The sequence below is a fragment of the Saccharibacillus brassicae genome, assembly GCF_006542275.1.
Taxonomy (GTDB): Bacteria; Bacillota; Bacilli; order Paenibacillales; family Paenibacillaceae; genus Saccharibacillus; species Saccharibacillus brassicae.
Genome location: NZ_CP041217.1, coordinates 574,002 through 689,344, shown reverse-complemented (window position 1 = coordinate 689,344; position 115,343 = coordinate 574,002). Strand labels below are relative to the sequence as shown.

Genomic DNA, 115,343 nt, shown 5'->3' with positions numbered 1-115,343 from the left:
ACCCGATGTACGGCCGCACCGGCGGACTTAAGCTGCAGGGCCAGGCGCTGCACGCCGCCTCGCTCGGCTTCACGCATCCGACGACGGGCGAACGGCTGGAGTTCTCCGCGCCGATTCCCGCCGATCTGGAAGAGCTGCTGACCCATCTTCGCAGCCGCTAAGCGCTGCTCTTGGCGAGCCGCGAAGCGGAGCCCATTTTGTACCGTTCGCCTCCCGGTGAGGCGAACCCAAGGGCAAGGACCGCCCATGCTTGCCCTGCTTGAAGAGGGCAAGCCTTTTTTCGCCTTCCCGTCCCGCCGCGCGCCGGTTGGGACGGCAGCCGCGATCCGCCGGCCCTTCCACCCCGAAGCGTCTCCAACCGTCGCAAAAACACCAATTTTCCGCCACATAATCCATGTTCTCCGCCGCGAATCTGCGGCATGATGGAACATAGAACAATCTGTCCAAGGAGCTGAACTTAACCATGAGTATCGAGAGCTATCAGAACACGTTCGTCCAGCAGGTATTTGCCGACCGGATCGGCGGAGCCAACTACGGCAAGGACACCAATATTTATAAATTCGAGAAGATCAAGCGTGCCAAAGCGGCCGCGCGCCAGGCGTTCCCCGATGTCGAACTGATCGACATGGGCGTCGGCGAGCCGGACGAGATGGCCGATGCGGGCATCGTGGCCAAGCTGGCCGAAGAAGCGGCCAAGCCGGAAAACCGCGGCTACGCCGATAACGGCATTCCGGAATTCAAAGCGGCCGCCGCGCAGTATCTGGCCGACGTGTTCAAGGTCGAAGGCATCGATCCGAACACCGAAATCGTCCACTCGATCGGCTCCAAGCCGGCGCTTGCGATGCTGCCGTCCGTATTTATCAATCCGGGCGACGTGGCGATCCTGACCGTACCGGGCTATCCGGTGCTCGGTACGCACACGAAGTACGTGGGCGGCGAAGTGTACAATGTGCAGCTGACCCAGGAGAATAACTTCCTGCCGAATCTCGACGAGATTCCGGCCGATATCGCGAAGCGCGCCAAGCTGCTGTACCTGAACTACCCGAACAACCCGACCGGCGCAAGCGCCACGGTCGAGTTCTTCACGAAGGTAGTCGAGTGGGCCAAAGCGAACGAAGTCATCGTCGTGCATGACGCCCCTTACGCGGCGTTGACTTACGACGGCCTCAAGCCGCTCAGCTTCCTGAGCGTACCGGGCGCCAAAGACGTGGGCATCGAACTGCATTCCCTGTCCAAGTCGTACAACATGACCGGCTGGAGAATCGGCTTCGTCGCCGGCAATCCGCTGATCGTCAAAGCGTTCAGCGACGTGAAGGACAACAACGATTCCGGCCAATTCATCGCGATCCAGAAAGCGGCCGCGTACGGCCTGGCCAATCCGTCGATCACCGAAGGCATCGCGGAGAAATATTCGCGCCGCCACGACATGCTGGTCGGAGCGTTGAATGAACTGGGCTTTACCGCCACGAAGCCAAAAGGCTCGTTCTTCCTGTACGTACAGGCACCCAAAGGAATCAAAGGCGGCGAAACGTTCGGCAGCGGCGAAGCGTTCTCGCAGTTCCTGATTCGTGAAAAATTGATCTCCACCGTACCGTGGGACGACGCGGGTTCGTTCGTACGCTTCTCCGTCACGTTCGAAGCGAAAGGCCTCGACGAAGAGAAACGCGTCATCGAAGAGATCAAGCGCCGCCTGAGCGACGTAGAATTCGAATTTTAATCGGCGATTTCCGTCTGATTTCAATACGTTCAACGTTGGACCCAAGCCAAGTCCGAACAAGCAGAAAGCCGATTCCCGGATGATCCGGGAATCGGCTTTTTTGCGTTTTGGTTTGCGTTTCGATTTTGAATTTCGATTTGCGTTTCGATTTTGCGTTCGATTTGCGGATTCGCAAAAGGAAGGAGGCACGGTTCAATCGATCTTGAACCGTTCGACTTCGCCCTGCAGCTGCTCGGCGAGCAGCGCCAGCGAAGACGACGACTGCCCGATCTGCTCCATCGAAGCAAGCTGTTCTTCGGCAGCGGCGGCGATCTCGTGGGTGCCGGCCTGGTTCGCCTGTGCGGCCTGCGCGATCGCGCCTACCGCCTGGGCGACTTCCTGGGCATGCCCGGCGATCTCGCCGACCTGCGTGTTCATGCCGCTGAGGTCGTCGGATACTTCTTCCGATGCCGCTTTGAGCCGGCGCAGATTGTCCGCGGTCTGCTCGGCCGTCTCCAGGCCGCCGGTGACGGAGTGGCGGATCTTGACGAACGTCTCCAGCGAAGCTTGGATATCGGCCACGATGTCCTGAATGAGGCCTTCGATCGTTTTGGCCGAATCGGCCGACTGCTGCGCGAGCTTCTTGACTTCGCTCGCGACGACCGTGAAGCCGAGCCCGGCTTCGCCGGCGCGCGCCGCTTCGATCGAAGCGTTCAGGGCGAGCAGATTCGTCTGCGAAGCGATCTCGTCGATCGTATGCAGGATGCCGGTAATCGCCTGCGATTTGGCGGACAGGCCGGAGATCACTTCGCCGCCTTCGCGGACCGACGCGTCGATCTCCCGCATGCGGTCCAGCGTCCGGTCGACCAGCAGGTCGCCTTCTTCGGCCATCTCGGCCGAACTGCGCGAAGCGTGCGCCAGACGTTCCGAACCGGTGCGAAGCTCGGACAGCCATTCGAATACTTCGGCCAGGCGGCGCGAACTGTCGGCGACTTTCTCGCTCTGCCGTTCGCTGCCGGCCGCGAAGCCTTCGATCGACTCCGTGATCTGCCGGGTCGCTTTGCCTGTGTGCTCGGCGCTTGCGCTGAGCTGCTCGGAAGAAGCCGCCACGTCCGAGACCGAGCCGTTGATCGAGCGGACGAGCCCGCCGAGCGAAGCGTTCATGTCCCGGAACGAAGCGGCCAGCCGGCCGATCTCGTCGCCGCTGGAATCGGTGATCGTGCCGGTCAGATCGCCGGCGCTGATCGCTTCGGCGGCGCGGGCGACTTTTTGCAGGCGGCGCGCGATCGAACGGGTCAGCAGCCAGATGATCGTTCCGCCGACAAGCAGAGACACGGCGAGCACGGTCATAAGCAGGTAGAAGATCGGCCGCGCCGCTTCCTGCACTTCGTTTTCGTAATAGCTGCCGGAGATGATCCAGCCGCTAAGTTCGTTTTTTTCATAAATGAGCACTTTCGGTTCCGATTCGAAAATATAGCTGAACGTGCCGGCGGCCGCGGTTTGTTCGGACAGCCGGACGGAAATATCGTTGCTTTCTCCGGGTTTGTACGTCGGATGCGAAATATACGTGCCGCTTTCTGTCGTGATGAACGCGTAGCCTTCTTTGCCGATCGTCATCGCCTGCGTCGTTTGCAGCAGCGAATCGATCGAGAGATCGATACCGACCACGCCGCTGCCGTCGCTCATGCGCTTGGCGATCGTGATACCCGTTTTGCCGCTTGAAGCCGAGACGTAAGGTTCCGTGACGACCGCCCGATCCGGGTTGTCCATCGCAAGGGTGTACCAATCCCGGGTGCGCGGATCGTAATCGGCGGGCAGGTTGACGTAGCTCGAAGCGGAACCGATATAGGCGCCGGTCGCAGAGCCGGCGTAAGCCAGGTCGACGTCGCTTTGCGTCAAGTCGTACGTATCGAGCGGCGCGTTCACCGTTCCGGTCTTGAATCCGCCGGACGCGAAAGCGGTCGAGGTCAGCGTGGACGCCAGATAATCGACCGCGTCGATTCTCGACTGGATATCGCGCGAGACGATCGCATTCATCGTTTTGACGCTCGAAGTCGAGTTGGTCGTCAGCTCTCGGCTGAGCGCGGTTACGGCCGAGCGGTAAGACAAGGCGGCCGATACGAACAGCGAGACGACCAGGATGGAGATGAAGAAGATTAACAGTTTGCTGCCCAAAGATAAAGAAAAACGTTTGCTTTTTAACAAGTTCATTCAGTAATCGCTCCCTAGTTGCGTTCTAACCTATAATATCGGTAATCCAATCCAGAAATTCCAGCAACCGTTTTCGAAAAAAGCCCGGGAGAAGTTTAACAAAAACCTGTTGCATAAATACAACATTTAAATGTATAATTATAAACAAGAAAACAAACGGTTTACGAGCTTGCGCATGCCGCATGAATCGAAGACGCACTCAAGCGGAGCCGCGTCACGCCGGTCATGCGGCACAGATGAGGCCAAAGCGAAGGCGGGTGGTTGACAGGAGCAAGCGCTTCTGTCATAATTCATTGCAACAGAGGCGCTGCGGCGCCCAATGAATAGCACCTTTAATTCAGTCCCGTGAGACTGGCAAGGTAACGTGAACGACGATTCACCAGGTATGCATCCGCCGAGAGCGGGTACATTTTTGGCGCGCTTCGTCGCATCAATGTGTCGATTTCGACCCCTTGCCCATTCGGGCGAGGGGTCTTTTTGCGCACAACGGCAAAAGAACCGACGTTCACGGGGCCGAGAGGTGACACCAACCTTTTGCCTAAGGAGGCGCACGCTCATGAACGAAACGCATGTCATTATGGATGAAGCCGCTATTCGCCGGGCATTGACCCGGATCGCCCACGAAATTCTGGAAAAGAACAAAGGGATCGAAGGCTGCGTGCTTGTCGGCATCAAGACGCGCGGCGTACCGCTGGCCAAGCGGATCGCCAAACGCATCTTCGAAATCGAGGGAACGCCGGTCGCCTGCGGAGAGATCGACATCAGCTCGTACCGTGACGACCGCGATTCGAGAGAGCCGAACATCAACTGCCAGGAACTGTTCGGAGACGCGGATGTGTCGATCGAGAACAAAAAAGTGATTTTGTTCGATGACGTGCTCTACACGGGCCGCACGATCCGCGCCGCCATGGACGCCCTGATGGACTGCGGACGGCCGCAGATGATCCAGCTCGCCGTGCTCGCCGACCGCGGACACCGCGAACTGCCGATCCGCGCCGACTACGTGGGCAAGAACGTACCGACCTCGCGGACGGAAGAGATCGAAGTGTTCCTAAGCGAAATCGACGGAGCCGAAGAAGTGCGTATCGGCAGCCGCCGGGAGGTGCTCGCATGATCGCCTATCATCCTTCGCTCCGCGATCGCCAGCTGCTCGGCCTCAAAGACATGGGAGCCGCCGAGCTGGAATCGATCCTCAAACGAGCCGCTTACTGGGAAGCACACGAAGAAAAGCGCATTCCGGTGCTGGAGCACCGTTTTATCGCCAATATGTTTTTCGAGAACAGCACGCGCACCCGCTTCTCGTTCGAAATGGCGCAAAAAAGACTCGGCGCGCAGGTATTGAACTTTGCGGCAGCCGCTTCGAGCGTCGAAAAAGGCGAGTCGGTCTACGACACGGTCCGCACGCTTGAAAGCATGGGTATCGACGCCGGCGTCATCCGGCTGAAGCCGATCGGCGTGCTCGAAGAACTCGCCAAGCACGTCAAAGTGCCGCTGATCAACGCCGGAGACGGCAACAACGAACATCCGACGCAGGCGCTGCTCGATCTGTACACGATGAAGAAACAGTTCGGCGAGATTCGCGGCCTGACCGTCTCGATCGTCGGCGACATCAAGCACAGCCGCGTGGCCCGCTCGAATCTGTGGGCGCTCAAAGCGCTCGGCGCGAACGTGAAGTTCTGCGCCCCCCACAGCATGCAGGCTGCGGAACTCGAAGAACATGCGCCTTATGTGACGATGGACGAAGCGCTGGACGCGGACGTCGTCATGATGCTGCGGGTGCAGCTGGAGCGGCATGCCGAAGGCGTGCTGAAGTCGGCTGACGAATACCGCGCCCAGTACGGCTTGACGACGCAGCGCGCCGCCAAGATGAAGCCGCACGCGATCATCATGCATCCGGCTCCCGTGAACCGCGACGTCGAGATCGACAGCGAACTGGTGGAAGCGCCGAACTCGCGGATTTTCCCGCAGATGCAAAACGGCGTGCCGATCCGCATGGTGGTCGTCGAACGGGCGCTGCGCTAAGCGGACCCCGGCAGAGCGGCACACGGATAACGGATAGACGGCGGACAACGGACGGACAAGGCGGACGGAAACGAAAAGCGAGAACGGAACCGGAGGGATTTGGACCATGATGAATTATTCGAACGTGGACGTATGGATTCAAAATGCAAGCGTGCTGAGCGAAGACGGGCAGCTGCAGCGGAGCGATATTCTGATTCAGGACGGCAAAGTGCTGGCCATTCTGTCTTCCGGCTGGTACCAATCGGCGGACGACCGGATGATCGAGAACGAGAACGAAGCGATGCTCGTGTACGACGCCCAGGGCAAGCTTGTGACGCCGGGCTTGATCGATATGCACGTGCATCTGCGCGAACCGGGCTTCGAGCACAAAGAAACGATCGAGAGCGGCGCGCGTTCCGCGGCGCAGGGCGGATTCACGACGATCGCCTGCATGCCGAACACCAAGCCGGTCACCGACAATCCGGAGACCGTCAAGCTGGTGCTGGGCAAAGCCAAAGAAGCGAACCTGGTCAACGTGCTGCCGTACGCGGCAATTACCAAAAACGAACTGGGCCGCGAACTGACGGACTTCGAAGCGCTGAAAGAGGCAGGCGCGATCGGCTTTACCGACGACGGCGTAGGCGTGCAGAACGCGCAGATGATGAAAGACGCCATGACCAAAGCCGCCGCGCTCGGCATGCCGGTCATCGCCCACTGCGAAGACGACTCGCTGGTCAAAGGTCTGTACGTGTCCGAAGGCGAATTTGCGAAAAAACACGGCATCAAAGGCATTCCGAACGAATCCGAAGCGATTCATGTCGGACGGGACGTACTGCTGGCCGAAGCGACGGGCGTGCATTACCATGTGTGCCACGTCAGCACCGAACAGTCGATCCGCCTGATCCGCCTCGCCAAGTCGATCGGCGTGAACGTGACCGCCGAAGTGTGCCCGCACCATCTGGTGCTGTCCGACGAAGACATTCCGGGCATGGACGCCAACTGGAAAATGAACCCGCCGCTGCGCACCCCGCGCGACGTCGCGGCCTGCATCGAAGCGCTTGAAGACGGCACGATCGATATCCTCGTGACCGACCATGCGCCGCACAGCGCGGAAGAGAAAGCCAAAGGCATGCTGCTCGCGCCGTTCGGCATCGTCGGCTTCGAGACCGCCTTCCCGCTGCTGTACACCGAGTTCGTCCAAAAAGGACGCTGGACGCTGGACTTCCTCGTCCGCCGCCTGACCCAGGACCCGGCCCGCGTGTTCGGCCTGAACGCCGGCAAGCTGCAGGTCGGCGCAACCGCCGATCTCGCCGTCATCGACCTCGAACTCGAAAAGATCGTCGATCCCGACCAGTTCGCGACCAAAGGCCGCAACACGCCTTTCACCGGCCGCGCGCTGTCCGGCTGGCCCGTCATGACCCTCGTCGCCGGCCGCCCCGTCTTCGGCGCCGAACTGACCCAGAGCGTGAACAGCTGACCCGCGCGAGCCGTCCAGAAGCGATAGCTTCGGTGACGCTCCCGATCTTAAATGCCTTGCCCGAGCCGTCCAGAAGCTATAGCTTCGGTGACGCTCCCGATCTTGACCGCCTTGCCCGAGCCGTCCAGAAGCTATAGCTTCGGTGACGCTCCCGATCTTAAATGCCTTGCCCGAGCCGTCCAGAAGTTATGACTTCGCCGACGCTCCCGATCTTAAATGCCTTGCCCGAGCCGTCCAGAAGCCATAGCTTCGCCGACGCTCCCGATCTTGAGTCCCTTGATCTTAAGCTTTGAGTCTTTGACCTTACCGTAACGCCTACATCCAAAGGGAGCGGAGGGCTGAAGAGGAGATTGAGAAGCGCAGCGTTCGCATTTGAAATCCGCTTTTCTACCGACAGCTGCTTTAAGTCCAATCGGAAGAAAAACGGATTTCAACGGCGATCGAAAGCCCTCTTCAGCCCGCAGCGTCTCCCAACCACCCCCCACACCTATTATTTTCCAAAAACCGAGGAGGATACACACCCATGCAGGCAAAACTTCTGCTCGAAGACGGCACGCTCTTCACCGGCCGCTCGTTCGGCGCCCAAGGCGACACAACCGGCGAGGTCGTGTTCAATACAGGCATCACCGGATACCAGGAAGTACTGTCCGATCCGTCGTACTGCAACCAGATCGTGACGATGACCTACCCGCTGATCGGCAACTACGGCATTACCCGCGACGACTTCGAATCGGTCCGCCCGTTCGTGAACGGCTTCGTCGTGCGGCGCTACGAGCCGGTGCCGAGCAACTGGCGCGCCGAGTACACGCTCGACGAGCTGCTCAAAGAGCACGGCATCGTCGGCATCAGCGACATCGACACCCGCATGCTGACCCGCATCCTGCGCAACCACGGCACGATGCGCGGCATTTTGACCGCGGGCAGCAAGTCCGTCGAAGAGCTGCAGGAGATGCTGCAATCTTCCGAATTGGTCACGAACCAGGTGCAAAGAACGTCCACGCAGCATGTGTATAACAGCCCCGGCAAAGGCGAGCGGATCGTCGTGATCGACTACGGCGCCAAAAGCGGCATCGTGCGCGAACTGAGCGCACGCGGCTGCGACATCGTCGTCGTGCCGCAGGACACGACGGCCGAGCAGATCCGCCGCATGAGCCCGGACGGCATCCAGCTGTCCAACGGTCCCGGCGACCCGAAAGACGTGCCGCAGGCGGTCGAGACGATCAAGCAGCTGCTCGGCGAATACCCGATCTTCGGTATCTGCCTCGGGCATCAGCTGCTGGCGCTGGCCGGCGGCGCGGATACCGAGAAGCTGAAGTTCGGCCACCGCGGCGGCAACCACCCGGTGAAGGAACTGGAAAGCGGCCGCTGCTACATCACGTCGCAGAACCACGGCTACACGGTCAAGGAAGAATCGCTGGCCGGTACCGACTTTGAAGTTACGCATATCAACAACAACGACAAGACGATCGAAGGGCTGCGGCACACGAAATTCCCGGCGTTTTCCGTACAGTACCACCCGGAAGCGGCGCCCGGTCCGTTTGATAACAGCTACCTGTTCGACCGCTTTATCGATACGATCCGCGAATTCAAAAAAAGCAGTCCCAAGCAGCCGCGACAAGCCGCAATGATGGCCGCGATGAGAGGAGCACGTTAATTATGCCGAAAAACGACAAACTCAAAAAAATTCTGGTGATCGGTTCGGGCCCGATCGTAATCGGTCAGGCGGCCGAGTTCGATTATGCCGGTACCCAGGCGTGCCAGGCTCTCCGTGAAGAAGGCGTGGAAGTCGTCCTGATCAACAGCAACCCGGCTACGATCATGACCGACACGAACATGGCCGACAAAGTATACATCGAACCGATCACGCTCGAATTCGTGACGCAGATCATCCGCCACGAACGTCCGGACGGCCTGCTGCCGACGCTCGGCGGCCAGACCGGTCTGAACATGGCGGTTGAATTGGCGCGCGCCGGCGTACTTGAGAGCGAGAACGTCAAGCTGCTCGGCACCCAGTTGGAATCGATCGAAAAAGCGGAAGACCGCGATTTGTTCCGCGACCTGATGCGCGAGCTGGAACAGCCGGTTCCGGACAGCGTTATCGTGACGACGCTCAACGAAGCGCTTGATTTCGCGGGCGAGATCGGCTATCCGATCATCGTGCGTCCGGCCTACACGCTGGGCGGCACCGGCGGCGGCATCTGCGTGGACGAAGAAGAACTGCGCGAGATCGTCGTGTCCGGCCTGCGCTACAGCCCGATCGGGCAGTGCCTGGTCGAGCGCAGCATCGCCGGCATGAAGGAAGTCGAATACGAAGTGATGCGCGACGCCAACGATAACTGTATCGTCGTCTGCAACATGGAGAACTTCGATCCGGTCGGCGTACATACCGGCGACAGCATCGTCGTCGCGCCGAGCCAGACGCTGTCCGACCGCGAATACCAAATGCTGCGTTCCGCGTCGCTCAAAATCATCCGCGCGCTGAACATCGAAGGCGGCTGCAACGTGCAGTTCGCGCTCGATCCGCACAGCTTCCAATATTATGTCATCGAAGTGAATCCGCGGGTCAGCCGCTCGTCGGCGCTCGCTTCCAAAGCGACCGGCTACCCGATTGCCAAAATGGCTTCCAAGATCGCGCTCGGCTACACGCTGGACGAGCTGATGAACCCGGTTACCGGGCAGACGTACGCCTGCTTCGAACCGGCGCTCGACTACATCGTGTCGAAGATCCCGCGCTGGCCGTTCGACAAGTTCATGCACGCCAACCGCAAGCTCGGCACGCAGATGAAAGCGACCGGCGAAGTCATGGCGATCGGCCGCACGTTCGAAGAGTCGATTCAAAAAGCGGTCCGTTCGCTGGAGATCGGCACGCACCGCCTGCTCGTCAAAGGCGCCGACGCGCTGAGCGAAGAAGACCTGAACAGCCGCCTGGCGAAGCCGGACGACGAGCGCATGTTCCTGATCGCCGAAGCGTTCCGCCGCGGCTACGCGCTGGAGACGATCCAGGATCTGACCAAGGTCGACTGGTGGTTCCTCGACAAGATCGAGCGCATCGTCGTGTTCGAGACGGTGCTGGCCGAGACCGACGAACTGTCGGACGAGCTGCTGACCGAAGCGAAGCGCATGGGCTTCACCGACCGCGCGATCGCCGAACTGCGCGCGCAGGGACGCGAGAACGGAAGATTGACGAAGGAAGCCGACGTTCGCGCTTACCGTAAAGAGATCGGGCTCGTGCCGGTCTACAAAATGGTCGATACGTGCGCGGCCGAGTTCGAATCGGAGACGCCGTACTACTACTCGACGTACGAGCAGGAGAACGAAGTGACGCAGACGGACAAAGAGAAGATCATCGTGCTCGGTTCCGGCCCGATCCGTATCGGCCAGGGCATCGAGTTCGACTACTCGACCGTGCATGCCGTCTGGGCGATCCGCAAAGCCGGTTACGAAGCGATCATTATCAACAACAACCCGGAGACGGTCTCGACCGACTTCAACACGTCCGACCGTCTCTACTTCGAGCCGCTCTTCTTCGAAGACGTCATGAACGTCATCGAACAGGAGAAGCCGATCGGCGTCATCGTGCAGTTCGGCGGCCAGACGGCAATCAACCTCGCGAAGCCGCTGCAGGACGCGGGCGTGAAGATTCTCGGCACGTCGCTCGACAGTATCGACGAAGCGGAAGACCGCAAGCGGTTCGAAGCGATGCTGTCCCGTCTTGATATCGCGCAGCCGAAAGGCAAAACGGTCACTTCGGTCGACCAGGCGGTCGAAACGGCGGAAGGCCTCGGCTATCCGGTACTCGTGCGTCCGTCGTACGTACTCGGCGGCCGCGCGATGGAGATCGTGTACTCCGACGAAGAGCTGCTCAGCTATATGAAGGAAGCGGTAGACATCAATCCGGAGCATCCGGTTCTGATCGACCGCTACATGCTTGGCAAGGAAGTCGAAGTCGACGCGATCTGCGACGGCGATACGGTGCTCGTGCCGGGCATCATGGAACATATCGAACGCGCGGGCGTTCACTCCGGCGACTCGATCGCGGTGTACCCGCCGCAGCATCTGTCCAAAGAACTGCAGGAGAAAGTCGTCGACATCACGATTCGCATCGCGAAAGAGCTGAAGACGATCGGCCTGCTCAATATCCAGTTCGTTATTTTCCAAAATGAAGTCTATGTCATCGAAGTAAATCCGCGTTCGTCGCGTACGGTACCGTTCCTGAGCAAAGTCACCGACATCCCGATGGCGAACCTCGCGACGCAGGCCATTCTCGGCGTCAAGCTGGCGGATCTGGACTACAAAGAAGGACTGTGGCCGGAAAGCAACCAGGTCGCGGTCAAAGTGCCGGTGTTCTCGTTCGCCAAGCTGCGCCGCGTCGAGCCGACGCTCGGACCGGAAATGAAGTCGACAGGCGAAGTCATGGGCCGCGACAAACATTACGCCAAAGCGCTGTACAAAGGTCTCGTCGGCGCAGGCATGAAGATTCCGTCCACCGGATCGATCATCGTCACCGTCGCCGAAAAAGACAAAGCGGAAGCGGTCAAGCTGATGGAAGGCTTTTACACGCTGGGTTACTCGATCATGGCGACCGGAGGCACGGCCAAAGCGCTTGAAGACGCCGGTATCCCGGTAACGCGCGTCAACAAGCTGAGCGAAGGCGAGCCGAACATTCTGGACAAAATCCGCAGCGGAGAAGCGAACTTCGTGTTCAATACGCTGACCAAAGGCAAAACGCCGGCGCGCGACGGATTCCGTATTCGCCGCGAAGCGGTCGAGAACGGCGTGGTCTGCATGACTTCGCTCGATACGGTCGCGGCGCTGCTGGACATGCTGGAGACGGTAAGCTTCACGTCCCGCGCTATGCCGGTCGGAGCGCAGAGCCTGTAACCATCGACAACCGGAACAGCGAACACCGACAGGCGCCATGCAGATTTTGCGGGCGCCTGTCGTCTGCGCGCCGGGCCGGATACCGTCGCAACACGGAAAAGGGAGGAACCCCATGACTTCGATCCACACGTCGCCGATGGCGCAGCGGCTCATGGTCGCGCTCGATTATCCGGACGACCGGGCAGCGCGGCAGCTCATGCTGAGCCTGGAAGGCATTCCCTGCTATATGAAAGTGGGCATGCAGCTTTTTTATCAAGCGGGACCGCAGTTCGTACGCGAGCTCAAAGAGCGGGGATACTCGGTTTTTCTCGATTTGAAAATGCACGACATCCCGAATACGGTCAAAGGCGGCGCGAACAGCATCACGAAGCTCGGCGTCGACATGTTTAACGTGCACGCCGCAGGCGGATCGACCATGATGGCCGCCGCAATGCGGGGCGTGGAAGAAGCTTTGGCGGCGGATTCGGCGCTGAGCCGGCCGCTCGTGATCGCGGTCACGCAGCTGACGAGCACCAATCTAGGCACGATGAACGAAGAAATCGGCATCCCGGGCAGTATCGAAGACGCAGTCATCCACTACGCGAAGCTTGCGTCCGGCGCCGGCTTGGACGGCGTCGTGGCCAGCCCGCTCGAAGCGCAGGGCATCAAGGACGCCTGCGGCGCGCACTTCCGTACGGTAACGCCGGGTATCCGGCCTGCGGGCAGCGCGGCGGACGATCAATCGCGCACGAAGACGCCGGGCGAAGCGATCGCCGGCGGCAGCGACTATATCGTCGTCGGCCGGCCGATCACCGCCGCAGCCGATCCGAGAGAAGCGATCATTCGAATATTGGAGGAGATGACACAATGACGACTCATACGGCAACAGAAGCGAAAATTGCGGCAGACCTGCTGAACATCGGCGCGGTGGCCCTGAGCCCCGACGAACCTTTTACATGGACATCGGGTATCCAATCCCCGATCTACTGCGACAACCGCCTGACGATGGCGTACCCGGAAGTGCGCGAGCGGATCGCGGACGCTTTCGCCGAATTGATCCGGACGCAGTACCCGGACGCGGAAGTTATCGCCGGAACGGCGACGGCCGGCATTCCGCATGCGGCGTGGGTGGCGCAGAAGCTGAATCTGCCGATGGCATACATTCGCGACAAAGCGAAAGGCCACGGCAAGCAGAATCAGATCGAAGGACTGATCAAGGCAGGGCAGAAAGTCGTCGTGATCGAAGACTTGATCTCCACCGGCGGCAGTTCGCTCAAGGCGGCGCTGGCCGTGCGCGAAGCCGGAGCGGAACCGCTCGCCGTACTCGCGATTTTCAGCTATCAGCTGGACCGCGCGACTTCCGCTTTTGCCGAGGAGAACGTGCCGCTTGCGACGTTGTCCAACTATACGGCGCTGATGCAGACGGCGCTTGAGCTCGGCACGATTCAAGAAAGCCAGGTCGAGCTGCTCCAATCGTGGCGCGCGGACCCGTCGGCGTTCGGCCGCTGATCAATGCCCTTATAACCTAAGCAAGGCCGGAATCCGCAATCGGAATTCCGGCCTTTTGACGATTTCCCGGCGCGGCGTCTCTGGACGGTCTCTGCGCAATGGGGTAAGCTTGTTCTAAGAATAGTTCTCAAAATAAACCGTCATATCCGTAACCAATCCCACGATATCGGCGTTCATACAAGCGGGACGTCACCAAGACAACGAGAGGGGCAGGGATCATGAAGAGGTTGACCAGACCGTACTGGACGGGCATGATGACCCTACTTACGGGGCTGCTTGTGCTGCCGGGCTGTTTTTCGGAGAACGACCTGCCGAAGCCGACGCTGCATGCGGAAGGCGCTGCCGGCGAGTCCGCCGGCAATCGCGGAAGCGGCGATACGCTGCGGATCGGCATCTTGACCGGCGAAGCCGGAGATCGCTATTATCGCGAAGCCTACACGGACGTTTACGAATATATGCACCCCGAGCTCGATATACAGATCGTGCCTGCCGTCGACACGTCTCGCTACCGGTATCTCGATCCGGACTCGGAGCAGTATCGACCGGAAGTTCCATTGGATGAGCTTAAAAAGTTGACCGAAGGCGACGACCCGGTCGACGTGCTGATCCTCGATCCCGAGACGCTGCGCGCGGCCGCAAGTAACGGCTGGACCGCACCGCTGGCGCCTTATCTGGCGCAGACGGGCGCAAGCGAACAGGACTTCGCTCCGGCCGTCATCGGCGGACTCAAAGAGCTTGGCGGCGGCGAATTGTACGCGCTGGCGCCGGAGTATGCGTCGTCCGCGCTGTACTACAACGCCGACTGGTTCGAGCGCAGCGGGGTCAAGCCGCCGGAAGACGGCATGACGTGGGACGAGATCTTCGCGCTGGCCCGCGCGGCGAGCGGAGAAAATGCCGACAAAGGGCATGTGTACGGATTGTCTTTTACCCAGACACTCGCGGAAGATCCGCTCTGGGCGATCCGCCTGTACACCGATCCGCTCGGGCTGTCGACGTTCGATTCGGACAAAGGCGAGATGACCGTCAATACGCCGCAGTGGCTGGACGTCTGGACGAAGCTTGCCGATATGGCGCAGCAGGAAGCGATACCGCTCAATCTTCGCCCGAATACCGATCCGGACCGCTATGATCCGTTCGGCGGCGACCTGTTCCTCGGCGGACAGACGGCCATGACGATCGCGGACAGCAGCTACGCGTCGAACTTGCAGACGGCGTCGCGCAACGCGGAACGGATCGAAGGCTTCGACGCGTTCAAATGGAACACCGTGACGCTGCCGGTCCATCCCGGCCGGGAAGGGATCGGCGCCGGGGTCAAGCTCGGCGATACGTTCTCGATCGTCGCTTCGAGCAAGAAGCAGGCCGAGGCTTGGGCATTTATCGACTTCGTGACCGGCGAGCGGATGCAGGGCATGGAGCTGCATGATCCGTACCGGATGCCGAGCCGGCTGAGCGCGATCGCGCAGGAAGCGGAGCGTCACGGCTACCGGAGCGAAGCGTTCACGCAGCTGAGGCCCGCCGAGCCGATCGCCGAGCGCGAAGAGAAAGCCGTACAGGAAAATCCGCAGCTGTGGCAGATCAGCGACGCCGGCCGTCAGCTGTTCCAGCGCGTGCTGCGCGGCGAACTTCCGGCGAAGCAGGGACTGGAACAATGGGAGAACGAAGGCCGCCGCTGGCTCAAAGGTCCGTTCGCCGAAGACGGCACGCTTGCGCTTGGCGAGCGGGAGTTTGGACAAGGACTTACGGGCCTGTATAGACCGATGCTAAAAAGCTCTTGACTTGACGGTACGCAGGGGTTATACTATTCAATGTTGCTGTTCACGGATAGCACATTGAAAATGTCGCGGGGTGGAGCAGCTCGGTAGCTCGTCGGGCTCATAACCCGAAGGTCGCAGGTTCAAATCCTGCCCCCGCAATTGAAGCAAGATTGTCCCGGCTCGGTCTTCCGGCCGCAACCGGAACCAGGGCCCTTAGCTCAGTTGGTTAGAGCTACCGGCTCATAACCGGTTGGTCACAGGTTCGAGTCCTGTAGGGCCCATTATGGCAAAAACCCTTACGTAGTAAGGGTTTTTTTGCGTTTGGAGATAAGATGCGTACGTTCTGACAAGTAATCCCGGTCTTCTTCGAAAGTTAAAACAGCCCTTACTTTCCAGAGTAAAGGCTGTCCAAAGTTCCCCTAATCAAATAAAACTCCAACAAAACAAACCGCTCTTTTGCGCTCTGATCCAACTCATTCCCAGCCCAGCCCAGCTCAACCCAATCTAACCGAAATAAGTGCACCACTACACTTATTTCCGCTAAAAACCGACCCGATCGCAAATAACTGCACAGAACCATTTATTTGGCGGGAAAATGGTCTTTCAATCGCCTGCATGAGCAAATAGCTGCCCTCACGCAGTTATTCTGCTCAAACCGGGCATCCAACACGGAAATAACTGCTCTCACGCAGCTATTCCTTCCCACACCAGCTCATTCACTCACTCAAACGTACCCTTCCGCCCATACACGCCTACTCACCCACGTCCTTCCGTCTACGCGCCTGTTCATTCACTCACTCACATTCGCCCACCCGTCTACACGTTCATCCGCCAACTCCGCTCCAGTCTCGCACCCCCTACAACCCCGCAAACACCAAATTCCGCAATTTCCGCGTTACCGCAAGGGTGCCGGAGTCTCTTTTTTGCACCATAAACAGGAACGTCAGCTTGTCGAGCGGGCTGTTGGCGAAGTAGGCGCCGAGCCAGCCGTCCCAGCCGTATTCGCCGACGCTGCCGAGCAGGCCGGCTTGGCCGGGGTGGGTGAGGACGCGCATCTGGCTGCCGTAGCTGTGGCCGATCAGCGAATGCCAGCCGGCGAAGCCGGCCTGTTGGCGGTCGCTCAGCGCTGCGGAAGTGAGCTGGCGGACGGTTCTCGGCTTCAGCAGGCGGGCGCTGCCGAGGCAGCCTTCGTTAAGCAGCATCGTCGTGAATTTGGCGGCGTCGTCGATCGTGGAGCACAGTCCGGCTCCGCCGGACTCGAATGCCGGTTCCCGGTCGAAAAGGTGCAGGACGCCGAGGTGGTCGCCTTCGTACGTCTTCAATCCGCCGTTCCCGTCGTCTTGAACCGTTTTCGCCAGACGTGTGCGTTTACTTTCCGGCAGCCAGAAGCCCGTGTCGGGCATGTCCAGCGGCTCGAAGATTTCCCGTCGCAGAAACTCTCCGAACCGCATGCCGCTGACGATCTCCACGATCGCGCCGAGGATATCGGCCGACGTGCCGTATCGCCAGTCCGAACCCGGCTCGAACGCGAGCGGGCCCCGGCCCATCCGGTCGGCGAACTCCAGCGTGCCCATCGGACGATCGCCGTGCAGTCGGTCGCCGAGCTCCCGGAACAACGCTTCCGCATGCTGCCCCGCCCGGTCTTCTCCGCCGTAGACCAGCCCCGACGTCATATGCAGCAGGTCGTGCACGTGGACTTCGCGGATCGGCGGAACCAATCGGTCGCCCTGCTCGATCAGCGGACGGCCAAAAGACGGAATATACCGGCTCACCGGATCAAGCAGATCGATTTCCCCGCGCTCCACCAGCAGCATAATAGCGGTCGCCGTGATCGGCTTCGTCATCGAATAGAGGCGGAAGATCGCGTCCCGGGTCATCGGGCGTCCCGACTGTGGATCGGCGAGACCGTCTTCCAGGTAAAAAAGTTCTCGGCCGCCTTGCAGTACGAGCAGATTGGCACCGGCGATCTCCTGGCGTTCGATGCTTGTTCTCAGCGTTTTTCCCAAACTTGCGAGTGTATCGGATTGCAGCATGGTCGTAAGTCTCCTTTTTCCGGTTCAAATGGTTCTTCAAATCTTTCCCCAAGAAATAGTAAGCCTATTTGAAAAAGTTGTACAGGGGGGAAGCATCGTTTTGGTGTTGGCGTCGGAACCTTCAGCGCGGTAACGCCTGCGTCCCCGTACAGCTTTTGCGGTATTGGCTCGGCGTTTTGCCGGTGAACTTTTTGAACTGCCGCATGAAATGGGTGTCGTTCTCGTAGCCGCACATGAGCGAGACGGAGCCGATCGACTGGGTGTCGTTTTCGAGCAAATACTTGGCGAATTCCAGTCGGCTGCCGATCAGGTCGAGCGAAACGGGGCAGCCGAACAGTTCTTTGTACACATGCTGAAAATGGGAACGGCTGAGATTGACTTCCGCCGCCAGTTCGTCGATCGTGTACCGCTGCTGCGGCGTGCTGTAGATCCGGCTGCGCAGTTCGGACAGTTGGGCGAAATAGCGCGCCATCCGCTCCGAACCCGGGCGCAGCCGGCGCAGATTGCCAAGCTTCAGCAGCAGGCCGCGCAGGTCGGAATCGATAATCCGCTCCTGCAGCGGACCGCCGAGCCATGTGCTGCGCTGAAGTTCCATCACGAGCCGGGACAGCGAGCCCGAATGGACGGCGGGCACCGGTTCGTCGAGCGGCAGGTCAAGGTCCGACAGCAGTTCCGAGACGTCCGCGCCGTCAAAATGCAGCCAGTCGTTGACGAACGAACGGTCTGCGCTGCGGTACCGGTAAGGCGTATCCGGGCGGAACATCATCCACGTGTCCGGCGATACGGTGACCGTGCGTCCGTTCACGGTGACGTGCGCATGGCTTTTGAACAGCACGAACACGTAGCGCCCCGAGCCGTTCGGCCGGTCGATCAGCAGGCCGTCGGGATGGGTGGAATGGTATCCGCACTTGGCGAGCTTGAGCATAAGCGGCTCCTCTCGATCGCACAATCGATCAGTTTTTGCTCATTATAGGCTATCGCTTTGCCGCCGCGCAAAATTTTATAGTAAAGAAGCGGACGGGACACGCCGGCTATACGGCGCAGCCCGACAACTTTTGGCGAAGGAGTGGAGGATAACGCTATGCAACCATCTAACGACAAGCACGCGGCAATCGGCGAACACCGGGACTGGCTGGACTCGACGCTGGACAAATTGAAGGTGAAAATGTCGGCGGAATGCGCCCGGATCGGCAGCGGCATCCCGTATATTCCGGCGAACGGACGTTACGAAGACTGGGGCGTTCGGGACATCTACTGGTGGACGAACGGCTTCTGGCCGGGCATGCTGTGGCAGATGCACAAGGCGACGGGAGAAACGGCTTACCGTGCGGCGGCGGAGGAAGTGGAGGAGCGGCTCGACGAGGCGCTGCTCGGCTTCGACGGACTGCACCACGACGTAGGCTTTATGTGGCTGCACACGGCGGTCGCCAACTACCGGCTGACCGGCAGCGCCCGTTCCCGGAGCCGGGGACTGCAGGCGGCCAGCGTGCTCGCGGGACGCTACAATCCGGCGGGACGGTTTCTGCGGGCGTGGAACGACGAGCCGGGCAACAACCGCGCGGGCTGGATGATCGTTGACTGCCTGATGAACGTGCCGCTGCTGTATTGGGCGAGCGAAGAGACGCAGGACCCGAGATACCGGGACATCGCGATCGCGCATGTCGACACGGTGCTGCGCACGACGCTGCGGGCGGACGGTTCTGCGAACCATATCGTGATCCTCGATCCAGTCGACGGCACCGTACTGGACAAGCCGGGCGGCCAGGGCTTTGCCGAAGGTTCGTCGTGGAGCCGCGGGCAGGCCTGGGCGCTGTACGGCATGGCGTTGAGCCACAGGCATACGCGCAAAAGCGAATATTTGGACGCCGCGAAGCGGATCGCGCACTATTTTATCGCCAATGCCGCCATGACCGGTTACGTGCCGCTGGCCGACTTCCGCGCGCCGGCGGAGCCGGTCGTACACGATACGACGGCGGCGGCCTGCGCGGCCTGCGGCCTGCTGGAGCTTGCCGAAGCCGTGGACGAGCATGAACGCCGGCTGTACGTCGAGGCCGCGATTCGCATGCTGCGGGCTTCGGAGCAGAAATTCGCCAACTGGGCGCCGGGCGAGGACGGTATCCTCGGAGGCGGGACAGTGGCGTATTTCAGCGAAGAGCGCGAAGTTCCGATCATCTACGGCGATTATTTCTTCATCGAAGGCGTGCTTCGGCTGTCGGGGCAGGATCGGCATCTATGGTAAAATCGGACGGGACGCGCAAAGCCTGGGTCGATACGCTGCTTGCGATCGGCGATCCGATTCTGGACGCGTTGGATCAGGGCGAGCTCAGACAGCGCCTGCCGACACACTTCCATCCCGAACGCGCCCGCTATGCGTGCCTGGAAGCGTTCGCGCGGCTCATCTGCGGCATGGCGCCGTGGCTGGAGCTTGAAGGGCTGGAAGGCGAGGAGGAGCACTTGAGGGCGCGCTGCCAGGACTCGGTACTTCGGGGCATCGCCGCCGCGACCGATCCGGACTCGCCGGACTACATGAACTTCTCGGACGAAGGCCAGCCGCTGGTCGATGCCGCTTTTCTCGCCCATGCGCTTGTACGGGCGCCGCGCGCGCTTGCGGGGAGTCTGCCGGAAGAGGTCAAGACGAGGCTGATCGCGGAGCTTCGCCGCACACGGCGGACCGTTCCGCCCAAGACGAACTGGCTGCTGTTCAGCGCGATGGTGGAAGCGGCGCTGGATCTGCTCGGCGACGCGGACTACGACCGCATGCGGATCGATCTGGCGCTGCATCTGCATATGGACTGGTATCAGGGCGACGGACTGTACGGAGACGGGCCGGAGTTTCGCTGGGATTATTACAACAGCTTCGTGATCCAGCCCATGCTGGTCGATCTGGTAGGGAGGTTCCGGCATCTTTCGCCCGATTATGCCAAAATGGAGAAGACGATCCGGTCCCGGGCATCGCGTTATGCGTCCGTACTGGAGCGGATGATCGCGCCCGGCGGCACGTATCCGTATATCGGGCGTTCGCTTGCGTATCGATGCGGGGCGTTCCAGCATTTGGCACAGGCTGCGCTGCAGCATTTTCTGGAAGACAATTTGGCTCCGGCTCAAGTGCGCTGCGCGCTCACCGCCGTTATTCGGCGCAGTCTGGACGCGCCCGGCACGTTCGACGCGGAAGGCTGGCTGACGCCCGGCGTGTACGGACATCAGCCGGAGCTTGCGGAAGGGTATATCAGCGTAGGCAGCTTGTATCTGTGTTCGACCGCGTTTCTGCCGCTGGGACTTGCGCCGGACGATCCGTTCTGGGCGGAGCCGGATACCCACTGGACGTCGGCGAAGATTGCGGCGGGAGCACGCGTCGGCGCGGATACGGCGCTGTACGGCTGAGCGGAAGCGGGCGACGCGTGGACGGGACCGGAGGAACCGAACACGGATTTTGGTGAAAAACGAAGCTTGTCCGTGCTGTCGCTCGGGCGAGCTTTTTTCCATACCGATTAGGCTTGACATTATCTTTAATCAAAGATATTATAAACGTAACGGAAATACTTTTAAATAAAGATTCTTAAAATAAAATATTCGGAGGGATTCAGATGAACAAACAAACGGCAGGGATTCACCATATTACGGCTATCGTGGGTCATCCTCAGGAAAATATCGATTTCTACGCGGGCGTGCTGGGACTGCGGTTGGTGAAGCAAACGGTCAACTTCGACGATCCGGAGACGTATCATTTCTACTTCGGCAGCGAGGGCGGCAAGCCGGGCACGATCATGACGTTTTTCCCGTGGGCCAATGCGTATCGGGGCAAAGTGGGAGCGGGGCAGGTCGGCATCACATCGTTCGTTATCCCGGTCGGCTCGATCGGATTCTGGCAGGAACGCCTGGCCAAGTTCGACGTGCCGGTCACGGAGCTGAGCCGCTTCGGCGAGCGTTATCTCGAATTCGACGATCCGCACGGCCTGCATCTGGAACTGGTGGAGCGGGCGGACGGAGAAGCCAACACGTGGACGTTCGGAGACGTGACGCCGGAGACGGCGATCAAAGGCTTCGGCGGCGCGACGCTGCTGTCGGCCCAACCGGATAGGACCGCCGAGCTGCTGGAAAAAGTGATGGGGCTGACGTACGTCGGCACCGACGGCGATCTGGCCCGGTACCGCTCGACAGCGGACATCGGCAATCTGATCGACTTGAAGATGACGCCTGTCGCGCGGGGCACGATGGGCGTCGGCACGGTGCATCATATCGCGTGGCGGGCCGAAGACGACGCCGACCAGTTGGCCTGGCAGGATTACGTCGCGGATCACGGATACGGCGTGACGCCGGTGCAGGACCGCAACTACTTCAATGCCGTCTATTTCCGCGAGCACGGCGAGATCCTGTTCGAGATCGCGACCGACCCTCCGGGCTTCGCGCATGACGAGACGCCGGAGACGATGGGCACGAAGCTGATGCTGCCCGCCCAATACGAAGCGCATCGTGCGCAGCTGGAACAGACGTTGATTCCGTTCGAAGTTCGCAGCCTGGATCCGAAGCGTCCTTGAAGCCGATCAGCCGACTCCGTACGCGCACCGAAAAACCTGCACTCCCGGCGGAGTGCGGGTTTTTTGGCGCGTGGACACGGGATCGACCCCGGTCCCGTTAATTCAAAAAGTTCAGCAGAGCCCGGAACAGCAAGAAGATCAGCCGCGGGAAAGCCAGCAGCACTTCGACCAGTATCTCGACAAAAGCCCATTTGCCGTCATTGTCTCCCGACCGCCTGCCGCCGCGTCTGCGCATGCTTCTTGCCATTTTACCGTCTCCTCCCGGTGACCTCTCTTGTTACCTCTTTATATATAACTTATTAATATACCCGTTTCACGGAAGACGAAACGAACAGCGGTCGAAAAGTTTGCTTTTTGCAACTTGCAATGGTAAAGTATAGAGACTGCAAAAGGGGTACAATTGATAGCCGTGCTTTTCCATCGGTTCGGACTGTCCGTTAGTGGGTCCTTACAAAGGAGACTCCATATGGAATTGGAAGAACAGCAAGTCATGAAGGTACAGGCACATCTTCAGCGCATTTTTACGAACGGCTATTTTGTCGTGATTCGGGTACACAGTTCGGACGAGCTGTTTGTGGGACAGATTACGGAGCTTGACTTGAATGGCGGTAAGTTGACGATCGGAAGATGGGGAGAGTTGAAGCAGCTTGAGATTGAAGACATTTCAAGTACGGAAGTTCCCGGCCACGAAGAATAGACAAACTTAATGTTGATCGCATAGAATAGAGCGAAAGCTTCATCCTCGGGATGAAGCTTTTTTTTTGTGGTTATACCAAAAAAAACATCACCCTGGGTGAAGCAGTTTTTTGTGGTTATACCAAAAAAAACATCACCCTGGATGAAGCAGTTTTTTGTGGTTATACCAAAAAAAACATCATCCTAAATGAAGCGGTTTTTTGTGGTTATCCTTTTTTCGAGCATACAAAAAAAGCCCCGCCGAAGCGGAGCTTTTGAACGAAGTAGAACGATCTTAGAATTTGGCAGCCAGGTCGGCCGCTTGCTTGACGCCTTCTTCGATGATCGAAGCGGCGCGGTCCGGGAATTGGTTGTGTCCTTCGAGAACGACCACTTCCGGATTGCGGATGCCCCAGAAGCCGAGGGTGTTCTTCACGTAGTTGAGGGACATTTCCATGCCGCTCATCGGTTCTACGGAGTACACGCCGCCGCGGGCTTGCAGCAGAGCGACTTTCTTGTCGGTTACGAGACCTACCGGACCTTCAGCGGTGTATTTGAACGTCTTGCCCGCTTGGTTCAGGTAGAACAGGTAAGTCAGCAGTTGAGCCGGAATCGTGAAGTTCCAGAGCGGGAAAGCGAACATGACTTTGTCCGCGCCGAGGAATTGATCCAGATACGTGTTGGCCAGACCGGCCAGGCGCTGTTCTTCCGCAGTCGCTTCCATGCCTTGAGCCGCTTTGAACAATCCGCTCATCATATCGTTATCGTAGTAAGGAAGATCCGCTTCGAACAGGTTCAATTCGGTAATGATATCATCCGGGTGAGCGGCTCTGTAGCTTTGCACGAAGCTTTCGTACAGCTTGACAGTGGCCGATTGGTCGGCCGGACGGTTGTTTGCTTTAATGAAGAGAACGTGGGACATGGATGGTTTCCTCCTGAAATATCTTTTGTAGTTTAACTTTCTTAATTATAGTATATGAAATAAAATAAAGAGTCAACCCATTTTTTGAAAAAAAGAGAGCAAGCAAATTTTAATCGGATTTTCAGGTTGCTATCAGGTACGTTTAAGCTTGGGTCGGTATATTAACGGTACAACCCCTCTGTAACATAGACTTTGGCCCCGGTGCTTCGGCATCGGGGCTCTTTTTTTGTCCATATCCGTTAAACGACGCCAAAAAGCCCTCGCGAACGAGGGCTTGGCGGTTGATGGCTTCATGCGGCCTGAACGGCCGCAGCGTCGATTACAGGAAAAACGACAGGCCGACGACGACGGCTACCGAGCCGAGCGTGAACAGCAGAATCGTGCGCAGTTCGCGAATCATGAGCAGACCTTCCTGCTTGTGATGCTCTTCGGTGCGATGCATGGTTCCTTTGGACATTTGATTTTCCTCCTTTCGAAGCGGATTCGATTACGTTCGACATCCGGGGAAAGGGCAGGAACGAACCCTTGAACTTAAGCGGCCTCAGCAGGCGGTGCCTGCGCAGGATCGGAATACGCGAATCGGTGTGCGGATTGCGCGGAGCGAGCGCGAGAGGCGCCGCCGGAAGCCAAGGGAACAGCGGCAGGGCCGCCGTGTCGGGCGCCGGCGTCGAAGGCTGGGCGGCAGGCGGCGCGTACGGATGCTGCTGATGGTAGCCCGCGTGCCGAAGTTCCGATTCCGGCACGCTGACCGCCGTGCCCGGCAGCCGGACTTCCGGCAGCAGCACGAACAGCAGGCACAGCAGCGCAATCGCCGCTTTTGCGCCCAAGCGCGAGCTTTTTCCAAGCATGTCTTCGCCTCCTTCCGTCCGGTTCTGCCTTCGCGTTCGTTCTATTTATATCGTCTTGTATATTATGGGAACAAGAGAGGGACAGCGTCAAGAGGTTCGGCGCGTCTGCGCGCCCGATTCAGCCAAACAGCAGAAATCCCGCCAGCACGAACAGCAGAACGAACAGCACGAGCATGAAGCCCAGCGTCAAATTGACGATCAGGCGCGAAGAGCGGAACACGCCTTCGTTAATGTCCCGGCGTTTGCGCTGGTAATCGAGCGTCGCGGACAGCAGCAGCGAGAAGGCGAACAACAGCGAACCGATACCGGCCGCGACCGCGAACAGATGCGCTTTTTCCCCGTAGGTCGAATTGAAGAGCCCTGCGGCCAGAAAGCCGAGGCCCGCCACGGCGATGCACGTCCGCACCCAGGCCAGATACGTGCGTTCGTTGGCCAGATGCTGCTGGACGTATTTGTTTTCCGTCGATCCCGTCGATTGCGTTCCGTTCACAGACAGTTCCTCCGATCAGTTGAGAATGAACTCGACCTGCGTGCCGTCCGGGTAATCGTCCAGCGCGTGGCCGACCCAGGAACCGGCTCCGCGGTTGTCGGACGGTTCGACATATTCGATGTCCGCGCCCGTGCCGCCTTCTTCGCACATCGCCATCGGCCATTCGTCGCGATCGAAGCCTTTTTTGGTCGGGATGCCGCGCAGCGAGTCGTCGCGGTTCTCCTCGGCGCCGCCGCGGTCGATCGTGCAGACGCGGGATTCGCCGCTTGCGATCGCGTCCCGGATATGCGCGGCCGTGGCGGGATAGCGGTCGACGGGAAATTCGAGGCGAATCGTCTCGCCGCTGCCGCGGCTTCCGATATCGAGGTCCAGATCGAGCAGGGGACCGACGATTTTGTACAGCTGCGGGGCGAACAGAATCAGCAGGGCGGCGAGGACGATCGTGATCACCGACGGCGCTTTGCCCTTTTTGTTGCGGGAATTCTTTTTGCTCACACGAAGAAGCCTCCTTAACCGGTAGTCGGAGCTTCATTATACCGGAAAAGAGGCTGTTTCGCGTGCACAAATTTATCGGCTGCTTCCAGCGGCTACTTGTCGAGTTCTTCGGAATCTTCCGGATCGTCGATCAGACTGTCTTCGCCTTTGAGGTTGTCGCGGGTCACTTGGTCGAACGAACCCGGATCGGTCTCTTCGTAGCGCGGGTCGACATCGGGAATATCGTCCGGGCCCGGCCCTTTATCGTTCACGTCGGCTTCTCGGTCTCTGGTCATCGTCGTCACCCTTTCTGGAGATCTTTTGGATATCTTTCTCTTAAAAAGGATACACGTTCCCGGCCCGAATGAATCATTTCGTAAAATGCAATCTTCCGCCGTTCACAAAAGAAGCATTTACCCCGTGCGAACGAGATCGTCCGCGCTGCGCTTCGCGTTGGGGATACCCACTCTTGAAAACGTGAAAAAAAGAACGAAAACGAATGAAAACGACCTCAATCGGAGATTGCTAATTAGCGGCGAAATCCTTAAAGTAAAGCGGTAGATTCGCGGAAAGTTCTGTTTCGTACTTCGAATCTCGACCACTCCATCAATCGAAAAAGGAAGTTAACCGACATGACAGGCAAAATCAAAAGATTTCTGATCGGCAGACCGATGAAATCGAACGAACTTGAGGGCGAAAGACTCGGGAAGCTCAAAGCGCTCGCCATCCTCTCGTCGGACGCGCTGTCGTCCGTCGCGTACGGCACCGAACAAATCCTGCTCGTCCTCATCCTGGCGGGAGCCGCCGCTTTGTGGTTCTCGCTGCCTATCGCGCTTGCGGTACTGGCTCTGCTGGCCATTCTGATCGTGTCTTACCGCCAGACGATCTTCGCCTATCCGGCCGGGGGCGGCGCGTACGTCGTCGCCAAAGACAATATCGGCAAGTTCTCCAGCCTGATCGCCGGGGGCTCGCTGCTCGTCGATTACATCCTGACCGTGGCTGTCAGCTCCTCGGCGGGAACGGACGCCATCACGTCGGCGTTCCCGATCCTGCACGACGAACGCGTCCTGATCGCGCTGGCGATGATCGTGTTCCTGACGCTTATGAATCTGCGCGGCGTCACGGAATCCGCTTCGGTGCTCGCGATTCCGATCTATGCGTTCGTCGTCTCGATCTTCCTGCTGATCGTGATCGGCACGATCAATTACCTGACCGGCGGAGCGCCGGCAGCCGCGCCGCAGATGGAAGCGGCCGTCTCGAACGTCAGCTTGTTCCTGCTGCTCAAGGCGTTCAGTTCCGGCTGTTCGGCGCTGACCGGCGTCGAAGCGGTCTCGAACGCCATCCCGAACTTCCGCGATCCGGCTCCCAAAAACGCGGCGGCGACGCTCGTGATGATGGGATTGATCCTCGGCGCGATGTTCACCGGCATCACGCTGCTCGCCTACTGGTACGGCATCCGTCCGGACGAGAAAGCGACGGTCATCTCCCAGATCGCGGAAGCGACATTCGGACGGAACTGGATGTACTTCGTTATTCAGGGCGTCACCGCGCTGATCCTGTTCCTGGCGGCCAATACGGCGTACTCCGCGTTTCCGCTGCTGGCGTTCATGCTGGCCAAAGACAAATACCTGCCGCATATGTTCATGGTGCGCGGCGACCGCCTCGGCTTCTCGAACGGCATCATTTTCCTGAGCATCATGTCCGCCGTGCTCGTCGTGGCGTTCAAAGGCAATACGGAAAGCCTGATCCCGCTCTACGCCGTAGGCGTGTTCATTCCGTTCACGCTGTCGCAGCTCGGCATGATGATCCGCTGGATCAAGCACAAGCCCAAAGGCTGGCAGGGCAAGCTTGTCATCAACACGGTCGGAATGCTGACGACGCTGTCGATTACGCTGATCTTTATTTTCACCAAATTCGCGCAGGTCTGGGTCATCTTCGTGTTCCTGCCGATCGTCGTCTACCTGTTCGCCAAGATCTACCGCCATTACGCGAATACGGCCGATCAGCTGCGTATCGATCTTGCGGTCGACAAGCCGTGTATCAAAGGCAACACGGTCATCATCCCGGTATCGGGCATTACGCAGGTCGTGCGCAATACGGTCAGCTACGCCAAGACGCTGTCCGACAGCGTGGTGGCCGTCTATATCGGCTTCGACGACGAGTCGATCCGCAAAATGGAAGAAAAGTGGGCCGAGTGGGACCCCGGCGTCCGCCTGATCGTGCTCAAATCCCGCTATCGCAGCATCATGCGTCCGCTGCGCAAGTTCATCGAGACGGTCGAATGGAAAAAAGGCGAACATGACAACATCACCGTGCTTATTCCGCAGTTCATTACGAAGCATTGGTGGGAAGCGGTGCTGCATAACCAGACCAGCCTGATGATGCGCACATACCTGCTGAACCACAAAGACGTCATCGTGACGACGGTACCTTTCCATCTGCATAAGTGATTTCCGTATAGGAATGACCGGATCGAACCCACGATCCGCCTGCGGCCGCCGAACGAAATTCGGCGGTTTTTTTGTACGGAAAAGGCGATTGTTCGCTTGAAAAGGAACTTATGTTCGCCTATAATCAAAGTAACGAACAAACGTTCTTATTGGGAGGGAACAACTATGCCGGTGAAATATGTGGGAGAAGTCGTCGAGATCGTGTATATGGACAAGAACGGCCACCTGTCGCAGCGCAGAATCGAAGTTCACGGCATACGCGGCGGACGGGTCTATTCGACCTGCCTGACCAGCGGGGAACGCCGGACGTTTCTGCAGGAGCGGATTCTGGCCTGCCGCCCGTCGCCGTTCCGCAGACGCGAGATGCCCAAGAGCAAGCGGCTGCCGACGATGGCGGCGAAGAAATAGCAGACGTGTATGAGGATGCAGCGCAGACATGACAAAAGGCCGTCCCGGAGGACGGCCTTTCTACCCGTGGCGCTATTTGCTTAACTTCCGTATCCCGCGCCATCGGACAATCTCTCTTTAGAGAGCTGCACCGATTCGGGTAAGGGACACGTTCAGCATGTCGTTACAGATGTGAACGCACCTCCTTTCTTTATTGAGGTTATAGTAGCACAGGCCGTCGCCGCTGCCAACCCTTTTTCGCATAAAAATTCCCAAGTCTTTATTCTCTACATTTAATAGTAAAAAGGTGAAAAATTCACAACAAAGATCCTTAAAGAGATAAGCCCCGACTAAGGTCAAATGAAATGCAGATAATTTTTTTCTAAAAAATTTGCGGTTTTTGTCGATAAATAAGTTTGAAGCAACCAGAGACAGGAGAGAACAAGAAAATGAAGATTTCGATTCAGACCAAACTGTTAAGCGGGTTTTTGGGCGTCATCCTGCTGCTCGTCCTGATCAGCCTTGTGTCGCTCAGCAATCTCGACGGCATGGGCAGACAGGCCAAGGAAGTCAACACGAAGTGGATGCCGAGCGTGACGCTGCTGGGCACGATGAACGGAGACGTCTCGGACGTCGAACGCCTCGTACTGAACATGATCGTCGAAAACCGGTCGAGCCAGTTCGCTTCGATTCAGGAGAGCTACACGGCTTTGACGGCCAAAATCGAACAGGAACGCGAGCAGTACCAGCAGCTGATCCGTACCGAAGAAGAACAGCAGCTGTACGATCAGTTTTCGCAAAACTATGATGCTTTTATCGCCGAGCTGCCGCCGCTTATTCAGGCTGCGCAAAACAATCAGGCGGAAAGCGCGCGCGAACTGCATCGCCAAGCATACGGGACGTGGAGCGCGGCGAACGACAGCGTCTTGAAGCTGATCGAGCTGGATAACCGCGAAGCGGGCCTGAAGTCCAACGAAGCGGTCGACAAAGCCGGCTTTGCCACGAATTTGGTCGTCGGGCTGAGCGCAACCGCCATCGTGCTGGCGGTGCTGATCGCCGTTCTGCTCGGCCGGATGATCGCGATTCCGCTCAAGCGCGTGCAGAAGGCCGCGGAGCGTATCGCTGCCGGCGATCTGACCGGCGAAGCGATCCGGGTTCGCGGCCGCGACGAGATCGGCGGGTTGGCGGAGTCCTTCAACGTCATGACGCTGAGCCTGCGCGAACTGATCGAATCGGTCGCCGCTTCTTCGGAGCTGGTTGCCGCCTCTTCCGAGGAACTGACGGCGAGCGCCGAACAGAACAAGCTGGCATCGGAGCAAATCGCCGCCACGGTGCAGGAGACGGCTGCCGGCACGATCCGCCAGGTCGATATCGCCGAGACGTCCGCGCAGGCGATGCAGGAGATGTCGATCGGCGCCGACCAGATCGCGACGCGGGCCCAGACGGTGTCCGAATCCGCGGCCGAAGCGTCGCACAAGTCGCAAAGCGGCAACGAAGCGATCCGCGAAGCGATCGTGCAGATGGATTCGATCCGCGATTCGGTCGCGTCGATGAGCGGCGTCGTCAAGGAACTGGGCACGCGTTCGGAAGAGATCGGCACGATCACGAACGATATTACGGCCATTTCGTCGCAGACGAACCTGCTGGCGCTGAACGCCGCTATCGAAGCGGCCCGCGCCGGGGAAGCCGGCCGCGGCTTCGCCGTCGTCGCGGACGAAGTGCGCAAGCTGGCCGAGCAGTCTTCGGAATCGGCGAAGCGCATTACGGAACTGGTGTCGCTGATCCAGTCCGATACGCACAGCGCGATCACAGCGGCCGAGTCGAACGACCGCGAAGTGTATAAAGGCATCGAGCTGGTGTCGGCGGCGGGCAGCGCGTTCGAGAACATTCTCGAAGCGGTCGGCCAGGTCGCGAGCGATATCGAAGAAGTGTCGGCGGGCGCCGAACAGATGTCGGCCAGCACGACGGAAATTTTGCATTACGTGCAGCAGAGTTCGACGATTGCCGGCGAAGCTTCGTCGGGCATGACCGAAGTCTCGGCCGCGACGCAGGAGCAGCTCGCTTCCATGGAAGAGATCGCTTCGTCTTCCTCTTCGCTGTCGGAGACGGCGGAGCAGCTGTACCAGAACGTCAACCGGTTCAAGATTTAATACATTCGACAGATTTCAATCGGCCTGAACCAAGCCGATCCTACTCCAAGCCCCGTTCCTCTCCGGAACGGGGCTTTCGGTTGTCGATCGCCGGGGTCGGGCAGGCCGGGATTCGGCTCGCCGAATTGGCGAGCCGGTTATCATTGACACGGCAAATAAGGCCGTGCTATGATCTTTGAAGTCGGCAATATTTGGCGACCTAAGCCGGGGTGGTGGAATGGCAGACACAGCAGACTTAAAATCTGCCGGGAGCAGTCCCGTACCGGTTCGAGTCCGGTTCTCGGCATTCCCAGTTTTCAGGCAGACGCCGTTTTTTCCTTTCGGGGAAAAAGCGGCGTCTTTTTGTGCTTGTTCGGTTCAACGCCGCACCCGGCCGAAGGTGACACAACCTGTAAGCGCTTCAAATTTGATTGAAAAGGGTTACGGGCTGGCCTATAATAAGGCGGAGACGCGATAAGCGGACAGAAGATCGTCGAGCCGGTTCCCGGCCGCTGCCGCAGCGGTCGTTCGGCCGAAGATCCGCCCAGCAAACGAATGGAGGAACGGCATGAACAACAACGGGATCGTGGAGCACGCAATCAGGGAGACGCTGATCGGGGCATTGGAACGGGTAACGGATCAGCTGATGCATTTGCAGCGTCCGGGCAACGAGCAGGAACTTCGGGCGCTTGAAGGCGAGGCGGAGCGCAGAGGTTATTTTGCCCGCGATTTCGGCATGGACGAATGGGATTGGCCGCAGGGCGTCGGTCTGTACGGCCTGGCGAAGATCGGCGCCTACTTCGGCGACGAGCGCTTCGCGGAGTATGCGCGGCCGTGGATGGCGGCGCGCTTCGAGCAGGGGCTGCCGAGCCGCAACATCAATACGACGGCTCCGCTGCTGTCGCTCATGGAGCTGGAAGAAGCGGAGGAGCTGAGCCTGGAGTGGGCGGAATGGCTCGCAAGCGGTCTGCCGCGTACGGAAGAGAACGGCTATCAGCACGTGACGACCGGCAGCACGTCGTCGGAATTGACGCTGAACGAGAACGAGATCTGGATCGATACGCTGTTTATGGCGATTCTGTTCACGGCGAAGATGGGCATCAAGCATGACCGCGAAGATTGGCGGCAGGCTTCGCTGCACCAACTGCTGTTACATATCAAATATTTGTACGACCGCAAAACGGGATTGTTCTACCACGGTTGGCATTTTACCGGCCGGCATAACTTCAGCGAAGCGTTCTGGTGCCGGGGCAACGGCTGGTTCACGCTGGGCCTGCCGGAATATATCGACCTGATGCGTCCGTATCTGGACGAAGGCGTGCTGCTCTTTTTGACGCAGACGTTTCGTTCCCAGAGCGATGCGCTGCTGAGTCTTCAGCAGCCGGGCGGCCTGTGGCCGACGCTGCTGGACGAGCCGGACAGCTATACCGAGACGTCCGGCTCCGCGGCGATTGCGGCCGGTCTGCTGCTCGGCGTGCGGCGCGGCCTGCTGCCGGAACATTATGCCGAACCGGCTATGCGGACCGTGTCCGCGGTGCTGGAGCGGATCGATGCGGCCGGCGTCGTCGAAGGCGTGTCGGCCGGCACCCCGATCGGCAAGCTGCGCGACGATTACGCGCGCATCGTCACCGCGCCGATGGCCTACGGCCAGGCGCTGGCGATCGTGCTGCTCGGCGAAGCGCTGCACCGCAGCTAAGTCCGATCCGCGGCCGGCCCGGTTCTTGTGCTATAATTGCGAAAAATCGCGGAAGCGCGCGCTTCAATCGATCACTTCAATCGATCGCCTGCGTTCCCGGTCTGCCAAGCTTTATCCATCATGCCAGGCGGAGGCGTGCGGTAACGCGGCCGACTGCCTGGCGAACAGCGAGGAGGGAGTCACCCATTGTCGCGAACCTGGTATCGACGGCTGCTGCTGTCTTATTTTCCGATTTTTCTGCTGACCGTCACGATCCTGATTTTTACTTCGTTCGTCTTCGTCAACGATATTTCAAGGCAGGAAACGCAAAAAGCCGACCGGGCGGCTTCCCGCTATCTGGTGGACGAGGTGGACCGCGCGGTGCGCGAGACCGAAATGTCGGTGCTGGATACGGTGGAGAGCACGTCGGCGTACAAAGCTTATTTCGGCGGCGCCGAGATCGGCGACACGACGGACGTATATACGATTGCGCGCAGCCTGCGCAATCTGACCGACGGTTCGCCTTATCTCGAATCGGTGTACCTGTACGACCATAGAAACGACAGCGTCCTGACCCAGAGCGGACGGACCGGCACGGACGGATTTTTCGATGCGGCCTGGCTGGCCAGGATCGACTCGGACAAGCTTGCGCCGGGCTGGCAGCCGCTGCGGGAATACAAGCCCGACCTCTCCGCGCGCAATCCGGTGCGGGTGCTGACGATCAACAAAGACATGCCGCTGCCGTTCGGGTCCGAAGGGACGCTGGTCATCAACGTGAAGATGAGCGCGATCGAGCGGCTCGTGGACACCCGGGTGAACGAGAAGCTGTCGTTCCTGAACATTACGGGCCCCGGCGGAGCAGGGATCTATCAGGCGCATTCGGAACCTTCGGGCGAAGGCCGGACGCTCAACGAGCTCAAGCTGGATCGCCTGAACTGGACGTTCCTGAGCGGCATCAAGGCCGGAAGCCTGTTCGGCTGGGTCTCGGTCATCTCTTATCTGTGGGTAGCGATCGCGGTCGGGACGGTGCTGTGCGCGATCGTGTACCTGATCTATATCACGCGCCGCAATTACAAGCCGGTGCAGGTCATCATGAACCGGATCGAAGCGCATCAGATCCGCACGATGGATCAGGGCGAAGCCCGGACCGACGAGCTGAAGATGATCGACGGCGTGCTGGAGAGCCTGATCCATCATACGCAGGATTACGAACAGAAGAGCCGCGAGAACCAGCTGCTTCAGCGCAGCCGGCTGTTCACCGAACTGCTGCGCAGCGAACGCACCGAACAGGCGGTCGAACGCCTGACGGCGCTGTCGCCGCTTGAAGGCGTGTCCGAATCGTCCCGATTCGCCGTCGTCGTGCACGAAATCGAGAAATACGAGAGCGTGTTCCGCGACCGCTATACGCGCGGCGATCAAAATGCGCTCAAGTTCGCGCTGATGAACGTGTTCCAGGAGCTTGTGCGCGGTTCCGGCCTGCGCGCCTGGGCGGAATGGATCGGAGGCGACCGTCTCGCCGTCGTCTTCCTCGTGGAGGAGGAAGGCCCCGAGACGACGGAAGCGCTGCGCAGCCTGGCCGAGAGCTATCAGACGTGGGTGACGAGCCATCTTCGTCTGTCGCTGCGCTGCGGCATCGGCCCGGTCGTGCAGGGACCCGAACAGATCGGGGCTTCGTTCGAAGCCGCGGAATCGGTCATGCGGCACAAGCTGCTCATGAGCGGCGATATCGTGCAAGCCGGCGCGGAAGAATCTTCCCCGCGGCTGCTGGAGACGTACAAATATCTGCAGACGATCGCCGAGCTGGTCAAGCAGTTCCGGATGTCGAACGGGCAGTGGAGAGATCAGCTGGAACGGCTGTTCGAAGAATTCGAGCGCGATTTCGTCCAGGACGAAGCGATCCGCTCGCTGATCCGGGCGCTGCTCCAAATGCTGCGCCGCGAAGTTGCCGTCATGTCCGACGCGCTGCAGGAGGCGCTGTCCGAAGAACAGACGGTGGTGTTCGAACAGCGTCTGCTGGAAGCGGACACGCTGGACGAAGTCGGCGGCCTGCTGTCCGATTATTTGACGGATTTGTTCCGGTTGTACATTTCGGCCAGCGAAACGAAAAGCTACCGCGCGATGGTCAGCGAGATGAAAGCCTATATCGAAGAACATTTTGCCAATCCGGATCTGTCCCTGAAGCATCTGAGCGACCGGTTTCAGGTGTCGGGCAAGTACGCGAGTTATTTGTTCAAAACGGAATTCGGCATGAAATTCGTCGACTTTGTCACGGAGCTGCGCATGAAGGAAGCCGAGCGGCTGCTGCTGGAGTCGGAATGCCCGCTGCAGGATATTGCCCTCAAGGTCGGATACGCCAACGCCATTACGTTCGGCCGCGTGTTCAAGCGGATCTCCGGCATCACGCCGGGCGATTACCGCAGGCAGAAGCGCAATCTGCCGCCGGTCGAGAATTAACAACCGGCGTATTCGCCGCCCGGGCTTGCCCGCGGCGGCATTCGTCCGCTTGGCCGAATGAGGCCGATCGTGCACGAAGAAGACCCGAACCTCAGCCGCAGGCGCACGGACTTTCCCGTTTTCGGGAAGGACCCGGACGTCTGCGGCTTTTTTTGCGGAGAATAACTTGGATTAGGAAGGTTTGAAGTCGTTTTTCGACTGTAAAAGACGTGTACGAATCGGGGAGGTTGCACGAAAATGGTTTATAAATCGGGGTTTTTTAGGTTTTGTAAGCGATTTCTTGGCACTTTTTTATACGAAAACAGTCTTTTTGACGAAAAAAGAAGGTCGGATAAACCGAAAGGCGGTTTTTGGCGTCCTTTTCCAATCCGAAAGAGGTTTATTGCCAGTTCTAACTGCGATATGGAATACTGAGGTCACTCCGAAACGAGCGTCCGACAGTTTCCGACATGCTCGTCAAGGTCTACCAACGCTACAGAAAAATTGTCTGAACTACCGCCTTTCTTCTATAGGAGAGCGCGTTCGACAGAACAGAGCGCTCGACATCACGGAAGATCCGGCGGTACCGTCACACCACAGAAAAAGGAGATGGGAACATGACAGGCAAAGCACGCAGAGGGGTCATTAAAAAAGCAATGGGAGCCGCAATCGCTACCGTAATGGGGGTCGGACTGCTCTCCGGCTGCGGAGGCGGAGACGCTTCTACCAATGAAGGAGCGGCAGCCGGCGCGAACGGCGAACGGGTCACGTTGAAAGTGGAAGTGTTCGACCGCGGCAACAGCCCGTCTCCGTACACGATCACGAACAACTGGCTGACGCAGTACGTACAAAAAGAATTCGGCGATCCGAACAACATCGACGTGGAATTCGTTCCTGTCCAGCGTTCCGAAGAAACGACCAAGCTGAACGTGCTCATGGCAAGCGCCAGCGACGTGCCGGATATCGTGTTCGTCTACGATTCCAGCGTATTCTACCGATATGCGCAGCAGGGCGGCTTGACCGACGTCGGCGAACTGATCAAGGAACACGGACCGAACCTGCAAAAGTATCTGGGCGACGAGACGTTGAAATTCGGCCAGCTCGAAGGCAAACAGTTCGCGATTCCGGGCAAAAGAGCGATCACGGCCCGTTACAACTCGTACATCCGCCAGGACTGGCTGGACAAGCTGGGCATGAAAGCGCCGACGACGACAGACGAGCTGTACGAAACGTTGAAAGCGTTTAAAGAAAAAGATCCGGCCGGTCTCGGCTCCAAAAATATCCCGATGGGCATGGCGCTCGCGCCGGCTCAATACGAAACGCTTATCTATTCCTTCATCAAGCCGGTTCAGGGCGACCTGACGTACAGCCAGCGCTACGAGCTGCCGCTGCACGAAGGCTTCAAAGATTCGATGCAGTTCCTGAACAAACTGTACAACGAAGGGCTGATCAGCCCCGACTTCAGTCTCGACGAAGAAAAGGAACAGCTCGTCAAAGACTTCCAGAACGGCAACGTCGGCTACATGTCGGAAGACGTGGGACAGATCCTGTACGCGGACGGCATGCTGGACAACCTGACCAAAAACATGCCGGACAGCAAAGTCGTGGCGCTTGACGCTTACACGAACGCCAACGCGGACGGCAAGCATATCAAATCGCGCTACGGTCCGAACGGCATGTACATCATGATTCCCCAAAGCAGCAAACGTTCGGTCGAAGCCGTCAAATATCTGGATTGGATGACGTCCGAGAACAATCTGCTCACGATGTCGACAGGCGTGGAAGGCGAAAACTACGATCTGGTGGACGGGATTCCGGTCGTCAAGGAAGATGCGCCGCAGGAAACGAAAGATCGCGTCTACAACGGCGGCGACATGGCGATTATGGCCAACGGCAAAGTGATCGGCGATCAGGAAATGAACGAAAAAGCATGGATTGCCGGCTTCCCGAAAAACAATCAGGAGCTGATGAGACAATCGATCGATATCGCGAACACCGATACGGTTGGCCCGATCGTGTTCGATCGTCCGATCGAAGCGGAATCGAAATACGGTACGGCGCTGAACGACAAGCTCAAAATCGTGATCGTGCAGTCCGCCATGGCGAAACCGGATCAATTCGAAGCGGTGTACGAACGCGAAATGAAAGATTACATGAACATCGGCGGTACCGCGCTCAAAGAAGAATTGGAACAAGCGATGCAGGAGAAGAAATAAGCAGCAGGCGCAAGCGACAGACCGGGGCGAAGAGCGTGAACGACGTACGGCTTAGCCCCGGTTTCATTTTGCAGACAGGATACGGCGTCCGCCCCGTGCGGGCGTCTCATCCCGATCTGTCCGCGAGGAGGAGACCCACTTGACGTTAACCAAAGTGAATCAAGCGACTAAATCGGGCGATTTCGGCAAAAGAAAGTCTTACATCAAACGCTATTGGCAGCTGTACGCGCTTCTCTCGCTGCCGCTGATCTACTTCCTCATTTTCCGCTATGGTCCAATGTACGGTGTGCAGATTGCGTTCAAAGATTTTAACTTATTCCAGGGGATCAACGGAAGTGAATGGATCGGCCTGGAAGCGTTCCGCGAAGTATTCGCCATGAACGATTTCTACATTACGCTGCGCAACACGTTTATGCTCAATTTTCTTGATCTGCTCGTCTCGTTCCCGGCGCCGATCATTCTGGCGATCATGCTGTACGAGATCCGGAACGCCTGGTTCAAAAAAATCTCGCAGACCCTCCTGTATATCCCGCATTTTATCTCGTGGGTCATTATCGGCGGGATCGTGTATCAGCTGTTCGGCACCCAGTCGGGCATGGTGAACGCGATACTTCAGGGCATCGGCATGGATCCGCTTCCTTTCCTGACGGACAAAAATTCGTGGCTGATCACGTATCTGTTCACGGGCGTCTGGCAAAGCGCGGGTTGGGGCACGATTCTGTATCTGGCTGCGCTGACCGGCGTCAACAAGGAGCTGTTCGAAGCTGCGGACGTCGACGGGGCGTCGCGGATGAAGAAAATTTGGCATATCACGCTGCCGAGCATCAAGCCGACCATCGTCACGCTGCTGATTCTGAATCTCGGCAAAATGGTCAGCATCGGCTTTGACCGTCCGTACATTATCGGCAACACGGCCGTGCGCGAATATTCGGACGTGCTGAGCACGTTCGTCTACCGCATCGGCCTCGAATCGGGACAGTACACGCTCGCGACCGTCGTCGGTCTGTTCCAGGCTATAGTCGGGCTCGTGTTCATCCTGGGTTCCAATTACATTTCCAAAAAAGTGACCGGAGACGGCATCATGTAAAGCCGGTCCGTCGTCCCTTACACAGCCTGTATCCGCCGCCTGCGCGGCGGAACCCACTTCCGAACGAGGGAAAGGAGAGACTCCGAGATGAGCTCACGCACTTCCAACCGGATTTTCGATATCGTCAATATCACGTTCGTATCGTTGTTCGTCCTCTTCTGCCTGCTGCCTTTTGTGCATATGATCGCGGTCTCGCTCAGCTCCAACCGGGCGATCACGTCGGGCGAGGTGACGCTGCTGCCTGTCGAGTTTAACTGGAGCGCCTATACGCAGGTCTTTTCCGACCAATCGATGCTCACTTCGCTCGGCTTCACCGTCCTGCTGACGCTCGCGACGACGCTGCTGTGCATGCTGTTCACAATCGCCGCGGCGTATCCGCTGACCAAAGGCAATCTCAAAGGGCGCAAATTTTTCATGTACCTGATCGTCATCACGATGTTCTTCAGCGGCGGCATCATTCCCGAGTACCTGCTGATCCGCGATCTGCACATGCTCAATTCCGTCTGGGCGCTTATCCTGCCGGGACTCGTCAGTCCGTTCAACCTGATCATCCTCATTACGTTCTTCAAAAACATTCCGCCGAGCCTGGAAGAATCCGCGGAAATCGACGGCAGTTCGTATATGCACACGCTGCTCAAAATCGTGCTGCCGCTGTCGATGCCGGTCATGGCGACGCTCGCCCTGTTCTACGCGGTCGGCCGCTGGAACGGGTTCCAGGACGCGCTCATGTACATCACCGATCCGCAAATCTATCCGCTGCAGCTCAAGCTGTTTCAGATGGTGCAGAACAATATGGTAACCGAGCTGACGCAGATGGAAGGCGCCAACCGCACCGCCTTGACGCCGGAAGCGCTCAAAGCGGCCACCGTCGTCTTCGCCACCGTTCCGATCCTGTGCGTCTATCCGTGGCTGCAAAAGTATTTTGTCAGCGGCGTGATGCTCGGAGCGGTCAAAGGCTGATTCCGAGCCGAAACGGGATAAGCGCAAGGAGGGAAGCGTTATGAACGATCATGGAGCAAGCCGCGGGGACACCAAAGGCAGTCCATTCGGCGACAAAGGGCAGTATTCGTTCTCGACCTGCTGGAATATTCGCCGCCAGCCGGGCGGACGGGCGATGATCGAAGAGATCGCCGCGCTCGGCTTCCGCCGGGTGGAACTGAATTATAACGTGACGCGGGAGATGCTCGAAGAGATCGAACCGATGATCGAACGCGGGGAGATCGGCGTGTCCAGCGTGCACAATACGTTCCCGCATACGCCGGACCCCGATTACGGCACCGATTCGGTGCTGCTCGGCTTTGACGATGAAGCTCGCCGGCTCAAAGCGGTATCGCTGCTCGTCGAATCGGCGGAGTACGCACACCGTTACGGCGGCGAAGCGGTCGTCGTGCATCCCGGCGAAGTGCCGATCGACCCTGCCGACGTCAAGCGGCTGGAGAAGCTGTACCACGAGGCCGGCCGGGAATCGCAAGCGTACCGCGCCGCCTGGGCCGTGTTCCTCGAACGGCGGGAAAGCGCCGCGGGCGGCTATCTGCAGCGGATCGTCGCAAGTCTCGACGAAGCATGCAACCTCGCCGCTTCCAAAGGGCTGAACGTCCGTTTCGGGATCGAGACGCGTTCGCGTCCGAACCAGATGCCGACGCTCGCGGAAGCGAAGACGGTCATAGAAGCGCTTCGGGGAGCGCCGGTCGGCATCTGGTACGATACGGGCCATGCGATCATGATGGACCGGCTCGGTCTGTATGACAGCGTGGGCGAGATGGACGGGCTGATGGATCATATCGTCGGCGTCCATATCCACGAGACGATCGGATTGTCCGATCATTGGTGTCCGTATGTGCACAGCGGCGATCCGCACTTCTACGACGCGTATCTGCCGATGATCGAACGCGCCGCAGTGAAAGTATACGAACTGAAAGCGGCATGCCTGCCGGAAGAGATCGAAGCCGGCCACCGGCTGCTGACGGACAAGTTGGCGAAGCGGGCGGCGCAGGCCGGGCGCTGACGGAACCGCAGCCATACGGAAATACGGGGGAGGACGAGCTTATCCTTTATGAACGACTGGTCGTCAAAAACGACGAAAGTATCGAAAGCAGCCTGTCGAGGCAGGTCATGGAACCGGAAAGCCGGTATTACGGCGGCACCGTCGATCCGGGCACGGGCATCGCCTGGGTGAATCATACGTCCGGCACGCCGAGCGAGATGTGCAACTGGGGCACGGCGCTGGTGAACCCGGATTCGGCTTACTACCGCAACGAAGCGCTGCTTCAGCGGCTGCGGCTGGCAGCGGAATTCGTGCTGCGCGCGCAGCATGACGACGGCTCGATCTCGCCGGGATGGACGAATTACCATTCCCCGCCGGATACGGCTTTTGTCGTCGTCGGCTATTCGCAGCTGTACGAACTGCTGGAACGGGCGCAGTGGGCTCCGCTTCAGCCCGTACTGGACAGCATGAAGCGGTTTCTGGAACGCGCGCTGCCGGCGCTCGTAACCGGCGGCTGCCATACGCCCAACCACCGGTGGGTGCTGTGCGCGGCGCTTGGCTGGCTGCACCGCCTGCTGGGCAGCGAAGACGCGGTCCGCCGGGCCGGCGAATGGCTGGCCGAAGGCATGGACATTACGCCGGACGGCGAATGGACAGAGCGCAGCAACGGCATCTACAGCGCGGTCAGCGATATCATGCTGATCTACGCGGCGCGGCTGCTGGGCCGGCCGGAACTGCTGGAGCCGGTGCGGCTCAATCTGCGCATGATGGTGTATCTGGTCCATCCGTCGGGCGAGATCGTGACGGATTATTCGGGCCGGCAGGATCTCGGCCATTTCCACGATCTGTCGCCGTATTATTTGCCGTATGCGATGCTGGCGCTGGAAGATCGCGATCCGCTGCTCGCAGGCATGGCCGAGCTTGCGGGAGCCGCGCTCGACGGTCCCGGCGTCGCGTCCGTCAACGTGCTTGTCCGGATGCTGCTGGAGCCGGAACTGCGCGGGCCGTTCGGCGCCGCGGAAGGCGACGCGGCCGCAGTCGTGCCGACGCGCTACGAGAAAGTGCTGAACGGCGAATTTTTGCGCGGCGGCTATTTGCGGGAGATGGAAGGGGCCGGCCATCACGGCCGGATCTTCCACAGCCGGCTGCATACCGACTTCGGCGCGCCGGTCGCCCGGATCCGCGACGGCGGCACCAGCGTCACGCTTATGACCGAGACGCCGTCGTTCTTCGCGCTGCGCCACGGCGCGGCGCGGCTGCTGGCGGTGCAGCTCTCTTCCTATTTCTCGCCCGGCTATGTGCCGATGCAGGAGATGGCTCTCGCGGGAGGCGGCGGCTATCGCCTGTCCGCCGAGCAGAGAAAAGGCTACTACGGCCCGGTTCGCGGCGAGCAGCTGCCGGCTTCGGCGGGCTCCAAGATCAGCCCGTGGTATCTGCTGCCGCATCACGCGCGGGAACTGACGCACGAGCAGGTGTTCCGCGTCGGGGTCGAGGCCCGGTCTGCGGAAGAAGGAAGCGTCTGGACGCTGCACCTGTCGGCCGACGAGCCACAGGACGTCATGACGCAGCTGTCGTTCGTGTTCGGCGGCGAAGGCGAACTCGTCTCCGGCGAGAGGCTCGAAGCGGGTCCCGACCGCTGGCTGTGGAGCGGCGGAACCCTGCGCTACGAATGCGGCGGAGACTGGATCGAGCTGGAAGGCGGCGAACTTGCCCATCTGTCGAAGTCGGTCCGCGACGCGAACCTGCCGAGCGGCTGCACCGTCGTCTCGATCAACCTCATGACGCCGCTGGACAAAAGGATCACGATCCGTCTGTCCCCGAACGCTTCCGGCGGGCTGGCGGAACAGTTGGCGCAGTGAGCGTGTGAACATGGCTCGGATCGAATACGATCGCTTCTACTGAACGAACGCAGTATAAACGACCTCAAATGAACGAACGCAAAACCCGCGCTCTGTCCGAGCGCGGGTTTTTAGTATGCTTTTCACATTAACGGAGCCGAAGGATTCGCATAAAAAGCGGCATTTTTACCATTTGAATATAAAAAGCGGCGAGTCCGATCTTTTTTTGCGGTACGCTTACATGCAGACAGGGCAATCGAAGGAGGAGACAGCATGGGCAAAAAAACGTACGTCCTGGTCGGCACCGGCGGCCGGGCGGAATTTTTCTACGGAGCGATCGCGAGCCGGTTTCGGGAGACGGCGGAACTGCTCGCTTTTTGCGATATTAACCGGGTGCGGATGGACTATGCGAACAAGCGGCTGCGGGAAACCTACGACTACCCCGAAGTGGACACGTACCCGAGCGAACGGTTCGAAGACATGATCGCGCAAAAGAAACCGGACTGCGTGATCGTGACCAGCGTCGACCGCACGCATCACCGGTATATCGTGCGCGCGCTGGAACTCGGCTGCGACGTCATTACGGAGAAGCCGATGACGACCGACGCGGAGAAATGCCAGGAGATTCTGGACGCCGTCTCGCGCACCGGGCGCAAAGTGCGGGTGAGCTTCAACTATCGGTACGCGCCGCATCATACGAAAATTCGCGAGCTGATCGAAAACGGCACGATCGGCGACGTGACGTCGATCCATTTCGAATGGCTGCTCAACACGCGGCACGGCGCCGATTATTTCCGCAGATGGCATCGGGACAAGCGCAACGGCGGCGGCCTGCTCGTGCACAAATCGACGCACCATTTCGATCTCGTCAATTTCTGGATCGGTTCGCAGCCGGATACGGTGTTCGCGATGGGCGACCTGCTGTTCTACGGCCGGGAAAACGCGGAGAACCGCGGCGTGACCAAATTTTACGACCGGGCGACGGGGCATCCGAACGCCGAAGGCGATCCTTTTGCGCTCACGCTCGATGATAACGAACAGCTCAAAGGCATGTACCTCGACGCCGAAAGCGAAGACGGCTACCGCCGCGACCAGAGCGTGTTCGGCGACGGTATCTCGATCGAAGACACGATGAGCGTCATGGTCCGGTACAAAAACCGGGCGCTGCTGACGTATTCGCTGAACGCCTATCTGCCGTGGGAAGGCTACCGCATCGCGTTCAACGGGACGAAGGGACGGATCGAAGCGAACGTCGTCGAGCAGTCGTACGTCAACGCGGGCGGCGACAAAGCGCTTGAAGGCGCGCTGCAGGGCGCGAATATTCTCGTCTTCCCGATGTTCGGCGAACCTTACAAGGCAGACTTCGAAGAAGGCGAAGGCGGCCACGGCGGCGGCGATCCGGTGCTGCTGAACGATCTGTTCGGCGAACCGGTCGAAGACCGCTTCCGCCGGGCCGCCGACCACGTGGACGGCGCGCGCTCGATTCTCACCGGCATCGCCGCCAATCTGTCCATGGCGCAGGGGCGGGCGGTGAAGGTGGACGAGCTGGTGCGCTTTTCCTAGATAAAAAAGACGGGATAGCAAAAGAACGGCCGCAGCATAGAGGAAAAAGAGCCGGTCCCGTCGGGACCGACTCTTTTTCCATTTATCCGTGCCGCGAGGTTGCCGCGGCCGTCGCCGCTCCGTCCTCAGCGCACCTCCGCGCGCTGAAGCTCGCGCAGTTCGCGCCAGCCGATCAGCTCGATGCTCTCGTCCGCGAGGACGCGGCGTACTTCGGGATCGAGGAACAGCCGGTAATCGTACAGCCGGTAAGGCCAGCTGTCGGTAATGGCTTTGAGTTCGTCCGTCTCCAGCGACGGATGGAACAGCAGCTCGGTCACGCCCGGCTGCAGGTCGCGCAGCAGGGACCGCACATGTTCCCGGGCGAAGCCGTAATCTTCTTCGTCGGCGTAGGTGAACGGCAGGCCGATCACCCGGTCGGGATGCAGCACGCCGAGCTGCCGGCACAGCGCGGCGATCTCCGCTTCGTCGCCGCTCGCATAGTCGGGATATTCGGAGAAGCGAACCGGCAGCCCGTGCTCCGCACCAAGCTCGATCAGCAGCCGGTGATGGGCGCCGCGCAGGCTGCCCATATGATTGTCCAGATGCGTCGGATCGATGCCGATCGTCTTGGCGAACGCGATCTGGGCGTTCAGCTCGGCGCGAAGCGCGGCGGCGTCCACTTCCGGCATATGCCGGGTGTCGGCAGGGAAATAACCGAGGGCGTCCGTCAGCGTCTCCGCGCCCGGTTGGCGCAGGAGCGGTCCCCATTTGTACAGCTCCCACTCGCTGGTCGACGTCAGATGGACGCCGACGTCCAGCTGCGGGTCCCACGAGACGGCGGCCGCCGCTTCGAGCGCCCAGGGGCAGTTCGCCATCAGCGTCGTCGAAGTGATGGCGCCGCGCTCCCACAGCTCGACGATGGCGCGGTTGGTCGAATGGCACATGCCGAAATCGTCGGCATGCACGATCAGGAAGCGGTGTTGGTACCGGTTTTCTAACGTAAGCATAATCATCCCTCCAGGTCTGATGAATAATCGGTTTCGGGCCGAAGCCGGCGGCGCGTTGGCGGGAACAGGGAAGTCCGCCGTCTAAGTGCCTTCCCGGGCCGCGAACTGCTTGTCATGCAGCTCTTTGTACAGTCCGCCGAGCGCCAGCAGTTCCTCGTGCCGGCCGCGCTCCGCGATCGTTCCGTTGTCCACGACGAGAATCTGGTCCGCGCCGCGTACGGTGGACAGCCGATGCGCGATGACGATACCGGTCTTGCCGCGCAGCAGCGACTGCATCGCCTGCTGCACGTAATGTTCCGAGCGGGTGTCGAGCGCCGACGTCGCTTCGTCGAGAATGACGACCGGCGGGTTTTTGAGCAGCACCCGCGCGATAGCGATCCGCTGCTTTTCGCCGCCGGACAGCTTGATGCCGCGGTTGCCGACAAGCGTATCGTAGCCGTCCGGCAGTCCCTCGATAAAATCGTGGATGTAGGCGGCCCGGCAGGCGGCGATCAGACGCTGTTCGTCCGCGCTCTCGTCCGCGTACAGCAGGTTCTCGCGGATCGAGCCGTTGAACAGGTACGTATCCTGCGTCACAAGCCCGATATTCGAGCGCAGCGATTCCAGCGTCAGCGACCGCACGTCGGCGCCGCCGATCAAGACCTGGCCTTCGCCCACGTCGTACAGGCGCGGAATGAGCTGCGTAATCGTCGTCTTGCCCGCGCCGCTTGGGCCGACCAGAGCCGTGATCGTGCCGGGCTGGGCCGCAAAAGAAATGCCGCGCAGCGCAGCCTTGTCCGGCCGATAGGCGAAGCCGACGCCGCGGAATTCGATGCCGCCATCCGCGGCTTCGGGCAGGTTCGCCGAGCCGTTGTCCGCATAGCGCGGCAGAGTGTCCGGACCGTCCGCGATATCCGGCACGATATCGAAATATTCGAAAATGCGCTGGAACAGCGCGACGGAGCGCTTGATATCGACGTACAGGTTGGTCAGTTGGCCGACCGGACCGTACAGGCGGCCGAGCAGCGCCACGAAAGCGATGATCGCGCCGACCGTGAGCTCGCCCTGAATGAACAGGTAGCCGCCGTACAGGTAGATCAGCATCGGGCCGATCGAACCGAAAGTGCCGACGAGCATCATGAACCAGCGTCCGGCCGTCGCTTCGCGGATTTGCAGCCGGGTCGTCTCCGCGTTCGCTTCGCGGAAGCTTTCGTATTCGCGCGATTCGCGGGCGAACAGCTTCATGAGCAGATAGCCGCTGATTCCGAGCGTTTCTTCGACGATCCGGTTTTGCTGGGCGAGCTTCTCCTGCGTCTGCTTGGCGAATTTCCAGCGGACGCGTCCCATGCGGCGGGTAGGCGCGGCGAACAGCGGAAGCACGCACAGGCTGAGCAGGGCCAGTTTCCAATTCATGATGAACAGCGTAACCGCCGTCGAACCGAGAATGAGCACGTTGCTGGCGAAGCTGACGAGCGTTCCGCTGAACACGCCCTGAATGCCCGCGATATCGCTCGTCATGCGGGTAATCACTTCGCCCTGCTTGACGTTGGAAAAAAACGACAGCGGCAGGCTTTGCAGATGGCGGTACATTTTGTTCTTCATGTCGTATACGATATGCTGCGAAATATACGTGTTCAGATAGCTTTGCAGCACGCCGAGCGTGCCCGACGCGATCGTCGCTCCGAGCGAAGCCAGCACGAGCCACGAGAGCAGCCGCATGTCTTTGCCGGGCAGCGCCCGGTCGACGATCTGCTGGATCAGCAGAGGCGGCAGCAGGCCGAGCAGCGAAGTGACGACGAGCACGGCCAGCACGGCAAGCGTCCGTTTGCGGTAAGGAATAAAATAAGCCGCGATCCGGCGCAGCATGGCGGGCGACAGATCGGGTTTTTCGAGGTTTTCGTCGAACTTCATGCGTCCCATGGCGGGCGTTCCCATTTTGGACATAGGCATGAACCAGCTCCTTTGCGGTAAAATAAACCGATCATTATGTAAATAGGTTAACATAAGAAGTGGATGTATACAAGTGTATACAAGAGTGGGGCGCAAAAGCCGAACGCGTTTTTCAGCCCTTTTTTCCAACGCTATATTTCCGGCCCGCCGTCTTCTTCTCCGGTTGCATTTGGACGAAAACATCCCTTATAATGAAGTGTTTCACAAAAACGGGCCGACAGAGGCTGGAGGTGCGTATGGGCAAGTCAAAGTATTATGTCGTCTGGACAGGCAAGCAGCCCGGCATTTATGCGACCTGGGCGGAATGCAAAGCGCAGGTGGACGGATATCCGGGCGCCCGGTATAAGTCGTTCGAATCGAAAAGCGCGGCCGAAGCCGCTTACGCAGGCGGCGCCAAGCCGTACATAAGGTCCGGCGCCGCCAGAACCGCGAAAAAAACGGCGGGTCCGAGAGCCGGCGCCGTCCCGAAAAGCGAGATCGACTACAACAGCATCTCGGTCGACGTGGGCACGCGGGGCAATCCCGGGCCGGTCGAATACAAAGGCGTCGATACCGCGACGGGAGAAGTGATTTTCTCGCACGGGCCGGTCGCCAAAGGAACGAACAATCTCGGCGAATTTCTGGCGATCGTGCACGCGTTGGCCCATATCGAGCGCGAAGGCAGCGGCAAGTCCGTCTACAGCGACTCGGTCAACGCGATCAAATGGGTCAAGCAGCGCCGGGTATCGTCCACGCTTCCGCGCGACAAATCGACCGAAGAGATCTGGACGCTCGTCGATCGGGCGGTCGAATGGCTGGAGACGCATCCGTACCGGACCAAAATCATGAAATGGGAAACGCGGGACTGGGGCGAAATCAAAGCCGATTACGGCCGCAAGTAAGCGCCGCGCCGCACGGTTCAAATTGCGCCTTACCGCCAAACGTGCTAGTATAATTGCTAACGTTTACCGGATCGCCAGGCCGGCTCTTGTTCGCGCGAGAGTCGGCTTTTTGAACGTTTTGAGGCGTCCGAAGCGTCGGGAGCGTTTTGGGGTAATGAAGGCCGGACGTCCTTCTTTCGGGCTTTCATAGAAAATTTTGGAAAGGAGCGAAACGAATGTTTGGCAACGATTGGGACGAGGTATTGAAAGAAGAGATCCATCAACCGTATTTCGGGGAGTTGATGCAGCGGGTCGAGGAAGAATATCGGACCCATACCGTGTATCCGCCGGAGCCGCTTTTGTTTCAGGCCTTGAAATTGACCCCGTTTGCCGCCGTCAAGGCCGTCATTCTCGGTCAGGACCCTTACCACGGGCAGGGGCAGGCCCACGGGTTGAGTTTTTCCGTTCTGCCGGGGGTCAAGATCCCTCCTTCGCTGAGAAATATGTACAAAGAACTCTCTTCGGATCTCGGTGTCCCGGTCCCGGACCACGGATACCTGATTCATTGGGCCGAAGAAGGCGTGCTGCTGCTCAACACCGTGTTGACGGTGCGGGAAGGGCAGGCCGCGTCGCATCAAAAGCTGGGATGGCAGCGTTTCACCGACGCGGTGATTCGGGCGATCGGCGAACGGGAACAGCCGGCCGTCTTTATTTTGTGGGGCGCCCACGCGCAGAAAAAAGAAGCTTTGATCGACGCGTCGCGTCATCACGTGCTCAAATCGGTTCATCCGAGCCCGCTGTCGGCCCGCGGCGGATTTTTCGGCAGCCGGCCTTTTTCGCAAACGAACGCCTATTTGGAAACACACGGCATCCAGCCGATAAATTGGGAAATACCGCCGCTGTAAAGCGGCTGCCCGGAGGTGCGCGCTTTGAAACATTGGGTAGGCAAAAAAGTCGTGGTCGACAACGGAGGACCGTATCAGACGAAGCGCTACGGGACCCTGATTCGCTGGAACGACAAAGAGCAGTACGTGGTCCTCAGCCCCGGAGGCGTACGAATCGGCATGAAAGACATCATGTCGATCCGGGAAATCGCCGTTCTTCCGCAGGAGGTCCGCCGGGCTGCGGGACGCCCGAACGCGATCGGCTACGTTATGAAGACGATGCGCCAATTCGAGCACGCGATCCTGTTCAACTCCGCCGTGATGGTCTGGCAGGGAGATAAACTGCTGGCTTCGAGCACCCGCCTGGTCAAGCACAACGATCAGACGGTGACGCTCGAAGACGGCGCCGTGCTCGACAAGCGCGAGCATCGCTTTATCGTTCGTTCCTTCCGGGGATAGACCGCAAGCAACGAACGGTACGTTCGTTCCTTCCGGGGATGATCCGCAAGCAGCGAACGACAAAAAGGCCGGGACGCCAAGTCCCGGCCTTTTTTTGCATGGGTGTCCGGTTCGCGCCGGACAGGCCGTGCGATCGGCAGGCGGGGAAGCAGAACCCGCTGCCGGCGTTTTGGCGCTACAGCGTCTTCTCCATCCGCACATGCAAAATGCCGGCATCGTAGAACGGTTCGCCGGGAACGGTGACATAGCCGAGCGATGTGTAAAAGCCTTCGGCGTGACATTGGCTGTCCAGCACGACGCTGCGGAAGCCTGCGCGGCGGGCGGCCTGTTCCAGCGCCTCCATCAGCACCCGCCCGAGGCCCCGGCCGCGGTACGCGGAACGAACAGCCACGCGCTGCATTTTGGCCGCTCCGCCGCGGTAAGGCGTGAAGCGTCCGGCAGCCGCATCGTCGTCTCCGGCTGTCAGCAGGACGTGCCCGGCCGACGAGCCGATCCGGTCGTATTCGTCGATTTCCAGTTCTTCCGGCACGTTCTGTTCTTCAATGAAGACTTCCCGCCGCACGGCAAGGCAGCGCCGCAGCTGGTCTTCGTTTTCGATCGATAAGGCTTGTAGGGTTTCCACAGGGAAGTCCTCCTTCTATAGTTCGCGGTTCGGTCCGCGATTCGAATCTTAATTATAACCAAGCCGGCGTCGAATATCTATGCGCGGAGCGGGACGGACCGGGTCTCAAGTCGGAAAGTCGGTTAACCTGGCCCGGATTCGGTTAATAGGAAAAAGAGAAGGAAGCCAAGCGGACTTCCATCAAGACCAGGACCATACAGGAGGATTCTAATATGACTAACCGAACGATTGTTGGCGTATTTTCGACCGAACAGGCGGCACTTGATGCCATCCACCAGCTCAAAGCGCAGGGAATCGGAAACGATCGCATTACGGTAATCGGCCGCGACCCTCAAAATATCGAAGAGATCAGCGAAGATACCAACCTCAAATCGCCGGAATCCAACACGAAGCCCGAAGAGTCGAAAGGGTTCCTGCACAGCATTCGCGACACGTTCAGCGGATCGGAAGGCAGCGAGTTCACGAACGTCGGCCCTTACGTGGCGGCAGGCCAGCTGGCGCACAAGTTCATCGGCTCGGACACGTATTACGGCGGCAACGGCTGGAGCGAAGACTTCACGGCCCTCGGTTTCAGCGAGGAAGAAGCCAAGAAGTACGACGTGGCCGTACAATCCGGTTCGCTGCTGCTTCTGCTGGAAGAAACGGCCGGCGACCTGGGCGCGATTCGCAGCATTCTGGGCACAAGTGCCAATACGAGCGAGTAAGACCCTGCAACTTCAGCATCAGATCCATCAAGGCCTTTTTCCGGATTTCCGGGAAAAGGCCTTTTTTGCTGCCGTTCGCGATCCCGCATCGATCCCGGATCGAATGGGCTTCGCTTGCGGCTGGAGTCCGTAGGCGGTGTCCATTGTGGGGGGTATCTTGTCCCGCCTGCCGCTTTGCGCCACACGGGACTTTCCCGCACGCAGGGGCGTTCCAACGAATCCCCGTGTCCGCGATCTGCCTTTTCCCGCCTGCCGCTTTGCGCCAAACCGGACTCTCCCGCCGCCTCCCCGCCCTACGCTAACGAACCCTGACCCGCTATTTTCGCTCCGGCTCGATTTTTCATATTTTAACGAATCGTCATCACGCTATTTGCCCCAAATCCGCCTTAAACCGCCTTCCAGCGCTCAATAAGGATATGACGATTCGTTAGATAGGCAAAAAAGCGAAAAACGGGCAAATAGCGATACTACGATTCGTTGAGCCTCGACGGCAAGCGCCGCGAAAGGCACGCAGGAGCGCGTAGAGTAAGCAGGAAGCAGGAACAGGAAGCAGGCAGGAAAGCAGGAAGCAAGAAACAGGCAGCGGGAAGCGGAGCAGGAAAAGCGGAAGATTTGCAAAGCAGGGCATATACGGATACAGTCCCGGATTTTCGTTAAGCAGCAAACAATTTATGCGTCTTTTTTAGCGATATGGATCTATTGACAAATAAATGAATGGTGTATAGTGTATAATCGTAATCGTTACGAAAAAGGAGGGGGAGAAGTATGGCGCATTTATTGATGATCGAGAGTTGGGTCGGAGCGAGCGGCAGGCTGCTGCCTGTGCTGCTTGAAGAAAGAGGCCACACGTACACGTTCGTCACCCGCAGGCCGGGCCATTACGGGGAAGACGGCAGCGAATCGCCGCATCCGGTCCTCGCGCATGCGCAGGAAGTGCTGATCGCCGAGACGAACGATACGGCCGAACTGATCGAGAAGCTGCGGCCTTACGCGTTCGACGGCGTCATTACGGTGTGCGATTACTATATCGATACGGTCAAGGACGTGGCGCAGGCGCTGTCGCTTCCGTGTCCGTTTCCCGCCGCGGTGGGGCAGGTCAGGAACAAATACCGGATGCGCGAAGCGCTTGATCGGGCGGGGCTTGCCAATCCGTCCTACCGCATCGTGCGCGGGTGGGAAGAAGCGCGGGCGGCGGCCGAAGAGATCGGCTATCCGCTCGTCGCCAAGCCTGTCGATCTGGCGTCCAGCGCGTTCGTCAACCTTATTCGGGACGCGCAGGAATTACATATGGCCTATGCGGCCCTCGAGAACTTCCCGCTCAACTTCCGGGATCAGGAACGCGATCGCCGCATGCTGCTGGAAGCGTTTATGGAAGGCAGCGAAGTCAGCGTGGAGAGCGTCTGCTGCGAAGGAGAGATTCATACGCTGGGCATTACCGACAAGTCGGTCACCGGGACGCCTTATTTTATCGAGAACGGACATATGTTCCCGGCGCAGCTGAGCGAAGAGACAGCCGGGGAAGTGCGGCTGTTCGTCGAAAGCGCGCTTGAAGCGGTCGGCTTCGACCACGGCATCGCGCATACCGAAGTGATGCTGACGGCGGACGGTCCGCGCATCGTCGAGATCAATCCGAGAACGGCCGGCAATTACATCGTCGAACTCGTGCATCACGTCACCGGACTCGATCTGCTGGACGTGTTCGTCGATCTGGCGCTCGGCTGCAAGCCTGTGCTTAACACGCAGGACCGGGGCGTTCGCAGCGCCGCGATCGCGTTCCTCGTTCCGCCGAAGCGGGGCCTGATCGAGCACCTGGAAGGAACGGAAGAACTGGCGAACGATGCCCGCCTCGCCCGGTTCCAGTTCGCGGACTGCGAGTCCCGCTTCGTGGAAGCGCCGATCGACAATGCGTGCTATCTGGGCCACGTCGTCGCGATCGATCGCGAAGGGCGGCAGGCCAGAAGCTACGCCGAAGACGCGCTGTCGCGTATCCGGCTTCGTTACGCGGCAGAGAGCGAAGTCTCGCCATGAACCTGAACCTGAACGCATTGCAGGAAGCGGTTCTGCGGGGAGAACTCGGCGCCGATCCCGCATCGGTGTCCGCGACCGGCGCGGTAAGTATCTACCAGACGACTCAGTTTCCCGGTTCTGCCGTGAAATACCGGAATCACTATTTGCTGCTGCGGGTGGGAGAAGCTTTTGGCGCATGCTCGCATACGCCCGGGCAGCTCTCCGCGGACGCGGCCGAGGAATGCTCCGGCCGCTCCGTGGCGGAGCTGCTGCGCGATGATCGCCTGCCGGTGCGCGTGGCGGCGATGGACGCCTATCTGGCCGCAGTGCGGCCGCATCACGGCGCCTGCCGGGAAGTGGCGCATATTCCCGCCGGTACTCCGCTGGACAAGGCGCTGCTGCGCGACGCCTGCGTCGCCGATACGGCGCGGATCGCGCCCGGCAGCCGCGTCGCGCTGATCGGCGTCGTCAATCCGCTGATCGAAGCGATCGAGCGGCGCGGAGGCATCTGCCTGCCCTGCGATTTGCAGCTGGAACGCACGCAGAGCGGACAGCGCGTGGAGCCGGACATGCACGTCGTGCTGGAGCAGGCCGACAGCGTCATCTGCACGGGCATGACGCTGAGCAACGGCAGCTTCGATCTGATCGTGCACAAGGTCCGGGAACGCGAAATACCGCTGACCGTCTACGCCCAGACCGGCAGCGCCATCGCCGCACGGTTCGTGGGCGAAGGCGTGCGGAGCGTCGTGGCCGAACCGTTTCCGTTTACGCAGTTTAGCGGCGGAGCTTCCGAACTGTTTATCTATCATTGAGGTTTGAAGGAGGAGGAACTTCATGTCGGCGTCACTTAATTCGGATCGCGACAATTTTTTGCACACCCGTCCGTCGCTGTACCTGACTTTTAACGGAGAAGAAGATTTCGGCATGGCGCAGTTTATTGACAAGCTGCTGCGCGAATACGACTCGGGACCGAAAGTGCTGGACGTCGGCTGCGGACCGGGCCGGGAAGTGGACTGGCTCAGCGAAGCCGGGTACGACGTGACGGGGCTGGACCAGTCGGAGGAAATGCTGCGCTGGGCCAGAGAGAAGTATCCCGAACGGTCTTTCGTGCGCGGAGATCAGGAACGTTTCGAGCTGAACGAGCAATTCGATGCGCTCACCTGCGTGGGCAGCACGTTTTTGTACAATTTTACGAACGACGACGTACGCGCTGCTCTTGGCTGCTTCCGCAACCATTTGAAGGAAGGCGGCCTGCTGTATCTGGATATGCGCAACGCGGCGTTTTTCCTCACCCGCGAAGGGCAGCGCTGGCTGGAGGAAGAATTGATCGACCGGCGTATGCACGGGGAGCAGGGAGTGACGCTGCGCACGCGCTTTTCGATCGACCTGCCGAATCAGCTGCTGCTGCGCGATTACAGCTGGGAATTCGACGGGCAGGAGCCGATCGCGGAACATCTGAAGCATCGGCTGCTGTTTCCGCAGGAACTTGTCCGGTATTTGACCGAGTCCGGCTTCCGCCTGATCGAGCTGTTCGATCAGCCTGCGCCGCATATCGGAGCGTTCGAACAAGATCAACCGCTCGTTTTTGGGAAAAGCATGCAGGGCAGAAGGCTTCAACTGCTTGCGCAGGCCATATGAATAAAGTTGGAGGTTCGCGATATGCATAGAAAAAAGTTTTTTTACCCGCTGCTGTTAATAGGATTCATCATGGTGGGAGGGTGCGGCGCGCCGGCGGCGAACGAGCAGGCCGCTCCTAATCGGGCCGAAGCGGCGCCGGCGTCCAAGGAAGCCGAGGCAGGCGGCGAAGCTTCCGATACCGGGGAGAAAGTTCCGCAGGAGCTGATCATCGCCGATCAGGAAATCGCGGCCGCGCTCGATCCGGTACAGCCGCTCACGTCGAGCTATTTGATCGCGATCGGCGCGGGCGAGACGCTGTTCAAAGCCGATCCCGAAGGGAAGATCCAGCCCGTGCTGGCAGAAAGCGCCGAAGCGGTCGACGCGAAGACATGGAAGATCACGCTCAAGCCGGAAGCGAAGTTCTGGAGCGGGAAAAAGGTCGATGCCGCGGCGGTCGTCGCTTCGCTGGAACGTTCGCGCAAGCTCGACAAGCAGGTCGTGCCGTACATTCAGGATTTGACGTTCTCCGTCACGGACGACGCCGCGCTGCAGGTCAAGACGGCGCATCCGAACATGGACGTGCCGCTGAGTCTGTCTTCGTACCAGACGCTGATCCATAACGCGGAAGCCGCTCACGACGCCGTAGGCACGATGGACTTGTCCGGCATGTACAAAGTGACCGCTTTCGAACCGCAGAAGCGGATGGAACTTGCCGTCAACGACGAGTACTGGGGCGAAAAGCCTGCGATTGCCCGCGTCGTGCACGAGCAGATTGCCGACGAGCAGACGCGGATGCTGTCCGTATTGAGCGGCAGCAGCCATATCGCGCAGAAGATGCCGGTATCGGCAATCGAACAGCTGCAGGCGGAAGACAAGGTGAAGCTTTCGACCGTGCCCGCTTCCAATACGCAGACCGTGTACCTGAATTTGAAGCAGGACAAATTCCGGGACGTCCGGGTCCGGCAGGCGCTGTCCTGGGGGATCGATCGCGAGGAACTGATTCTGCAGGCGGCGGAAGGGCAGAGCTTTCCCGTAACGACGTGGCTCAGTTCCAATCCGGCATTTGCCGAAGCGCGGGACGCGGTATACGCCAAGTTCGATCTTGAGCGTGCAGGGAAGCTGCTCGACGAAGCCGGTTGGACGCTCGACGGCTCGGGCGTGCGCACCAAAAACGGCGAACCGTTCACCCTGACGCTGATGACGTGGGGCGGCGATCGTGCGCTCGGCGAGACGCTGCAGTACCAGTGGACGCAGCTCGGCATTCAGGCCGATATCCGGCACGGCGATTACAGCCTGATCGAGAGCGCGCGCGAGACGGGCCAATGGGACGCTTTTATCGAAGCGTGGAGCACGTTCGGCGAGCCGCATACGCTTCTGAGCGGCCAATACGCGCCCGAAGGCAGCGGCAATTACGGAGGCTTCGACGACGCCAAAGCAAACGAACTGCTGGAGCGGTTGGAAGCGGCGACCGACGCAGCGTCGCGCCATGCGCGGGCGCTCGAAGCCAACGCCTATATCGCCGAACAGGCGCCGGTCATCAGCTTGTATCCGCGTCCGCAGGTGACGGCCGTCAGCCGGAATCTGGAAGGATTCGTCGACCATTTCCGTCCGTTCGAAAATTTGGTGAACGCAAATCTGAAATTTGTGTCTCCGTAACGGCAAAGGAGGCGGACGCTGATGAGAAGGCGATTGCTGCTTACGCTTCTGCAGACGTGTATTACCGTTTTTGCCGCTTCGATCGTGTTGTTCGCGCTGATCCGCCTCGCGCCGGGCGATCCGGCCAAGCTTCTGATCGGCCGAACGCTGGATATCGCGGTGGACGCCGACACGTACGCCAAGATGGTGGGCGACCTGCGGGGCGAGCTGGGCTTGAACGGAAGTCTGTTCAGTCAATACGTATCGTGGGCGGGCAGCCTGCTGCGCATGGATCTGGGCACTTCGTTCTATACGCAGCGGCCGGTGTCTGCCGAGATCGGCGAACGCTGGCCGGCGACGCTGCTTCTGGCATGCACGGCGCTTACGATCCAGGTCGGGATCGGGCTGCTGGTCGGCATGCTGTCGGCGCTGCGTGCCGGGACGCTGACCGATACGCTGGTCCGGCTGCTGTGCGTGCTGCTGGCTTCCGTGCCCGGGTTCGTGATCGGTCTGCTGCTGCTCCTGCTGCTGTCCGTCAAGCTTGAGCTGTACGAAATCGGCAGCGGAGCCGGCTGGTCGCGATTGTGGCTGCCGGCGCTGACGATGGGGCTGCTCGGAGCGCCGCAGATGATCCGCGTCGTGCGCGCCAACCTGCTCAGCGAGTTGGGGCAGGTCTATGTCCAGTCCGCGCTGTCGCGGGGACTCGGCACGCGCCGCGTCGTCGGTCACGCCATGCGCAACGTGCTGCTCTCGACGATTACGCTGATCGGCCTGTCGCTCACCGCTTACGTCAGCGGGGCCGTCGTGATCGAGAGTCTGTTCGCGTGGCCGGGACTTGGCGAATACGCCTTAAACGGCATTCTGAACAAAGACTACCCGGCTCTGCAAGGTTACGCGCTGGTCACGGTGTTGTCGGTCGTCGGGATTCACCTGATCGTGGAAGGGCTGTACGCCTGGCTCGATCCGCGCGTCGCACGTCCGCACAAGGAGGGAGCGCATGAATAGCCGGCGAGCGTCTTATACGCTGATCTTCGGCCTGCTCCTGCTGGTGCTGCTGATTGTCCCGATCTTCGCCGCTTCGTGGCTGCCGCTGGGCGATCCGCTGGCGATGAACGCAGGCGCGCGTCTGGAGCGGCCGAGTCCGGAACATCCGCTCGGGACCGACCGGTTCGGGCGCGATCTGCTAGCCCGTACGCTGCACGGCGGTCAGACGACGTTGGTCTCGTGCGGGCTTGCGCTCGGTTCGGCGCTGCTGATCGGCCTGGTGCTCGGTGCCGTGGCCGGCCTGCTTCACGGTTCGCTGCTCGATATCGCGTTGATGCGGATCATCGACGTGCTGCTGGCTTTTCCGTTCATGGTGTTCGCGATGGTGATCGCGGCTTTGTTCGGCACGGGCCTTGCGCATCTGCTGCTGGCCGTTGTGATCCTGTGGTGGGTCGGTTTTGCGCGCCTGACGCGCAGCATCGTGATCCAGGCGAAGAAAAGCACGGCCGTCGAAGCCGCCCGGGTGTTGGGCGCTTCGCCTGTTCGTATCCTGCGCACGGAGCTGCTGCCGCAGGCGCTCGGTCCGGTGCTCGTGCTGGCCACGTTCGAACTCGGCAGCCTGATTTTGGGCATAGCGGCGCTGTCTTTTCTCGGACTGGGCTCCCAGCCGCCTTCGCCGGAATGGGGCAGCATGCTGGCCGACGGGCGCGCGCATTTCATGACGACTCCGCATGTGCTGCTCGGCCCGGCGTTGTTCATCGTGCTGACGGTGCTGGCGTTCAACTGTATCGGCGAAGGACTGCGGGACGTGATCGATCCTTACGAGAAACACCGGATATGAGCGAAAAAGAAAACGGGCACGTGAACAGGAGAGACCAGAGGAGGCATGGAAATCGCGGACAAGCAGGAGAAGCTTCGAATCGACAATCTGGAAATTGCGTACCGGTCTGAGAAAAAAGGGCAGACGGTACTCCAAGCGATTTCGTTCACGATGTACGAAGGCGAAATCGTGTCCCTGCTCGGCGAGAGCGGATCGGGCAAATCGACGATCGCCAAAGCGCTGCTCGGCCTGCTTCCGCCTTCCGCGTCCGTCGCGTCCGGCACGCTGGTTCTGGAAGGGCATCCGGCGATCCGGCTCGCGCGGCCGGAACGGGCCTGGGCCAAGCTTCGCGGGCGCGGTATCGCCATGCTGTTTCAGGATGCGCGATTGGCGCTGAATCCGATGATGAGGATCGGCGAACATTTTCGCGAGACGCTGCGGGCGCATCGGCTGGCCGAAAAAGAAGAGACATTGGTGATCGGCGCGGATTGGTTGTCGCGTCTCGGTTTTGCGGACCCGGCCACAGTGCTGCGGTCGTATCCGCACGAGCTGAGCGGAGGCATGTGCCAGCGCGTCTGCCTGGCGCTTGCGCTCTGCCTGCGTCCGCAGGTGCTGATCGCGGACGAGCCGACTTCGGCGCTGGATACGGTGAACCAGCGGGAAGTGCTGGACCTGCTGCACAACCTGCAGCGGGAACTGGATCTGACGGTGCTGCTGATCACGCACGACCTTGCGCTTGCGCAGGCGCTGAGCCATCGCGTCCTCGTCCTGCACGAAGGCCGCATCGTGGAACGCGGAGAGACCGCCCAGGTGCTGGCGCGGCCGCAGCATGCATACACGCGGCAGCTGCTGGATGCCCGTACGCCGACCGCGCAGCCGGAAGCGGTCGGTTCGGGTGCTCCCGCATACGGGGAGAACCCGCTGCTGGACGTGCACGATTTGGCCAAATCGTACGGACCGGGGCAGCGGGTGTTGAGCGGAGTCCGCCTGCGGCTGCACGAACGGGAAATTGTCGGCATTCTCGGCCAAAGCGGCTGCGGCAAATCGACGCTCGTTCGCTGCATCGTGGGACTGGATTCGGCGGATGCCGGCACCGTCCGGCTGCGCGGCGAAGACATTACCCACGCGACAGGGCGAGCCAGGCGCCGCCTGGCCCGGCATGTCCAGCTCGTGTTCCAGGATGCGCGGGCGAGTCTGAATCCGCGCGTCAGCGCGCTGGAACTTGTGCAGGCCGCGCTGCATGTCTTTCGCGTCGGCAGCCGTTCGGAGCGGCTTGAGCGGGCCCGCTTCCTGCTGGACGCAGTCGGCATTCCGGAGTCTGCCCAGCGGCGCAGGCCGCCGCAGCTCAGCACGGGGCAGTGCCAGCGCATCGCGATTGCGCGCGCTCTGGCGCTGCAGCCGGAGATTCTGATCTGCGACGAAGCCGTTTCGGCGCTCGACATGAGCGTACAGGCGCAAATTTTGGAACTGCTGCAGCGCCTGCATCGCCAGTTCGGGTTTTCGATCCTGATGATTTCCCATGACGTGAAGGTGCTGCGCGCGTTTTGTCATCAGATCGCCGTCATGCACGAAGGACGCTTTATCGAGCAGCTGCCGGGCCGGAGCTTGCTGCGCGGCGAGCATGAACATACCCGCCTGCTGCTGCGCGGCGCCGATTTCCCGGCAGAAGAAGAGCGGCCGACTTCGGCCTACAGGAAGTAAAGCTTTGACGTACCGTTCAGTTCGCGCCGGATTTTGCATCAAGGCTGCACGGGTTTTCGCTTCAGAGTTCGTATTAGAGTTCATATTAGAGTTCATATCAGAGTTCGCTTCAGAGTTCGCTTCAGAGTTCGCACCCGAGGAGGATACGCCATGAGCTCCACGATTTTGGGAACGATCGGACAGACCCCGCTGATTTCGCTTGCCCGCCTGAACCGTCCCGAAGAAGCGCAGGTCCTGTTCAAGTACGAGCGCTACAACCCGGGAGGCAGCATTAAGGACCGTGCGGCGCTCTATCTGGTCGAGACGGCCGAGCAAAGGGGCTGGCTGAAGCCGGGCGGCACGTTGATCGAATCGTCCAGCGGCAACTTCGGCATCTCGCTGGCCATGATCGGAGCCGCCAAAGGGTACCGGGTCCTCATCTTGGTAGACCCCAAGACGACCGAAGCCAATCTCGCCCTGATCCAAGGGTTCGGGGCGGAAGTGATCGTCGTCACGGAGCAGGACGACAGCGGCAGCTACCACAAAACGCGCATCGCGCTGGCGAACAAGCTGGCCCGCGAGATCGAAGGGGCTTACCGGCCGGACCAATGCTTCAACCGGCTGAATCAGGAAGCGCATTACCGCAGCACGGCCCGGGAGATTCTGGAGCAGTGTCCGGGAGAACTGAGCGCGTTCGTCGCGGCGGTCAGCACGGGCGGCCAGCTCGGCGGCATCTCGCGTTTTCTCAAAACGTACGCGCCGCAGGCGCAAATCTGCGGCGTGGACGCGGTCGGCTCGACGATCTTCGGCGGGCAGGCCAACGCCTATCGTACGCCCGGTGTCGGGCTCAGCTGGACGCCGGTCAACCTGACCTTGTCGAATCTGGATTATGCCTACAAAATTTCGGACGAGCATGCTTTCGTGGCCGCCCGGGCGTTCGCTCGCCACGAAGGCATCCTGATGGGACCGTCCAGCGGAGCCTGCGCGCTGGTCGCGCTCAAGCTGGCCCAGCAGTGGGGGCCGGAACGCCGGATCGTCAGCATGGTGTCCGACGGCGGAGACCGGTACATCGGGACGCTGTTCAATGACGAGTGGATGCGAAGCCAGGGATTTTCGACGACGGCGAGCCTTGAAGACGTGCGCGAGATCGCCCGGCAGCTGAAGCCGTGGAGCGAATCGCCGGGCGAATGCGCCAACGAGCAGATGGGATTGATCGAGACGCTGGACGTTCCGCAGGCGACTTTGCTTGCGAACGCCGAACTGCATGTGCACGACATGATCCGGGCCAGACGCTCGCCCGCGGCCGCTTTTCTGGATTGACGAAATGGAGGGTGTGACCTTTTGAAGTCTTCGCGCGCGACTTCCTGGACGTTTATCCGTCTGTACGGCCTGGCGTTTTTGTTTTTCAGCGCCAACTCGATTCTGGCCGTTATCGTGCCGCTGAGAAGCGAGGCGATCGGGGCCAGCAACGCGGCGATCGGTTGGATTATGGGCGCTTACATGCTGACCTGCATGTTTTTTCGCCCGTTGGCGGGAAAAATCATTCAGCGTCACGGAGCGTCCCGGGTGCTGCGCGTGCTGCTGCTGGTCAACGGCTTCGCGCTGCTGCTCTATCCGCTGACGGGCCTTTTGGGTTTTCTCGCGGCGCGTCTGCTGCAGGGAATCGCCACGGCGTTTTTTTCGATGGCGCTGCAAATCGCGATCATCGATTCGCTGTCCGACGAAGAGCGGTCGCAGGGCATCTCGCTCTACTCGCTGTTCACGTACATGCCGGGCATTATCGGACCGGTGCTGGCGCTTGCCTTGTGGAACGGGGGAGACATGAACGCCTTTTTCGCGGTGATGGTCTTAATCGCGGTCGGGACGGGAATCTTCGGCTTCACAACGCCGATCCGCTCGCCCGGAAATCCTGCAAGCGGGGGAGAAGGACAAGCGGAACCGGGCAGCGTTTGGCACTCTTTTGGCCAGATATTTACGATCCCGCCGCTTGCGCTCTGCACCCTGCTGATGCTCGGCACTTCCGTCGTGTTCGGAGCCGTGACGGTATTCGTTCCGCTGTATGCGGCAGAGATCGTCTGCGGCAATGCGGGCCTCTACATGATGATCCAGGCCGCGGTCATCGTCGCCGCCCGGTTTGCGCTGCGCAAACGGATTCCTTCGGACGGCATCTGGCGGCCCCGCTTCGTTCAGGGGGTCGTAGGTCTGGCGGGGATTGCCGTTCTGCTGCTGGCCGCCGCCGAATCGGCCGGCCCGGCCGCGTTCTACGCCGCCGCGGCCTTGATGGGAGTGGCCCAGGCGCTGCTGTATCCTTCGCTGACGACATACCTCACTTTTGCGCTTCCGCAAGCTTCCCGCAACATGCTGCTCGGTTTGTTTATCGCTTCGGCGGATCTGGGCATTTCGCTCGGCGGACTGGCGATGGGGCCGGTCGCGGACCGGCTGTCGTACTCCGGCATGTACGGCGCGTGCGCCGTGCTGCTGCTGCTTCTGCTCGGCGCGGAAAAAGGATACCGGAGCCGCGTGCGGTGACGAACCCCTTTTCCGCGCAAAGCGAGCACAGGTCGGCAGGAGCTTCGGCTTGCATTCGAACACAGAAAGGCCCGGCAGCGCTGCCGGGCCTTTTTTAACGCTTAAAAATGGATACAGGAAATAATTTATTACATAAAAAGTAAAAATGGCTAAGCGACTGTTAGCTGGCTACCGATATAAGGAATATCTTTATTATCGCCCCGGAGGCCGCAAAAATGAAATCCAAACGAATCTTTTATGCAATAGCTGCGGGATACCTCGTTCTCCATTTCATCTTGTCGAACCTCTATAGAGAGAACGAGACCGCGCTGACATGGATCGGACATTTGAATATTTTTCCCATTTTGGCCTGCACGCTGCTGATGCTGCGGGTGACGCGCCATCCCCAGTCCAAAAACCGGTTGTTTTGGCGTTTCGTCCTGTGCAGCAGCGTGTGTTACCTGACTTCGCTGCTGCTGATGCTCGCCGATACGCTGCTCGACCGGATGACGCTGCCTTCGCCCGGGATCACCGATCTGTTTTGGGCGGCGCAGGGAGTTTTTCTGTTCGTCGGCCTGCTCGTTCTCGTTCATCAGCGGCTCAAAAGTTTGCGCCTGATGCAGTATTTCCTGGATGCGTCGATCTTCATGTCGACGACGGCCGTATTCAGCTGGAGCCTCATTATCGCGCCGCTGTTTCATACGTCGATGCAGCAGGAGCATTGGCTGCCGGCCTTTTTGAACCTGTGCTATCCGATTATGGATCTCGGCATTTTGTTTCTGCTCAGCCTGCTGCTGTTCGCCAACCAATCGATGGGAAGCAGCCGCACGGATGCGATGTTTTTGGCCGGGGTGCTGCTGCTTGCGCTCGGCGATTCGACGTATCTGTACATGCAGCTGCACGGGATGTATTGGCTCGGCAGCCCGGTCGACGCGACGTGGACCGCTTCGACCCTGCTGCTGACGTCGGCCGGGCTCGAATCGCTCACCGGACGGCAGACGAGAAGACCGCGCCGGATGTCGGCGCTGCTCGCAAGCCGCTTGGGCTGGCTGCGCCGGCTGCTGCCTTACGTCAGCCTCGTGGCGCTGTTTGCGATCATTCTGGACGAACTGGCCGAATTCAACGTCATGGTCATGGGCAGCGCGTTTGCGGTGCTGCTCATTATCGCCCGGTTGATCCTGACTTTTGTCGAGAACGATTATTTGCTCAACCGCCTGACCCACACCGTGGAGATCAAAGAGCACGAAGCGAGCCACGACCCGCTGACCGGACTGCCCAACCGCCGCAAATTCGATGCCGAGCTGAACGAAGCGGTAGAGCGGGCCGAACGGGAAAGCGGACAGTTGGCGCTGCTGTTCTTCGATCTGGATCGCTTCAAGCACGTCAATGACAGTATGGGCCATACGGTCGGCGACCTGCTGCTGCAGGTCGTGGCGGATCGGCTGCGCGAATATATTCCATCTTCCCGCCTGCTGGCCCGCCAGGGCGGCGACGAATTCACCGTGCTCGTCGATCCGCTGGAAGGCGAAGTGGAAGCGTACCGGACGATCGCCGCGATCGAAGAAGTGTTCAAGAAGCCGCTCGCGCTGAACGGGACGATGCTCTACGTGTCGGCCAGCATCGGCGTGGCGCTGTATCCCCGCGACGGCTCGACGGCGGACGAGCTGATGCGCAGCGCGGACATGGCCATGCACGAAGCGAAGAAAAACCGGCACCAAAAGAGTCTGTTTTTCGAACCGTGCTTCGGCGAACGGCTGGCGTACAAAGTCGAGCTGGAAAACGAACTGCGCGGCGCGATCGAACGCGGCGAAATCTCGCTGCATTACCAGCTTCAGCAAAATATCCAGCACTGCGGCATCGTGGGGGTCGAAGCGCTGATCCGCTGGAACCATCCGGTGCTGGGCAGCGTGTCCCCGGTCGAGTTTATTCCGGTGGCGGAAGAGACGGGCATGATCATCGCGATCGGCGAATGGGTGATGAAGACGGCCTGCCGGCAGCAGGTGTCCTGGGCCGAAGCGGGCTTCGGTTCGCTGCGCATGAGCATCAACGTCTCGCCGTACCAGTTCCAGGACGAATTGTTCGTGGAAAAAATACTGCACACGCTGCGCGAGACAGGCGTAGACGCCCGGCAGATCACGCTTGAAGTGACCGAGTCGCTTGCGATCCGGGATGTGGAGAAAGTGTCTTCCCAGCTGCGTCTGCTGCGTCAATGGGGCATCAAGCTCGCGATCGACGATTTCGGCACAGGCTATGCTTCGCTGAAATACCTGCGCACGTTCGAGCCGCATCTGCTCAAGATCGACCGCTTTTTCGTCGACGGTATCGACGTCGAAGCCGAGCGCGGAGACATGGTGCGGGCGATCATCGCGATCGGCCGCAGCCTGAACATGGAAGTGCTGGCCGAAGGCGTGGAGACGGAGAACCAGCTCCAATTCCTGCGCGCGGCAGGCTGCGACGAAGTGCAGGGCTACTACCTCAGCCGTCCGCTGCCGGCGGAAGCGCTGGAGCAGCGGCTGAGGCTCAAAGGCTATCCGCTGACGACGGGGGCGGACTGAGGCTTGTCTGCTGCCGCGCAATTCCGGCTCTGTCCGGCCCAAAAAGACCGCTCCCCACGGGGAGCGGTCTTTGGCGTTGATGCGAATACGGAGCATCCGGTGCGTCAGCGTCCGATCTTCGCTTTGTAAGCGAGCGAATATTGATCGGCCGCGAGGATGGCATCGAGCACGTCGCCCGCGGTGACCGGGAACGGCAGGTTGTGCGCCGTCTCGCCTTCCTTCGTGGCAGCTTCGGCGACGCGGTACAGATCTTCGTTCGACACGTCTTTGAGGTGCAGATCTTCGAGCGTGACCGGCAGGTCGAGCTTGAGATAGAAATCGATATAACGTTCGATTTCCTGCAGCGAACGGCGTTCGAGCGCGAGCTGTACGAGCGTGCCGAATGTCACTTTCTGGCCGTGCGTCATATGGTGGATATCGCCTTCGAGCACGGTGAAGCCGTTGTGGATTGCGTGCGCGCCGGCGAGTCCGCCGCTTTCGAAGCCGAGTCCGCTGAGAAGCGTGTTCGCTTCGATGACCGCGTCCAGCGCCGGCGTCACGACTTTGCGTTTGACCGACTCGTAGGCGAGCAGCCCGTAGTCGAACAGCGTCTCTTCGCATTTGCGCGCGATCGCTTCCGCCGCGAGCGTCGTCAGGCCGCCGGCCATCGTGGTCGCTCTCGCTTCGATAACGGCACGGCATTCCACCCACGTGGCGAGCGCGTCGGCGATGCCCGAAGTGAGGAACAGCGGCGGAGCGCCGGCGATGACCCGCGTATCGACGAGGATCAGGTCGGGATTTTTCTTATAGAACGAATAGGCGTCAAAAGCGCCTTCGTCGGTATACAGCACGGACAGAGCGCTGGTCGGTGCGTCGGTGGAAGCGGTCGTCGGCACGATCACGCAGGCGGCGCCGAGCACGTCGTTGACCGCTTTGGCCGTATCGAGCGTTTTGCCGCCGCCTACGCCGACGACGAGATCGACGCCTTCGCCGAGTTCGGCGATCCGCTTGATCTCGCCGCGCGAAGCTTCGCCCTGGAATTCGGCCCGCTTGGTCGAAATGCCGGCTGCTTCAAGACTGTTCGCGACGCGGTCGCCGGCGATCGGCCAGACGATTTTGTCCGCGATGACGAGCGCCGATCGGCCCAACGATTTGGCATATTCGCCCGCTTTGTCTACGACGTCTTTGCCCTGTACGTATTTGCCGGGGCTAATAAATACTTTTTCGCTCATTGATGTCCAGCTCCTTTCGAATAGCGGCTGCCTCGGATGGACAACCTTACCCGACACCATTACCCGAAAAAACCCCCTCGCGACTCGACAAACCTTTTCCAAAAAAAGGTGCGCTCATGCGCTCATTTGTAAACTTTTGCGCCTCTTCGTGCGTCTTAGGGATGTGTGCAAGAGAGACAAACAAGTGAAATGAGAAATCGGAGGGATTTTGGGATGAAAAACAAAGCGTATAAATGGATCGTGGGACTGTTGGCAGGCAGCCTGCTGATCTCGCCGCTGCTGCCGGTCGAAGTCGAAGCGGCGTCGCAGGCGGCACCGTCGCTGTCGATCAACGGAGGAACGGCGCAGGGCGGAGAAGTGGAGATCCGCGGCGGACGGACTTACATAGCGGTCCAGGCGGCGTCGGAGCGGCTCGGCTTCCGGGTCGACTACAACCGTGGTTCGAAACTCGTCACGCTGCTGCGCCCGGATACGATGCTGAAGATGACGCTGGGCCGGGCGGAAGCGGACATCGACGGAAAACGCGTCAAAATCGGAGCCGCGGCGTTTGTCGAGAACGGACAGGTATACGTGCCGGTTCAAGCGCTTGCATCGGCTCTCAAAAGCAAAAGCGGCTGGAAAGCCGAAGCCAAAACGGTGACGCTGAGCGACCCCGGCCGGTACGTGATCCACTCGGAAGGCGGACAGACGGTCTGGGTGTCTTTTGCCAAGGGAGATGTCTATTCGCTGGAAGCCGGCGCTCCGAAAAAGCTCGCAGGCGCCAACGTCTCGGGGCTCGATTGGGGAACGGTCGACGTGCGGGCGCTGGGCAGCGGTTCCTACCTGCTCTCGGTCGGACGGGAATACGTCGCTTCGTCGCAGACGGTGCATAACCGGTTCCAGTTCGTCGTGCAAAAAGGGAAAGTGACGAAGCAGGCGCATTATCGGTATTCCGGCATGTACAACACCGACGTCTTCGGACCGAAAACGCTCCCGGCACAGCGCGCCTACGTAAGCGACGGCCGGACGGTGCAGGTCGTGGGCGCCGGCGGCCGGGCCGCGGCGGATTACGATCTGGCGAAGCTGACGAAGCAGACCGGACCTTTTATCGTCGAATCGGTCACGGCCGATTATTTGCTCGTGCGAGCGTTCGACACGCTTCAGCCGACCGTGATCGACCTGAACACGGGCCGCTCGTCGCTGCTGTACAAAACGCTGCTCGGACAAAGTGAGCGGGCGGAATGGGACGAAGTGACGACAGACGTCGGCGAACGGGTGCTGCTGCAGTCCAGACTCCGCTTCGTGAAGCAGGAAGGCAATCGGCTGGATTTCACGTATAAAAAGATTGCTTCCGGACCGGACCAGTTCGGCCGCGAATTCAAAGTCAGTTATACGTTGAAGCCGTCGTAAGCGAAATGGAAAACGGGGGGCGGTATAGGGACGCATACGGACGCCTAGCCTCCATGCCGTATGTGCTTCAGGCCGAATTGCCTAAGCCGCTCCGCTCGCTTGAGCACTTGAATACAAGCCCGGATAGGCCGGTATTCGTTCCGAAAAGGGACGGGTACCGGCTTTTTGATCCGTTCAAAACGGAAGCGGGCAGAGGCCGCGACGAAAAAGCCTCCCCGCAAGGAGGAGGCCGATGATCATTCGGATACAGGAAAAGAAGGGCGGATCAATCGCCGTCCGGATACGGCCGATTCGCCCTTGGCGAATCAAAGATGGGAACATCATACGAAGATTACAGGTAGATGTCCAGCATGAATGCCGGATATCGTCGGTCTGCCGCATCCGTACTCTCAGTACAGGGTTCATTCTTTTTCAAAATTCTGCAGAAGCAAGCGAAAAGGTATCGAATGCCCGCCCTAAAAGAACTTTCTCTAATAATAGACGCCGCAACCTAGAACGCGTATACTGATACTTATGATTCTACTTTCGACAAGTATTATCAAAAGTTGCATTCAGCAAAGGAGGACTCTTCATGCAGCCTGCTGCGCACAGTTCGATCAAGGTCAAGAAAATGAACGAAGAAGCTGTTCGTCAGGCGCTGCGGAATGCGGGGTCCGGCACCAAGACGCAGATCGCGCAGATAACCGGGCTGAGCATAGCTACCTGCGGCACGCTGCTGGGCGAGATGCTGGAGAGCGGGGAAGCGCTGGAAGACGAACCGGAACAGTCGAGTGGAGGACGCCGGGCGCGCCGCTACGTTTATAACGCGGATCATACGCATGCGGCCTGTATCTGTGCGATGTATGAAAAAGAAAAACCGACGCTTCTCTACGCGGTCGCCGATTCGTTCGGCCGCATTCTGGAACGCCGCGCCGAAGAAGTGGACGCGCTCGACGAAGCGGCTATCGATACGCTCATCGGCGCGCTGCTGTCGCGGTACGCCCAGATCAAAGCGGTAGGCATCGGCATCCCCGGGTTGGTGCACGAAGGCGTGATCAATATCTGCGACGCGGCCGAACTGATCGGCGTTCCGTTAGGGCAGCGCATCGAACAGAAATACGGCGTCAAAGTCACGGTGGAAAATGATATGAATTTGACCGTGTACGGTCTGTACGGGCAGCAGCCGTGGGCAGAACCGGAAACGGCTGCGGCGATGATCTTCGTACCGGGTTGTTTTCCCGGCGCGGGCTTGATGATCGACGGACGGATTCACCGCGGCGCGAGTCGTTTCGCGGGGGAAGTCTCGTTTCTGCCGTTCGGCATGTCGCGCGACGAACAGTTTGAACGCTTGAACGTCAAAGAAACGTTCGTGCCGCTTGCCGCGCATGCCGTGGCGAGTCTGGCGGCGATCGTGAATCCGCGGCTGATCGCCTTGATGGGCGATCAGGTCGACGCGGCGGATATGCCGGCGATCCGGGAACTCTGCCTGACCGTCATTCCGGCCGAACATATGCCGGAGCTGACGTTTGTGAAAACGCCGGAAGAGCCGTATATGCAGGGACTGATCGCGATGACGCTGGAGAGTCTGTCGTATTCGTTCAAGTTGGTAGAAAACAAACATTAAGATCACGGAAAGCGGAAAGGAAGTATGAAGATGACGCAGCGTACGGAAAAACAAAAAATGCTGGCGGGAGAACTGTACAAAGCCTGGGACGAGGAACTGACGAACGAACGCAATCGCGCCCGCCGGCTCGTGCGGCAGTATAACGCGACAACCGAGGAAGAAGAAGCGCTTCGAGCCGAAATCATCCGCGAACTATTCGGTTCGACAGGCGCCAATTTCGGTATTGAGCCCAATCTGCGCGTCGATTACGGGTCCAACATTCACGTCGGCGAAAATTTCTACGCCAACTTCGACTGCACCATTCTCGACGTGTGCGAGGTCCGTATCGGAGACAACTGCATGCTCGCGCCGGGGGTCAGCCTGTACACGGCGACCCATCCGATCGATCCGTACGAGCGGATCGCGGGACCGGAGCTGGGCAAGCCGATCACGATCGGGCATAACGTCTGGATCGGAGGCCGCGCGGTGATCAATCCCGGCGTTACGATCGGGGACAACGCGGTCATCGCGTCGGGAGCCGTCGTAACGAAGGACGTGCCGGCGAATGTGATCGTCGGCGGCAATCCGGCGCGGATTATCCGCGAGATTCCAGTCGGCGAGCGCCCGGCGTAAAGCATCCGTAGGCAGAACCGGGCAGACGGGCCCAGGCGAGCGGTTAAAAAACAGACGGAAAAGGCACGCGGGAGTTCCGCGCGCCTTTTTCGTCTGCGACAAGTCCGGGAGAGCCGGCTCTCCCGCGCCGCCAAGCGGGACCGGCGCTTTGGCGTTCCCTTAGCGGTCCAGCGGCCAGCACCGCAGCGACAAGATTTTCGCCTCGCCGCCCTCGGCGAAAAACGCGATGCCGGTCGAAGCGGCATCGGGGTAGATCCGGGCCGTCATCGTCAGCTCGCCGTCCCCGGCAAACACCTCGACCGAAGACCGGTCGACGAAGATCCGCAGCCGCAGGCGTTCCTCCCGCAGCGCAAGCGGCGCCCGGCGTACCCCGCCGGGCCCGGCGCCGGAGCGCTCCCGATCGAGGATCAACCGCTCCTCGTCCCGGGCGTACGCCAGCACCGTGTGCTCGCCGCGGTCTTCGCCGATTCGCAGCGCAATGCCGAACACAGGCGCCGTGCCCGCCTCGAATTCGACTTCCAGTTCGACGCATTCGCCGGAGACGCCGGGGAATTCCCGGCCGCGCAGCAGGCCGTCCGCGGCCACGGATGCGATCGTCTCTTCCGCGTACCGCGTTTCTGCGCCGCGCAGCGACTCAAGCTCCGGCGCCGGCCGGACCGCAATCCGCCCGTGTTCGAGCGTCAGCACGCGCGGCAGCGTCATCGCGCCCGCCCAGCCGCGCGCCTGCTCCGGCATGCCGCTTTCCCACATCGCCATCCAGGCGATCAGAATGCGGCGTCCGCGATCGTCGAGCGTCGTCTGCGGCGCGTAGAAGTCGAAGCCGTAATCGAGCGTTCGGAATTCGCCGTGTTCCAGCGTGCCGGTCCCGTAATCCAGCGTGCCCAGCACGTAACCTGCCTGATGCAGATTAAGGTACGATTCGCCGTCCGGGGCGACGCCCTGCGGCGAGAACGCCAGCACGTGGACGCCGCCAAGCTCGAACAGATCCGGGCATTCCCACATATAGCCCAGTTTGCCTGCCGGCTCCCGGCCGCCTGCCATGATTCCGACGAACGACCAGTCTGTCAGAGTGTCCGAACGGTAGAGCAGCACCTGTCCGAGATGGTCCGGCGTCCGTGAACCGAGCACGCAGTAGTAAGCGCCTTCATGTTCCCATACTTTCGGATCGCGGAAATGGAAAGGGTGAATATTCCCGGCCGGCGCTTCCGCGATGACGGGATTGCCCGCGTATTTTTCAAAAGTCGTTCCGTCGTCGCTGACCGCCAACGCCTGTACCTGAAGCAGGTCCGCTTCCCGATCCGGGCCGGTCCAGCGGTTGCCCGTATACATCAGCCACAGCCGGCCGTCTTTTTCGATCGCGCTGCCCGAGAAGCAGCCGTCGGCATCGTAGTCTTCGGAAGGCGCGAGCGCGATCGGCAGATGTTCCCAATGCGCCAGGTCGGCGCTTTTGGCGTGACCCCAATACATCGGACCCCACTGCGGCGAAAACGGATGATGCTGGTAGAACAGATGGTACTCGCCCCGGAAAAAGCAAAAGCCGTTCGGATCGTTGATCCAGTAAGCGGGCGCCGCGATATGGTAGCGCAATCTCCACGGATCTGCGGCGGCTGCCGCCTGCTGCTCCGCGATTGAAAGTTCCGCGCGCTCAAGCGCCCGGCGATGCGACTGCTGCGACTCGGTCATCGGGATGTCCTCCTTTTTCGCTTAAAAGTCGTTCCAGTTCCGCGCGCCCTGGCTCGATTGGCTGCGTTCGCTCGACTGCATGTCTTCCAGCATCTCGATCGCTTTGAGCGTGCCGTACAGCGAATCGAACAGATGCAGCGAATATTCGTTTTTTTCGATAACGAGATGTTTGAATTTGTCTTTTTCCGCAATAAACGAAGCCGTTTCTTTCAAGCCTTTGTGCCGGGCTTCCAAATAGACGGCGGCGCTCGACAGCCACAGCGTGATGCTCCGGAAGTCTTCGGCGGCGGCTACCTTTTCGCGAATGTCTTCGCCCTGACGCGTCAGTTGATTCAGTTTCATGGGAATCCTCCTTAAGAATCGAAGCTGATACCAGTCTAACAGAAGCGTTCGGCATTCCCCAAATCGATTCCCTTTTCCGGGGAAGCTGCGCTATAATAAAAGATAGTTTTTCCGATAAAAAGAAAAAAAGGGAAAAGGAGCGGAATCTTATTACACGCACACCTCGAACACGCGCCCCGCAAGACATGACGCCCGGATTCATGTCAGGACTCACACTTCAACTCCGACGAAAGCTCAGGTTTCGACGCACGCCGGTCTACGCAGGAGCTTTGCTTCTGCTGCTTCTACTCGGCGGCTGCGGAGCAGGCGGGCAAGCCGAGGACGTCTACGTTACGCCGCCGGTGGAATCCGAAGCGGCCGTGCAGCCGCCGGCGGAGCAGGCCGGCTCGGACACGGGAGGAGGCTTGCCGGATACCGATCTCTCCGCCGCAGGCTCCAAACCGTCCGCAGACGCCGAAGTTTCCGCAGACGTTCCGGTTTCCGGGCAGACTCAGGAGCCGCAGAGTACCGATATGCCGGAGCAGCCTTCCGAACCGGACGATCCGGACGCTCAGGCTGCCCGCCCGGTCGAAGAGACGGCGGCCGAAAGCGCCGCCGCGTACTGGAGAATCGACGGCGGCGACGCGAATATCCGCACCGCGCCCGATTACGGGTCCAAGTCGATCCTGATCGGCCGGGAAGGGCGGGACCTTGAATATTTGCACCGCAAAATGTTCGATCCCCGCGACTCCCGAATCTGGTACAATGTCCAGACGAATAACGGCGATATCGGCTGGATCAGCCGCGCCGTCGTGATCCAGTCGGACGGCCGTTACTTCGCGGAAGGACCGGAAGCGCCGGAAGATTTCTCCGGGGACAGTTCGACGACGGCGGCGGCCGATTCGGTTTCCGGCTCGGCGGTCCGCTATTACGCGATCCGCGAAGCGAATATCCGGCAATCGCCTTCGATCAACGCCGCCACGGTCGGCCAGACGGCCGGCGGCTCGGCGCTCGACAGCCTGAACGACCAATGGTACGACCCGTCGGACGGCCGCACATGGTATTACGTGCGTACGCCGTCCGGTCTGGACGGCTGGATTAGCAGCAAAATGGTGAGCGGATACGCGCCGTCCGCCGATCCGTCGGACGCGGAAGACGCCGCGCAGGGCGAGACCGGCGTGTATTACGAGAACTGCGACGCCGCGGAAGCGGCGGGAGCCGCACCTGTCTACGCAGACGATCCGGGGTACGCCGGTCGTCTGGACCGCGACAGCGACGGGATCGGCTGCGAGATCAGCGATTGGGACGGCTACGACGGCGGATCGTCGGATTACGCCGACGTGCCGGTCTCGTCCGCAGACAGTACCGTCTACTTCCGCAACTGCAGCGTCGCCCGGGCGGCCGGAGCGGCGCCCGTCTACGCGGGCGACCCCGGCTATTCGCGCAAACTGGATCGCGACGGCGACGGCGTCGGCTGCGAATGACGGCCCCCGCGCAAAAGTTGCCGAGCGGGGTCCGTACAGGTTAAGGTGTAGGAGTACGTAATCGAACGAACAGGAGGCGTGTGCGATGGAAGAAACGACTGTGATCGCGATTCATTTTACCGACGGAGAAGTGCTGGAACTGGGGATTACCGAAGAAGAGTTCGAACGTCTGGACGGCGAGATCACCTCGAATCCGTGGGTCGAAATCGACGGCAACACCATCAACACGGCGACGATCAAGTATTTCTGGTTCTACGAAATTCCGGCGGACGAAGAAGCAGGGGAAGAAGCGCTCTAACCTGAGCTTCGGGTTCCCGTTCCCGGAATCGACAGCAGCAGGAAGGAGGCGGACACCATCGCGAACGTTTTTGTGCACTCGCGCGCAGCGTCATGGGATCAATGGAAAAGAGAGACCCTGACCTTCGACCGTGTTCCGAACAAAGACGACTTCGTCACGCTGAACGTGGCGGAAGAATGGTACCAGGTCGGCATCGTGCTGCACACCCCGCTCGACCCCGAAGTCGACGCGGAGATCTATATCCAAAAAGTCGACCGCAGCGCCGTGTATGCAAATATATTCAAGTTTTGAGGAACGAGCATCAAGCATTGAGCAGCCTTCGGGCTGCTTTTTGTTATGCATCGGTTTGGATGATGACTTCTTTTATTACATAAATCGAAGAAGTAATTGTTTTATTTTTTAATATTAATTAATGTATAAGTAGAACGGTTGAAAAGAGCGCAAGATGTATCGTGCAGCTTATATCGGATTTTACGGCAGGTACCGGACATTTCCCTGAAAGAAAACGGGAGGAGACCGCCCATGAATAAAAAAAGAAAACGCTTATAGGGAGCGTAATTGCGGCCGTAGTGCTGTTGGCGATCGGCATTCCGCTTTTTCTGTTGTACGGTTTTCAGCAGTTGGTGAACGGATAGCGTAAAGCAAGATAGGCGTTTTCAAAGTATTCTAACGAATCCTCATCACGCTATTTGCCTAAACTGACGCTAAAAAGGCCCAATGGTGGACAATAAGGATATGAGGATTCGTTAAAAAGTAAACATAGCGCGGACTGCATCGTTTCGAACCCAAAAGAAAAATTGGGCATGCTATTTAAATCTTTTTCAAAAAGAAGCCCTGAAAATTTATACCGATTACGCATACATAATGAATGTTGGTGAGGTCCGCTAACTCCCAAAAGAAAGACAAAAGACAAAAAAACATCTATATCCGAATACTGCATGTATGAACGCTTGCATAGACCTACGCAGAACGCGGCAGCATGCACGGAAAGCGAGCAGGAGAAGACTTCCGGGTGTCGAAGTAAGAGAGCGAGAGAGGAGGTGCGCTTATGTATTTTGAGAAAAAATACGTATTAAAGAACGTGCTCGAACATCTCGAAGCCCGCGTAAAGCATAAAGATGGAACAAGCAAAGGGGAAATCTTCAACATTTTCGAAGAAGAGCTTCGTAACCGAAACAAAATGGGGACCGTTGTCGAAGAGCGCGGGAATACGACTCATACTACTTCCGGGGTTCCGATGCCCAATGCCGACTCCAACTTGATCAATGAAGTGATCTGGGATCTGATTATCCAAAGAGTGTTAACTCCTTGGGCAGCCGGGTATGTGGATAACCTGACGGCATTCAGCATAAACAAGCAGAAGCTCCAAGCGGTAAATGAATAATTTCCAAAGTGACCTATCGAGCATCCCGCCCGGGGTGCTTTTTATTTTGCGGAAAAGACGAGGTAGAATAAGAAAAGTGGTGCCGCAAACGGCACCACTTTCTTTGTTTTTGGACGCTTTAGTCGAGTACAGGGCACCACTACGGCACCACTTGGCCGTTTCCGGCCCTTTTTTCGCTGCGCCTAATCTTCCAACAAAAAGAAAAACCCTTGAATATTCAAGGGTTTTTCAAGTATAGGACGGATGGGGATCGAACCCATGACCCCTACCCTGTCAAGATAGTGCTCTCCCGCTGAGCTACCGTCCTTCATGTGGAACGCGGAATTGATAAGGTTTGTGACACTTCGTAAAGTGTTAAGACCACTATCTCGTTTCGCTCACTTTTAATATTATATAGTGGTCGAATAGATTTGTAAAGTGGTTTCTAAATAAATTATAGATTTTTTTTTAGGAAAAGAAAAAAGCCACCTTAGTAGGGGCTTTTAAAAGTTAATTTTACTTAAGAATCAAGTGGCTTGTTTCTTCCTTGAATCTTATCTTGAAGAATTCTGATTAAAAACCGTTCAACATCGATTCTAACTCTGCTTCAATTTCCTGCTGTGTCATTTGATCTGCTGGTTTATATTCTCCTGAAGAATTATAGTCAGCAGGATTATCAGAAACACCACCGTATGGTACATACTCACCATTAGAGTTATAGTCATTAGGATTAGAGGAAGGTGCAAATGGGTCGCTTTCAAGCTCTTCTTTAGTATAGTAATTGTTTGAGTTGGAGTAACTATTTGATTTAGGAGATTTAGTGTTTTCTTTCTTTGATTCTTGTGAAGATTCGGTTGCTATAGTTCCGTCTTTATTAGGAATCTCAATCTCTTCTGTATGTGAATAGGTATCACCATCCATACTATCTACGATCAACTCGGTGCTATTCAAGATTTCTTTATTTTCTGTGAAATATTTTTTGACTTCAGGATTTTGACGATCAGAACCCATTGTGGCAAATGTAACTTCATACATTCCTCCTTCAAGTCCAGAGTCGTTGTTATGAAACCAACTACTGGTTACTGATTGATTTGTAACTTGTTGTACTTGCCTTAACTGAGTTCCTTCCATATCACTTACTGTTATAACGATTTTAGTTCCTTCGGGAAATTTGGTTGACGCAGAAACTTCTAGTCGATTGTCTTTATCTAGTTTCTTTGTAATTGAAAAACTAGGGTCGGGATCAGGAGCAGGGATGTTTTGTTGTGCCTGTTCTTCAACAATAACTGTACTTTCATTTGAACCACAAGCTGTCAAAAATGCTGAACATAACAAAGCTAAAACCATCATCTTTTTCAAAATAAATCATCCTCTTTTTTTAGTTTATTATACAATTGTATCCTTTATGAGTATAGTATGATCTGTTGTTTTTTTAAAATAAAAAAGATAGTGGTCTAAAAAGGAGTTTTCCTTTTGTCAGAAACCACTACGATTAAACCGATCATAGCTAAGATCATTAAAGGATTAAGATTAAAGAATAAGATGAATCAAGAGGATTTAGCCGCTGCTTGTGGAGCAGATCGAACCTACATATCGCTTATAGAAAGAGGGAAAATGGAACCGTCTTTAACAAAGATATTTGATTTATCGAAAGCGTTAGGGATTACTGGAAGTCAGTTTGTAAGGATGATTGAGTTAGAGGAAATGAGATTGAAAGAGTTATCAGGGGAAGATATTGAGAAATAAAAAAGCACTCGGTTAGGAGTGCTCTAAACTTTATCTATTTCGTCTATTTAAGTTTTTGGCCATGTTCAATTGTGCTTGTATTTTATCTTCTTGAATCTTTTCTGCGATCTTAACACCTTTTAAGGTTCCAACGAGTGAATCAAAATATTCAATTGAATATTTTTTTTCTTCTAAAATCAATGCTTTGAATCTCTCTTTATCTCTGATGAAAAATTCTGTTTCTTTCAAAGAACTGTGTTTGGTTTCCAGATAAACTTGAGCCGAGGACAACCACTCTGTGATAGCTGAAAAGTTTTCTTTGTCAGATACATTTCTTTTAATGATTTCTGATTGTTCAATTAAAGTGTCTAAACTCATTTTGTCACTCTCCTTTACAAATACTAATTCTCCACAAAATCCCTTTCTCCTTCTCCTCACGTAAAGAAACTCTGTGGGAAGCATTCGGGGATATCATCGTTAATAATCTAAAAGATAACCTTGATACTCGTACCGCTTGTCAGAATTGTGGTAAAGAAATCCCTTCTATTAGAGGGAAGATGTATTGTGATGATTGCGCTAAAAGAATAAAAAACGAGAAAAACAAAGGCTATTATCACAATAAGAAAAATACCAAATAAAATTTAGGAAAACTATTGTAAAATAAGTTTTTCTCGATTTTCCCTTATAAAGCCTAAGAAAAATCGTTCATTTTTAGGAAAAGATGATCATACTAAAGGGAGAGGCTAAATCAAGCCGATCCTACTAAAAAAACTAACCACAAAGGGAGATACACAAACAATGACTAAAGTAAATGAAACAGTAAATACGAAAGAACTAGCACGGACATTAGCAGAGCGAACGGAACTTTTAAACAAAGGTCAATCAGAAGAAGTAGTAAATGCACTTGCAGACGTAATCTTTGAAACTCTAGTATCCGGTAAAAACGTTAAGCTGAACGGTATTGGTGTACTAGAAGCTCGTCAAGTTGAAGCAGGCACAGTACAGAATCCAGCCCTATATACTAAGCTTATTGAGCAAGGTATGAGTAAAGATGATGCAAAAGCTTAAACTAGCGAAACTATTGAAAAATCACTAATCAGCAATAATCCCTTAGAAACTCTATGTTTAATCGCTACTTTTTGCAAAAAGATAATCTTATACAAAGGAGCCACATAAGCACCTTTAAAAATTTTATTAATTTCTTAACAAAAGTGACAAGCATTTCAATCAGATCATAAGAACAATACTCCCTTTATTATTCTTGTGATCTGATTGAAGGTCTGGTCAACCTTCAAGTAAGTCGATGTTTTTGATATTTAATTTGTTTCTGATATTTACTCATTTATATCAGTGTTCATTGGGAAGCATCTTCTATGGTGCTTCTCTTTTTTTGTTAAGAAATTAGCAAAGTAAGCAACAAGTAAAACTATTGAAAGGATGAAAAGAAAAATGGAAGACGTACAAGCACAATCTACAGAGCAAGAACAAGCCAAAGAAGTTACGTTCACACCTGAGCAGCAATCTACAATTGATGCTTTGATCGAGCAGACAAAGAACAATTGGGAAGAGGAGTTTCTTAATCCTGTTGTCGCTGAACGTGATGAATTAAAAACTAAGATTATTTCTGAACCAAGTGAACAGGAGAAAGCTTTGAGTGAACGGGAAATAACATTAGCACAGAAGGAAATCAAGATTGCATTCACAGAAGCTGGATATGCTGACTTTGCTGATCTGATCAAGGTTGATTCAGTAGAGGCAGTAGAAGAAACGATCCAAGCTATTACTAACATCTTAAACCCTCGAAAAGTAGATGCTTCTTATCAACCAGAAGATCATAAGAGTCAAACCCCTTATGAGAGTGCCTCAAGCAAGAGTGATGTTCTGGGTATGATTGGTTCCAAACTACAGCAAGCATTCAATAGAAATTAAGACAACAACTAAACTAAAACAAACTTAAAGGAGATTGATTTAAACATGGCAACATTCACAAGTAATAACTTCACTTCAGCACAATCTATTTCACTGGTAAACGAGATCGCCCTGGTAGGCATTCAAGATGCTCCGTTGCTTTCTATGCTAACGGCTCGTGGACAAGTAGGTAAAGCGCAAGGACGCATTCAAACGTGGTTAGAATACGCTTTAGACACTTCTAACGCTGCTGGTAAGCCAGAAGGTGAAGACCCAATTGGAACAGTATTCAGCGGTCGTAGAGAGCTTAATAACGCGCTTGAAATCTTCTCAAAGGCAAGCAAGGTTACAGGCACAGCACAAGCTATCGAGAATGGTATTCTTAGCCAAGAAATTCAAATGCGCTTAAAAGAACTTAAAGTAGCAATGAATCAAAAACTGATTTCTGGTACATTCAATGACGGCTCTAACGGTCAGCCAAGAACTATGCGTGGACTTGAGAACTGGGTTCCTGCTGCTGGTATTATCACTAATGCTACTGTTACAGAACAAGCAATTAAAGATGCAGTCCGTGTGCTTTATAACAATGGAACAAATACAGGAGACGTTGTAGCGATTCTTAATGCAGATATGAAAGAAGCGGTAGACGAAATCTTTGTTAATCGTACTTCTTATTCTCACAACGTAGATGCTCCATTCGGCGCAAATACTTATGGTATGAAAGTAGATCAGCTTCAAACAAATTATGGTACAGTGAATTTTCTTGTTGATCGTAGCGCTGGTGCAAATGCAATTACATTCGCCAATGCAGATTATCTGTTCGTTGATTATCTACGCGCACCACACTTCGAACCACTTGCTAAAACTGGTGACGCTGAAGGCGGTTTTGTAGTTGCTGAAGCCACTCTACGCGTAATGAGTGACAAAGCAGTATCTAAACTCACAATCGCTTCTGGTGCTCGTACGGCAAGTAAATAAAATAGAATCCAGTAGTAGACAGACAAGGGTAGGGGAATAACTCCTATCCTTATTTGTTCTAATCAAATCTATTTTAAATTAATCGAGTTGAAATCTTAGATAGGGAGCATTGATATGAATGCCAAAGAAAAAATGGATTACAAGAGCAAGCTGCTCTTGGCTTAGACCGTTTTGCTGCCTTAGAAATCGAATGCTTTCTCCAATCGTCTGAATGCTATCCATTATGCCTCCTCCCACTCCAAACGATAGATTTTTTTCCAGAAAGCCTCAACGGACTATAGTGAAGTAATGCATGGTTATAGTAGCGAAGTGATACAGTTGGCACTAAGAACACGAATAAAAGCATCAAATACATAATGGGCTAATTAAATTTTGGGAATTGGATTTCCATTTCGGCGAGTTAAATATGTCCGTGTTCTTTCAGGCTATAAAATTGGTGGTCACCAATGATGACATGATCAAGCACCTCTATACCGATGATCTTACCAGCATCGACAAGGCGCTTGGTCATCTTCACATCTTCAAAGGAAGGTTCCGGATCTCCGCTAGGGTGATTGTGTGCACAGATCAGCGAAGCACTGCAGCGTTTGATTGCCGCTTGGAATACTTCACGAGGATGTACGATTGCTGAATTCAGATTGCCTATAGAGATCACTTCTTTGAAGATCAGTCGATTTTTTGTGTTCAAGAAAAGGCAGATGAAGCTTTCTTTTGTAGCATGCTTGTATTCAGAGGAGAGAAGATCAAATACATCTTGAGGACTTCGAATCGCGGTTGGATTATGGGTTGGAGCTGCCAGCACGGTAGCTAATTTCAACATAGCAGTGATTTGACGGGCTTTTCCTGCACCAATACCTTTGATCGTAACCAGCTGTTGTTCAGTAGCATTTAAAAGCTCTGTCTTTGTAGGGAACTGGTTGAAGAGCTGCTGAATGGTATAACTATCTTCTTGCTCTCGAAGCGACTGAGCAATTAGGTGCTTAAGATTATCATTTGAATGAGATTTCATTTTTTTCCTCCATCGAATCGAATATATAATTTGACAAACAAAACACCAAGCATATTATGTGCTTGGTGTTTAAGTAGGTGAAATATAAATCATTGAGTTCCATATATTCTAATTTTACTCTAATAAGCGATAACACGAATTTATAAGTGTCAGCTTCTTTCCTTATATACTGCATAAGTATCCAGTAAATAATATGTATTTAAAGACTAAGAGTTTACTATTCCTTGAAATGAACATTATAACCTGACAAGGATATTTCAGAAAACCGGTTCTTCACCGCAAGCCGTCTTCGCTTGTTTTAAAGCGTTTCAAATTAAATTTGTTGTATAAAATGAGTCGTATTTCGTTAACCGTACGTTCCGTGTTTGAGCAGCTTAATTTTGGTGTTCGTTCCTTCCAATTTTTTTTGGAAGTGGTCTAGCTGAAGCAGAGGCGAAAAGAGGGCAAAGGTGAGCAGGTCTACTTTCCAGCATTCTAAAAAGTGGGGAAATACGCTCCGCAACAGCATGTACACGATCAAAGTGGTATACAACTGTCCGTATACTACGGTTAGCGTACGACCAAACATGATCGGCATGCTAAGATGCTAGTTGATCCAATGTAAAAGACTTCAATGCACCAGCGCGTCCGGTACATTTCGACAATTTGCTCGCCGGTAAAGTCCTTACGATTCGTCGTCATCCGAATTCCAGACCTCATTGTCCTGAAAAAATCATCGCTCAATGTCTTTTTTGCTTCGGCACTGTGTCTTACTGAGCAAAGAGGTAAAGTGTTAACTTATGGGTGAAGACGGATCTGTGATCCGCTGTAATCCGCGCCTAGCGGTTATTTACACGTTGTCTTTTAGCTTCCTAACAAATGGTTGGCTTTCGGAAACATATCTGTCGAAACATCGATTTTTCTATCTATGGAGTCTATCCTTAACGTGAAGTTCGCGTTTTGCCAACTTTTTACCAATGATCTCATCGTGATGGGAAGCTAGGGTTTCTACGACTTGAATCGGTTGTTTGGATACTGGGTCCAGCCCCACAAGTAACTTGAAGCTGGTGCATTTGCCTTTAAAAGGTGCTCAAAGCAGTCATATTTTTCTAACAGTAATTTATGTAAAAATTATGCATAATTAGTGGTTTATATCGACGAAGTCTACGTTTGAACGAATGACTACCTTAGCTGAGCAGCTTGTATCTAATACTGCAGGAATTTGAACATGGTGAAATCGCCGTGGTGTCGTCATAACTGGTTTTTCGCACTATTTTTATGCATTTCTTTGTTGAAAACCGATTAAGCAGGGTTTAAATTATTAGAGTTTTTTTATGAAATGCTCCCTTTCGATTTATTAGTGTGATGCTTACAACTTGAGGAAAGTGCGACCTTTGTTTTATGCATTTCGAATAGAGAATTGGAAAGAGCGCCTAATCAACAGGCGTAGGGTGATCAATGTTTTTGCTAACTTTTTGCCCACGATACAGATGAGCGGGATTAGGCTCGAAGCACTATGGACACATCTAGCCTTCTTCCTGTTTTTCCAGTTCTTTGACTTTAACCTCTATAGATTGGCAAGCTCTTTGATGAACTGAATGTACAAGCCGCTCTCCTCCTTGTGTGGGCCTCGACAATACGATACCGGAGATATGGCTTGTTTTCTATTTTTTGGATTAAGGTTTATCAAGAATAGGGTTTGGAGAAGTATCTTTTTAAAAAATAATTTTAATAAACATTAATTTGTAATAAATAACATTAAATAAAAGTATACACCTAATAATTTTTTTGGTTATAATATACATAGGTTATTATAAAATTGAAAGTTGAGGTGTGAGTCAGCATGGATTGGTATGTATTATTCGTTGTAACCGGACAAGAAGATACCATACGATCGTTAATTAATAATTATTTTGAAAAATCCAAACTTCATGCAGTTGTACCGAAAAGAAAATTAACAGAACGAAAACTAGGTCGGTCTAATGAGGTTTGCAAGGTTATGTTTCCCGGATACGTACTTTTATACGGTCAAATAAACTTAGAAATTTACTACGATCTCAAACAAATACCCGGTTGTTATCGATTATTAAACAATATCAATAATTCTGTTGACAAAGGGGTAAAAAGGAATAATATATCTAAAGAGGATATTATGGAAGAGGGGATGAGGAGGGAGAATCTATTTTCTATAATCGAAAAAAAAGATATGATTTTACTTTCACAACTTATAAATGAGGAGGGAGTTATTGAACGATCAAATTTATACATAAAAGATGCACAAATAAAAGTAATCAGCGGACCTTTAAAAGGTAAAGAAACGCTTATTAAAAAAATTGATAGTCGTAAAGGTCGAGCCAGAATTGTTTTGAATTTCATGGGGGAAGAAAAAAATTTGGATGTGGGTATCGAATTATCGGAAAAATAAAATCATAGCATAACATCAAAAATTCAGAGTGCACTAATCGTTGCTTCGGTACGTTGGTACGGCTCTGTTGTCATATGATATTTAAGTAGTGTATATGTTAAATATAGACGACTGGGCGAAGCTATGTCCATATTCATATAATTGGTGTTTTTTACAAAAAAAATGCTCAGATTAATCAATAAGTCGGATTGGTGGTATTTGACTTGAGAAGCTTTTCTATTTGTTTTTATTTAGAAGAAATAGGGATGAGTGAATTGAATGAAAGTTTAAAAGCAAGCATATGTATTACCCGATTCGTAGCCGACTCGCCTTTTGAAGAAATTGTCGATTACTTGCAAGAAGAAGAATTAAGTTATTATGCCGGTCTTCAAGTGGAAAAGAGAAGAAAAAGCTTCTTGCTGGGAAGGTTATGTGCAAAAAAAGCGATTCAATCTTATTCGGATATTGAGAATCTTAAAAGAATTTTAATAAGAAGAGGTATTTTTCAACAACCGATTGTGGTTGCCACTTTATGTTCAAACGTTCAAGTCAGCATAACGCATTCTAACGATATCGGAGCGGCAATTGCTTTCTCTGAAGGATGCTCTATGGGAATCGACATAGAAAAAATATCGGAAGAATCTGAAGTAATCGAATCCGTATTAACGCAAAAAGAAAGAAACCTTATCCAAACGTTAAGTATGAATTCCACTGCGGCTTTATACTTGATGTGGACAGCTAAAGAAGCACTTTCTAAAATACTGAAGACTGGCTTTACGACGCCGCCTCAAGTTTTTGAAATCGAAAAGATACACCTACATTCGAGTTATGCCTCAAGTGAATATACGAACTTTTCACAGTTTAAGGCAACGTCTTTTCAAGCAGGTGATTATATAGTTTCTATTGTGCATCCAAAGCGCACACTTATCGATTTAAAAATGCTAAATTATTTAATCTCAAAAACGCAAGCGATCTGCTCTTTTCATTGAATAAAATGAAAGAGCCTTTTTTATATGAATTAATGATATTTATGTTTTAGGTAGATAAGGAGGTTATTTCAATAGATAAAAAAACCGTAGTATTTATGTTTGGTGGGCAAGGTACTCAATACCGCCAAATGGGGCTTGAGTTATACAACACATATCCTGTATTTCGCTCTTGGATGAACCGTTTGGACTCCGTTGTTTCGAGTATTACAGGCTTATCAGTTGTAAACCGTTTATATGGCGATCGTGGATCTTCGCTAACAGATCTTCACGATCTTACATATATGCATCCAGCTATATTCATAATCCAATATTCTCTTGCGCGCGCATTAATAGAAGAAGGAATAGAACCAGATTTATTGCTAGGTATGAGCTTAGGTGAGTATGTATCTGCTGCTGTCACCGACGCGGTTGAGGCAGAAGCTGTGTTAGAAAGTATTATTATTCAATCAAAATTGATTGAATCTTTTTGCAAGAAAGGGGGGATGACAACAATATTTTCGAATGCAGATTTATATGATTCTTCTCCTCAGCTTCATACGACGTGCAGCCTTGTAGCTGTCAATTACGATGGTCATTTTGTAATCGCAGGGGAAGAAACCAGCTTATCTTCTGCAGAAAGTTGGCTTAACTCCAATCGTATCATTAATCAGAGGCTTCCGGTCTCTTATGGATTTCATACAGTGCAGCTTGAACCGATAAAAGCCGCCTATATGAACCATCTACAAAGTCTGACCTACAAAGCACCCACAGTCCCTTTGCTGTCTACAGCAGTAGGAGGGGAATGTATAGACGTGGATGCTTATTTGATGTGGCAGGCAATTCGTGAACCTATGCGATTGAACGAAGCAATGGAAAAGCTGGACCGAAATCAAGATTATATATTCCTAGATTTAAGCCCTTCCGGTACATTAGCAGCGATATCCTCAAAAATATATATAGAAGGTATCCGTTCCGATTTTTATCCCCTCATTACACAATTTAATCGAGATGCTTCGAATCTTAGACATGCTATGAGGAGGTGTTTAAAAGGATAGATACTATAAATAAACGGTTTATCTATAGTTATATATTTGTTAATCGTAATAGTAAACATTAAAAAGGGTTATGGAGGGATAACTTGAAAGCTCAAGAACAGATGCTAAAAGGAATTTTTGAAGGCCCGATAGTTCCGATTATGATAAGAATTGCGTTACCTATTTTGATCGGTAATTTGTTAAATTACGTCTATCTAGTTATTGATACATATTACATCGCCATGATAGATCCTAAATCTTCGGCTCTTTTAGCGGGAACGGGTCTGTTATTTCCTTTGTTTTTTGTTTTTGAAGCTATCGCTTCGAGTTTGGCTGTTGGCCTCAGTACCGTTACAGGACGGTTGATTGGCGAAAGAAAGTTTGAAGAATGCAAAAGCCTTGGAATCAGCGGGTTCATCATGGCAATGGTACTTGGAATTCCATTCATTCTCGTTTGTTATTTGTTCGGACCAGAGCTGATCGATATGCTCGCAGGAGATGGACTCAGTTCGGAAGCGAAGGCATATGGGTTGGAATTTTTGTACTCGTTAGCACCGGGCCTGATCTTTATGATTCTGATACAGGTCTATGGAGGCATCCTTCTTGGAGAAGGACTCACCCATGTGCTAGCGATCGCATTTACGCTCATGACAGTTATCAATTTGATTCTTGATCCAATTATGATTTTCGGTCTGGGCATGGGGGTCACCGGTGCTGGGTTGTCCACAACAATTGCAATGTGTTTTGCATTTCTGTATGTTATGCGATTTCTGAAGAAAGGGAAATCAAGAATTCCTTTAAACTTTAGGTTTTCCATGTTTAATAAACGCATTGTGAAGGAAATCGTGCGTATTGGTTTACCGCAATTGCTGATGACGGTTTCCATTTATTCAATTACCATTATCTACAATAAAATTATTACAACCAATTTTAGTGAAAATGCGATGAACGCCTGGACTTTAACCGGGAGGATCGATCAAGTTTTGATCATACCTATTATTGCTATTGCGGGGGCTACAATGGTTTTTGTTTCTCAGAATTATGGACGTAACAAGCTTGATCGCATTAAGAAAGCATTGAACGTTAGTATGCTCTTCGTTTTCGGAATATCTACTGTTATTGCTGCCTTCTATGTATTAGTGGCGCCTTGGTTATTTGCAAGGTTCACTTCTATACCTGAAGTGGTGGAACTGGCGACTCAACAAGCACTCATTATATCGTTTACATTCGGATTCATGGCCATTACATGGACTATTTGCTCCTTCTTTCAAGCAACAGGTCGGCCAATGCCTGCTGTCATTATTATGTATATAAGAGTCATTCTCATTATTGGCCTTGGTTTATACTTCATTTACGAGTTGGATATGGGTTTAAATGGTATATTTATCTCGATGGTTATTGGCAACATTGTAACTTTACCGATCTCTTTCCTATGGATAAAGGGACATCTCAAAAAAGTGAAGTTCACATCTATTTTTGATAATCAATCTTCAGTACCGAGCGAAAAGCGAGTATAGTTTTTAACATTGGTTGTTATGAGGTGTTTAATTAAAGCCTTTATGATTCATTGACTGTAGGTAAAAGCCTGTATTGATGATAGCAGTAGTATATTTTTGCATTGAGACAATTCTTCTGACTGAATATTTAGGAATTTTATATACAAATTTTAAATATTTATTAAAATTTGTATATAAAATCTTTTTTTAAGCAGAGGAATACTCATAAACGTTGATTTAATAGGAGGTGATTTATAAGAATGTAATCAAGCATTGACTCTGGGAATATTTGATGTTCAATTTCAATAAATGATATGACAGGATAAAATTTCGCGTAAATACTTCCTCGCTTTCTAAGCTACTCTTTATGAATCTGAAGAAAGGTTCGCTTAACATTGTACTATTTTTTTTGAAAATTTTTAAAAACCGAACGAGGAATCTGTTTGAGGAAGAATAATGATTCAATTATTAGGAGGGAAACTTATGAAGTTTAGTTTTTGTACAATCGCTTGGAGACATCGGACATTAAAGTTGGATGATATGGCTTATATTATTAGCTTACTCGGTTATGAAGGTATTGAAATCTGGAGTAAGCACTTGTTTGAATATCAAGCTGCATTGCCTGCTTTAAAAAAGCTTCTTAATCACAGTAAACTCCAAGTACCAATGATTACGCCTTACTTTGATTTTACGTCTTCCAAAAAGAAATGGAGAGACAGTGTTTTGGAGGCCGAAACATTCATCCATCTAGCTAATGAAATCGATTGTCGTATTATTCGTTGTTTTACAGGCAGAGTTGGAAGCGAGTTTGCCACACAACGAGAATGGGAGAATGGAGTGGAAGGAATACAAGTTATTGCGGATAAAGCAGCAGAGTTTAACATCAAAATAGCGATTGAAACACATGTGAATACACTCGCGGATCGAATTGAATCAATCCAGAAATTATTAAAGGATGTTAATCGTCCGAACGTGGGCTTGGTACTCGATTTTTATAATCTGTATGAAAATGAAAAAGGAATGGACCCGTTGCTCGTTATTGAGAAGCTCTATGAGCATACGATCCATGTACATGCCAAAAATGCGGAGGCTAACTTAGGCTTAATTACTCCCTTTAATTATGTGATGGAAAAAGATCGAGCAATACTCGGCATCCGAAACCTGGCTGACGGCGATCTAGACTATAGAGCAATTTTGAATGAATTAAATCGAAGAGGCTATCAGGGTTACGTGTCTATTGAATGCTTCGAAGTGAATCGTAATCCAATTCGCGTAGCGATAGACGAGATTAAGTTTTTGCGTGAGATAAAACAGCCGGATTTTCAGCCACTGGGTTAGTAATTAAAAGGAAACAAGGGAGGTAAGTATGGGGAAAAGAACGTTAGATTTATCGAATGAGCTATACGAGTATCTTCTAATCAATTCACTTAGAGAACCTGCGGTTGTGCAGGAACTCCGGGAAGAAACGAATAGAATGCTTATGTCCGCAATGCAGACTCCGCCAGAGCAAGGACAATTTCTTGCGATGATAGTTGAATTAATGAATGCGAAGCAGATTCTTGAAGTAGGAACCTTTACTGGGTATGGAGCATTATGGATGGCGCTCTCTTTGCCTGAGGGTGGTCAAATAACGAGTCTTGATGTGGATGAAAAATGGTGTAAAATGGCTCGAAATTATTGGCGTCAAGCTGGAGTGGAAGATAAAATCGATTTAATAATCGCTCCAGCTTCTGAGTCGATGCGTCAGCTTTTAAATGAGCAGAAAGCGAATTTCTACGATATCATTTTTATTGATGCGGATAAGGAAGGTTACCTTGATTACTACGAATTGGCAATGAAACTTGTAAGAGTAGGAGGATTGATCTTACTCGATAATGTACTTTGGGGTGGCAGTGTCATTAATGAGTTCAATCAAGGACGCGACGTCTGTGCCATCCGTGAAGTCAATAAAAGAGTTCATCTTGATGACCGAGTTACTATGAGCTTAATGCCTATTGGGGACGGTTTAACCTTTGCAATTCGTAGAAAATGATGAAAGGAGCTACAAGATGGAACCTCTCAAACTATTAAATACGTTAAGTGACTCAAAAATACACTATGGATTTTATGAAGATGAACTTTATGTAGACAATAGTACGTTAGATTATAACATTCAAACATATATCGCCAATTATAAAGAACTGATTATAGGTTTTCTTAAAGGTCGTCAATTTATAGATTTAGCTGTAATGAATGCAGAAAAACACCACAAAGGCGAAGCTGGACTTGATTTTCTATTCATTGAACCTGGCAACGTGAAAAAGGTTAGGGACATGCATCGAAGCTTGCTCATCGGGGATAGCAAGTCTAATCCGGATCTTCTTTACTATGCTGGCATTATGATTGCTTTATTCGTTTGTTTTACGGATGCGAATGTCACCACCTGGAGCATGCATTGCAAAGGAGTACAGTTGAAATTCGACACGTTGAACTACTCGAAACAATCTAAGCTTGCGGATATCGTGGAGAATTTGGCTTCCTTTATTATGAAGGAAAAACTCCATGCTCACGATTTAGACAACCTCAATATAGCGCTATGCAATGCTGATTCCAGTCATGTGCTTGCTATGAATATGTCGACCAATGAAGATCATGTCATCATAACGATGAAGTATAACGCTCACATGATCGCTGGAAATACAATCGATCGAATTGTGAACCATTATTCGACCTATTTATCAGAGTTCATTAGAAACCCAGATGCAGCACTTTCCACGCTTTCCTATCTTTCGGTAGATGAACTCAGTAGGATCAAAGAATGGGCAGGATTACCAGAACAATATCAGTTCCAAGAGACGCTGTATGATGTATTCGAACAACAAGCCTACCAGACCCCTCAGGACATTGCTTTTATCTATGATGATAATAAAAGCAATGTTTTTTATATTTCCTATATCGATCTGCTCTGTTCCGTCGATCATTTGGCATTAGAAATCTCGCAATTAAACGTTAGTAATCAGGTTATTGGCTATTATGGCGAGCGGTCCATTTATACCGTAATTGCCATGTTAGCAGTTTGGAAGTCAGGCAATATTTATCTTCCTCTGGACACCTCTTATTCGGAAGAACACCTTCATTACATGATTGAGGATGCTAAAGTCGAACTCATTTTTACAACCGATCAGAGAGTAAGCGAAATTTCGAACTACAGGACAATCGTGATGAGCGAGCATCATTTAATCGATGCTGCTTCCTACGAGCCAAGTATTTCGGCAAGCAACTTCTCTTTGGAACGCGATTGCTTAATCATGTATACATCGGGCTCAACTGGAAAACCGAAAGGTGTCATTCACAAACAGTTGCAATTGATTAATCGTTTTAATTGGATTTGGTCGAATTACCCTTTCAGAGAAAACTCTTGTATGGGTCAACGGACGAGTATGAATTTCATGCCGTCCATGTGGGAGTTCCTGGGGGGACTACTCAAAGGGGTTCCCACCGTCATATTGACTGATTCAATTGTAAAAGATCCGAATAGTCTAGTTCGTGCGATTGCCCGTCATCAGATCTCGCATCTTACCGTCGTCCCTTCGCTACTAAAGCGTATTTTAGAGTCGCCTGAAGATAAGGGATTGTTATCAGCGATGCAATTATGTATTACTGCAGGAGAACCGTTGACCGTAGATTTATTGAAACTTTTTAAAAGAGTTGTGCCTCAGGTTACGTTATTAAATGATTACGGCGCGACAGAGGTAAACGGGATTTTATATGTAGATTCCAAAACCACTGCAGCCAGAACGGGTAAATTGCCCGGGTTTAAACCGATCCGGAATGTTAAAGTGTACGTACTTGATTCGGATTTAAAATTGGCGGGAGTTGGAATTGAGGGTGAACTGCATATCGGAGGGGTGGCATTAGCAACAGGCTACCTTAATGACAACGAAGGCAATGCAAAAAAGTTTATCGAAAATCCATTCAAAGATAGTTCGAGTCCTCGATTATATAAAATGGGCGACTATGGTCGGTATTTACCTGACGGAACGATTGAGTTATTAGGTCGGCGCGATCACCAAGTGAAAATCAGGGGGATTAAACTTGAGCTGACGGGCATTGAACGCGTAATAGAGCAGAACGACGCAATTGCTGAATGTGCTGTTTTTGTTAAAGAACTCAGTCCGGGAGTCAGCCGGTTATACTCGGCTATCGCATTGAGAGAAGAGGAATCGATTACAGATGACCAATTATACGAATTCCTGAAACCCAAAATATCCGATTATATGATTCCTTCTTCATTCATTCGAGTAGAAAAATTACCAAGGACACCGAACGGTAAAATCGATCGGAAACAATTATGGACTTTAACCGAATTATCGGGAAGTGATACAAAACCGAGCCTCATTTCCGTGAGTGACATAAAAGAACAGCTCGTTTCCCAAGCAGCACAAACGTTATCCGTTGGACGCTCCTTGATCGAGAGTGGGAAGAAGTTCTATGCGTTAGGCTTTGACTCATTGACCATTGTAGATTTTTTAAACGCTATCAATGAGAGGTTTGGCATATCGTTAGCCATTACGGATCTTTACGATCGCGCAAGCATAGACGAGTTAACATCGTATATCCATTCTAAGAACAACAACATCATAATTGAATTACAACCTGATTTAAGTCCGGAGTCGAAACCTCAACCTGAATCTGAACCAAAGATTGAACCCCATTCTGAATCAACCGTGGTAACGGAAACCACGCTTTCTATTGAGGTCACAGCAATTAATGATATTTTGGCTGATTTAGCAGCGAACGTTCTTCAAGTAGAGCGTTCATTGATTGAAAATGGGAAGAAGTATTATGCTCTGGGTTTCGATTCATTGACCATTGTGGACTTTTTAAATCTAGCGAATAAAAAATTTGGGACCAAACTTGCCATTAGCGACTTGTACGATTTTTCAAGCATTGATGAACTAGGTGCGTATATGAGCACCCAGAAAAATATCAACATTATTCCTGAAACTGTTTTTTTTCCGGCCCAATTCCTGCTATACTGAATGAAGCTGCAAAGGAACGGAAAGAAGCTGCGAATACAAATAAGAAAATTGCCATCATCGGGTTGGCGTGCAAATACGGCGGCGCTAATTCTGCTGATGAATATTGGAATAATCTAAAAAATGGCATTGATTCCATCCAGGTCGTTCCTGAGCAGCGATGGTCGGTTGCGAACTATTACGATCCTGATATAAGAGCAGATAACAAAACAATGAGCAAGTGGGGAGGGTTTGTAGCCGATATTGATCGTTTCGATGCAGATTTCTTCTCAGTCACACCGATTGAAGGCGAGAACATGGACCCACAGCAGCGAATTTGCCTCGAAGAGTGTTATCATGCGCTGGAAGATGCGGGATATTCAGAACTTGATCTGAGCAACAAAAATGTCGGGGTTTTTATAGGTGCAAGGCCAGGAGATTATATCAATCTTATTAAAGAAGGTGGACATCCACCAAATCCGTATAGCTTGATGGGTAATGATTTTGCAATTTTGGCGGCGAGGGTAGCCTATTTCCTCAATTTAAAAGGACCTGCTATTAGCTTGGATACCGCTTGTTCTTCTTCACTCGTTGCCATCCACCTTGCGGCGTCAAGCATTCTGAAAGGTGAATGCGAGATGGCACTGGTTGGGGGGATCTGTATCATGTCCACGCCAGATCTTTATTTGACCTCTTCCAAGCTGGGAATGTTATCTCCCGATGGGAGATGTAAAGCTTTCGATAACCGAGCGAACGGCTTTGTTCCTGGTGAAGGTGCAGGAATCGTTGTGCTCAAGGAACTGGATAAGGCTATTGCAGATAACGACCATATTTACGGCGTGATCTCTGCTTCGGGCATCAATCAGGACGGTAAAACGAATGGTATTACTGCGCCAAGTGCCATGAGTCAAGTTAATTTGCTACGAGCGATCTATAAGGATAACCAGATAGACCCTGCGTCTATTGATTATGTGGAGACGCACGGAACAGGGACCAAACTTGGCGATCCCATTGAGATTAAGGCGCTTTCCGATGTATTTGGAGAAAACGAGATGGAAAAGGAATCTTGTCCGATCGGGTCCGTCAAAACGAATATCGGGCACACGATAGGCGCTGCAGGTGTGGCGGGGTTAATCAAAATCATCCTGTCACTGAAACATCAAGCGATTCCTCCAACGCTGCATTATGAACAGGCAAATGAGCATATCGACTTCAAGAACAGCCCTTTTTATGTAAATACGATATTGAAAGAATGGAGGCCGAAGCCCACACCAAGAAAAGCAGCGGTCAGCTCGTTCGGGTTCAGCGGTACGAATAGTCATGTTGTCATTGAAGAGTATAGTGGTGGCACGAACCGGTCCAATTCTGATCATTCATATTACCTAATCCCTGTATCTGCCAAGTCGAAAGAGAGTTTAAGGGGCAAAATCAGCCAGCTCCGTGCATGGTTAAAAGCCTCAGATGGACAAACGATTGGAGATATCGCTTTTACACTTAGCGTAGGGCGGACTCATTTTGACGAACGGATCTCCTTTATCGTAGAGACCAAAGAACAATTACTGGCCATGTTGGAAAATGATTATTCGAACGTGAAAGGTAAAACAACCGTTACTCCTGATTCTACGATATGCGATAACTTGATTGGCAAATTAACGGCAATGGATCCTGATTCTCCTGCATACAAGGCTAATTTGGAAAGTTTGAGAGACCTTTATATTAAAGGATGCGAGATTAATTGGCGGAAATTGTACGAGAATCGTCGTTATCAGAAACTTTCATTACCTGTCTATCCGTTTGAGAAGAAACGGTATTGGATTGAGCCAGTGCGCAATGAACAGAGCCGTTTAACGACATCTGTTGGGCATACGTTTTTTGACAATATCTTAAGAGAAAGACACAATATACATTATACGGTGAACTTGAACAATCAAAGCGAGCTCGTGAAAGATCATGTCATTCATGGGGATGTGGTCGTTCCCGGGGCTTTTTATCTGGAAATGGTCATGAAAGCATTGGAAATGTACCATGTCACGTATGAGGAGATCGCAATCGACAATTTGAGGTTGCTGCAATCCGTTGTGCTGAGGGAGCAGGATACATGCCTCACACTTTCTATAGATACGTCGGTCATGACGTTTGTTGTCAGTAGCGGGGATAACATCGTCGTCACGGGCGCGTATAGTACATCACAGGATCGTGTACCAGAATCATTCGATCTCGATCATTTTGTTGCACTTGCTCACGTAAGTTTTAATAAGAACGAGATCTATCGACAGCACTTGGGGGCAAGTGTCCAGTATGGCCCAACTTATCGAGTTGTCCAAACGGTGTATAACCGCAATGATGAATTGTTGGCCCGCGTGGATGATGGGTTGGAACCTGTTCGCTATGAAAATGGAATTATTCATCCAATCCTTCTTGACGGCGCTTTGCATGCCGTTGTTGTTAGTGAACAATGGAGATCACTCAATGCTACATATTTGCCCTACTCGATTGGCAAAGTCAGAGTTTATCGAAAGCTTGTCGCTCCCTGCTATTCTCGGATCAAAATTACCGATCATAATGTAACGAATCGTTATATGAAATGCCAGATTGCTATTTATGATCGAGAAGGTCAACCGCTTGTAGCAATTGAGGATTTCGTACTGAAGGCATTACCGGAGAAAGCGCCAAAATTACTCTATTATGCACCTCATTGGATAGAAAGGTCTATTCCCAGGGGTCAAAATTTCAAACAAGAAACCGTCATTTTATTGGATCGCGATGAATCGAATTACAAAGTACTAACGGAGTCAAATCTGGTTGGGAAGGTCATTCTGGTTAAAACTGGACCTCAATTTAAAGCTGAGTATCCGATCTATCAAATCAATGTCTATAACGAACTCGATTATCATACGCTACTTGAACATTTTGCAATGCATGAAATTGATTTTAAGAATCTGCTGATAGTTCCTGAAATCACCAATAACAACGAATCGCCATTGAATCAGGCAAAAGAGGTGGCGCATCCGTTGTTTTTGCTATGCAAAGCATTGATAAGAGTAACCGGGAAACGAAATTACAATGTTTTAGCTTTACTAAATGCCAACCATCATGAAAATTATCCTTTTTATGCGGGACTCGGTCCTATGATGCAAACGATCAGTTTGGAACATCCAACTTTCCGGTTTCGAACATTGTCCCATCACTGGCTGAATGTGGATGCTCAGAAGGTATGTGAGGAGCTCTTCCATTATGCTTCTTCGAATGAAATTAAATATGACCATAACGTAAGAATGGAAAAAGAACTGCAGGAAGCTAAGGTTGCATCGTCAAGTAACATACAATTTAAGGGTGTATACCTTATCACTGGTGGATTAGGCGGAATTGGCCATGTTGTAGCGAGTTATCTTAGTCGATATCCGCTATCTACCATCGTTCTACTTGGTAGGTCCCCGCATGATGCGAGTACGAATCGACTGCTTGCCTCAATCCCTGGTGACCGTGTCATTTATAAAAGTTGCGACCTTGCTGTTGAGAGCGATGTAAAGCAGGTAATCGTCGATATCAATCGAGAGCTTGGACCTGTCAAAGGTATTTTCCATTGCGCTGGGGTCATCAAAGACCGGCTATTTTTCCAAAAAGAATGGAGCGACTTTGGACAGGTTATGGAAGCTAAAGTAGCTGGAACGGTCTACTTGAATAAATACACTGACAATGTAGATTTTATGGTCTATTTCTCGTCGGTTACCTCAACTTTTGGGAATAAAGGTCAATCCGATTATGCCTATGCGAATGGGTTTATGGATTGTTTTGCAGCATATCGAGATGGCGAATGTCAAAAAGGATATGCATCCGGCAAGACTATCTCGGTCAATTGGCCACTCTGGATATCGGGCGGAATGCAATTATCGGAGTCGGACAAACATCGCATGAAACAGGAAAAGGGATGGGAAGGTTTACCCGACGAGGTTGGCATGGATGCGCTGTTTTCGATTTTATCGAGTGGTTATCAGAACATTGGGGTTCTGTATGGGTACGAAAACAATCTTCGACTTCCAGTAAACCAGACCGTAACCGATCATCGGGAGGCGGATTCCAGTCGTATTGGGATCGAAACGAGTCGGCCAGAGATCGATAAAGAGAAAGTAAAAGAAGAAATTGCTGGAATGATTGCTGCAGTTACTAAAATGTCCGTGAAGCAAGTGATCGGTAAAAAGAGCTTTGAGCAATTCGATTTCAATTCTCTCATGATTATGGAGCTGACCGATCGACTAGAAAAGGTTTTCGGTTCAATATCCAGCACTCTTTTCTATGAGTACAATTCGTTGGATGAGCTTGCCGATTATGTTATAGACCATTATCACGAAGTATTGCTGGCTAAATATGTTGCTTCAACCAATCAAGTTGTTATGGGTGAACGTGATCTGATTAAAAACCGGGCAATATCGAAAGGCGAGCCGGAAACAGTGATGATAGAGGTTCCCATTGCGGACAACAAGGAAAGAACAATTGCGTCAAGTCATAGTGGTTATCCTGGTGTACAGGACATCGCTATTATCGGCTTAGCGGGACGTTATCCAGGTGCTAACAGTACAGATGCGCTATGGGAGTTATTAAAAAACGGAAAGAGCAGCATTTCCGAGATCCCGAAGGACAGATGGGATTGGAAAACCTATTATACCGAGGATAAAAAGGCATTTGGCGGGATTTACACCAAGTGGGGCGGTTTTATTGACGATATCGATAAGTTTGATCCGGTCTTTTTTGGCATATCGCCAAGAGAAGCAGAGCAAATGGACCCGCAAGAGCGATTGTTTTTAGAAACGGTAAATGCGAGTATCGAAGATGCGGGATACACACCTGAGAATTTGTGTGCATCGAGAAGAGTCGGCGTCTTCGTTGGCGCGATGAATGCGGACTACATCACTGGGGCCTCATTCTGGTCCATCGCGAATCGTGTTTCTTACGTGATGAACTTTCAAGGGCCAAGCATGGCCGTCGATACTGCGTGCTCTTCTTCGCTGGTGGGGATTCATATGGCGATGGAAAGCCTTTATAACGGAACGAGTGAATGTGTCATTGCCGGTGGCGTCAATTTAATTGTAGACCCTTACCATTATCAACGGTTGTCCGGAAAAACGATGCTGTCTTCAGGTCGTGAATGCAAGGCATTTGGCGCTGGAGCAGACGGTTTTGTAGACGGGGAGGGAGTCGGAGCGGTTGTCTTAAAGCCACTATCAGCCGCTGAACGTGACGGCGATCATATTTACGGCGTGATCAAGGGAACGATGATCAATGCGGGAGGAAGAACGAACGGATATACCGTTCCCAATCCAAATATGCAGCGCCAATTGACCAAAGAAGCGCTGCGGCGAGCCAATATGGATGCAAGAACGATTAGCTATATTGAAGCGCACGGCACAGGTACGGAGCTGGGCGATCCAATTGAGGTTGCGGCGCTGGCAGGTGCGTTCGAAGAGAATACGACCGATAAGCAGTTTTGCGCAATCGGATCGATCAAGTCGAACATCGGACATTTGGAAAGCGCAGCGGGGATTGCAGGTTTGACCAAAGTGCTGCTGCAAATGAAGTATGGGCAGATTGCACCCTCCCTGCATGCTAAGGAACTGAATCCACGCATTGATTTCAACAGAATGCCGTTCTTCGTCCAGCAGGAGTTGTCTGAGTGGGTACGGCCGATCATTAACAACGTGAGATATCCGCGGCGTGCGGGATTATCCTCCTTTGGCGCAGGGGGCGCAAATGCGCACGTCATCATTGAGGAATACATGCAGGCAGAGACAACAAGCGATAACCTGGCGTACAGCCTTCATAATCCGGTTATCATCTTGTTATCGGCCAAGAGCGACGAGAAGCTTCGGGAGCATGCCGGAAATTTGTTGGCTTGGATAAGAAAAGATCAGTATACGAACAGGGATTTGATCCGTATCGCGTATACGCTCCAAGTCGGACGGGTTGCGATGGAAGAGCGGTTGGCGATAACGGTAACTTCCTTGGAGCAATTGGAACGTAAGCTCACTGCATTTGTAGAACATCTAGGTGAAGCAGAAGGTATATATCGAGGGTATGTGACAGGCGATAAAGCGTTGGGAGCAGTGCTAGGATTTGATGAAGACATTCAGTTTGCCATTGAATCGTGGATTAACAAAGGAAAATACGATAAGTTGCTTGGCTTGTGGGTAACCGGCCTAGACGTCGACTGGGCTAAACTATACAGCCAAAAGAAGCCTGAAAGAATTAGCTTGCCAACGTATCCTTTCGCCCGGGAACGTTATTGGCTGATGGAAAGAGAAGCTCCAGCAGAGAATAACAGCCCAGTGTTCGTGCAGGCGGTGGGTTATTTGAACCCGTTGCTCCATCGCAACACTTCGAATTTGGAAGAGCAGCGATTCAGCAGTACGCTGACCGGTAAAGAGTTTTTCTTGAAGGATCATGTCGTGATGGGTGAGAACATATTGCCCGGAGCAGCCTACATGGAGATGACCAGAGCAGCGCTGCGGCAATCCGCTTTATGGGGAGAAGGTCATGATATTCGATTGAAAAATATCGTATGGTCAACACCTTTTGCTGTGAAAGGATCAAGTCAAGAGCTGCATATCGGAATCTATCCCGAAGAAGATCGGGAAATTGGTTTTGAGATATACAGCGAAGGCGCGAATGGGGAAGAAGAGACGGTCGTTCATTGTCAAGGGCGAGCGGTCTTTTTGTCAAAGACCAGTCACGAGCATACAGAAGAGGTCGATATTCGTGCGGTGCAAGCCGACTGCAGTGAGCGTTTCATCGGCAGTACTAAATGCTACGATTGGTTTAGCGCGCTCGGGGTCGATTATGGAAGCGGCCATAGAGGGATTGAGTGCTTATATATCGGAGAACGTCAAGTATTAGCTAAGTTGATCATACCGGAATCAGTAAGCGCAGGCGCGGGTGACTATATCCTGCATCCAAGCCTGATGGACTCCGCAATCCAGGCTACAATCGGCTTGACCATCGGCAACCAAGCGAAAGAGGGAATCAGCGAACGAACAACGAAGGTGCCATTCGCGCTCGAAGAGTTGGACATTATTGGCCAATGCAGTAAGTGTATGTGGGCAATCGTCAGAATGAGCGATGGCGTTAATACAGATCAACACATGCAAAAGCTGGATATCGACCTGTGTGATGAGAACGGGGTGATCCAGGTACGGATGAGAAAATTTGCATTCAGAGCGCTGGAAGCAGAAAGCGAGGGCATGGCTTATGTTGGTTAGAACAATTGAAGGTACTCATTCCAATGCGAGTTTGCATGCTGCTGAGGATCAAACGGGTGCGGGCTCCTTAATGCTGCATCCAATATGGAAAAAAAGAGACCGTATCCTGGCAGAAAGTATACTGTATGAACAGCGCGAAGTCATTTTGTGCGAATCGGACCAGCAGATAACCTCCGAACAATTGGCATCTCGCCTTCAAGGGGCGAGATGCCGAATTTTTCGAAGTGAATCTACGGATTTAAGTACACGGTATGAACGATACGCAAAGCAATTGTTTATTGCCGTTAAAAGTATGCTTTCAAGTAAGCCAAAAGGCAATGTTCTCATTCAACTTGTTGTTTTCGCCAGCGGCGATAAAGAACTGTTTCGAGGTTTAGGAGGGCTCTTAAAGACAGCGCAGCTCGAAAATCCGAAGCTGAAATATCAGATTATTCAGCTGTCTGACGGAAGCAAGTTGGAACATGTAGTCGCAATGCTGGAAGCGGACAGCCAGAATCTTAATGATCGTGAGATTAGCTATGTGGAAGACGTAAGATATACGAAGAGTCTGGAAGAGACAGAGATGCTTGAGAGAAGCGGCGATCTAGGAATTCCGTGGAAGGAAGGCGGTGTCTATCTGATAACTGGCGGGTCCGGAGGTTTAGGTCTGATCTTCACCGAAGAGATAGCCAGACAAATCAAGGATGTCACCTTGATCCTAACGGGAAGATCGGAGCTGCCCGAAGCGAAACAGACCCAGTTGAACGACTTGAAGGAACAGGGAGCCGTCGTCGACTATCGGCGAGTGGATATAACAGACAAAGCACAAGTGAAGGCATTGATCACGGGTATAACGGAAGCCTATGGCGGATTAAACGGGATTTTTCATGGTGCGGGTATCATTCGTGATCAATATATTCTTCACAAAACCGAAGAAGAATTCGCCGAGGTATTGAAGCCAAAAGTAACTGGCTTGCACAACCTCGATACGTTCACAAGCCAAATGAATCTTGATTTTATGCTACTTTTCTCATCAGGAGCGGCGGAGACCGGGAATCCAGGACAGGCTGATTATGCGGCAGCGAACGCGTTTATGGACGCTTTTGCGAGCTACCGTAATCGGTTGGCTGAGAAGGGAGAACGTCGGGGGAAAACGGTCTCGATCAACTGGCCGTTATGGGCGCAAGGTGGCATGCATGTCGACAAGGAGATCGAGCGGCGCATGGCTGAGCGTGTGGGGATGACCCCTCTAAAAACGGAGACCGGTATCAATGCCTTGTATCAAGCGCTAGTTCAAGATCATGATCAGGTGATGATTATGGAGGGAGACCGCGAGAAGCTTCGTAGTACATTCCTTCACCAATTAGGGGATAAAGCCAGTGGGAGCATGGATTCAAAGGGAAGCTTTGGAACAGAAGCAGAAGGTGGTCATCGGCTGGCGGTATCGCAAGAAACGCTGCAAGAAAAAGCAGAGCATTATTTCAAAAAGCTGCTCTCGTCCGTTATAAAACTTCCGGTTAATCGGATCGAATCAGACGCACCGATGGAGAAGTATGGAATCGATTCATTAGTCATTATGCGAATGACGGATGAGCTGGAGAAAAGTTTTGGTTCACTCTCGAAGACACTGTTCTTTGAATATCAGAACATTCGGTCTGTCGCTGATTACTTTCTGGATTCTCATAGGGATAAATTAATTGATCTGTTGGGTGTTGCACACCACATTCGGCAGCCTGCAGCAGCATCTTCAGCTAGACATGTGCCCTTGCAACCGTCAAAGAGAAGATCGAGACATCAACGATTCGCATCTTTGGACAAACCAAACAGATCTACACCAACGAAGGAAGATATCGCCATCATTGGTATGGCAGGACGGTATCCGCAAGCCAAGAATGTGGATGAACTTTGGGAGAATTTATGCAATAGAAAGGATAGCATAACCGAGATACCGAAAGAGCGCTGGGACTATCGTCTTTTTGCAGATGAAAATAAGTCGATGGCACAGTGGGGTGGATTTTTAGATGATGTCGATCGATTTGATCCGTTATTTTTTAATATTACACCACGCGAAGCCGAGTTCATGGATCCTCAGGAGCGGTTATTTTTGGAATGCGTTCTAGAAACGTTGGAAGATGCGGGATATACGAGAGAGGCTTTAAGTAAAGTTCAAGGGTCCGGCATGGAAGGGAATGTAGGTGTATACGTTGGCGTCATGTATGACGAGTACCAGCTTTATGGAGCGCAGGAACAAGCGAAAGGTCACAAGGTTGCGCTTAGCGGGATAACGTCTTCTATTGCGAATCGCGTCTCTTATTTCTGTAACTTTCATGGCCCGAGCATCGGATTAAATACGATGTGTTCCTCATCATTGATTGCGATCCACCTGGCCTGCCAAAGCATTCATCAAGGAGAATGCGAGCTAGCGATTGCTGGCGGCGTTAATATTTCGATTCACCCGAATAAATACTTGTTGCTTGACCGCGGTAATTTTATGTCAAGTAAAGGAAGATGCGAAAGCTTCGGTACCGGCGGCGACGGTTATGTGCCAGGTGAAGGTGTCGGTTCCATTCTACTTAAACCGTTGTCCAAAGCGATTGAGGACCGGGACCAGATCTACGGCGTAATCAAGGGATCGGCAATCAATCACGGCGGAAGGACCAATGGCTACACCGTACCGAATCCGAATGCACAGGCGAGCATGATCAGAAGAGCAATGAAAGATGCGAATGTAGATGCCAGACATTTCAGTTACATCGAAGCTCACGGTACTGGAACGGCGCTCGGGGATCCAATTGAAATAACAGCACTGACCAAGGCATTTGAAGATCAAACGGTCGATAAGCAATTCTGTTCGATCGGTTCGGTCAAAAGTAATATAGGTCATCTGGAAAGTGCGGCGGGAATCGTAGGCGTGACAAAAGTGCTGCTGCAGATGAAGTACAGGAAGCTCGTGCCAAGTTTGCATTCCAGTGAATCAAATCCGAACATCGATTTTGAGAAGACGCCGTTCAAAGTGCAACATGAGCTGGAAGAATGGAAAAGGCCAGTCATTGTGCAGGACGGTGCCAAGAGGGAAGTGCCTAGACTTGCGGGGATATCGGCCTTTGGTGCAGGGGGATCAAACGCCCATCTTGTGATCGAAGAATACATGCCTGAGCAAAAATCAGAGGTCGCACCAATCATTACGACTGACAACCCTGCAGTCATTGTATTGTCAGGGAAGGAGGAGGAGAATCTCAAAGAACGGGCAAGTCAACTATTACGGCAAATCAGACTGGAAAAGTATGAGGACCAAGATCTACCGGATATTGCATACACCTTGCAAGTCGGGCGCGAAGCGATGGAAGTACGATTGGGTACGACCGTTACCTCGATCCATGAGCTGGAGCGGAAATTAAATGGATATTTGGCTGGCGATGATGACGTGGAAGAACTGTACGTTGGCCGTGTCATAAGAGAGAAGGATACGTTAGCCATCTTCAAAGCAGATGATGATTTGCAGAAGGCGATCGATTCCTGGATTAGTAAAGGGAAGTATGGGAAGCTGCTTGGTTTCTGGGTGAAGGGTCTGGATATGAATTGGGAAAGCCTTCACATGGACACGACGCCAAAACGAATCAGCCTGCCAACCTATCCGTTTGCGAAGGAGCGTTACTGGATATCAGGTGTCAATGCTAGCGCAGAATTAATCGGAGCACATGTACCGAAACGTACAGAGGAAGTCAAACCGACAGCTCCAATCATCGAACGAAAAGAACCTATTGCAGCTCAAGCGGATTTGGCACAGCTTACGCCGACGATTATGAAAGAGAAGACGGTCCTTTATTGTAAGCAGCTGCTCGCAATGGTCAGCAGCATCCCGATCGACCGGATTGAATCGGACGTTTCGTTGGAGAGCTATGGCATCGACTCCGTCATGATTAAGCAGTTGGCAGAAGAAGTGAATAATACACTTGGACCGATTTCGCTGACGATATTCTTTGAATATCAAACCATCCAGGCATTAGCGGATTATTTCATGCAGACATACAGCGAAAAGCTGATGGAATTGTTCGAAATCCACGCTTCCCTTGATAACTTATCCAACGACCAGGGTGAGGAGCACAAAAAAACTGCAATATTATCAAGCGTCCTTGAGCCAATGAGGACAGATTACCATAGGGATGTGGCGCAAGGGCATGACGGCAGTCATATGGATATCGCCATTATAGGCCTCTCCGGCCGATATCCGCAGGCTAACAACATCCATGAATTCTGGGGAAATCTAAAGCTCGGAAAGGACTGTGTCGTTGAGATTCCTGAGGAACGTTGGGATTACAAGCGCCATTATGATGCGGACAAGTTTAAAACTGGAAAGATCAATAGCAAATGGGGAGGGTTTATCAATGATGTCGATAAATTCGATCCATTGTTTTTCAATATCTCGCCTGAAGATGCGGAATATATGGACCCGCAAGAGCGATTGTTCTTGGAGTGCGTCTATGAAACGTTAGAGGATGCTGGGTATACGAGAGAGGCTCTGAGCAAAGTCGAGAACGGGAATATCGGAGTTTTTGTAGGGTCTACCTTCATGGACTACCAGTTTCTTGGCATACAGAGCCAAATGAGAGGTAACCCTGTCGCGTTATCGGGAATCGCCTCCTCCATCGCGAATCGCGTCTCATACTTTTGCAACTTTAACGGACCAAGCATGGCGATTGATACCATGTGCTCCTCTTCCTTAACGGCATTGCATGCAGCATGCGATAGTATCAAGTTAGGGAGATGCAAACTTGCCATTGCCGGTGGCGTCAATCTTTCCTTACATCCGAACAAGTATTTATTCTTGAGCCAGTATAACTTCATGTCCAGTAAAGGCAAATGCGAAAGTTTCGGGGACGGGGGAGATGGCTACGTGCCCGGTGAAGGAGTGGGCTCCCTACTGTTAAAGCCGCTTAATCAAGCCATTGCTGACGGCGATCAGATCTATGGGGTCATTAAATCCACAGCCGTTAATCACGGCGGCAAGACGAACGGATATTCCGTTCCCAATCCGGCCGCATTAACCCAAGTTATTGATAAGGCGATAACGGACGCCAATGTGAACCCGAGAACGATTAGCTATATCGAAGCCCATGGAACGGGAACCTCGCTGGGAGATCCAATCGAAATTGCTGGATTAACGAGAGCGTTTGAAACGCACACAAAAGATAAGGCCTTTTGCTCCATCGGATCTGCGAAGAGCAACATCGGTCATTTGGAGGCGGCAGCAGGAATAGCAGGCGTAACGAAAGTATTACTGCAGATGAAATATAAGCAATACGTGCCGAGTCTTCATTCGGAGGTGTTGAATGCCAATATCGATTTCGGGCAAACCCCTTTCAGCGTTCAACAGGAATTGGCAGAATGGAAACAGCCTATTGTTGAGATTGATGGGGAAAAGAAGGAATATCCCAGAATCGCAGGTATTTCTTCCTTTGGTGCGGGTGGCTCTAACAGCCACGTTATTATCGAGGAATATGTGCAAGGAAACCAAGTGGACAATCCCGTTGAGGTAACGGTGAACGACCCTGCAGTCATTCTTTTATCGGCTAAAAGAAAAGAAAACCTCAAGGAGCAGGCGGTGCAGTTGTTAGAAGCGATAAAGGCTGAACGATTGGATAATAACCACTTGGCAAATATGGCATATACACTGCAAGTAGGCCGGGAATGTATGGAAGAACGGTTGGGCTTCATCGTAAGCTCGATGGACGATCTAACCGAAAAGCTGGAGAAATACGTACTCGGGAAGCATGACATTACCAATCTTTACAGAGGCAATGGCAAGAAGCAAAGAAATATACTCACCCTGTTTAAATCGAATGAGGAATTTCAAAATGTGATTCAACTATTAGTGGAGCGGAAGAAGTATTCGACGTTATTGGAATTATGGGTCACGGGTATAGACGTGGATTGGGAGAAGCTTCACATTCATCGCAAGATGAAGCGAATCAGTTTGCCAACGTATCCTTTTACGCGGGAGCGGTACTGGCTTCCGGAATTAGAATCAGATGCTTCGGTTAACGTTAAGGCAGGCTATTTGCACCCGATGCTCCATCGGAATACATCAAATTTTGATGGACAAAAATTCAGTAGCATATGGACCGGGAATGAATTTTTTTTGAACGACTATGCAATTCTGGGAGAAAAACGGTTACCGGAAATAGCGTACCTGGAGATGATCCGGGCAGCCATTCATGAATCCGTACCACGGGCAGAAGAATATACGATCATCTTGAAAAATATAACGTGGTCAAGTCCTTTCACGGCGAAGGAGCGCAGCAGAGAGCTGCATATCGATATTTATCGAGTGGAAAAAGATGAGATAGGCTATGAAATCTATAGCGCTGGATTGACGGATCAAGATGAAATCGTACATGGCCAAGGACGGGCGGAACTGGTCCTGAGGAAGAAAATCTCACAACCTGAGCGTGTGGATCTTCACAGGATTCAAGCTGAATGTAGTGGTACGGTCCTCAGTGGGAGCCAATGCTATAGCAAATTAAACGCCATCGGAATCGAATGTGGAAGCGGCCTCCAAGGGATTGATCATCTGCACATCGGAAATGGCAGTGTTTTGGCTAAGCTTGTCCTACCTGAATCGTTAAGAGAAGAGTCAGAATTCTATATTCTTCATCCAACTATACTGAATTCGGCAATTCAAGCAATGATCGGTTTATCGATCAGTCACGGTGAGACAAAAGCCAAAGCGATATCACAACCGTGGCTGCCTGTCAGCCTGGAAGAGCTGGAGCTGACGGGCTGTTGCACGGAGAGCATGTGGGTGATCGTGCGCACGAGTGAGAGCAATCATTTCGATACTAACGTTCGTAACGTCCACATCGATTTATGCGATGAAAACGGAAATATCCGGGTGAGACTAAAAAATTTCAGATTTAGAGCCTTGGAAGCCGTTGACGATAGTAAGACTGCTATCGGATCAATGATGGTCCATCCCGTTTGGGAGAAGTCAGTTATTCTTCAAGCAGAAACACCTGAGTATGTGCTGCGCAATATCTTCCTTTGTGAAGCGGACCAAACGATGTCCTCTGAAGCGATCGAGTCCCAGATCAAAGGAGTGAGGTGTACAATATTCCGAAGCGAGGCACGCGATCTGCATGTCAGATTCGAGCAATATGCTATTCAATTATTCGGAGCGCTTCAAAACATACTGTTGAGCAAGCCGAAAGGTCATGTTCTCAGTCAGCTCGTCGTCTTTACAGGCGATGATCGAGAGCTGTTCCGGGGATTGGGTGGACTGCTCAAGACAGCTCAGCTCGAAAATCCGAAACTAATGTTCCAGATTATTCAAATGCCTGCTGGCAGTAAGGTAGAAGAGATTACAGCGACGCTGGAAGCGGACAGCCACAGCCCGAAAGACCGAGAGGTCAAGTATGAAGCCGGTGCGAGATATACGAAGAGTTTTGAAGAGTCGGGTTTGTCCGATAGAAATGAGAAAGATGAGCAGCCGTGGAAGGAAGGCGGCGTCTATTTGCTGACCGGTGGGGCTGGAGGACTAGGGTTGATTTTCGCCGAAGAGATAAGCCGAACGATTAAAGACGTAAAGCTGATCTTGACGGGACGCTCAGCGCTGTCTGAAGAGAAAGAAGCCCAGTTGTACGCCTTGAAGGGAAGAGGGGCAAACGTACAGTACAAGCGAGTGGATATAACGGACAGAAATCAAGTTCAGACTTTGATAGACGAAATTGTGGAGGACTATGGCAGGTTAAACGGCATCTTTCACAGTGCCGGTATCATCCGGGACCAATTAATCATTCATAAATCGGAAGAAGAGTTCGCAGAAGTGTTAGGACCGAAAGTAACCGGATTACTCCACCTCGATACGTTCACAAGTGGGATGAATCTAGACTTTATCATTCTCTTCTCATCCGGAGCGGGAGAGTTCGGGAATCCGGGGCAGGCAGATTATTCGGCAGCCAATGCCTTTATGGATGGTTATGCAAGTTATCGTAATAAGTTGGTGGCTAAGGGAGAACGCCAGGGGAGAACCATTTCGATCAATTGGTCATTATGGGAACAAGGTGGCATGCATGTTGACAAAGAGATCGAAAAAATCATGTTCGACAATCTAGGTATGGTACCGCTGAAGTCAGAAACAGGTATAAACGCCCTCTATCAAGCGCTGGATCAAAACCAGGATCAAGTGCTCGTTATGGAGGGGAACACGGGAAAAATCAGAGTAAAAATACTACTGACCGAATTAGCCGACAATACCCAACAGCCACAGAAACAAGTAAGAGAAGTCAACTTCGATCGTTTGAAGGAACAGGCGATCCATAAACTGACAGTCCTATTTGGAGAAAGCATTAAACTGTGCAGTGATCAAATTAACGTGCAGGAGCCTTTCGAAACGTATGGGGTCGATTCTGTCAAACTAACGTTGCTGAACAAGAAACTGACGGATCATTTCAAGGACGCTTCCAGTACGATCTTTTTTGAATACCGAAACATCGAAGCCTTGAGCACATATCTGGCTTCGGAATACCCGTATGAATGTACACAGTGGATCGGTGATGACATATCGGATGAGGATGCTTCAAGACCTCAACGTTTAATATCGAAAAATCCCTTTGAAGAAAGTCACGTGTTTCCAACGTTATTACCGAACCGGAGTAGGCTTGGAGCGAAAAAAAGGAATAGGTATGACGCTGGTTCCGGCAGTCAAGAAGAGGAGCAGATAGCCGTCATAGGTGTAAGTGGACGATTCCCAATGGCGAGGAATATCCACGAGTTCTGGGACAACTTGAAAAGTGGGACAAATTGCATTACAGAGCTGTCTGAAGAACGTTGGTCGCTGGGCGGATTCTTTAACCCAAACCGCGAAGAAGCATTGTCCAAACAGCAAAGTTTCAGCAAGTGGGGTGGTTTTCTGGAAGGGTATGCTGATTTCGATCCGTTATTTTTTAACATCTCACCAGCCGAAGCACAGCGAATGGACCCACAGGAACGCCTATTCTTGGAACAGTGCTGGAAAGCAGTTGAAGACGCAGGTTATGTGCCATCGAAAATGGATGAAAGTATCCGCAATCAGATTGGCGTATTTGGTGGCGTAACTAAAACAGGCTTCAATCTGTGGAATGAGACGTCCAATCAATTTTACAACACATCCTTTGCGTCTATGGTCAATCGTCTATCATACGTCATGGACTTCCATGGCCCAAGCGTTCCAGTTGATACGATGTGCTCTTCATCGCTTACAGCACTTCATCAGGCTTGTGAAAGTATCCGACACGGGGAAACGTCGATGGCTGTTGTTGGAGCGGTAAACTTATATGCTCATCCGAGCAATTACACAAGTCTCGCACAGGGAGGTCTACTCTCTGATCGTTCGAGCAGCACTGTATTCGGTAAAGGTGGCAACGGATTTATTCCATCCGAAGGCGTGGGAGCAGTCGTCCTGAAAAAATTGTCTGACGCGGAACGAGATAAGGATCATATTTGGGCGGTTATCAAAGGTAGCGCCGTTTCTCATAGTGGGAGGACGAATGGCTACAATGTGCCTGACCCAGTGAAGCAATCAGCCGTTATCCAAAAGGCTTTGGACGCGGCCGGCATCGATCCGAGAAGCATCCGGCATATTGAAGCAGCGGCAAGTGGCGCGGAGATGGTTGATGCTATCGAAATGTCTGCCATTACTAAAGTATTCGGGAAATCTCGCGACGGCGAGAACAATTTCTATACATTAGGTTCGATTAAAGCAAGTTTGGGCCATGGGGAATCTGTATCAGGAATGGCCCAATTTATTAAGGCGCTCTTGCAATTAAAGCACAAGTTAATATGCCCAACTCGTTTGCCGGAGCAGCTGAATCCGAGCATCAATTTTGACGCCTTGCCGTTTACGGTAGAAACGAAATTGGCTGAATGGCCGGAGATGGAACTGGACGGGGGAAGAAGTCCAAGACGTATCGGCATTAACAGCTTTGGCGCGGGCGGAGTCTACTCACATGTTATTGTGGAAGAATACGAGAGCCCGACAGACAACACGTACGTATCCACCGACGAGACGCCGAGTCTTTTCGTTTTTTCTGCCAAAACAAGTCATACGCTCAGAAGTTACGTGGAGATTTGGAAGGCGTACCTGGAGAAGCATCCTAGTCTGGATTTACGCCGACTCGCCTATGTACTGCAATTGAGACGGGAACCGATGAAACGTCGATTTGCTGTTGTTGCTCACAATACGGGAGAATTGATCACAAGCATGGAGAAATTCCTGATCGAGGAGTCGGATCATCGTACAGAGTTTGCTTCACTTGAGCCGATACATGACGACCGGATTGAACAACTAATTGTCCAAAAGAATTGGTCAGCATTAGCGCAACTATGGCTAAACGGCATTTCCATTCCTTGGGGGGAACTTTATAGCGATTATGCACCGCAACATATGCCAGAGCTTCCTACGTACCCGTTCAAAGCAAAGCGCTTCTGGCCTAATGAAATCGAACAAAGACATCCCGGAGAAATCGAAGCCGAAAACCAACCCTTTATTTCGTTGGATGATATCTTAAGTGTAAGTGTTCAACCTGAGAAAACGTTAGCTCCTCCTATCGCTGAGCCGGAAAACGAGTCTGGGTTTATTCCAGTGGTAATTGAAGAGGATACGAAGTTTTTATACGGGGTAATGGAGATCGAACAACGAATCAAGGATATTCTATTTGACCTTTTATACTTGGATGATCTCGATGAATTTGATGTTGAAGCGAATTTTATGGAACTTGGGTTGGATTCCATTCTGGTCGGGAAATTCATCCATACCTTAAACAGTCAGTTGGGTCTGTCATTAAATGATACGATCATATTTGATTACTCCACCACTTCCAAGCTCGCAGACTATATGGCTACGCATTTGAAACCGAGGAGGTTAAATGAAAGCTATGCTTAACGTACATTCAAACGAAAAACTGCTGCATGCCTCCGCGCAGCGGTTTTTTCCCGATGTCAGCGCCGAAAGCCAGCTGAAAAGCGGCAAGTACCATGACGACTATTTTGTTAGGCGCGATTATTGTATCCGTCTAGCGGTACCGGAAGATATTGAAGCTTTAATGGAAATTGAGGGGGACTGTTGGGCAGTTCCTCTTCAAACTGACCAAGTGGAAATCGAGCAGCGATTAGTTGATCCGGCCTGCTTCACGTTTGTATTGGAATATGAGGGAATCGTAAGAGGCGTCATTTATACGCAGCGAATCCGGAAGGACGACATCAAAAAGGTCAAATCGATGACGGTTTCAACATTTCGGAATCAAAGAGGTTCATGCATTCAGTTTATTGCGCTCAATATTATGCCTCTCTATCAAGATAAAGGATGGGGCAGTGAGTTGCTTGAATTTATCCTGCAGTATTTTTCCTTACATCAGGAAATCCATCATGTTTATGCAGTCACGCGCTGCCGTGATTTTCTGAAATCGAATTGCGCTACCCTTCAGCAATATTTAGTTCAGATTCATCGGAACGGTCTATTCGAAGATCCAATATTAAAATTTCATCAATTGCACGGGGCAACGATATTAGGATTGTTGGATAATTACAGACCGAAGGATGATGAGAATCAAGGTTATGGTGTACTTATTGAATACGACGTTGATCATCGACCATGGGGCGGGAAGTTACCGGTAAGAAGCCAGGAAAAGAAACAACCAGGAGCCAAAAAACAGCTATTGGAGCTGCTCTATAGAAAATTAGATACCATGCAGCTGGATGAACGGCAGAGCCTACAAACGCTTGGTCTCGATTCCCTGGACTTCGCAGAAGTATTGAACTTTATGCACGACAAGTCCGGACTTGCAATATCGATCCATGATCTCAATGATCGAAGTTTGGGTGAACTTCTTCGGTTGTGTGGCGACGGAGAGAATGCTCCACCTTCTGCATCCGCCGAACAACCGTTAAAAAAACGTCTACGCCATCTTATTCGGCAATATCCGGAAATCGTACCTTTATCCGCAGACGGAGACGGGCCATGCACGTTCTGGATTCATCCGATTTCTGGAGATGTAGGCATTTACAATCGAATCTCAAGCCAAACGGACGGCGAATTTCGTATTATCGCTATTAAAGCACGTGGCTTTCTGTCCTCTGAACATCAACCCTTCACGTCGGTTCATGAGATGGCTAGATACTATTGCGAAATAATTAAAGCCGTACAGCCGGAAGGGCCATACAACCTGGCCGGTTTTTCATTTGGCGGGACCGTAGCTTATGAAATGACACGGCAATTGCAAATGGAGGACAAACAAGTCGACTCGCTACTTCTTGTGGAGTCGCCCTGTATTACAGGTAGGGAGACAGAATTTTTCCAAACGACCTTCAGAAACAACCTATTAATGAATGCGAATTTTTTATTACTCACACTTTTGAATCGGAATGAAGCTTTCCAAGGGAAGCGACCTGACGTTACGATCGATTGGAACTTCTATCAAATGACGGACCATGATATTCGCGATGTTTCTGATGATGGTCTGGTCTCGCATGTCGTCAAGCTTTGCAAACAAAAAGGATTGAAGCATTCTGAAGAAGAACTGGCATTCAAATTGCGCTCTATGTCAGAGGTGCATCAATCCAATTTGCGAGCTATTCAGAATTACAAGGTCCAGAAGCTGCCACGTCCTAATGATCTGACAGCCGTGTTGTTCCGAACGGAATCTGCTGATGCTGTATCCCATTCCTTCTGGAACCCGGACTATTTGGAGCGAATCCAGCATGAAATGGGGTCGTTTATGCCGCTTCTTCAAGGATGGTCTTCCTTATTGCCCAAGCTGAAAACGACGATTTTAGCTGGAGATAACCATTTCGATATTTTGCATGAAGATCAAAGCGTAAAGATTTTCTATGATCATTGCAAGAACATTTTTACGAAACGCATGCATGCATCCCTGCATGAGGGAAGACCCGTCCCGGACAATGATAAACGAACTTCTCTCCCGTCCATTGCGATTGTTGGGATGTCAGGGAGATTTCCGGATGCGGACAACGTACAGCAATTTTGGGAAAACTTGAAAACCGGACGCAACAGTGTAAGGGAGGCGCCTCGCGATCGTGGCTGGGATATAAACGATTATTACGACCCTAATCCGAAAACACCGGGTAAAACCTACTCGAAATGGGGCGGGTTTCTAACGGATATCGATAAATTCGATCCGCTATTTTTTAAAATATCGCCGCGGGATGCGGAGCTGATGGACCCTAGCGAGCGATTGTTCATTCAAGAAGCGTGGAAAGCGATTGAAGATGCAGGCTATAGTCCAGAGGATCTGAGTGGCAAGCCTTGGGGTGTGTTTGCCTGCGCCAAAGGGGATTACTCCATGACGATACAACAAGAGATCCCAACCTATTACCTTCCGACAGATTCGTATTCCGCATGTCGGCTTTCCTATTTGCTGAATTTAGTTGGACCGGCGATGACGATAGATACGTCTTGCTCCTCGACCTTAACGGTTGTTGCGGAAGCTTGCGACAGCCTCGTATTGGGCAACTGTGAAAGCGCAATTGTTGGCGGTGGCTCGGTATATACGACACCGAATGTCATGATAGGTTCAAGTCAATCCCTGCTCTTGTCGTCTGATGGTCTCTGCCACACCTTCGATGAGCGGGCGAACGGGACCGTAGTTGCTGAAGCGATTGGGGTTGTTGTTCTCAAACTACTCGACAAGGCGATTGAAGACAATGACCATATCTACGGGGTTATTCGGGGCTGGGGCATGAATCAGGATGGCAAAACGAATGGAATGACTGCTCCGAGCGGATTGGCACAAAGCCGCCTTCAAACCAGTATATACGAGAAATTCAATATCAATCCTGCGAATATCACGATGTTTGAAGCACACGGAACGGGTACGAAACTAGGCGACGCCATAGAATATGAAGCGCTGAAGGAATCCTTCCGGAAATTCACCTCAAACACGGGTTATTGTGCGCTGGGGGCCTTAAAAAGTAATATCGGTCATGCTTTCTTCGGCTCTGGGATTGCAGGGCTCATTAAGGTACTGTTATCGATCGAGCATGGGCAAATTCCTCCGACCTTGAATTATGAGAATGGAAGTTCCAAAATGTCTTTCGAGAACAGTCCCTTTCTTGTAAATACAACTTTAAAGCCGTGGGAAACGGCATCGAATCAGCCGCGATGCGCAGGGATCAATTCGTTCGGAGCAACCGGAACAAACGTGCATCTGGTCATCGAGGAATATCTCCCAGAGGTAAACCCTGATTCTAGACCAAACAGCAAAGATCAAAATCCAATGATGTTTGTTTTGTCGGCAAAGGACGATAGCAGATTAAAAGAATATGTCCATCAGTTTGTTCAGGCTTTGGAAAAGGGTCAGTATTTGAATAAGAACTTGACGGATATCGCATATACGCTGCAGGTTGGTCGCGGAAGTATGGATGCCCGGTTGGCAGTGACGGCAACCTCATTATATGAACTGGAGACCAAGTTAGAGCGCTATCTGGAAGGTGGCGAAAACAATGAGGATATCTACCGCAGTCCGGCCAAAGCGTTAAAAGGGGGACCGGCACGGTCGGTGGCAAGTAGAGAGATATTTGATGCAGCATATCGGTATCTAGAGCTCCGCGACGCGGGACAATTATTGGATCTATGGGTGAATGGCGCAAAAATTGACTGGGAGCGTTTCTACAGTAATGGGAAGCCGAAGCGGATCTCATTGCCTACGTATCCGTTTGCCAAAGAGCGATGCTGGATTCAGATCAATGAAGAGGGGGGCAGGCGCAATACCGAGGAAGTTGTTGCCCGTCATTGCTCGGCCTCCGATTCAGCACTATTAGAAATGAATGATGACAAGCAGAAAGAACATGTTGAAACCATGTTGTTTAACGAGGATTGGGAAGAAAATCCTTTATTTGATTATCGGGCAATTGAATTGAAAACTATCGTATGCTTTCTCTCGGAGCCGGGTAATCAGAACAGAATCAAGACGTACATTCAAACTCGGAATCCAAGAGCCAATATTGTGTTCTTGTCCCAACACACGGGTCTTCGGAACGATTATGAGCAGACGTTTTACATTGACAGGAATAAAAAGCAAGCGTATGAAGAAGCATTCCGTAGCATAAAAGCCACATATAACGAAATTTCTGCCGTTCTTTACCTTTGGCCGTATGAAGATCGGGCATGTATAGAGGACTACAGCAGTATCGTCTATATTTTACAAGCGATCGCATCTGCTAAATTGGAGCCAGAAAGGCTTCTGCTGGGTGCATCGTATAGAAATGAACGTGAGCGTTGCTATCTTGAGTCGTGGATTGGCTTCGAACGGTCTATCGGACCGATGGTATCGAAGACGCGCATGAAGGCAGTCATCCAGCAGGAAGAGCATGTGAAACCAGAAGAGCTAACTGAAGACATAATGATGCGGCTATACAAAGAGCTGGAGGCAGCGGACAGCGTCCAAAGCGTGCTGTATGAAGAAGGGCAACGATACGAATGCAAAATGAGAGAGACGAGCATAGCCCCAGGGACGGTTCCGCTGAAAGCCGGAGGCACCTATTTTATAACCGGCGGACTCGGCAAGCTTGGGCTTATTTTTGCAAGACACCTCGCACAGAATTACAGTGCTAATCTGATCTTGAGCGGAAGGTCAAAACTGAATGACGCAAAGCTGGAACTCATCCGACAAATCGAGAATATAGGCGGCAGAGTTCACTATATTCAGGCGGATTCTTGCGACAAGAAGCGGATGAATGATGGGCTGGAGACAGCGAGACGAAAATTCGGGAATATAGACGGTGTTATCCACGCCGCAGGACTAGTCGATCCTCAAAGTATTTTCAAGAAAGAGATTGCAAACTTTGAGCAGGTCATCTCTCCTAAGATTAATGGAACGCTCGTGCTGGATGAACTTCTGCAGGGGATACCGCTTGATTTCGTCTGTTATTTTTCTTCGTCTGCCGCTATTATGGGAGATTTCGGCACTTGCGACTATGCTGTCGGGAACCGCTTTCAAATGGCCTATACCCGATATAGAAACAAGCTGGAGGCGAGACAGGAAGTATTGGGCAAAACTCTTGTAATCAACTGGCCGCTGTGGCGGGATGGTGGCATGGGATTCGATCAGGACAATAACGAAAAATACTTGAAATCTAGTGGCCAGCGTTATTTGGAAACTGAAGAGGGACTGTCCATCTTTGAGCGTATCTTGATGGCGCCTCAATCGCAGCACTTGGTTATGACAGGCCAAAGGAGCATGGTGTACAAATTTTTAAGATTACAGCAGGAACAGGAGCAAGAAATCGTTCGTTTCAAATCTCCTGCATTCTCAAACACCAGCAACAGCAAAGCAAATGAAGCATTTGACGTCGTGCGATTCGTGGAGCGGGACTTGAAAGAAGCAATCAGCCAGCTGCATCATGTGCCTGTCGAGAAACTGGACGTGGACGAGCATTTGTTAGAATACGGCTTTGACTCCATCAATTTGTTCGAATTTGCTGGAAGGATCACGAGCTTATACGGCATTGAGATTACGCCATCCTCACTACTCGGTTATTCCACGATCGGCAAGATTAGCGAATATTTGGTGCAGGATCATAAAGAAACGCTCGAACATTTTTATCAGGGGGAAATTGAACTGAATGAAAGGAAAGCTGAGATCGAAAGTGACAATACCCCACAAGAGCGCAAAGATAAAGGATTGGATCTCGACCACATCCACTCCAACATGGAGAAATTAATTGAGCCAATCGCCATTATTGGGATGAGTGGGCGATTCCCTCAGGCGGATTCGGTGGAGAAGCTTTGGCAGAATCTGAAGCATCGTAAAGAAAGCATTACTGAGATTCCGAAAGATCGGTGGGATTGGCGGGACTATAATGGAGAAGCATCGGGTGAAGTTGGAAGAAGTCCTTCGAAATGGGGAGGATTTCTTACCGATATCGATCGCTTCGATCCGTTATTTTTTAAAATTTCACCGAAGGAAGCGCATATCATGGATCCATGCCAGCGCTTGTTTCTGGAAGAGGCGTGGCATGCGCTAGAAGATGCAGGGTATATGGAAGAGAGAATAAAAGGGAAATCGTGCGGCGTGTACGTAGGGATTGAAGAAGGTGATTATGGATTTATGGTGAAGCAGCAGGGACAGTTTTACAGCAATCAGAATGCCATTCTATCCGCTCGTATTGCCTATTTACTAGATTTGAAAGGTCCTAATTTATCGATTACGGCATCTTGCTCTTCCAGTCTGGTTGCCCTTCATCAAGCTTGCCAAGCTTTGCGCCAGGACGATTGCGAAATGGCTCTAGTTGGTGGTATCAACCTGTTCGTCTCACCATCAGTGCATATCGGAATGAGTATGTTAGATTTGATTTCCCCTACGGGGAAGTCTCATGTATTTGATGACCGCGCAAACGGTATGGTGCCGAGTGAAGCTGTTGCCGCCGTTTTGCTCAAGCCTTTATCTAAGGCCATTCGCGACAAGGATCATATTTACGGTTGCATCAAAGGCAGTGGTGTCAACTATAACGGGAAAGGCCATGGTATGATGGCGCCAAATCCGATCAGGCAAGCGGAGCTGATTAGCGACACGCTGGATAAATACCAGATCGATCCTTCAGGTATCCAATATATGATTTCGCATAGCGTAGGGACCAAACTGGGAGATGCTGCAGAAATTGACGGCTTGCGCAAAGCGTTTGGGAGCTATTCATCTGAAAAGCCATTAGGTTATATTAGTTCGATTAAACCGTTAATCGGACATACGTTTGCTGCTTCGGGGATCGTCAGTTTAATAACGATGCTGGTGGCAATGAGAGAGCAGACGATGTTGGGTCTGCATAATTTCAATACGAGTAACCCTGATATTGATTTTTCAAAAGCGCCGTTTCTGGCGAGTGCAAGCGATCAGACATGGAATAGATGCGCTGATCAATCGCGCCTGGGTGCGATCAGTACATCCGCGAATAGCGGAACGAATGCCTTTGCTGTTATAGAAGAGTATATCGATCCTTCGAAGGAATCGAATGAGCATATCGCTGAAGATCAAAGCCGAATTTTTATTTTTTCGGCTGCAGATCGTGAAAGACTTCATGCCGTTGCAAAGCAGATGCATGATCACATTTCCATGGCTGATCATCTCTCATTGTCCGACCTTGCCTATACGCTTCAATCTGGAAGGGAA

78 protein-coding genes, 4 tRNA genes and 1 pseudogene (2 of these 83 cut by a window edge) are annotated in these 115,343 nt (G+C 53.5%); 63 read left to right on the top strand and 20 right to left on the bottom strand.

Translation table 11 applies throughout. The annotated features are described in order from the left end of the window. Both FFV09_RS02720 and FFV09_RS02715 read left to right on the top strand, forming a co-directional pair. A protein-coding gene (locus FFV09_RS02720; protein WP_141446259.1) for an RluA family pseudouridine synthase crosses the window boundary here: on the top strand, positions 1-161 show its end. The gene continues 811 nt to the left of window position 1, outside the view; the window shows 161 of its 972 coding nt (coding positions 812-972); its start codon lies off the left edge, out of view; its stop codon occupies positions 159-161. A gap of 302 nt (positions 162-463) precedes the next feature. Further along, positions 464-1,717, top strand: a complete 1,254-nt coding sequence (locus tag FFV09_RS02715; protein ID WP_141446258.1) for an LL-diaminopimelate aminotransferase — start codon at positions 464-466, stop codon at positions 1,715-1,717. Between the two features lie 192 nt (positions 1,718-1,909). On the opposite strand, the gene FFV09_RS02710 is transcribed toward FFV09_RS02715, so the two are convergent. Continuing rightward, the gene (locus FFV09_RS02710; protein WP_141446257.1) at positions 1,910-3,907 is read right to left on the bottom strand and encodes a methyl-accepting chemotaxis protein; all 1,998 of its coding nucleotides are present in this window, start codon (positions 3,905-3,907) and stop codon (positions 1,910-1,912) included. A gap of 556 nt (positions 3,908-4,463) precedes the next feature. On the opposite strand from FFV09_RS02710, the gene pyrR reads away from it, so the two are divergent. The 10 genes from pyrR to FFV09_RS02660 all read left to right on the top strand — a co-directional run bounded on the left by pyrR (position 4,464) and on the right by FFV09_RS02660 (position 15,789). Next, the gene (gene pyrR, locus FFV09_RS02705; RefSeq protein WP_141446256.1) at positions 4,464-5,021 is read left to right on the top strand and encodes a bifunctional pyr operon transcriptional regulator/uracil phosphoribosyltransferase PyrR; all 558 of its coding nucleotides are present in this window, start codon (positions 4,464-4,466) and stop codon (positions 5,019-5,021) included. Beyond that, positions 5,018-5,929, top strand: a complete 912-nt coding sequence (locus FFV09_RS02700; RefSeq protein WP_141446255.1) for an aspartate carbamoyltransferase catalytic subunit — start codon at positions 5,018-5,020, stop codon at positions 5,927-5,929. Before pyrR ends, FFV09_RS02700 begins: the two co-directional genes overlap by 4 nt. Before the next feature lie 106 nt (positions 5,930-6,035). Further along, positions 6,036-7,385, top strand: a complete 1,350-nt coding sequence (locus FFV09_RS02695; RefSeq protein WP_141446254.1) for a dihydroorotase — start codon at positions 6,036-6,038, stop codon at positions 7,383-7,385. 523 nt (positions 7,386-7,908) lie between these two features. Continuing rightward, positions 7,909-9,039: a glutamine-hydrolyzing carbamoyl-phosphate synthase small subunit gene (gene carA / locus FFV09_RS02690; protein ID WP_141446253.1), complete on the top strand. Its 1,131-nt coding sequence runs from the start codon at positions 7,909-7,911 to the stop codon at positions 9,037-9,039. A gap of 2 nt (positions 9,040-9,041) precedes the next feature. Further along, the gene (gene carB / locus FFV09_RS02685; RefSeq protein WP_141446252.1) at positions 9,042-12,266 is read left to right on the top strand and encodes a carbamoyl-phosphate synthase large subunit; all 3,225 of its coding nucleotides are present in this window, start codon (positions 9,042-9,044) and stop codon (positions 12,264-12,266) included. A gap of 112 nt (positions 12,267-12,378) precedes the next feature. Next, the gene (gene pyrF, locus FFV09_RS02680) at positions 12,379-13,116 is read left to right on the top strand and encodes an orotidine-5'-phosphate decarboxylase (RefSeq protein WP_281288470.1); all 738 of its coding nucleotides are present in this window, start codon (positions 12,379-12,381) and stop codon (positions 13,114-13,116) included. Further along, complete coding sequence (gene pyrE, locus FFV09_RS02675; protein WP_141446251.1) at positions 13,113-13,754, top strand: orotate phosphoribosyltransferase; 642 nt, start codon at positions 13,113-13,115, stop codon at positions 13,752-13,754. Before pyrF ends, pyrE begins: the two co-directional genes overlap by 4 nt. A gap of 218 nt (positions 13,755-13,972) precedes the next feature. Further along, positions 13,973-15,529 carry an ABC transporter substrate-binding protein gene (locus FFV09_RS02670; RefSeq protein ID WP_141446250.1) on the top strand — a complete coding sequence of 519 codons (1,557 nt, stop codon included), beginning with the start codon at positions 13,973-13,975 and terminating at the stop codon, positions 15,527-15,529. A 64-nt stretch (positions 15,530-15,593) separates the two neighbouring features. Continuing rightward, positions 15,594-15,667, top strand: a tRNA-Met gene (locus FFV09_RS02665). Between the two features lie 48 nt (positions 15,668-15,715). Beyond that, positions 15,716-15,789 (top strand) — tRNA-Ile (locus FFV09_RS02660). 576 nt (positions 15,790-16,365) lie between these two features. Here the strand turns inward: FFV09_RS02660 and FFV09_RS02655 are convergent. Beyond that, complete coding sequence (locus tag FFV09_RS02655; RefSeq protein ID WP_141446249.1) at positions 16,366-17,541, bottom strand: serine hydrolase domain-containing protein; 1,176 nt, start codon at positions 17,539-17,541, stop codon at positions 16,366-16,368. A gap of 121 nt (positions 17,542-17,662) precedes the next feature. Continuing rightward, complete coding sequence (locus tag FFV09_RS02650) at positions 17,663-18,466, bottom strand: helix-turn-helix domain-containing protein (RefSeq protein ID WP_141446248.1); 804 nt, start codon at positions 18,464-18,466, stop codon at positions 17,663-17,665. Between the two features lie 156 nt (positions 18,467-18,622). On the opposite strand from FFV09_RS02650, the gene FFV09_RS02645 reads away from it, so the two are divergent. The 3 genes from FFV09_RS02645 (at position 18,623) to FFV09_RS02635 (ending at position 22,076) form a co-directional block, all read left to right on the top strand. Continuing rightward, positions 18,623-19,780 (top strand): glycoside hydrolase family 88 protein, encoded by a 1,158-nt coding sequence (locus FFV09_RS02645; protein WP_141446247.1) that lies wholly within the window; start codon positions 18,623-18,625, stop codon positions 19,778-19,780. After that, on the top strand, positions 19,774-20,922 hold the full coding sequence (locus FFV09_RS02640; RefSeq protein WP_141446246.1) for a DUF2264 domain-containing protein: 1,149 nt from the start codon (positions 19,774-19,776) through the stop codon (positions 20,920-20,922). Before FFV09_RS02645 ends, FFV09_RS02640 begins: the two co-directional genes overlap by 7 nt. A 203-nt stretch (positions 20,923-21,125) precedes the next feature. Further along, positions 21,126-22,076: a ring-cleaving dioxygenase gene (locus tag FFV09_RS02635; RefSeq protein WP_141446245.1), complete on the top strand. Its 951-nt coding sequence runs from the start codon at positions 21,126-21,128 to the stop codon at positions 22,074-22,076. Between the two features lie 97 nt (positions 22,077-22,173). On the opposite strand, the gene FFV09_RS23665 is transcribed toward FFV09_RS02635, so the two are convergent. Next, on the bottom strand, positions 22,174-22,323 hold the full coding sequence (locus tag FFV09_RS23665) for a hypothetical protein (RefSeq protein ID WP_170314916.1): 150 nt from the start codon (positions 22,321-22,323) through the stop codon (positions 22,174-22,176). Positions 22,324-22,542: 219 nt separating this feature from the next. Between FFV09_RS23665 and FFV09_RS02630 the strand changes: the two genes are divergently transcribed. Further along, positions 22,543-22,773: a hypothetical protein gene (locus FFV09_RS02630; RefSeq protein WP_141446244.1), complete on the top strand. Its 231-nt coding sequence runs from the start codon at positions 22,543-22,545 to the stop codon at positions 22,771-22,773. A gap of 273 nt (positions 22,774-23,046) precedes the next feature. Here the strand turns inward: FFV09_RS02630 and FFV09_RS02625 are convergent, their stop codons facing one another. From FFV09_RS02625 to FFV09_RS02610, 5 genes are all read right to left on the bottom strand, one after another. After that, positions 23,047-23,673: an FMN-dependent NADH-azoreductase gene (locus FFV09_RS02625; protein WP_141446243.1), complete on the bottom strand. Its 627-nt coding sequence runs from the start codon at positions 23,671-23,673 to the stop codon at positions 23,047-23,049. Between the two features lie 319 nt (positions 23,674-23,992). Then, the gene (locus FFV09_RS23660) at positions 23,993-24,130 is read right to left on the bottom strand and encodes a hypothetical protein (RefSeq protein ID WP_170314915.1); all 138 of its coding nucleotides are present in this window, start codon (positions 24,128-24,130) and stop codon (positions 23,993-23,995) included. 509 nt (positions 24,131-24,639) lie between these two features. Then, entirely contained in the window at positions 24,640-25,011 is a 372-nt protein-coding gene (locus FFV09_RS02620) for a YidH family protein (protein WP_170314914.1), read from the bottom strand. 15 nt (positions 25,012-25,026) lie between these two features. Then, positions 25,027-25,392 carry a NucA/NucB deoxyribonuclease domain-containing protein gene (locus FFV09_RS02615; protein ID WP_281288490.1) on the bottom strand — a complete coding sequence of 122 codons (366 nt, stop codon included), beginning with the start codon at positions 25,390-25,392 and terminating at the stop codon, positions 25,027-25,029. A 206-nt stretch (positions 25,393-25,598) separates the two neighbouring features. After that, on the bottom strand, positions 25,599-25,781 hold the full coding sequence (locus tag FFV09_RS02610) for a hypothetical protein (protein ID WP_141446240.1): 183 nt from the start codon (positions 25,779-25,781) through the stop codon (positions 25,599-25,601). Positions 25,782-26,117: 336 nt separating this feature from the next. Here FFV09_RS02610 and FFV09_RS02605 point away from each other — a divergent pair, with 336 nt between their 5' ends. The 12 genes from FFV09_RS02605 to FFV09_RS02550 all read left to right on the top strand — a co-directional run bounded on the left by FFV09_RS02605 (position 26,118) and on the right by FFV09_RS02550 (position 43,247). After that, positions 26,118-27,935, top strand: a complete 1,818-nt coding sequence (locus FFV09_RS02605) for an APC family permease (protein ID WP_141446239.1) — start codon at positions 26,118-26,120, stop codon at positions 27,933-27,935. Positions 27,936-28,100: 165 nt separating this feature from the next. Continuing rightward, positions 28,101-28,343 carry a hypothetical protein gene (locus tag FFV09_RS02600; RefSeq protein WP_141446238.1) on the top strand — a complete coding sequence of 81 codons (243 nt, stop codon included), beginning with the start codon at positions 28,101-28,103 and terminating at the stop codon, positions 28,341-28,343. A gap of 428 nt (positions 28,344-28,771) precedes the next feature. Continuing rightward, a complete protein-coding gene (locus tag FFV09_RS02595; protein WP_141446237.1) occupies positions 28,772-30,472 on the top strand; it encodes a methyl-accepting chemotaxis protein in 1,701 nt (566 codons plus the stop codon). A gap of 203 nt (positions 30,473-30,675) precedes the next feature. Continuing rightward, positions 30,676-30,758, top strand: a tRNA-Leu gene (locus FFV09_RS02590). Positions 30,759-31,019: 261 nt separating this feature from the next. Further along, positions 31,020-32,147 (top strand): glycoside hydrolase family 88/105 protein, encoded by a 1,128-nt coding sequence (locus FFV09_RS02585; protein WP_141446236.1) that lies wholly within the window; start codon positions 31,020-31,022, stop codon positions 32,145-32,147. 186 nt (positions 32,148-32,333) lie between these two features. Further along, a complete protein-coding gene (locus tag FFV09_RS02580) occupies positions 32,334-34,580 on the top strand; it encodes a helix-turn-helix domain-containing protein (RefSeq protein WP_141446235.1) in 2,247 nt (748 codons plus the stop codon). 596 nt (positions 34,581-35,176) lie between these two features. Then, positions 35,177-36,775: an extracellular solute-binding protein gene (locus FFV09_RS02575; protein WP_141446234.1), complete on the top strand. Its 1,599-nt coding sequence runs from the start codon at positions 35,177-35,179 to the stop codon at positions 36,773-36,775. Positions 36,776-36,914: 139 nt separating this feature from the next. Next, positions 36,915-37,862, top strand: coding sequence for an ABC transporter permease (locus FFV09_RS02570; RefSeq protein WP_425472255.1), 948 nt, complete (start codon positions 36,915-36,917; stop codon positions 37,860-37,862). A gap of 87 nt (positions 37,863-37,949) precedes the next feature. Further along, a complete protein-coding gene (locus FFV09_RS02565) occupies positions 37,950-38,822 on the top strand; it encodes a carbohydrate ABC transporter permease (protein WP_141446233.1) in 873 nt (290 codons plus the stop codon). Between the two features lie 40 nt (positions 38,823-38,862). Next, positions 38,863-39,867 carry a sugar phosphate isomerase/epimerase family protein gene (locus FFV09_RS02560; protein WP_141446232.1) on the top strand — a complete coding sequence of 335 codons (1,005 nt, stop codon included), beginning with the start codon at positions 38,863-38,865 and terminating at the stop codon, positions 39,865-39,867. Further along, the gene (locus tag FFV09_RS02555) at positions 39,786-41,705 is read left to right on the top strand and encodes a prenyltransferase/squalene oxidase repeat-containing protein (protein ID WP_246098455.1); all 1,920 of its coding nucleotides are present in this window, start codon (positions 39,786-39,788) and stop codon (positions 41,703-41,705) included. The genes FFV09_RS02560 and FFV09_RS02555 overlap by 82 nt, the downstream gene beginning before the upstream one ends. Before the next feature lie 252 nt (positions 41,706-41,957). After that, complete coding sequence (locus FFV09_RS02550; RefSeq protein ID WP_141446231.1) at positions 41,958-43,247, top strand: Gfo/Idh/MocA family oxidoreductase; 1,290 nt, start codon at positions 41,958-41,960, stop codon at positions 43,245-43,247. Positions 43,248-43,372: 125 nt separating this feature from the next. Here FFV09_RS02550 and FFV09_RS02545 read toward each other — a convergent pair whose 3' ends face one another. Both FFV09_RS02545 and FFV09_RS02540 read right to left on the bottom strand, forming a co-directional pair. Continuing rightward, positions 43,373-44,233, bottom strand: coding sequence for a polysaccharide deacetylase family protein (locus FFV09_RS02545; protein WP_170314913.1), 861 nt, complete (start codon positions 44,231-44,233; stop codon positions 43,373-43,375). An 81-nt stretch (positions 44,234-44,314) separates the two neighbouring features. Continuing rightward, entirely contained in the window at positions 44,315-46,162 is a 1,848-nt protein-coding gene (locus tag FFV09_RS02540) for an ABC transporter ATP-binding protein (RefSeq protein WP_246098454.1), read from the bottom strand. Between the two features lie 236 nt (positions 46,163-46,398). Here FFV09_RS02540 and rnhA point away from each other — a divergent pair, with 236 nt between their 5' ends. The 3 genes from rnhA (at position 46,399) to FFV09_RS02525 (ending at position 48,365) form a co-directional block, all read left to right on the top strand. Next, positions 46,399-47,043 (top strand): ribonuclease H, encoded by a 645-nt coding sequence (gene rnhA / locus FFV09_RS02535; RefSeq protein ID WP_141446229.1) that lies wholly within the window; start codon positions 46,399-46,401, stop codon positions 47,041-47,043. 215 nt (positions 47,044-47,258) lie between these two features. After that, positions 47,259-47,927 (top strand): uracil-DNA glycosylase, encoded by a 669-nt coding sequence (ung, locus tag FFV09_RS02530; RefSeq protein ID WP_141446228.1) that lies wholly within the window; start codon positions 47,259-47,261, stop codon positions 47,925-47,927. A 24-nt stretch (positions 47,928-47,951) separates the two neighbouring features. Beyond that, positions 47,952-48,365: a hypothetical protein gene (locus tag FFV09_RS02525; protein ID WP_141446227.1), complete on the top strand. Its 414-nt coding sequence runs from the start codon at positions 47,952-47,954 to the stop codon at positions 48,363-48,365. Positions 48,366-48,540: 175 nt separating this feature from the next. Here FFV09_RS02525 and FFV09_RS02520 read toward each other — a convergent pair whose 3' ends face one another. Beyond that, on the bottom strand, positions 48,541-48,987 hold the full coding sequence (locus FFV09_RS02520; protein ID WP_141446226.1) for a GNAT family N-acetyltransferase: 447 nt from the start codon (positions 48,985-48,987) through the stop codon (positions 48,541-48,543). A gap of 212 nt (positions 48,988-49,199) precedes the next feature. Between FFV09_RS02520 and FFV09_RS02515 the strand changes: the two genes are divergently transcribed. The 11 genes from FFV09_RS02515 to FFV09_RS02465 all read left to right on the top strand — a co-directional run bounded on the left by FFV09_RS02515 (position 49,200) and on the right by FFV09_RS02465 (position 63,497). Further along, positions 49,200-49,691, top strand: a complete 492-nt coding sequence (locus FFV09_RS02515) for a general stress protein (protein WP_141446225.1) — start codon at positions 49,200-49,202, stop codon at positions 49,689-49,691. Positions 49,692-50,456: 765 nt separating this feature from the next. After that, positions 50,457-51,719, top strand: a complete 1,263-nt coding sequence (locus FFV09_RS02510; protein WP_141446224.1) for an ATP-grasp domain-containing protein — start codon at positions 50,457-50,459, stop codon at positions 51,717-51,719. After that, complete coding sequence (locus FFV09_RS02505; protein WP_141446223.1) at positions 51,716-52,510, top strand: Rossmann-like domain-containing protein; 795 nt, start codon at positions 51,716-51,718, stop codon at positions 52,508-52,510. Before FFV09_RS02510 ends, FFV09_RS02505 begins: the two co-directional genes overlap by 4 nt. Positions 52,511-52,532: 22 nt before the next feature. Then, the gene (locus tag FFV09_RS02500) at positions 52,533-53,336 is read left to right on the top strand and encodes a class I SAM-dependent methyltransferase (RefSeq protein ID WP_141446222.1); all 804 of its coding nucleotides are present in this window, start codon (positions 52,533-52,535) and stop codon (positions 53,334-53,336) included. 21 nt (positions 53,337-53,357) lie between these two features. Further along, entirely contained in the window at positions 53,358-54,971 is a 1,614-nt protein-coding gene (locus tag FFV09_RS02495) for an ABC transporter substrate-binding protein (RefSeq protein ID WP_141446221.1), read from the top strand. A gap of 21 nt (positions 54,972-54,992) precedes the next feature. Next, positions 54,993-55,955 (top strand): ABC transporter permease, encoded by a 963-nt coding sequence (locus tag FFV09_RS02490; protein ID WP_141446220.1) that lies wholly within the window; start codon positions 54,993-54,995, stop codon positions 55,953-55,955. Then, entirely contained in the window at positions 55,948-56,775 is an 828-nt protein-coding gene (locus tag FFV09_RS02485; RefSeq protein ID WP_141446219.1) for an ABC transporter permease, read from the top strand. The genes FFV09_RS02490 and FFV09_RS02485 overlap by 8 nt, the downstream gene beginning before the upstream one ends. A gap of 45 nt (positions 56,776-56,820) precedes the next feature. After that, positions 56,821-58,455, top strand: coding sequence for a nickel ABC transporter ATP-binding protein NikE (gene nikE / locus FFV09_RS02480; RefSeq protein ID WP_141446218.1), 1,635 nt, complete (start codon positions 56,821-56,823; stop codon positions 58,453-58,455). 150 nt (positions 58,456-58,605) lie between these two features. Then, a complete protein-coding gene (locus tag FFV09_RS02475) occupies positions 58,606-59,754 on the top strand; it encodes a cysteine synthase family protein (protein WP_141446217.1) in 1,149 nt (382 codons plus the stop codon). Positions 59,755-59,775: 21 nt separating this feature from the next. Further along, the gene (cntE, locus tag FFV09_RS02470) at positions 59,776-60,963 is read left to right on the top strand and encodes a staphylopine family metallophore export MFS transporter CntE (RefSeq protein WP_141446216.1); all 1,188 of its coding nucleotides are present in this window, start codon (positions 59,776-59,778) and stop codon (positions 60,961-60,963) included. 215 nt (positions 60,964-61,178) lie between these two features. After that, positions 61,179-63,497 (top strand): putative bifunctional diguanylate cyclase/phosphodiesterase, encoded by a 2,319-nt coding sequence (locus tag FFV09_RS02465; RefSeq protein WP_141446215.1) that lies wholly within the window; start codon positions 61,179-61,181, stop codon positions 63,495-63,497. Between the two features lie 104 nt (positions 63,498-63,601). Here FFV09_RS02465 and FFV09_RS02460 read toward each other — a convergent pair whose 3' ends face one another. Continuing rightward, complete coding sequence (locus tag FFV09_RS02460) at positions 63,602-64,708, bottom strand: glycerol dehydrogenase (protein ID WP_141446214.1); 1,107 nt, start codon at positions 64,706-64,708, stop codon at positions 63,602-63,604. Between the two features lie 213 nt (positions 64,709-64,921). Between FFV09_RS02460 and FFV09_RS02455 the strand changes: the two genes are divergently transcribed. The 3 genes from FFV09_RS02455 to FFV09_RS02445 all read left to right on the top strand — a co-directional run bounded on the left by FFV09_RS02455 (position 64,922) and on the right by FFV09_RS02445 (position 68,312). Beyond that, on the top strand, positions 64,922-66,097 hold the full coding sequence (locus FFV09_RS02455) for a copper amine oxidase N-terminal domain-containing protein (RefSeq protein ID WP_170314912.1): 1,176 nt from the start codon (positions 64,922-64,924) through the stop codon (positions 66,095-66,097). A gap of 571 nt (positions 66,098-66,668) precedes the next feature. Next, complete coding sequence (locus tag FFV09_RS02450) at positions 66,669-67,700, top strand: ROK family protein (RefSeq protein WP_141446212.1); 1,032 nt, start codon at positions 66,669-66,671, stop codon at positions 67,698-67,700. A gap of 30 nt (positions 67,701-67,730) precedes the next feature. Next, on the top strand, positions 67,731-68,312 hold the full coding sequence (locus tag FFV09_RS02445) for a sugar O-acetyltransferase (RefSeq protein WP_141446211.1): 582 nt from the start codon (positions 67,731-67,733) through the stop codon (positions 68,310-68,312). 159 nt (positions 68,313-68,471) lie between these two features. Here the strand turns inward: FFV09_RS02445 and FFV09_RS02440 are convergent, their stop codons facing one another. Together FFV09_RS02440 and FFV09_RS02435 are read right to left on the bottom strand one after the other, a co-directional pair. After that, positions 68,472-69,995, bottom strand: coding sequence for a glycoside hydrolase family 32 protein (locus FFV09_RS02440; RefSeq protein ID WP_141446210.1), 1,524 nt, complete (start codon positions 69,993-69,995; stop codon positions 68,472-68,474). Between the two features lie 21 nt (positions 69,996-70,016). Next, positions 70,017-70,337 (bottom strand): hypothetical protein, encoded by a 321-nt coding sequence (locus FFV09_RS02435; protein WP_141446209.1) that lies wholly within the window; start codon positions 70,335-70,337, stop codon positions 70,017-70,019. A gap of 269 nt (positions 70,338-70,606) precedes the next feature. On the opposite strand from FFV09_RS02435, the gene FFV09_RS23655 reads away from it, so the two are divergent. The 4 genes from FFV09_RS23655 (at position 70,607) to FFV09_RS02415 (ending at position 73,482) form a co-directional block, all read left to right on the top strand. Continuing rightward, positions 70,607-71,800 (top strand): excalibur calcium-binding domain-containing protein, encoded by a 1,194-nt coding sequence (locus tag FFV09_RS23655; RefSeq protein WP_170314911.1) that lies wholly within the window; start codon positions 70,607-70,609, stop codon positions 71,798-71,800. A gap of 85 nt (positions 71,801-71,885) precedes the next feature. Beyond that, positions 71,886-72,098 carry a hypothetical protein gene (locus FFV09_RS02425; protein WP_141446208.1) on the top strand — a complete coding sequence of 71 codons (213 nt, stop codon included), beginning with the start codon at positions 71,886-71,888 and terminating at the stop codon, positions 72,096-72,098. 72 nt (positions 72,099-72,170) lie between these two features. Then, complete coding sequence (locus tag FFV09_RS02420) at positions 72,171-72,389, top strand: hypothetical protein (RefSeq protein ID WP_141446207.1); 219 nt, start codon at positions 72,171-72,173, stop codon at positions 72,387-72,389. Positions 72,390-73,146: 757 nt separating this feature from the next. Further along, positions 73,147-73,482 carry a hypothetical protein gene (locus tag FFV09_RS02415; protein ID WP_141446206.1) on the top strand — a complete coding sequence of 112 codons (336 nt, stop codon included), beginning with the start codon at positions 73,147-73,149 and terminating at the stop codon, positions 73,480-73,482. A 235-nt stretch (positions 73,483-73,717) separates the two neighbouring features. Here FFV09_RS02415 and FFV09_RS02410 read toward each other — a convergent pair. Next, positions 73,718-73,789: transfer RNA gene (locus FFV09_RS02410), tRNA-Val, on the bottom strand. Between the two features lie 245 nt (positions 73,790-74,034). Continuing rightward, complete coding sequence (locus FFV09_RS02405) at positions 74,035-74,820, bottom strand: hypothetical protein (RefSeq protein ID WP_141446205.1); 786 nt, start codon at positions 74,818-74,820, stop codon at positions 74,035-74,037. Between the two features lie 114 nt (positions 74,821-74,934). Here FFV09_RS02405 and FFV09_RS02400 point away from each other — a divergent pair, with 114 nt between their 5' ends. After that, positions 74,935-75,207, top strand: coding sequence for a helix-turn-helix domain-containing protein (locus FFV09_RS02400; RefSeq protein ID WP_246098453.1), 273 nt, complete (start codon positions 74,935-74,937; stop codon positions 75,205-75,207). Positions 75,208-75,237: 30 nt separating this feature from the next. On the opposite strand, the gene FFV09_RS02395 is transcribed toward FFV09_RS02400, so the two are convergent. Beyond that, a complete protein-coding gene (locus FFV09_RS02395; RefSeq protein WP_141446204.1) occupies positions 75,238-75,564 on the bottom strand; it encodes a hypothetical protein in 327 nt (108 codons plus the stop codon). Between the two features lie 420 nt (positions 75,565-75,984). Here FFV09_RS02395 and FFV09_RS02390 point away from each other — a divergent pair, with 420 nt between their 5' ends. The 3 genes from FFV09_RS02390 to FFV09_RS02380 all read left to right on the top strand — a co-directional run bounded on the left by FFV09_RS02390 (position 75,985) and on the right by FFV09_RS02380 (position 78,072). Beyond that, positions 75,985-76,254 carry an HU family DNA-binding protein gene (locus FFV09_RS02390; protein WP_141446203.1) on the top strand — a complete coding sequence of 90 codons (270 nt, stop codon included), beginning with the start codon at positions 75,985-75,987 and terminating at the stop codon, positions 76,252-76,254. Positions 76,255-76,635: 381 nt separating this feature from the next. After that, positions 76,636-77,115, top strand: a complete 480-nt coding sequence (locus tag FFV09_RS02385) for a hypothetical protein (RefSeq protein WP_141446202.1) — start codon at positions 76,636-76,638, stop codon at positions 77,113-77,115. A gap of 45 nt (positions 77,116-77,160) precedes the next feature. Next, positions 77,161-78,072: an SU10 major capsid protein gene (locus FFV09_RS02380; RefSeq protein WP_141446201.1), complete on the top strand. Its 912-nt coding sequence runs from the start codon at positions 77,161-77,163 to the stop codon at positions 78,070-78,072. 78 nt (positions 78,073-78,150) lie between these two features. Here FFV09_RS02380 and FFV09_RS23650 read toward each other — a convergent pair whose 3' ends face one another. Then, positions 78,151-78,294, bottom strand: a complete 144-nt coding sequence (locus FFV09_RS23650) for a hypothetical protein (RefSeq protein ID WP_170314910.1) — start codon at positions 78,292-78,294, stop codon at positions 78,151-78,153. A gap of 178 nt (positions 78,295-78,472) precedes the next feature. Continuing rightward, positions 78,473-79,081 carry a RadC family protein gene (gene radC / locus FFV09_RS02375; RefSeq protein ID WP_141446200.1) on the bottom strand — a complete coding sequence of 203 codons (609 nt, stop codon included), beginning with the start codon at positions 79,079-79,081 and terminating at the stop codon, positions 78,473-78,475. Between the two features lie 1,822 nt (positions 79,082-80,903). On the opposite strand from radC, the gene loaP reads away from it, so the two are divergent. The 10 genes and pseudogenes from loaP to FFV09_RS02325 all read left to right on the top strand — a co-directional run. Continuing rightward, positions 80,904-81,485 carry an antiterminator LoaP gene (gene loaP, locus FFV09_RS02370; protein WP_141446199.1) on the top strand — a complete coding sequence of 194 codons (582 nt, stop codon included), beginning with the start codon at positions 80,904-80,906 and terminating at the stop codon, positions 81,483-81,485. Positions 81,486-81,730: 245 nt separating this feature from the next. Then, positions 81,731-82,453: a 4'-phosphopantetheinyl transferase family protein gene (locus tag FFV09_RS02365; RefSeq protein WP_141446198.1), complete on the top strand. Its 723-nt coding sequence runs from the start codon at positions 81,731-81,733 to the stop codon at positions 82,451-82,453. Between the two features lie 95 nt (positions 82,454-82,548). Further along, positions 82,549-83,487, top strand: coding sequence for an acyltransferase domain-containing protein (locus tag FFV09_RS02360; RefSeq protein WP_141446197.1), 939 nt, complete (start codon positions 82,549-82,551; stop codon positions 83,485-83,487). Positions 83,488-83,570: 83 nt separating this feature from the next. Beyond that, positions 83,571-84,983 (top strand): MATE family efflux transporter, encoded by a 1,413-nt coding sequence (locus FFV09_RS02355; protein WP_141446196.1) that lies wholly within the window; start codon positions 83,571-83,573, stop codon positions 84,981-84,983. A 462-nt stretch (positions 84,984-85,445) separates the two neighbouring features. Continuing rightward, a complete protein-coding gene (locus tag FFV09_RS02350; RefSeq protein WP_170314909.1) occupies positions 85,446-86,300 on the top strand; it encodes a sugar phosphate isomerase/epimerase family protein in 855 nt (284 codons plus the stop codon). A gap of 28 nt (positions 86,301-86,328) precedes the next feature. Then, positions 86,329-86,994, top strand: a complete 666-nt coding sequence (locus FFV09_RS02345; protein ID WP_141446194.1) for an O-methyltransferase — start codon at positions 86,329-86,331, stop codon at positions 86,992-86,994. 16 nt (positions 86,995-87,010) lie between these two features. Next, a complete protein-coding gene (locus FFV09_RS02340; protein ID WP_141446193.1) occupies positions 87,011-89,983 on the top strand; it encodes an AMP-binding protein in 2,973 nt (990 codons plus the stop codon). Next, complete coding sequence (locus FFV09_RS02335) at positions 89,968-97,209, top strand: SDR family NAD(P)-dependent oxidoreductase (RefSeq protein WP_342782107.1); 7,242 nt, start codon at positions 89,968-89,970, stop codon at positions 97,207-97,209. Before FFV09_RS02340 ends, FFV09_RS02335 begins: the two co-directional genes overlap by 16 nt. A 619-nt stretch (positions 97,210-97,828) precedes the next feature. After that, positions 97,829-108,046 (top strand): annotated as a pseudogene (locus FFV09_RS02330) (SDR family NAD(P)-dependent oxidoreductase); the annotation flags it as partial. A 43-nt stretch (positions 108,047-108,089) separates the two neighbouring features. Further along, positions 108,090-115,343: the 5' portion of an SDR family NAD(P)-dependent oxidoreductase gene (locus tag FFV09_RS02325; RefSeq protein WP_141446190.1), read on the top strand. The gene runs 810 nt beyond the window's last position; the window shows 7,254 of its 8,064 coding nt (coding positions 1-7,254); the start codon lies at positions 108,090-108,092; the stop codon falls past the right edge of the window.

Excerpts from the sequence above, each read along its gene's own strand:
- FFV09_RS02625 (WP_141446243.1), bottom strand. The coding sequence starts at position 23,673 with ATGTCCCACGTTCTCTTCATTAAAGCAAACAACCGTCCGGCCGACCAA.
- FFV09_RS02635 (WP_141446245.1), top strand. The coding sequence starts at position 21,126 with ATGAACAAACAAACGGCAGGGATTCACCATATTACGGCTATCGTGGGT.
- FFV09_RS02670 (WP_141446250.1), top strand. The coding sequence starts at position 13,973 with ATGAAGAGGTTGACCAGACCGTACTGGACGGGCATGATGACCCTACTT.
- FFV09_RS02510 (WP_141446224.1), top strand. The coding sequence starts at position 50,457 with ATGGCGCATTTATTGATGATCGAGAGTTGGGTCGGAGCGAGCGGCAGG.
- FFV09_RS02595 (WP_141446237.1), top strand. The coding sequence starts at position 28,772 with ATGAAGATTTCGATTCAGACCAAACTGTTAAGCGGGTTTTTGGGCGTC.
- FFV09_RS02440 (WP_141446210.1), bottom strand. The coding sequence starts at position 69,995 with ATGACCGAGTCGCAGCAGTCGCATCGCCGGGCGCTTGAGCGCGCGGAA.
- FFV09_RS02550 (WP_141446231.1), top strand. The coding sequence starts at position 41,958 with ATGGGCAAAAAAACGTACGTCCTGGTCGGCACCGGCGGCCGGGCGGAA.
- FFV09_RS02460 (WP_141446214.1), bottom strand. The coding sequence starts at position 64,708 with ATGAGCGAAAAAGTATTTATTAGCCCCGGCAAATACGTACAGGGCAAA.
- ung (WP_141446228.1), top strand. The coding sequence starts at position 47,259 with ATGTTTGGCAACGATTGGGACGAGGTATTGAAAGAAGAGATCCATCAA.
- FFV09_RS02365 (WP_141446198.1), top strand. The coding sequence starts at position 81,731 with ATGAGTGAATTGAATGAAAGTTTAAAAGCAAGCATATGTATTACCCGA.
- FFV09_RS02475 (WP_141446217.1), top strand. The coding sequence starts at position 58,606 with ATGAGCTCCACGATTTTGGGAACGATCGGACAGACCCCGCTGATTTCG.
- FFV09_RS02390 (WP_141446203.1), top strand. The coding sequence starts at position 75,985 with ATGACTAAAGTAAATGAAACAGTAAATACGAAAGAACTAGCACGGACA.
- FFV09_RS02565 (WP_141446233.1), top strand. The coding sequence starts at position 37,950 with ATGAGCTCACGCACTTCCAACCGGATTTTCGATATCGTCAATATCACG.
- FFV09_RS02575 (WP_141446234.1), top strand. The coding sequence starts at position 35,177 with ATGACAGGCAAAGCACGCAGAGGGGTCATTAAAAAAGCAATGGGAGCC.
- FFV09_RS02560 (WP_141446232.1), top strand. The coding sequence starts at position 38,863 with ATGAACGATCATGGAGCAAGCCGCGGGGACACCAAAGGCAGTCCATTC.
- FFV09_RS02650 (WP_141446248.1), bottom strand. The coding sequence starts at position 18,466 with ATGCTCAAGCTCGCCAAGTGCGGATACCATTCCACCCATCCCGACGGC.
- FFV09_RS02360 (WP_141446197.1), top strand. The coding sequence starts at position 82,549 with ATGTTTGGTGGGCAAGGTACTCAATACCGCCAAATGGGGCTTGAGTTA.
- loaP (WP_141446199.1), top strand. The coding sequence starts at position 80,904 with ATGGATTGGTATGTATTATTCGTTGTAACCGGACAAGAAGATACCATA.
- carB (WP_141446252.1), top strand. The coding sequence starts at position 9,042 with ATGCCGAAAAACGACAAACTCAAAAAAATTCTGGTGATCGGTTCGGGC.
- nikE (WP_141446218.1), top strand. The coding sequence starts at position 56,821 with ATGGAAATCGCGGACAAGCAGGAGAAGCTTCGAATCGACAATCTGGAA.
- FFV09_RS02715 (WP_141446258.1), top strand. The coding sequence starts at position 464 with ATGAGTATCGAGAGCTATCAGAACACGTTCGTCCAGCAGGTATTTGCC.
- FFV09_RS02605 (WP_141446239.1), top strand. The coding sequence starts at position 26,118 with ATGACAGGCAAAATCAAAAGATTTCTGATCGGCAGACCGATGAAATCG.
- FFV09_RS02490 (WP_141446220.1), top strand. The coding sequence starts at position 54,993 with ATGAGAAGGCGATTGCTGCTTACGCTTCTGCAGACGTGTATTACCGTT.
- FFV09_RS02585 (WP_141446236.1), top strand. The coding sequence starts at position 31,020 with ATGAACAACAACGGGATCGTGGAGCACGCAATCAGGGAGACGCTGATC.
- FFV09_RS02500 (WP_141446222.1), top strand. The coding sequence starts at position 52,533 with ATGTCGGCGTCACTTAATTCGGATCGCGACAATTTTTTGCACACCCGT.
- FFV09_RS02640 (WP_141446246.1), top strand. The coding sequence starts at position 19,774 with ATGGTAAAATCGGACGGGACGCGCAAAGCCTGGGTCGATACGCTGCTT.
- FFV09_RS02425 (WP_141446208.1), top strand. The coding sequence starts at position 71,886 with ATGGAAGAAACGACTGTGATCGCGATTCATTTTACCGACGGAGAAGTG.
- FFV09_RS02695 (WP_141446254.1), top strand. The coding sequence starts at position 6,036 with ATGATGAATTATTCGAACGTGGACGTATGGATTCAAAATGCAAGCGTG.
- pyrE (WP_141446251.1), top strand. The coding sequence starts at position 13,113 with ATGACGACTCATACGGCAACAGAAGCGAAAATTGCGGCAGACCTGCTG.
- FFV09_RS23650 (WP_170314910.1), bottom strand. The coding sequence starts at position 78,294 with ATGGATAGCATTCAGACGATTGGAGAAAGCATTCGATTTCTAAGGCAG.
- FFV09_RS02600 (WP_141446238.1), top strand. The coding sequence starts at position 28,101 with ATGCCGGTGAAATATGTGGGAGAAGTCGTCGAGATCGTGTATATGGAC.
- FFV09_RS02495 (WP_141446221.1), top strand. The coding sequence starts at position 53,358 with ATGCATAGAAAAAAGTTTTTTTACCCGCTGCTGTTAATAGGATTCATC.
- FFV09_RS23665 (WP_170314916.1), bottom strand. The coding sequence starts at position 22,323 with ATGGCAAGAAGCATGCGCAGACGCGGCGGCAGGCGGTCGGGAGACAAT.
- FFV09_RS02610 (WP_141446240.1), bottom strand. The coding sequence starts at position 25,781 with ATGACCAGAGACCGAGAAGCCGACGTGAACGATAAAGGGCCGGGCCCG.
- FFV09_RS02505 (WP_141446223.1), top strand. The coding sequence starts at position 51,716 with ATGAACCTGAACCTGAACGCATTGCAGGAAGCGGTTCTGCGGGGAGAA.
- FFV09_RS02645 (WP_141446247.1), top strand. The coding sequence starts at position 18,623 with ATGCAACCATCTAACGACAAGCACGCGGCAATCGGCGAACACCGGGAC.
- FFV09_RS02630 (WP_141446244.1), top strand. The coding sequence starts at position 22,543 with ATGGAATTGGAAGAACAGCAAGTCATGAAGGTACAGGCACATCTTCAG.
- carA (WP_141446253.1), top strand. The coding sequence starts at position 7,909 with ATGCAGGCAAAACTTCTGCTCGAAGACGGCACGCTCTTCACCGGCCGC.
- FFV09_RS02545 (WP_170314913.1), bottom strand. The coding sequence starts at position 44,233 with ATGCTTACGTTAGAAAACCGGTACCAACACCGCTTCCTGATCGTGCAT.
- FFV09_RS02450 (WP_141446212.1), top strand. The coding sequence starts at position 66,669 with ATGCAGCCTGCTGCGCACAGTTCGATCAAGGTCAAGAAAATGAACGAA.
- FFV09_RS02445 (WP_141446211.1), top strand. The coding sequence starts at position 67,731 with ATGACGCAGCGTACGGAAAAACAAAAAATGCTGGCGGGAGAACTGTAC.
- FFV09_RS23660 (WP_170314915.1), bottom strand. The coding sequence starts at position 24,130 with ATGTCCAAAGGAACCATGCATCGCACCGAAGAGCATCACAAGCAGGAA.
- FFV09_RS02395 (WP_141446204.1), bottom strand. The coding sequence starts at position 75,564 with ATGAGTTTAGACACTTTAATTGAACAATCAGAAATCATTAAAAGAAAT.
- FFV09_RS02485 (WP_141446219.1), top strand. The coding sequence starts at position 55,948 with ATGAATAGCCGGCGAGCGTCTTATACGCTGATCTTCGGCCTGCTCCTG.
- pyrR (WP_141446256.1), top strand. The coding sequence starts at position 4,464 with ATGAACGAAACGCATGTCATTATGGATGAAGCCGCTATTCGCCGGGCA.
- FFV09_RS02710 (WP_141446257.1), bottom strand. The coding sequence starts at position 3,907 with ATGAACTTGTTAAAAAGCAAACGTTTTTCTTTATCTTTGGGCAGCAAA.
- FFV09_RS02345 (WP_141446194.1), top strand. The coding sequence starts at position 86,329 with ATGGGGAAAAGAACGTTAGATTTATCGAATGAGCTATACGAGTATCTT.
- FFV09_RS02350 (WP_170314909.1), top strand. The coding sequence starts at position 85,446 with ATGAAGTTTAGTTTTTGTACAATCGCTTGGAGACATCGGACATTAAAG.
- FFV09_RS02555 (WP_246098455.1), top strand. The coding sequence starts at position 39,786 with ATGCCTGCCGGAAGAGATCGAAGCCGGCCACCGGCTGCTGACGGACAA.
- FFV09_RS02415 (WP_141446206.1), top strand. The coding sequence starts at position 73,147 with ATGTATTTTGAGAAAAAATACGTATTAAAGAACGTGCTCGAACATCTC.
- FFV09_RS02465 (WP_141446215.1), top strand. The coding sequence starts at position 61,179 with ATGAAATCCAAACGAATCTTTTATGCAATAGCTGCGGGATACCTCGTT.
- FFV09_RS02515 (WP_141446225.1), top strand. The coding sequence starts at position 49,200 with ATGACTAACCGAACGATTGTTGGCGTATTTTCGACCGAACAGGCGGCA.
- FFV09_RS02385 (WP_141446202.1), top strand. The coding sequence starts at position 76,636 with ATGGAAGACGTACAAGCACAATCTACAGAGCAAGAACAAGCCAAAGAA.
- radC (WP_141446200.1), bottom strand. The coding sequence starts at position 79,081 with ATGAAATCTCATTCAAATGATAATCTTAAGCACCTAATTGCTCAGTCG.
- FFV09_RS02340 (WP_141446193.1), top strand. The coding sequence starts at position 87,011 with ATGGAACCTCTCAAACTATTAAATACGTTAAGTGACTCAAAAATACAC.
- FFV09_RS02380 (WP_141446201.1), top strand. The coding sequence starts at position 77,161 with ATGGCAACATTCACAAGTAATAACTTCACTTCAGCACAATCTATTTCA.
- FFV09_RS02435 (WP_141446209.1), bottom strand. The coding sequence starts at position 70,337 with ATGAAACTGAATCAACTGACGCGTCAGGGCGAAGACATTCGCGAAAAG.
- FFV09_RS02455 (WP_170314912.1), top strand. The coding sequence starts at position 64,922 with ATGAAAAACAAAGCGTATAAATGGATCGTGGGACTGTTGGCAGGCAGC.
- FFV09_RS02700 (WP_141446255.1), top strand. The coding sequence starts at position 5,018 with ATGATCGCCTATCATCCTTCGCTCCGCGATCGCCAGCTGCTCGGCCTC.
- FFV09_RS02655 (WP_141446249.1), bottom strand. The coding sequence starts at position 17,541 with ATGCTGCAATCCGATACACTCGCAAGTTTGGGAAAAACGCTGAGAACA.
- FFV09_RS02540 (WP_246098454.1), bottom strand. The coding sequence starts at position 46,162 with ATGCCTATGTCCAAAATGGGAACGCCCGCCATGGGACGCATGAAGTTC.
- pyrF (WP_281288470.1), top strand. The coding sequence starts at position 12,379 with ATGACTTCGATCCACACGTCGCCGATGGCGCAGCGGCTCATGGTCGCG.
- rnhA (WP_141446229.1), top strand. The coding sequence starts at position 46,399 with ATGGGCAAGTCAAAGTATTATGTCGTCTGGACAGGCAAGCAGCCCGGC.